General features: G+C 40.1%; 98 protein-coding genes and 2 tRNA genes (1 of these 100 running past the window's edge). 44 read left to right on the top strand and 56 right to left on the bottom strand.

Features of this window, described 5'->3' with window-relative positions; genetic code table 11:
* A protein-coding gene (locus KZP23_RS06620) for a peptidoglycan DD-metalloendopeptidase family protein (protein ID WP_226335310.1) crosses the window boundary here: on the bottom strand, positions 1–579 show its 5' portion. 21 nt of this gene lie to the left of the window's left edge; 579 of the gene's 600 nt are visible here — the first part of the coding sequence; its start codon is at positions 577–579; its stop codon lies off the left edge, out of view.
* 142 nt (positions 580–721) lie between these two features.
* Here KZP23_RS06620 and KZP23_RS06615 point away from each other — a divergent pair, with 142 nt between their 5' ends.
* Positions 722–1,678 (top strand): pyridoxal-phosphate dependent enzyme, encoded by a 957-nt coding sequence (locus KZP23_RS06615; protein ID WP_226335309.1) that lies wholly within the window; start codon positions 722–724, stop codon positions 1,676–1,678.
* Positions 1,679–2,056: 378 nt separating this feature from the next.
* Here KZP23_RS06615 and KZP23_RS06610 read toward each other — a convergent pair whose 3' ends face one another.
* The 3 genes from KZP23_RS06610 to KZP23_RS06600 form a co-directional block, all read right to left on the bottom strand.
* The gene (locus KZP23_RS06610) at positions 2,057–3,199 is read right to left on the bottom strand and encodes a cysteine desulfurase family protein (protein WP_226335308.1); all 1,143 of its coding nucleotides are present in this window, start codon (positions 3,197–3,199) and stop codon (positions 2,057–2,059) included.
* A gap of 22 nt (positions 3,200–3,221) precedes the next feature.
* Positions 3,222–4,613: a phosphoglucosamine mutase gene (glmM, locus tag KZP23_RS06605; RefSeq protein WP_226335307.1), complete on the bottom strand. Its 1,392-nt coding sequence runs from the start codon at positions 4,611–4,613 to the stop codon at positions 3,222–3,224.
* A 77-nt stretch (positions 4,614–4,690) separates the two neighbouring features.
* On the bottom strand, positions 4,691–4,921 hold the full coding sequence (locus tag KZP23_RS06600; protein ID WP_226335306.1) for a hypothetical protein: 231 nt from the start codon (positions 4,919–4,921) through the stop codon (positions 4,691–4,693).
* Between the two features lie 75 nt (positions 4,922–4,996).
* Between KZP23_RS06600 and mazG the strand changes: the two genes are divergently transcribed.
* Together mazG and KZP23_RS06590 are read left to right on the top strand one after the other, a co-directional pair.
* Complete coding sequence (mazG, locus tag KZP23_RS06595; RefSeq protein WP_226335305.1) at positions 4,997–5,797, top strand: nucleoside triphosphate pyrophosphohydrolase; 801 nt, start codon at positions 4,997–4,999, stop codon at positions 5,795–5,797.
* A gap of 130 nt (positions 5,798–5,927) precedes the next feature.
* Positions 5,928–7,706, top strand: coding sequence for a chloride channel protein (locus KZP23_RS06590; RefSeq protein WP_226335304.1), 1,779 nt, complete (start codon positions 5,928–5,930; stop codon positions 7,704–7,706).
* 418 nt (positions 7,707–8,124) lie between these two features.
* Here KZP23_RS06590 and KZP23_RS06585 read toward each other — a convergent pair whose 3' ends face one another.
* Positions 8,125–8,595, bottom strand: coding sequence for a Fur family transcriptional regulator (locus KZP23_RS06585; RefSeq protein ID WP_226335303.1), 471 nt, complete (start codon positions 8,593–8,595; stop codon positions 8,125–8,127).
* A 223-nt stretch (positions 8,596–8,818) separates the two neighbouring features.
* Here KZP23_RS06585 and KZP23_RS06580 point away from each other — a divergent pair, with 223 nt between their 5' ends.
* From KZP23_RS06580 to KZP23_RS06560, 5 genes are all read left to right on the top strand, one after another.
* A complete protein-coding gene (locus KZP23_RS06580; protein WP_226335302.1) occupies positions 8,819–10,066 on the top strand; it encodes an aspartyl protease family protein in 1,248 nt (415 codons plus the stop codon).
* Between the two features lie 120 nt (positions 10,067–10,186).
* Positions 10,187–13,471, top strand: coding sequence for an ATP-binding protein (locus KZP23_RS06575; protein ID WP_226335301.1), 3,285 nt, complete (start codon positions 10,187–10,189; stop codon positions 13,469–13,471).
* Between the two features lie 84 nt (positions 13,472–13,555).
* Positions 13,556–14,146 carry a LemA family protein gene (locus KZP23_RS06570; protein ID WP_226335300.1) on the top strand — a complete coding sequence of 197 codons (591 nt, stop codon included), beginning with the start codon at positions 13,556–13,558 and terminating at the stop codon, positions 14,144–14,146.
* Positions 14,147–14,201: 55 nt separating this feature from the next.
* The gene (locus tag KZP23_RS06565; protein WP_226335299.1) at positions 14,202–14,636 is read left to right on the top strand and encodes a TPM domain-containing protein; all 435 of its coding nucleotides are present in this window, start codon (positions 14,202–14,204) and stop codon (positions 14,634–14,636) included.
* A complete protein-coding gene (locus tag KZP23_RS06560; protein WP_226335298.1) occupies positions 14,617–15,444 on the top strand; it encodes a TPM domain-containing protein in 828 nt (275 codons plus the stop codon). Before KZP23_RS06565 ends, KZP23_RS06560 begins: the two co-directional genes overlap by 20 nt.
* Before the next feature lie 136 nt (positions 15,445–15,580).
* Here KZP23_RS06560 and KZP23_RS06555 read toward each other — a convergent pair whose 3' ends face one another.
* On the bottom strand, positions 15,581–15,730 hold the full coding sequence (locus KZP23_RS06555; protein ID WP_226335297.1) for a hypothetical protein: 150 nt from the start codon (positions 15,728–15,730) through the stop codon (positions 15,581–15,583).
* A 375-nt stretch (positions 15,731–16,105) separates the two neighbouring features.
* On the opposite strand from KZP23_RS06555, the gene KZP23_RS06550 reads away from it, so the two are divergent.
* From KZP23_RS06550 to KZP23_RS06540, 3 genes are all read left to right on the top strand, one after another.
* Positions 16,106–17,590 (top strand): sulfatase family protein, encoded by a 1,485-nt coding sequence (locus tag KZP23_RS06550; RefSeq protein ID WP_226335296.1) that lies wholly within the window; start codon positions 16,106–16,108, stop codon positions 17,588–17,590.
* Positions 17,591–17,984: 394 nt separating this feature from the next.
* Positions 17,985–19,298, top strand: a complete 1,314-nt coding sequence (locus KZP23_RS06545; protein WP_226335295.1) for a sulfatase-like hydrolase/transferase — start codon at positions 17,985–17,987, stop codon at positions 19,296–19,298.
* 195 nt (positions 19,299–19,493) lie between these two features.
* Positions 19,494–20,126 carry a TetR/AcrR family transcriptional regulator gene (locus KZP23_RS06540; protein WP_226335294.1) on the top strand — a complete coding sequence of 211 codons (633 nt, stop codon included), beginning with the start codon at positions 19,494–19,496 and terminating at the stop codon, positions 20,124–20,126.
* Between the two features lie 32 nt (positions 20,127–20,158).
* On the opposite strand, the gene KZP23_RS06535 is transcribed toward KZP23_RS06540, so the two are convergent.
* From KZP23_RS06535 to KZP23_RS06525, 3 genes are all read right to left on the bottom strand, one after another.
* Positions 20,159–20,653, bottom strand: a complete 495-nt coding sequence (locus KZP23_RS06535) for a peptide-methionine (S)-S-oxide reductase (RefSeq protein WP_226335293.1) — start codon at positions 20,651–20,653, stop codon at positions 20,159–20,161.
* A gap of 32 nt (positions 20,654–20,685) precedes the next feature.
* On the bottom strand, positions 20,686–21,129 hold the full coding sequence (gene msrB / locus KZP23_RS06530; RefSeq protein ID WP_226336495.1) for a peptide-methionine (R)-S-oxide reductase MsrB: 444 nt from the start codon (positions 21,127–21,129) through the stop codon (positions 20,686–20,688).
* Between the two features lie 77 nt (positions 21,130–21,206).
* Positions 21,207–21,959: a hypothetical protein gene (locus KZP23_RS06525; RefSeq protein WP_226335292.1), complete on the bottom strand. Its 753-nt coding sequence runs from the start codon at positions 21,957–21,959 to the stop codon at positions 21,207–21,209.
* Between the two features lie 498 nt (positions 21,960–22,457).
* On the opposite strand from KZP23_RS06525, the gene KZP23_RS06520 reads away from it, so the two are divergent.
* Complete coding sequence (locus tag KZP23_RS06520) at positions 22,458–24,950, top strand: zinc-dependent metalloprotease (RefSeq protein ID WP_226335291.1); 2,493 nt, start codon at positions 22,458–22,460, stop codon at positions 24,948–24,950.
* Positions 24,951–25,115: 165 nt separating this feature from the next.
* Positions 25,116–25,532, top strand: coding sequence for a Fur family transcriptional regulator (locus KZP23_RS06515; RefSeq protein WP_226335290.1), 417 nt, complete (start codon positions 25,116–25,118; stop codon positions 25,530–25,532).
* Here KZP23_RS06515 and KZP23_RS06510 read toward each other — a convergent pair.
* Complete coding sequence (locus KZP23_RS06510; RefSeq protein WP_226335289.1) at positions 25,529–25,759, bottom strand: hypothetical protein; 231 nt, start codon at positions 25,757–25,759, stop codon at positions 25,529–25,531. The genes KZP23_RS06515 and KZP23_RS06510 overlap by 4 nt on opposite strands.
* Before the next feature lie 367 nt (positions 25,760–26,126).
* Between KZP23_RS06510 and KZP23_RS06505 the strand changes: the two genes are divergently transcribed.
* Positions 26,127–26,600, top strand: a complete 474-nt coding sequence (locus KZP23_RS06505) for a YcxB family protein (RefSeq protein WP_226335288.1) — start codon at positions 26,127–26,129, stop codon at positions 26,598–26,600.
* Between the two features lie 111 nt (positions 26,601–26,711).
* Here KZP23_RS06505 and KZP23_RS06500 read toward each other — a convergent pair whose 3' ends face one another.
* The gene (locus KZP23_RS06500; protein ID WP_226335287.1) at positions 26,712–28,031 is read right to left on the bottom strand and encodes a Gfo/Idh/MocA family protein; all 1,320 of its coding nucleotides are present in this window, start codon (positions 28,029–28,031) and stop codon (positions 26,712–26,714) included.
* Positions 28,032–28,142: 111 nt separating this feature from the next.
* A complete protein-coding gene (locus KZP23_RS06495) occupies positions 28,143–29,180 on the bottom strand; it encodes an ABC transporter ATP-binding protein (RefSeq protein ID WP_226335286.1) in 1,038 nt (345 codons plus the stop codon).
* Positions 29,181–29,443: 263 nt separating this feature from the next.
* On the opposite strand from KZP23_RS06495, the gene KZP23_RS06490 reads away from it, so the two are divergent.
* From KZP23_RS06490 to KZP23_RS06480, 3 genes are all read left to right on the top strand, one after another.
* Complete coding sequence (locus KZP23_RS06490) at positions 29,444–30,379, top strand: hydrogen peroxide-inducible genes activator (protein WP_226335285.1); 936 nt, start codon at positions 29,444–29,446, stop codon at positions 30,377–30,379.
* Between the two features lie 118 nt (positions 30,380–30,497).
* Positions 30,498–31,886 carry a dipeptidase gene (locus tag KZP23_RS06485; protein WP_226335284.1) on the top strand — a complete coding sequence of 463 codons (1,389 nt, stop codon included), beginning with the start codon at positions 30,498–30,500 and terminating at the stop codon, positions 31,884–31,886.
* A gap of 171 nt (positions 31,887–32,057) precedes the next feature.
* Positions 32,058–34,163 carry a protein-disulfide reductase DsbD family protein gene (locus KZP23_RS06480; protein ID WP_226335283.1) on the top strand — a complete coding sequence of 702 codons (2,106 nt, stop codon included), beginning with the start codon at positions 32,058–32,060 and terminating at the stop codon, positions 34,161–34,163.
* A 74-nt stretch (positions 34,164–34,237) separates the two neighbouring features.
* Here the strand turns inward: KZP23_RS06480 and KZP23_RS06475 are convergent, their stop codons facing one another.
* From KZP23_RS06475 to KZP23_RS06460, 4 genes are all read right to left on the bottom strand, one after another.
* The gene (locus KZP23_RS06475) at positions 34,238–35,221 is read right to left on the bottom strand and encodes a YeiH family protein (protein ID WP_226335282.1); all 984 of its coding nucleotides are present in this window, start codon (positions 35,219–35,221) and stop codon (positions 34,238–34,240) included.
* Positions 35,222–35,300: 79 nt separating this feature from the next.
* The gene (locus tag KZP23_RS06470; RefSeq protein WP_226335281.1) at positions 35,301–36,194 is read right to left on the bottom strand and encodes a LysR family transcriptional regulator; all 894 of its coding nucleotides are present in this window, start codon (positions 36,192–36,194) and stop codon (positions 35,301–35,303) included.
* 19 nt (positions 36,195–36,213) lie between these two features.
* Positions 36,214–38,061: a sulfatase family protein gene (locus KZP23_RS06465; protein WP_226335280.1), complete on the bottom strand. Its 1,848-nt coding sequence runs from the start codon at positions 38,059–38,061 to the stop codon at positions 36,214–36,216.
* A 65-nt stretch (positions 38,062–38,126) separates the two neighbouring features.
* Entirely contained in the window at positions 38,127–39,491 is a 1,365-nt protein-coding gene (locus KZP23_RS06460) for a TrpB-like pyridoxal phosphate-dependent enzyme (RefSeq protein WP_226335279.1), read from the bottom strand.
* 362 nt (positions 39,492–39,853) lie between these two features.
* Between KZP23_RS06460 and KZP23_RS06455 the strand changes: the two genes are divergently transcribed.
* From KZP23_RS06455 to KZP23_RS06415, 9 genes are all read left to right on the top strand, one after another.
* Positions 39,854–40,621, top strand: coding sequence for an META domain-containing protein (locus KZP23_RS06455; RefSeq protein WP_226335278.1), 768 nt, complete (start codon positions 39,854–39,856; stop codon positions 40,619–40,621).
* Positions 40,622–41,057: 436 nt separating this feature from the next.
* On the top strand, positions 41,058–43,466 hold the full coding sequence (locus KZP23_RS06450) for a TonB-dependent receptor (RefSeq protein WP_226335277.1): 2,409 nt from the start codon (positions 41,058–41,060) through the stop codon (positions 43,464–43,466).
* Between the two features lie 70 nt (positions 43,467–43,536).
* Positions 43,537–44,850, top strand: coding sequence for a PepSY-associated TM helix domain-containing protein (locus KZP23_RS06445; RefSeq protein ID WP_226335276.1), 1,314 nt, complete (start codon positions 43,537–43,539; stop codon positions 44,848–44,850).
* Between the two features lie 2 nt (positions 44,851–44,852).
* The gene (locus KZP23_RS06440) at positions 44,853–45,161 is read left to right on the top strand and encodes a hypothetical protein (RefSeq protein ID WP_226335275.1); all 309 of its coding nucleotides are present in this window, start codon (positions 44,853–44,855) and stop codon (positions 45,159–45,161) included.
* A gap of 232 nt (positions 45,162–45,393) precedes the next feature.
* Positions 45,394–45,858 carry a hypothetical protein gene (locus tag KZP23_RS06435; protein ID WP_226335274.1) on the top strand — a complete coding sequence of 155 codons (465 nt, stop codon included), beginning with the start codon at positions 45,394–45,396 and terminating at the stop codon, positions 45,856–45,858.
* Between the two features lie 26 nt (positions 45,859–45,884).
* Entirely contained in the window at positions 45,885–47,489 is a 1,605-nt protein-coding gene (locus KZP23_RS06430) for an arylsulfatase (RefSeq protein ID WP_226335273.1), read from the top strand.
* A gap of 138 nt (positions 47,490–47,627) precedes the next feature.
* On the top strand, positions 47,628–48,188 hold the full coding sequence (locus KZP23_RS06425) for a YfiT family bacillithiol transferase (protein ID WP_226335272.1): 561 nt from the start codon (positions 47,628–47,630) through the stop codon (positions 48,186–48,188).
* A 19-nt stretch (positions 48,189–48,207) separates the two neighbouring features.
* A complete protein-coding gene (locus tag KZP23_RS06420; protein WP_226335271.1) occupies positions 48,208–48,708 on the top strand; it encodes an SRPBCC family protein in 501 nt (166 codons plus the stop codon).
* 15 nt (positions 48,709–48,723) lie between these two features.
* Entirely contained in the window at positions 48,724–49,401 is a 678-nt protein-coding gene (locus tag KZP23_RS06415; protein WP_226335270.1) for a DNA alkylation repair protein, read from the top strand.
* 158 nt (positions 49,402–49,559) lie between these two features.
* Here KZP23_RS06415 and KZP23_RS06410 read toward each other — a convergent pair whose 3' ends face one another.
* The 4 genes from KZP23_RS06410 to KZP23_RS06395 form a co-directional block, all read right to left on the bottom strand.
* A complete protein-coding gene (locus tag KZP23_RS06410; RefSeq protein WP_226335269.1) occupies positions 49,560–50,795 on the bottom strand; it encodes an enolase C-terminal domain-like protein in 1,236 nt (411 codons plus the stop codon).
* 27 nt (positions 50,796–50,822) lie between these two features.
* Positions 50,823–51,884, bottom strand: a complete 1,062-nt coding sequence (locus KZP23_RS06405) for a Gfo/Idh/MocA family protein (RefSeq protein ID WP_226335268.1) — start codon at positions 51,882–51,884, stop codon at positions 50,823–50,825.
* 2 nt (positions 51,885–51,886) lie between these two features.
* On the bottom strand, positions 51,887–53,485 hold the full coding sequence (locus tag KZP23_RS06400; protein WP_226335267.1) for a sodium:solute symporter family transporter: 1,599 nt from the start codon (positions 53,483–53,485) through the stop codon (positions 51,887–51,889).
* 177 nt (positions 53,486–53,662) lie between these two features.
* Complete coding sequence (locus KZP23_RS06395; RefSeq protein ID WP_226335266.1) at positions 53,663–54,865, bottom strand: CehA/McbA family metallohydrolase domain-containing protein; 1,203 nt, start codon at positions 54,863–54,865, stop codon at positions 53,663–53,665.
* A 168-nt stretch (positions 54,866–55,033) separates the two neighbouring features.
* Here KZP23_RS06395 and KZP23_RS06390 point away from each other — a divergent pair, with 168 nt between their 5' ends.
* Positions 55,034–55,354: a biopolymer transporter ExbD gene (locus tag KZP23_RS06390; RefSeq protein ID WP_226335265.1), complete on the top strand. Its 321-nt coding sequence runs from the start codon at positions 55,034–55,036 to the stop codon at positions 55,352–55,354.
* Positions 55,355–55,441: 87 nt separating this feature from the next.
* Here KZP23_RS06390 and KZP23_RS06385 read toward each other — a convergent pair whose 3' ends face one another.
* Together KZP23_RS06385 and KZP23_RS06380 are read right to left on the bottom strand one after the other, a co-directional pair.
* Positions 55,442–56,245 (bottom strand): hypothetical protein, encoded by an 804-nt coding sequence (locus KZP23_RS06385; protein ID WP_226335264.1) that lies wholly within the window; start codon positions 56,243–56,245, stop codon positions 55,442–55,444.
* A 403-nt stretch (positions 56,246–56,648) separates the two neighbouring features.
* Positions 56,649–56,792 (bottom strand): GIY-YIG nuclease family protein, encoded by a 144-nt coding sequence (locus KZP23_RS06380; protein WP_226335263.1) that lies wholly within the window; start codon positions 56,790–56,792, stop codon positions 56,649–56,651.
* Between the two features lie 285 nt (positions 56,793–57,077).
* Between KZP23_RS06380 and KZP23_RS06375 the strand changes: the two genes are divergently transcribed.
* Positions 57,078–58,409 (top strand): IS4 family transposase, encoded by a 1,332-nt coding sequence (locus KZP23_RS06375; protein ID WP_317198066.1) that lies wholly within the window; start codon positions 57,078–57,080, stop codon positions 58,407–58,409.
* A gap of 32 nt (positions 58,410–58,441) precedes the next feature.
* On the opposite strand, the gene KZP23_RS06370 is transcribed toward KZP23_RS06375, so the two are convergent.
* The 4 genes from KZP23_RS06370 to mutS form a co-directional block, all read right to left on the bottom strand.
* Positions 58,442–58,681 carry a GIY-YIG nuclease family protein gene (locus tag KZP23_RS06370; RefSeq protein WP_226335262.1) on the bottom strand — a complete coding sequence of 80 codons (240 nt, stop codon included), beginning with the start codon at positions 58,679–58,681 and terminating at the stop codon, positions 58,442–58,444.
* 43 nt (positions 58,682–58,724) lie between these two features.
* Positions 58,725–58,808 (bottom strand) — tRNA-Leu (locus KZP23_RS06365).
* Between the two features lie 94 nt (positions 58,809–58,902).
* A tRNA-Gly gene (locus tag KZP23_RS06360) sits at positions 58,903–58,975 on the bottom strand.
* Positions 58,976–59,124: 149 nt separating this feature from the next.
* Positions 59,125–61,734: a DNA mismatch repair protein MutS gene (gene mutS, locus KZP23_RS06355; RefSeq protein WP_226335261.1), complete on the bottom strand. Its 2,610-nt coding sequence runs from the start codon at positions 61,732–61,734 to the stop codon at positions 59,125–59,127.
* An 88-nt stretch (positions 61,735–61,822) separates the two neighbouring features.
* Between mutS and KZP23_RS06350 the strand changes: the two genes are divergently transcribed.
* Together KZP23_RS06350 and KZP23_RS06345 are read left to right on the top strand one after the other, a co-directional pair.
* Entirely contained in the window at positions 61,823–62,365 is a 543-nt protein-coding gene (locus KZP23_RS06350; protein WP_226335260.1) for an RNA methyltransferase, read from the top strand.
* Between the two features lie 311 nt (positions 62,366–62,676).
* Positions 62,677–63,816 (top strand): DUF4221 family protein, encoded by a 1,140-nt coding sequence (locus KZP23_RS06345; RefSeq protein ID WP_226335259.1) that lies wholly within the window; start codon positions 62,677–62,679, stop codon positions 63,814–63,816.
* A 71-nt stretch (positions 63,817–63,887) separates the two neighbouring features.
* Here KZP23_RS06345 and KZP23_RS06340 read toward each other — a convergent pair whose 3' ends face one another.
* The 4 genes from KZP23_RS06340 to KZP23_RS06325 form a co-directional block, all read right to left on the bottom strand.
* Positions 63,888–65,489 (bottom strand): SusD/RagB family nutrient-binding outer membrane lipoprotein, encoded by a 1,602-nt coding sequence (locus KZP23_RS06340; RefSeq protein WP_226335258.1) that lies wholly within the window; start codon positions 65,487–65,489, stop codon positions 63,888–63,890.
* A 2-nt stretch (positions 65,490–65,491) separates the two neighbouring features.
* Positions 65,492–68,557, bottom strand: coding sequence for a SusC/RagA family TonB-linked outer membrane protein (locus KZP23_RS06335; RefSeq protein ID WP_226335257.1), 3,066 nt, complete (start codon positions 68,555–68,557; stop codon positions 65,492–65,494).
* A gap of 431 nt (positions 68,558–68,988) precedes the next feature.
* Positions 68,989–70,047, bottom strand: coding sequence for an aminotransferase class I/II-fold pyridoxal phosphate-dependent enzyme (locus KZP23_RS06330; RefSeq protein WP_226335256.1), 1,059 nt, complete (start codon positions 70,045–70,047; stop codon positions 68,989–68,991).
* Between the two features lie 35 nt (positions 70,048–70,082).
* The gene (locus KZP23_RS06325) at positions 70,083–71,096 is read right to left on the bottom strand and encodes a dipeptide epimerase (protein WP_226335255.1); all 1,014 of its coding nucleotides are present in this window, start codon (positions 71,094–71,096) and stop codon (positions 70,083–70,085) included.
* 210 nt (positions 71,097–71,306) lie between these two features.
* On the opposite strand from KZP23_RS06325, the gene KZP23_RS06320 reads away from it, so the two are divergent.
* Both KZP23_RS06320 and KZP23_RS06315 read left to right on the top strand, forming a co-directional pair.
* Positions 71,307–72,812, top strand: coding sequence for a M14 family metallopeptidase (locus tag KZP23_RS06320; RefSeq protein WP_226335254.1), 1,506 nt, complete (start codon positions 71,307–71,309; stop codon positions 72,810–72,812).
* 31 nt (positions 72,813–72,843) lie between these two features.
* Entirely contained in the window at positions 72,844–73,689 is an 846-nt protein-coding gene (locus KZP23_RS06315) for an alpha/beta hydrolase (RefSeq protein ID WP_226335253.1), read from the top strand.
* 103 nt (positions 73,690–73,792) lie between these two features.
* Here KZP23_RS06315 and ccsA read toward each other — a convergent pair whose 3' ends face one another.
* The 3 genes from ccsA to nrfH form a co-directional block, all read right to left on the bottom strand.
* Positions 73,793–76,903, bottom strand: a complete 3,111-nt coding sequence (gene ccsA, locus KZP23_RS06310; protein ID WP_226335252.1) for a cytochrome c biogenesis protein — start codon at positions 76,901–76,903, stop codon at positions 73,793–73,795.
* Positions 76,904–76,967: 64 nt separating this feature from the next.
* Positions 76,968–78,461 carry an ammonia-forming cytochrome c nitrite reductase gene (gene nrfA, locus KZP23_RS06305; RefSeq protein WP_226335251.1) on the bottom strand — a complete coding sequence of 498 codons (1,494 nt, stop codon included), beginning with the start codon at positions 78,459–78,461 and terminating at the stop codon, positions 76,968–76,970.
* 13 nt (positions 78,462–78,474) lie between these two features.
* Complete coding sequence (nrfH, locus tag KZP23_RS06300) at positions 78,475–79,116, bottom strand: cytochrome c nitrite reductase small subunit (protein WP_226335250.1); 642 nt, start codon at positions 79,114–79,116, stop codon at positions 78,475–78,477.
* 381 nt (positions 79,117–79,497) lie between these two features.
* On the opposite strand from nrfH, the gene KZP23_RS06295 reads away from it, so the two are divergent.
* Entirely contained in the window at positions 79,498–79,935 is a 438-nt protein-coding gene (locus tag KZP23_RS06295; RefSeq protein WP_226335249.1) for a helix-turn-helix domain-containing protein, read from the top strand.
* 92 nt (positions 79,936–80,027) lie between these two features.
* Here KZP23_RS06295 and KZP23_RS06290 read toward each other — a convergent pair whose 3' ends face one another.
* Entirely contained in the window at positions 80,028–80,798 is a 771-nt protein-coding gene (locus KZP23_RS06290) for a hypothetical protein (RefSeq protein WP_226335248.1), read from the bottom strand.
* Between the two features lie 40 nt (positions 80,799–80,838).
* Positions 80,839–81,504 (bottom strand): class I SAM-dependent methyltransferase, encoded by a 666-nt coding sequence (locus KZP23_RS06285; RefSeq protein ID WP_226335247.1) that lies wholly within the window; start codon positions 81,502–81,504, stop codon positions 80,839–80,841.
* Positions 81,505–81,685: 181 nt separating this feature from the next.
* Between KZP23_RS06285 and KZP23_RS06280 the strand changes: the two genes are divergently transcribed.
* A complete protein-coding gene (locus KZP23_RS06280; RefSeq protein WP_226335246.1) occupies positions 81,686–82,555 on the top strand; it encodes a BamA/TamA family outer membrane protein in 870 nt (289 codons plus the stop codon).
* Positions 82,518–82,766: a hypothetical protein gene (locus KZP23_RS06275; protein WP_226335245.1), complete on the top strand. Its 249-nt coding sequence runs from the start codon at positions 82,518–82,520 to the stop codon at positions 82,764–82,766. Before KZP23_RS06280 ends, KZP23_RS06275 begins: the two co-directional genes overlap by 38 nt.
* 16 nt (positions 82,767–82,782) lie before the next feature.
* Here KZP23_RS06275 and KZP23_RS06270 read toward each other — a convergent pair whose 3' ends face one another.
* The 4 genes from KZP23_RS06270 to KZP23_RS06255 all read right to left on the bottom strand — a co-directional run bounded on the left by KZP23_RS06270 (position 82,783) and on the right by KZP23_RS06255 (position 85,457).
* A complete protein-coding gene (locus KZP23_RS06270; RefSeq protein WP_226335244.1) occupies positions 82,783–83,238 on the bottom strand; it encodes a DoxX family protein in 456 nt (151 codons plus the stop codon).
* A gap of 119 nt (positions 83,239–83,357) precedes the next feature.
* Positions 83,358–83,924 carry a Crp/Fnr family transcriptional regulator gene (locus KZP23_RS06265; RefSeq protein WP_226335243.1) on the bottom strand — a complete coding sequence of 189 codons (567 nt, stop codon included), beginning with the start codon at positions 83,922–83,924 and terminating at the stop codon, positions 83,358–83,360.
* A gap of 32 nt (positions 83,925–83,956) precedes the next feature.
* A complete protein-coding gene (gene rluF, locus KZP23_RS06260; RefSeq protein ID WP_226335242.1) occupies positions 83,957–84,688 on the bottom strand; it encodes a 23S rRNA pseudouridine(2604) synthase RluF in 732 nt (243 codons plus the stop codon).
* 289 nt (positions 84,689–84,977) lie between these two features.
* Complete coding sequence (locus tag KZP23_RS06255) at positions 84,978–85,457, bottom strand: GNAT family N-acetyltransferase (protein ID WP_226335241.1); 480 nt, start codon at positions 85,455–85,457, stop codon at positions 84,978–84,980.
* A gap of 584 nt (positions 85,458–86,041) precedes the next feature.
* Here KZP23_RS06255 and KZP23_RS06250 point away from each other — a divergent pair.
* From KZP23_RS06250 to KZP23_RS06215, 8 genes are all read left to right on the top strand, one after another.
* Positions 86,042–86,659: a Crp/Fnr family transcriptional regulator gene (locus KZP23_RS06250; protein ID WP_226335240.1), complete on the top strand. Its 618-nt coding sequence runs from the start codon at positions 86,042–86,044 to the stop codon at positions 86,657–86,659.
* A 188-nt stretch (positions 86,660–86,847) separates the two neighbouring features.
* Positions 86,848–88,119 carry an alginate export family protein gene (locus KZP23_RS06245; RefSeq protein WP_226335239.1) on the top strand — a complete coding sequence of 424 codons (1,272 nt, stop codon included), beginning with the start codon at positions 86,848–86,850 and terminating at the stop codon, positions 88,117–88,119.
* Positions 88,120–88,143: 24 nt separating this feature from the next.
* Positions 88,144–89,544, top strand: a complete 1,401-nt coding sequence (locus KZP23_RS06240) for a CmpA/NrtA family ABC transporter substrate-binding protein (RefSeq protein ID WP_226335238.1) — start codon at positions 88,144–88,146, stop codon at positions 89,542–89,544.
* A 160-nt stretch (positions 89,545–89,704) separates the two neighbouring features.
* On the top strand, positions 89,705–90,796 hold the full coding sequence (locus tag KZP23_RS06235; protein ID WP_226335237.1) for an ABC transporter permease: 1,092 nt from the start codon (positions 89,705–89,707) through the stop codon (positions 90,794–90,796).
* Positions 90,797–90,800: 4 nt separating this feature from the next.
* On the top strand, positions 90,801–91,685 hold the full coding sequence (locus tag KZP23_RS06230; RefSeq protein ID WP_226335236.1) for an ABC transporter ATP-binding protein: 885 nt from the start codon (positions 90,801–90,803) through the stop codon (positions 91,683–91,685).
* 18 nt (positions 91,686–91,703) lie between these two features.
* Positions 91,704–92,525 carry an ABC transporter ATP-binding protein gene (locus tag KZP23_RS06225; protein WP_226335235.1) on the top strand — a complete coding sequence of 274 codons (822 nt, stop codon included), beginning with the start codon at positions 91,704–91,706 and terminating at the stop codon, positions 92,523–92,525.
* A gap of 123 nt (positions 92,526–92,648) precedes the next feature.
* Positions 92,649–93,266: a GNAT family N-acetyltransferase gene (locus KZP23_RS06220; protein WP_226335234.1), complete on the top strand. Its 618-nt coding sequence runs from the start codon at positions 92,649–92,651 to the stop codon at positions 93,264–93,266.
* 137 nt (positions 93,267–93,403) lie between these two features.
* A complete protein-coding gene (locus KZP23_RS06215) occupies positions 93,404–93,919 on the top strand; it encodes a hypothetical protein (RefSeq protein WP_226335233.1) in 516 nt (171 codons plus the stop codon).
* Positions 93,920–93,988: 69 nt separating this feature from the next.
* On the opposite strand, the gene KZP23_RS06210 is transcribed toward KZP23_RS06215, so the two are convergent.
* From KZP23_RS06210 to KZP23_RS06145, 14 genes are all read right to left on the bottom strand, one after another.
* Positions 93,989–94,561 carry a pentapeptide repeat-containing protein gene (locus tag KZP23_RS06210; RefSeq protein WP_226335232.1) on the bottom strand — a complete coding sequence of 191 codons (573 nt, stop codon included), beginning with the start codon at positions 94,559–94,561 and terminating at the stop codon, positions 93,989–93,991.
* A gap of 52 nt (positions 94,562–94,613) precedes the next feature.
* Positions 94,614–95,327 (bottom strand): ZIP family metal transporter, encoded by a 714-nt coding sequence (locus KZP23_RS06205; RefSeq protein WP_226335231.1) that lies wholly within the window; start codon positions 95,325–95,327, stop codon positions 94,614–94,616.
* A 41-nt stretch (positions 95,328–95,368) separates the two neighbouring features.
* Complete coding sequence (locus tag KZP23_RS06200) at positions 95,369–95,803, bottom strand: GNAT family N-acetyltransferase (RefSeq protein WP_226335230.1); 435 nt, start codon at positions 95,801–95,803, stop codon at positions 95,369–95,371.
* Positions 95,804–95,830: 27 nt separating this feature from the next.
* Positions 95,831–97,510, bottom strand: coding sequence for an N-acyl-D-amino-acid deacylase family protein (locus tag KZP23_RS06195; protein ID WP_226335229.1), 1,680 nt, complete (start codon positions 97,508–97,510; stop codon positions 95,831–95,833).
* 98 nt (positions 97,511–97,608) lie between these two features.
* Positions 97,609–98,109, bottom strand: a complete 501-nt coding sequence (locus tag KZP23_RS06190) for an RDD family protein (RefSeq protein ID WP_226335228.1) — start codon at positions 98,107–98,109, stop codon at positions 97,609–97,611.
* Positions 98,106–98,822, bottom strand: a complete 717-nt coding sequence (locus tag KZP23_RS06185; RefSeq protein ID WP_226335227.1) for a DUF6438 domain-containing protein — start codon at positions 98,820–98,822, stop codon at positions 98,106–98,108. Before KZP23_RS06185 ends, KZP23_RS06190 begins: the two co-directional genes overlap by 4 nt.
* A 10-nt stretch (positions 98,823–98,832) precedes the next feature.
* The gene (locus KZP23_RS06180) at positions 98,833–99,495 is read right to left on the bottom strand and encodes a hypothetical protein (RefSeq protein WP_226335226.1); all 663 of its coding nucleotides are present in this window, start codon (positions 99,493–99,495) and stop codon (positions 98,833–98,835) included.
* 87 nt (positions 99,496–99,582) lie between these two features.
* Positions 99,583–99,999: a putative signal transducing protein gene (locus KZP23_RS06175; RefSeq protein ID WP_226335225.1), complete on the bottom strand. Its 417-nt coding sequence runs from the start codon at positions 99,997–99,999 to the stop codon at positions 99,583–99,585.
* A gap of 57 nt (positions 100,000–100,056) precedes the next feature.
* On the bottom strand, positions 100,057–100,380 hold the full coding sequence (locus tag KZP23_RS06170) for a hypothetical protein (protein ID WP_226335224.1): 324 nt from the start codon (positions 100,378–100,380) through the stop codon (positions 100,057–100,059).
* Between the two features lie 129 nt (positions 100,381–100,509).
* Positions 100,510–101,265: a DUF1835 domain-containing protein gene (locus tag KZP23_RS06165; protein ID WP_226335223.1), complete on the bottom strand. Its 756-nt coding sequence runs from the start codon at positions 101,263–101,265 to the stop codon at positions 100,510–100,512.
* Positions 101,266–101,267: 2 nt separating this feature from the next.
* Positions 101,268–101,855, bottom strand: a complete 588-nt coding sequence (locus KZP23_RS06160) for a sugar O-acetyltransferase (RefSeq protein WP_226335222.1) — start codon at positions 101,853–101,855, stop codon at positions 101,268–101,270.
* Positions 101,856–101,859: 4 nt separating this feature from the next.
* Complete coding sequence (locus tag KZP23_RS06155; protein WP_226335221.1) at positions 101,860–103,620, bottom strand: arylsulfatase; 1,761 nt, start codon at positions 103,618–103,620, stop codon at positions 101,860–101,862.
* 383 nt (positions 103,621–104,003) lie between these two features.
* Positions 104,004–104,936, bottom strand: coding sequence for a metallophosphoesterase (locus KZP23_RS06150; RefSeq protein ID WP_226335220.1), 933 nt, complete (start codon positions 104,934–104,936; stop codon positions 104,004–104,006).
* 164 nt (positions 104,937–105,100) lie between these two features.
* Positions 105,101–107,659 carry a M1 family metallopeptidase gene (locus KZP23_RS06145; protein WP_226335219.1) on the bottom strand — a complete coding sequence of 853 codons (2,559 nt, stop codon included), beginning with the start codon at positions 107,657–107,659 and terminating at the stop codon, positions 105,101–105,103.
* Between the two features lie 209 nt (positions 107,660–107,868).
* On the opposite strand from KZP23_RS06145, the gene KZP23_RS06140 reads away from it, so the two are divergent.
* Positions 107,869–109,203, top strand: coding sequence for a YfcC family protein (locus KZP23_RS06140; protein WP_226335218.1), 1,335 nt, complete (start codon positions 107,869–107,871; stop codon positions 109,201–109,203).
* A 78-nt stretch (positions 109,204–109,281) separates the two neighbouring features.
* Here KZP23_RS06140 and KZP23_RS06135 read toward each other — a convergent pair whose 3' ends face one another.
* The 3 genes from KZP23_RS06135 to KZP23_RS06125 all read right to left on the bottom strand — a co-directional run bounded on the left by KZP23_RS06135 (position 109,282) and on the right by KZP23_RS06125 (position 115,322).
* The gene (locus KZP23_RS06135; RefSeq protein WP_226335217.1) at positions 109,282–111,528 is read right to left on the bottom strand and encodes a S9 family peptidase; all 2,247 of its coding nucleotides are present in this window, start codon (positions 111,526–111,528) and stop codon (positions 109,282–109,284) included.
* Between the two features lie 269 nt (positions 111,529–111,797).
* Complete coding sequence (locus KZP23_RS06130; protein WP_226335216.1) at positions 111,798–112,010, bottom strand: hypothetical protein; 213 nt, start codon at positions 112,008–112,010, stop codon at positions 111,798–111,800.
* Between the two features lie 537 nt (positions 112,011–112,547).
* Entirely contained in the window at positions 112,548–115,322 is a 2,775-nt protein-coding gene (locus KZP23_RS06125; protein ID WP_226335215.1) for a M16 family metallopeptidase, read from the bottom strand.
* Between the last annotated feature and the right edge of the window lie 21 nt (positions 115,323–115,343).

The raw sequence follows: 115,343 nt of genomic DNA, 5'->3' as shown, positions 1-115,343 counted from the left end.
GAATATTGTCGGATCTGGGCAATTCTTGTTGTATTTATCCACATCCTTGGCCGTACACACTCCGGGGTAGTCTCCCTCATTACCTTCTAGATCCAAAATCATCTGGAAATGCAAATGAGGTGGCCAATCTCCATTTTCAGGGAAAGGACCTATATGACAAAAAGCCTGCCCGGCTGAAATAGGCTGTCCCTTCTCCAGCCCTACCAAATCTGCCCTCTCAAGATGACCATAGAGCGTATAAAAAAACTCTCCAAAAAGCTGATGTTCCAAAATAATGGCAGGACCATAATTCCCGAAAGCACCGTTGTCATTGAAACTGTGTACCTTGCCTTCCATGGGTGCATAAACGGGTTGTCCCGGCTTTGCCCATATATCAATTCCCAAATGGATATTTCTAAACTCGCCCTCAGATTTTCCAAAAACCTCGCTCCTTTGGTAAATGGCCCTTGGCTCCATATAGCCCCCGTAACCAAAATCCTTCCCTTCCTGCCTTAGCTTCCCAAAGACATATTCACTGAATTTAGCCGTATCCTTCAGATCCAGACTTTTTAAATCGGCATTGGCCGCAGTAAAATCCATTTTCAATGAGTTTTGAGAAGTCAATTGTTGGCCCATTATCGGAAAATAACGGCTTTCGCTTAATCTTTTAATAAGGTGCTGCATGTAGGATAATTTGCAGAAAGATACAAATTTTGCCTGCAAAGTGTTAACTTTAACCTACATGCAACAATTTAGATTTCCACAACTCATTGACCTTAAGCAGGCTTATCAACGGATCATGGCTTATATCCATCGCACGCCGATCATGACCTGCAGTGCTATTGATGAAATAGCTGGTTGTCAACTGTATTTTAAATGTGAAAATCTGCAAAAAGTGGGAGCCTTCAAAGCCCGCGGAGCCACTAACGCCATCCTTAAGCTTCCTCCTGAACTTCGACAAAATGGCGTAGCTACCCACAGTAGTGGAAACCATGCCGCTGCGCTGTCAAGAGCCGCTAGCGAAACAGGAACAAAGGCATACATTGTGATGCCATCCAATGCCCCAGCCATCAAAAAGGCCGCCGTAAAGAGTTATGGTGGAGAAATTATTGAATGCGAACCCAATTTGAAAGCAAGGGAAAAAACCTTGGAAAAAGTAGTGGAAGAAACGGGCGCCGCTTTTATTCCCCCTTACGATTATATGGATGTAATCGAGGGACAAGCTACCTGTGCATTAGAAATGTGGGACGAGGGAATTCCTTTTGATGCCATCGTTGCGCCAGTAGGAGGTGGTGGATTGCTTGCCGGAACTGCTCTGGCCACTCATTTTCTTTCGGCCAAAACACCTGTATATGGTGCAGAACCCAAAGGAGCCGATGATGCCCAGAGAAGCTTCAAGGCCAAGCGCATTATCCCTATGGAAAAACCCAATACTATAGCAGACGGTCTTTTGACCTCATTGGGAGAACGTAACTTTATCCTGATCTCAAAATATGTTAAGGATATTTTCACCGTCACTGATGAAGAAATTATTGCTGCCATGCGTTTGGTATTCGAAAGAATGAAATTGGTTATCGAACCAAGCAGTGCAGTGGCCCTTGCAGTAGTACTGGCCAATAAAGAAATATTCAAGGATAAAAATGTAGGTATTATCATTTCCGGTGGAAATGTAGACGTCAGTAAATTACCCTTTAGATAATGAATCAAACAATATTTCTGGGGGAGCTATTTCAAGTATAAATTTCAGCTAGTCTGTACAGGAACTGCTACAGTACAGGAAAAATGTGGATTAATGGGAAAAGTTCGGTAGTGGATGGAAATTGAAGCTGGGCTATAGGCTTAAGGACAATGATTATCCACAGATAAAAAAGAAAAGTAGATGTATTATAAATTAAGCATATCCGTGTTCTTCTTTATCCATCTGTGATTAATAAATAGCGCATATCGAAGCTTAAACAGACTGTTTTCACACAGCTTTTCGGCTTGGTTCTAAATAATTTGCAAATCGCATTGCGGGTCTAAATCAAAAAAAACCGGCCAAAAGACCGGTTTTAGACTGCTTCACTTTTTCAATCTATTAGGCTATTACACCATATAGTTCTTTTAATTTATCTACTGTATAATCTACTTCTTCTATGGTATTAAAACGACTGAAGGAAAACCTTACAGCATCTCTTTCTGGACTGGCATTCAATGCTCTCAGTACATGAGACCCAACTGTTGCACCGCTGCTACAAGCAGAACCTCCTGAGGCTGAAATACCGCTTAAGTCCAAGTTGAAAAGCAACATGCCGCTGTTCTGTTCTGAAGGAGGAAGGCTAACATTTAACACCGTATAAAGGCTCTTATCCATATCAGCAGAAAGCCCATTAAATTCCACTCCGGGAATATCCTGCTTCAGGCGCTCAATGAACCTCGACTTCACCCTTTCTATCTGTGCTTGATGTGTGGCCATCTCTGCATAGGCCAACTCCAAAGCCTTGGCGATTCCTACTATGCCATAGACATTTTCTGTACCACCACGCATATTTCGTTCTTGTGCTCCTCCATATATGAACGGACGAATCTTCTTTTTCTTGTTCAAATAAAGAAAACCTGAGCCTTTTGGGCCATGAAACTTATGCCCCCCGGCCACTATAGCATCAACGGCCAATTTTTTTAAGTCATGGACATAGTGCCCCATGGTCTGCACCGTGTCAGAATGGAAAAAGACCTCATGCTCCCTACAGATTTCTCCAATAGCCTGTATATCATTGATATTGCCAATTTCATTATTGGCATGCATGATGGAAACCATGGATTGGGGATGCGACTTCACCCAATCTGTCAAATGGTTCATGTCGATTTCACCCTTGTCACTCAGTTTGGCATAGCAGAGCTTGATTTTCCCTGCTTTTTCACACATTTGTAGCGTGTGTAATACAGCGTGATGCTCTATTGGAGAAGTTAATACTTCTTTGATGCCAAAGCTTTCAATGGCACATACCAATGCCGTATTGTCTGCTTCGGTCCCTCCTGAAGTAAAGAAAATTTCTCCAGGGCTGACATTAAGTAATTCAGCCACTTTTTTCCGTGACCTTTCGATCGCCGTCCGAACCTCCCGGCCATGCGAGTGAACCGATGATGGATTGCCATAGTACCCTGTCATATAGGGCAACATGGCCTCCAGCACCTTTTCATCCAAGGCTGTAGTAGCTGCATTGTCAAAATAAACTTTCATTCTCTATTTATACTTGGGTTGATTACTTGGCCAGCGAAATCACCTCTTTGATATCAAGGATCAATTTATTGGCCAAATGTTCGGCTGTTGCCTGACTTTCTGATTCAGAATAAATTCTGATAATAGGTTCTGTATTGGATTTACGCAAGTGAACCCATTCTTTATCAAACTCTATCTTTACCCCATCAATATTGTTGATAGGTTGCTTACTATATTTTCTGGTAATCTCATCCAGAATCGAATCCACATCAATTTCCGGTGTAAGCTCAATTTTATTTTTTGATATATAGTAATTCGGATAACTCGCTCTTAACCTACTGGCCGTTTTTCCGAACTTCGCCAAGTGCGTTAAGAACAAGCCAATTCCTACCAATGCATCCCGGCCATAATGGGAAGCAGGGTAAATCACTCCGCCATTACCTTCGCCACCGATCACCGCATTGGTCTCCTTCATTTTGTTTACTACATTCACCTCTCCTACAGCAGCAGCATTATAGACTCCTTTGTGCTTTTCGGTCACATCTCTTAAGGCCCTGGTAGAACTCAAGTTGGACACGGTGTTTCCAGGAGTCTGGGACAGCACATAATCAGAAACGGCCACTAAGGTATATTCTTCACCAAATGGTGTACCGTCCTCTGTTAAAAATGCTAGCCTGTCCACATCCGGGTCCACCACGATCCCAAGGTCAAATTTGCCATTATGCAATTTTCCTGAAATATCCCTTAAGTTTTCTGGTAATGGCTCAGGATTGTGCGGGAAATGGCCATTAGGCTCACAATACATTTCTTCGACATGCTCCACGCCCAATGCCGTCAATAATTTAGGCAATGCCAAACCTCCAGTGGAGTTGACACAGTCAATGACCACCCTGAATTTTCTGGCCGCAATAGCTTCTTGGTCCACCAGATCAAGACTTAGCACATGTTCAATATGCCTGTCCAAATAATCATCGACCAAGGTATACGCGCCCAGTTTTTTTACTTCTGCAAATTTGAAATCTTCCTTTTCAGCTTTTTCAAGTACTTCCTTGCCATCCTGGTCGGAAATAAACTCTCCTTTGTCATTGAGCAACTTCAAGGCATTCCACTGAATGGGGTTATGGCTGGCTGTAAGGATGATTCCACCACCTGCTTTTTCCAATGGGACTGCAAATTCCACCGTAGGTGTGGTACTTAGCCCCAGGTCAATCACATGAATACCCAATCCCTGTAGTGTGGCAGTTACCAATTTGGAGATCATATCTCCTGATATCCTGGCATCTCTTCCTATTACTACTTTGGGATTATTGGTTTTTTCTAAAATCCAAGCACCATAAGCAGAAGTGAATTTTACCACATCCAAGGGGGTCAAAGCTTCCCCAGCTTTTCCTCCGATAGTTCCTCGAATACCGGAAATAGATTTAATTAAAGTCACTGATAGCGTGTTTATTTGATAGGTTAAAGAAAAAATCCCAATTTCTAACAGAAACAGGAAGGGGTACTAATAGTTGATTATTTGAATTTCGCCATAACTTTATTGACTTCAGAGTCGGGATTACCGCATTGTGATTCGCTGTCCACTTTTTTACCACAATAGCTGCAAGTCTCACCTTCTTTGTTCAGATAGGGGTTTTGAGAAGCACAGGTTCCCTTGAATTGCCCGTTTTTCAAAAATATCAGCCTCACTGACATCAAGACGAAGAACAAGGCCACAAAACCTAAAGTCAAATATACAGTTGTCATATCCAATTAATTTGCTCAAATTTACGTAATACTTTGAAAACGTCCACATAATAAGAATAGTTTCCCCTTTTTCTCATGTCTGAATTCTCCTCCCGCCAACAACAATTGGAAGCTTTTGACCGGCTATTGACCATTATGGATGAACTCAGGGAACAGTGCCCTTGGGACCGCAAACAGACCATCGAAAGCCTTAGGCACCTGACCATTGAAGAAACTTTTGAACTTTCAGATGCCATTTTGGACAATGACCTTGAAGAAGTAAAAAAAGAGCTTGGAGATATTTTACTTCACATTGTTTTCTATGCCAAAATCGGTTCGGAAAAGAAGTCTTTTGATATAAGCACGGTGATCCACGGCCTTTGTGAAAAACTGATCAGAAGGCATCCTCATATCTATGGGGATACTGAAGCACAAGATGAGGAAGCCGTAAAGCAAAATTGGGAAAAGATCAAGCTGAAAGAGAAGGGCAATAAAAGTGTACTTGGAGGTGTCCCTAGGTCTCTCCCAGCACTCATCAAAGCCATGAGAATTCAGGAAAAGGCCAGGGGAGTAGGTTTCGACTGGGAAGAAAAAGACCAAGTTTGGGAAAAAGTGGAAGAGGAAATGCAGGAGTTCAAATCTGAGTTTGATGCAACGGAAAACAAGGCCATTGATAAGGAAAAGGCTACTGGTGAATTTGGTGACCTGTTGTTTTCTTTGATCAATTATGCTCGGTTTATCGATATCAATCCTGAAGAAGCTCTGGAGAAAACCAATAAAAAGTTCATACATCGCTTTCAGTACCTGGAAAGATCTGCTAGGGATGCCGGGAAGAAACTGGAAGATATGAGCCTATCTGAAATGGATAAATTCTGGAATGAAGCCAAAAATCAATAAAAAGTTTAATTTTATTGGGGCATTTAATTTTTGAGACGCTATTTATTTTTACTTTTGATCTAATTATCGGAAAACAAGCCAAATAACCATATTGTCTGCATTTTACATTGATTAACAAGCATCTTCCGTTTTGGCAAAAACAGATATAATTACCCGGTTTCTAATCTGGAGGCTCAAACACATCAGCACCAAGAATTTTGTCCTTCTTCTTAGTGGCGTGATCGGCATTTTAACAGGCCTGGCGGCAGTAATTCTAAAAGAGTCTGTACACTTTATACAACATTGGTTATTCGAAACCCTTCAAATAGAATACGCCAATTTCTTTTTTATTCTTTACCCGATGATAGGGATTTTCCTGACGTATTTTGTGGGCAAGTATATTGTAAAAGATTATGGAGGGCATGGTATTCCGGACATTTTATACAATATCTCCAAGAAAAACAGCCTGATTCCCCGGGTAAAGATGTACAGCCGAGTAGTAACCTCCTGCCTTACCGTAGGACTTGGAGGCTCTGTCGGATTGGAGGCTCCAATTGTCGTGACAGGAGCTGCTATTGGTTCCAATTCGGGTAACCTGATGCACCTCAATTCAAAAAAAAGAAATATACTTATAGGCTGTGGAGCTGCGGGTGGGATATCGGCCATATTTGGCTCTCCCATTGGAGGAGTGATATTTGCTATTGAGGTTATCCTAATGGAGGTCAATGTAGGCGCCTTTATTCCGCTGCTCATTGCATCGGTGATGGGTTCGCTGACCACTATGGTGCTCATCGGAAATGATGTGATTTTTTCCTTCAATATTACCGATGAATTTATCGCTGCGCACACACCATTTTATCTGGCTTTAGGGGCTGTTACAGGGATAGTTTCAGTTTACTTCAATCGTGCTGTACTGAAAACCGAAAGTATGCTGGAAAAATTTAGAAACCCTTGGTTAAAAATCCTCTATGGTGGAGGAATCTTGGGATTGCTTATATTTTTCTTCCCTCCAATATACGGAGAAGGCTATAACACACTTAATTCATTGATTTCCGGAGACCCCTCCACATTACTTGACAGAAGTCCTTTCTTTTCAGAAATTGACAATAGTTATTTTATCCTTGCCTACTTATTATTAATTATCATCTCCAAACCAGTAGCCGCTGCACTGACCATAGGCAGTGGTGGTAGTGGAGGGATTTTTGCCCCATCTTTATATGTAGGAGGGATAACTGGTTTCCTTTTTGCCTATTCGAGCAATTTTTTTGGAGGATATATCCCACTACCTGTGGCCCACTTTACGCTAGTAGCCATGTGCGGGGTGATGAGCGGAGTGCAACATGCACCGCTATCTGCGATATTCCTCATAGCTGAGGTCACCGGTGGTTATGAGTTATTTGTGCCCCTAATGCTGGTATCTGCCATTTCCATGGCCACAGCCAGCTATTTCAATAAAAACTCACTTTATAGAAGCCAATTAGTTGAACAAGGAAAGCATCTCCCTGAAACCAAGGATGAACAGGTCCTTGACCTGATCGACATCCGTAGGATTATGGAAAAAGACCTACTGCCCATTCACCCAGACGCCAGCCTAAAGGATTTGTGTGGATTGGTAAAACTTTCGAAGCGGAATATTTTTCCGGTAGTTGATGGAGAAGGACAGCTGAATGGCATCATCACACTGGACGATATCCGAAACATCATGTTTGATAGAGAAAAACAGGAAACTGTTCAGGTCCGTCAAATCATGCACAGTCCACCCGACAGTATCCAACCTGCTGAAGGCATGCGGGAAGTAATGGGGAAATTCGAAAAATCTGGTGCTTGGAACCTGCCAGTGGTGGATAATGGAAGGTACTTAGGTTTTATAAGTAAGTCTAGAATCTTCAATGCTTACCGCACCAGGCTTATTCGCCAGCAACAAGAATAATTGCTCAGAAAATAATATTCTGTAAGCAGGTTATCCACGGCTTATCACAAGCCTAAAAAATGTAATAATTTCATTTACAGCCATTTATCCACAAATCGGCTTTTCTGAAAAACACATAAATCGCTGATAAACAAACACATAAACAGTATCTCACTAGTGATGTGGATAAGTATTGATAATTGTGGATAAAAAAACGGCTAAAAATTAGGGCTTGTTTTTAGCTGTTTTAGCTCATTTATATGCTTCCTTTTTTATGGTTTTCACCATAGACTTTTCTAGACTCATATTTATAATTCAGAATAAAATATCAGCAAAATCGTTCACTGCATTTTTCTGTATATGAAATAACCGCTAGTATTTAATACCAATAATATTAGGAATGGATATCTAAATAAATAATCGAGGCAGCAAATTGGGGTTAACCCAACTTGAGATTTTTACAATCAGGAATTTGACAATCTCCATAAAGTACCAAAGAATGGCTGGTTATAGCTGAAGAAAATTCCTTGCCCATAGCATCCTTGATAGCGTTGATTCGCTCATCAGAAAATTCCCTGATCTTTCTGCATTGGTTACAGACATGGTGATCATGATGCTTATAAGTAAGGGCTTGCTCATAAAGTGCCACTTTGTCCTTAAATTGATGTTTTACGGCCAAACCACATTCCACTAAAAGATCCAATGTGTTATAGATGGTAGCCCGGCTAATAGAATAGCCTTTGTTTCTCATCAACAAAAAAAGTCCCTCTACATCAATATGTTCGTCTTGAGGTAATGCATATAATTCGTCAATAACAGAAAAACGCTCAGGAGTTTTTCTACTTCCTTGTCTCAACAAAAAGTTCTCAAATATTTTCTTTGCTTTTTCTAAAATAGACTGCTCTGCCATAATATCATTTTACTAAAAAATAAAGATGCAGGATTTTTTAGATTTTATCAAACGCGGGATTATATCTCCATACGATCTCCTCTAATTTGCTTTCAATCTAAATTAGCATAAGAAGAAGAAAATTGGCTATTTGATTGGATTTGATAATATTGACTTCATGACCTGTAGTGGAGACTTTTAAATATTTTTTTATTTTAGGTAGATAATATTAAATTGGTTATGTATGACCCTAAGGAAGTTTTTAATTCCCATATCCATCATATTATTTTTCTCACTGGAAAGTTGGGCTCAAGTGCCGGGTTTTTATATGAAAGAGGATAAAAAGAAAACACTTTTACCCTTCAAAAACTACAACAATTTAATTATCCTCCCTGTTTCCATCAATGAAGGGAAAGAATTGAATTTCTTGCTAGACACTGGTGTAAAATCCAACATCCTTTTCAGCAAAACTCTAGGTGATGAACTGGGTCTATATTACACGCGAACGCTCAACCTGATGGGAGCAGACGGAAAAACAGTGCTTACCGCTATGGTCTCCCCCAATAACACCATAGATCTTGGCCCGGTTGAAGGAACAATTCAGGCAATACTTGTCCTTACAGAAGACTTTTTAGAGCTGGAAAAAGTAATCGGTGTTCCTATCCATGGTATTATAGGCTATGAATTTTTTAAATATAATCCGGTCAAAATAAACTATGATGTCAACTACCTGACTTTTTACCGTCCCGATAAAATGCGGAACAAGCCATTTGGTTACAGAAAAACTGATTTGGTATTTGACAATTATAAACCTTATGTGGAGGGAACGGTCAATCAAATAGAAGGGGGTAACCTGAAAGGGAATTTCCTGATCGACACTGGTGCTAACCATGGTCTTTTGCTGAACAGGGAGACCTCCGACCAAATTGTACTTCCTCCCAATAATATTGAAACAGATCTCGGAAGATCCTTGGGCGGGGACTTATATGGCCATGCTGGACGGATCGAGAAATATTCCATTGGCAAGCTAGATTTCAAAAAGGTGATCACCTCATACCCAGACGAAACAGAGTTTTCATCCATCATCATCGAATCAGGAAGGCTCGGGAGTTTGGGATCAGAATTATTGTCCAGGATGCAGCTCATCATTGACTATCCAAGGGAGCAGATGTACTTTAAAAAAGGATCGGATTTCCATGCTCCTTTTAATTATGATATGAGTGGACTCAAAATCCGAATGACAAATGCAGAAAACGGCAGGTATTATGTCAGCAGCGTAAGGGAAAACACACCCGCTTCAAAAGCCCGTATAAAGGCCGGAGATGAAATACTGGCCATCAATCTTCTGCCCGTACAATATTGGGAATTAGCAGAAATAAACGATTTATTGCGTTCTGAAGAAGGTAAGGAAATCCGATTTACCATTATCAGAAACATTAAGGGCAGCTTAGTGGAACTTGAAAAATCAATTGTACTCAAAAAACAACTTTAAACAGCAGGATGATATCGAGGTAAAAGATATTTATTGATTATTCTATAATTTCAAGCGAAATAAACTAAATTTAAAATACCTTTTTTAGTGCATATTTATATTCCACACAACAGAGTACCTATGGCACCATGCTTACTGACCGCTCTTAGGTTTAATACTAACCATTTCAAAATTGCTTTTATAAGTGAAGGGTTTATCCAAGGTGAATCCAAAGTGTCTGCAGAGGATATTGGGAAACATTTTCCTGCCCTGCCTATAAATGCCCTTGAATTTATCTATCAACAATTAATTCTGGGAAAAAGCATCAAAACCTATTGGTTAATTGGTGATGGCAGCTTTGATAAAGTAAGCATTGAAGGAAATGTCATCAATCAGGAAGCTTCAGACTTATTAAATATCATGATTTCTTCAGACAGCAACTTTAATAGTGAAGATGCTTGGATTTATGATCATGAAACAAAGTCAATAATCCCCAGTATTGATTTTAATGGTACAATAAATAGTACCGAAGAACTGCTAAGACACCTTCAAGTGCTAAGTGCTGAAATAGATCAGGAAGATTTACACGGATTTTTGGAAGATGAGAGCAATAAGCCGCTAGACTATACACAGATTACCATTACTAAGGCCCCGATCTGTTCCGTAAGCAATCAATATAGCTTGATCCAATTATCTCACGCGGAATTTATTTCAATTGACAAAGATGCTGTTTCACTGGACCTTACTATAAAAGAAAGGCCATTTGCTTTGTTCTTGGAGCAGCGTGAAGCAAGCAATCATTTCAGGGCATATGGGAATATCTCCGCCTTGCTGGGCCCATCAGAAGAACCTATTCATATTTTGAGCCAAAAAGACTGGGAAAATTATATTTTACCTGAAGATTTGGAGAACCTGTATTTTCAAGAAGGGCCTTTTGAAGCCGTTAATGCACCGGTCTTTTCCTATTACAGACTCAAACACCCCGAAAAAGGATTCGTTTATGTGCAGGAAACTACTAGAATATTCGAGGACCAGGGCAGCTCAAAAAAATTAGCAGTCAAAATCATAGAAGACATTAGTGATATAGATGAACTAAGCAGTAATATAACAGCTGAAAATGATCAGCATATCCCTGGGCAAATTCCCTGCATGGTATATCTTTTTGAACAAAAGCCTGATGGAAATCAGAAGATAGTTTTTGCCAATGAAGGGGCCAATGAACTACTAGGAATCAGGCCTGATTACTTAATGAGCGGACAAAAGGCACTTATGGATTTTATCCACCCAGATGACCTTCCCAAGGTTATCGAACAGAACAGACAAGTTTCAACACACCAGGATAATTCAGCACAGTACTTTAGGATAATAAGCTTGGAGGGACAGATCAAATCAATATTCTCCACATCGAGTAAATTTAACCCTTCCGAAAAGAACAAGATGCGCGTAGGCTATTTGATGGATATCACCTACCATCGTGAAGTGGAAGTAAGGAATAAAAAGCACCTGGAGCAATTTCAATCCATATTTGACAATAGCCCCTTGGCTATTATGAATTTCGACCAAAACGGGGTGATTCAGAGCATTAACAAAACCTTGCTCAAAAAGCTAAATATCGATGATTCTAACTTGATCATCGGAAAAAATATCCGGGATTTTGCCACTAATGGTGACATAGACCAAGCTTTCTTCGATGCCTTCAAAGTTGGTGAAGGACATTATGAAGGTCCATATGTATCTACGCTGGACAACAGTCACTTTTACGTAAGGCTTACCGTTGAGAAAATGGAATATGAACAAGGATATCAGGCCTTCTTTGAAGATTTGAGCCAAAAGGAATATACACAGCTGATCATGAATGATGTAGCTGAAATCTCTGCTAGGTATAGTGATAAGGAATTTTTTAATGAAACCGTCAAGCTCATTACCAGGAAACTGGGCATGTCTTTTAGCCTTATTGGAGAGTATTATCCAGAAACTAATTGTGTCCAATCTTTGGCTTTGGCTGAAACCGGTAAGCTCGTTCCTAATATCAAGTATTCCCTGGCGAATACCCCTTGTGAAAGCTCCCTTCTCGGTGATGATAAAATCACCATTTATGATGACCATGTATGTGATTTTTTTCCCTTGGATCTGATGCTCCAGGAAATGAATATCCAGTCCTATTGTTCTACAGGAATTCATGATAAGAATGGTGAAAAAATAGGAATTCTATTGATCATGGATACCAAACCTTTGAGCAATAGAACAGGAATAAAAAACATCCTGACGGTTTTAGGAGACAGGATTGGCGCTGACCTTCAGAGAATCAGAAACGAACAAAAATTATTAGAATCCAAACAGCTCTACCAAAGCGTAGCAGAAAATTTTCCCAAAGGAACTGTAGATGTGTTGGACAGGGAATTCCGGTATATTTATACAGAAGGAAATGAATATAAAAAACTAAAAATAGATCCGCAAAAATTAATTGGTAGCTACCATTTAGAGAAGTATGACGAGGTAACTGCAGCCTATGCAAAGAGCCAGCTGGATGAGGTCCTAATGGGAAAAACGGTTATTTATGAAGTAAACCTGAATGATCAGATTTACAAGAAAACAGGCGTTCCCTTAAAAAATGAAAATAATGAGGTCTTTCGTATCTTGTTGGTCACCCAGAATATTACCGAATCCAAAAAATTTGAAATCGAACGGGAAAGGCTCATTAAAGACTTGTCCAACCATAATGATGAGTTACAAAGGTTTGCTTATATCGTTTCTCATAACCTAAGAGCACCGATTGTAAATATCACTTCCCTACTGGACCTATATGATGAAGAACATCCAGATAGCCCTGACAATATAGAGGTTATTGAAAACCTTAAATTAACTGTGTCGATTTTGAATTCCACCTTGACAGACTTGATAGAAGTGGTGTCATTCCGAAAACAGAAGATCCTGAAGGTGGAAGAAATCTATCTGAATGATCTCATAAACAATCTGGAAAAAAGCATTTTCAAGCAATTAAAAGAATCCAAGGTAATTATACATAAGGATTTCAAAGCCGAAAAGGTCAACTATATTCATAGCCATATAGAGAATATCCTAATGAATTTCATGACCAATTCCATAAAGTACAGTCATCCCGATCGCAGCCCAGAAATTTGGATTACTTCATCGATGATCAACGATCAGTTTGTCCTGACTTTTAGAGACAATGGAATTGGTATCGATCTGGAGAAATATAAGGACAGGATTTTTGGATTGTACCAGCGTTTCCATTCTCATATTGAAGGCAAAGGCCTGGGCCTATATTTGGTAAGGGAGCAGATACGGTCCCTCGAAGGGGAAATACATTTGGAAAGCGAACTAGGAAAGGGAACTTGTTTTAAAGTAACCCTTAAAAACTTGATCCTAACAGATAAACAAATCAGTGTTACTGAAAGCCCCTAATGGTCTATTGTGGAATTTTCCCGAACCCTAGGGCTTCTTTTGCGTGATTATACCTAAATTCGTGTAACAGATTTAACACAAACTATGAAAAAAGCGATTATTCCAATTCTTATCATTGCAGTGGTAGGTATTTTTGTCTACACCAAAGCTGTAGGTACTTACAATCAATTTGTGCAAACAGAAGAGAACATCAACGGCACCTGGGCCGAAGTGGAAACACAATACCAAAGAAGATCTGACCTGATTCCTAATTTGGTAAATACGGTAAAAGGATATGCAGATTTTGAAAAGGAAACTTTGCAGGGAGTTATTGAAGCCAGGGCAAAGGCCACCTCGGTAAATATCAATGCAGATGAGTTGACGCCTGAAAAAATTGCTCAGTTCCAACAGGCCCAAGATCAATTGAGCGGCAGCTTGAGCAGATTATTGGTGGCAGTGGAAAGATATCCTGATCTGAAAGCCAATCAAAACTTCTTGGATTTGCAAGCCCAACTGGAAGGCACCGAAAACAGGATAGCAGTAGCCAGAAGGAATTTCAATCAATCCGTCCAATCCTATAATTCTAACCTCAGGACCTTCCCCAACAATATTTTTGCTGGTTGGTACGGTTTTGAGAAAAAAGGCTATTTCGAAGCCTCTGAGGGAGCAGAGAATGCACCAAGTGTAGAATTCTAATATTGATTCATTCAGCTGTCCGGAAAATTATTCCGGACAGCCAAAATACAAGGCCATGGCCGAAAAACTATTTACAAAAGCACAGAAAGACCAGATCATTGCGGCCATCAAAGCCGCTGAGCTGGAAACTAGTGGGGAAATTCAGGTGCATTTAGAAAACCATTGCAAAGAAGACGTCCTGGATAGGGCCGCAGATGTCTTTGCTATGCTCAAGATGCACAAAACAAAGCTAAGGAATGGTGTATTGTTTTATCTAGCAGTCGAAGACCATAAATTTGCCATTCTAGGAGATGGCGGGATCAATGCTTTAGTTCCTGAGGATTTTTGGGAAAACATCAAAACCAAGATGCTCCAATATTTTAAACAAGGGAAATACACAGAAGGCTTGGTCACTGGCATAGAAATGTCGGGCAAAGCCTTAAAAGAACACTTCCCCTATGATCCTGACACAGATAAAAACGAACTCTCCGATGAAATTTCCTTTGGATAATATGCTTACCAAAAGATTACCGCTATTTACCTTACTATTTTTTCTTTTTATCAACCTGCTAATGGCCCAAGGGGACTTTCCCGAAAGACCCAATCCACCAAAGCTGGTCAATGATTTTACGAATACCCTTAACAACACCGAACAATCAGCACTGGAACGAAAACTGGTAACTTATAATGACAGTACTTCCACACAAGTGGCAGTGGTGCTATTAGGCTCAGTGGGTCAATATGACATCAGCGATTATTCCTTCCAACTGGCTGAACAGTGGGGCATCGGACAAAAAGGAAAGGACAATGGTATCTTGATTTTGGCAGCAATGAAGGATAGAAAAGTATTCATAGCGACAGGATATGGCATGGAAGGGGCTGTCCCCGATGCATTGGCCAGGAGAATCGTGGACAATGTCATTGTTCCCGCATTTAAGAGAGAAGCCTATTATGAGGGATTGGACCAAGCGACTTCCATGATTATCAAACTGGCCAGTGGAGAGTATGACGCAGAGGATATTGAGAAAAAAGGCAACCACAAAGGAGCCATTTTCTTATTGCTAATCTTTATTGTCGTCTTTGTGATTTTACCATTATTGAAAAACCGTAACGACAATGACAACCATATGGGAGGCCGAGGCGGAGGCGTGGACCTGTTCACCTCCCTGATGTTAATGAACCTTCTTGGCGGAGGCCGTCGTGGCGGTGGAGGATTTGGGGACTTCTCCGGAGGTGGTGGCAGCTTTGGCGGTGGCGGAGGCTTCGGAGGATTTGGCGGTGGAAGTTTTGGAGGTGGAGGCGCCGGAGGAAGCTGGTAAGAAAAGCGAAAGCAAGAGACACAGATGGGAGTTCTAGACTAAATTCTGGAACTCCCTTTTATTTGTTCTTTAAAAGCTGCATTAATAACTAAAAGCTCCCATTTGCAGATGGCAGCTTATCAAATAGAATGAAGAATCAGTCATCCTTTTTGGATTTGCTGTTTGACCCACAACCCAAATTCTTTGTTAGCTTAATATCTTCAGGAATTCCTCCAAAGCCTTCTGTATAATCCCTTTCTTCTAACGGAACCTCAGGTATATTGTACTTCTTTTTACTTTTTTTCATATTGTTTTATACGTGCTATATCAAAGGATGGTCATCCAAAGTGCGATGATAAGCGCTATTTTAACCCGGATTATGTATTAGCAATCGTAGTGAGGGCTGAAAATGCAAGAAAATCAGACTGTTTGGAGACTGAGGCATAGCACCGCTATGGTGAACCTGTCTACCGCCAGGTAGAGTCGAAAACAGCAGCAAAGCGACTGATTTTAAAGCATTTTCGGCCCGTAATAGATAAGCTAATGCATATTTCGGGTTTAATAATCCCCAGAGAAACTTCGCCTTATCGCTTGTATTTTCTAAGGATGTTTGCCTTTGATATTATGATGACAATTATATTTTTACTATGTTTAGTCCTTATGACCTAAGGAATGGACATTTATGAAATTACTTTCAAACATCCCATTATTTCTTATCTCATTTATTGCTATCATTTCCTGTTCTTCTGATCTTGCCCAAACGGATCAAAAGCCCAATATTGTGCTAATATTGGCAGATGACCTGGGCTATGGTGATATAAAGACTTATAATGCAGCGGCAAAGGTAAATACCCCAAATCTTGATCAAATGTGTAATGAGGGAATGCGTTTTATGGATGCCCATTCTCCCTCCGCCGTATGTACACCCACTAGATATGGTATTTTGACCGGTAGGTATAGCTGGCGCAGTAGGTTAAAGAAAGGAGTACTATGGCCATGGGATTCACCATTGATAGAAAAGGATAGGAAAACCTTGCCTGATATGCTAAAAGATGAGGGCTATCAAACAGCCGCTATTGGAAAATGGCATTTGGGCTGGAATTGGCCTACAACTGATAGCATTCCTGCAATTAATACAAAAGGGAAAGATGTTGATTATTCCAGACCTATTTTAGGAGGCCCTAGGGCCATTGGTTTTGATTATTATTATGGAGATGATGTTCCCAATTTTCCTCCCTATGTTTTTATAGAAAATGAAAAAGTAACTGCTCTTCCTGATGAAGAAAAGCCAAAAGGAATGTTTGGAATAGCAGGAGCAATGGCTCCTGGTTGGACATTGGATGCAGTGATGCCAGCTATTACCCAAAAGTCCGTGGATTATATTGAAAATAAAGTCAATGAGGAAAAGCCTTTCTTTTTATATTTTGCCCTTACCGCACCCCATACACCTATTGCTCCAGCGGCAGAGTTTAAGGGAAGCAGTGATGCAGGTGCATATGGGGATTATGTCCAGCAAGTTGATTGGACAGTTGGGCAGGTTATGGAGGCTTTGAAACGTAAAGGTTTGGAAGAAAATACCATAGTGATTTTTACAAGTGATAATGGCTCTCCAGCTAGGAATGGCGCTAATCATAGTGGGCCAGTATCATCTGTTATTCAAGACTATGGTCATAAGGCCAATGGAAACCTTCGAGGATTCAAGGGGGATGCTTGGGAAGGAGGACATCGGGTTCCTTTTATTGTCAAGTGGCCAAATCAGATAGAGGCAGGAAGCAAGACGGATGGCTTGATTTCATCACTTGATATTATGGCTACTGTGAGGGATATTTTGGGAATCCCCAAGGAGGCGGAAGTATCTCCAGATGGACAAAGTATGATGTCAAGTTTAAAAGATGCCAGTGCTGATGCAAGGGACTACTTAGTGCATCATTCACACCAAGGAGTTTTTGCTATCCGTAAAGGAGATTGGAAATTGATTTTATCTCAAAAATCAGGAGGTTTTAGTGATGGCTTGAATCGTGATGGGTTTGGAATTGAAACTGACGGGCAATTATATAATCTCAAGGAAGACCCGGCAGAGCAAAACAACCTATATGCTAAGCAGCCAGCCAAGGTGAAGGAACTTTCCAAGATGTTGGAACGGATTAAGGATGCTGAGGTAAATTAACCAAAGTGGAATATTGACTTTTATCAATCATAAATCGGAAGGAGATGATAGAAGATTTTGTATAATAAAGACTTAATAAACTTAAAAATTAACAAAAGTGTTTAAATCGTAAGAAAATATTCACTAGATTGAATAAAATCTTACTACTAATTATTACTATAACTTTCGTTTTCTTCTAATGTCTCCCTACGATATACAGATAAAGTCGGCAAATGTAGACTCCATCAATGTGTGGGGAGGAGTTGAGAAATGGTAATAAATCAGGATTATTTGTTATCCATTCCTCGGGACGAGCTTACTTTAAACCCCAATCTGGAACAAAACCCAAATTGGAATTAAATTTTATAAGAGGGAGGCTAAAGGTCTCCCTCTTGCATTATATATATTTTAGAAAATGAGGAATCTCCTAATTTTAATGTTCCTTGGTCTAAGCCTTCCAGCGATTGCTTACCAAGAAGAGGCTAAAGAAAGACCAAACATAATTTTGATCATGGCTGATGATCTGGGCTTTGAGACCTTGGGGGTAAATGGTAGCGAAAGTTACAAAACACCCCACCTTAATCAGCTAGCAAAAGAAGGAATGAATTTTACCCAATGTTATTCAACTCCACTATGTACTCCTAGTCGAGTACAGCTGATGACAGGCCAGTATAATTCTAGAAATTATATCGGCTTTGGATTATTGGATCTGAAGGAGAGAACTTTTGGTCATTATTTAAAAGAAGCCGGCTATGATAATTTTATTGCAGGAAAATGGCAATTATTCGGGAATAAGCATCAACGCGAATTAGCCGGAGACCGAGACGGTTCCTTACCAAGTGATGCAGGCTTAGACAATTATTGTTTATGGCAAGTAAAGCAGTTGGGAAGCCGTTATAAGGATCCTCTATTAAGTACACCTTCTGGCGATAAAATATATGAGGGGAAGTTTGGTCCTGATATTTTTGTGGATCACATCGTGGATTTCATTGAAAAGGAGAGGGACAAGCCATTCTTTGTTTACTTTCCCATGGCACTTAGCCATGATCCATTTGTGCCTACTCCTGATAACGAGCATTTTTCGTCCTTTGAGGCAAAGAGTAAAACCAACGATCCAAAATATTTTGGCGAGATGGTGGGCTATATGGATAAGCTCTTAGGAAAGATTTTTGATACTGTCCACACAAGTGGAAATGCAGATAACACATTGATCATTTTTATTGGGGACAATGGAACCGATCAAGATGTGGTTTCTTTACAAAACGGAAATTCCATAAAAGGTGATAAGGGAAACACCACTACAGCGGGAACCCATGTGCCTATGATCGCTACGTGGAAAGGAAAAATAAAAGCAGGTTCCGTGAACAATAATTTGATTGATTTTACGGATTTTTTGCCTACACTATTAGAAGTGGCCCAGCTCCCTAAAGATCAGAGGGTGTTTAGCGATGGGATTAGCTTTTATCCTCAGCTTTTGGGAAAAAGATCAGCAAAGCGCGATTGGGTTTTTTGCCATTATGCACCTAATTGGGGTGGATTTGAACATAAACGTTTTATCCATGACAAATCCCTGAAATTATATGAAAATGGAAGTATCTACAAAATTGATACAGATCCCATGGAAATGCATCCTTTAGAATCAGGTCAATTAACAGGCAATGAAAGGAAGAAAATTACCGAGTTTAGGACAATAATGAAAGAGATGAATAAACAATCAAAAGGCATTTAGAATATGATATTATAACCATAAGCTTATTTCATGAAATCCATTTAATAATTAAGGCTGACATTAGATGGCAAAAAAACCTGTTTTAAATTGAGGTTTTGAAGGATATATTTTTTTATTTGTTCTCAAATCAATTATTGACCTTTCCAGTTGTATTGAAAATAGCGTATTGGGAAGGATGTTTTTATTCCTTTATTTATGGAGAAAAAAAAGAAAATTTCAACAAAGAATAAGATTATCAATGCTGCTATAAAGCTGTACAATGAGAATGGGGCACAAAATGTCACCAGCAGACATATTGCCGCTGAGCTTGGCATCAGTCATGGAAATTTGGACTACCATTTCAATAATCGCGAAGCCCTTTTATTGGCGATTTACGATCATATGAGGAAAGAAATGGGACCATCCTATTCTGCAAAGGAGGAAGGTAAAAACGCATTTGAACAGTTTCATTTGCTATTGCAGCATTTGGAAAAATTTCAGACCTATTATTCCTTCTTTAACTTAGATATATTAGAAATCTCCCGAGCCAATCCAAAAGTCAGCAAGGTACTTCAAGAAACCTTGGAACTGAGAAAAAGTCAAATCAGAGATTACTTTGGCCGCTTTGTAAAAGAAGGCCTGATGGAAGATAGGATGGACTCCACCTATTTGAGGCTTCAGCATACCATCCGAATTCTTATTACCTTTTGGCTTTCTCAAAAAGAAGTGCTCTCAAACTACGCTTTTAATGAAGCTGGAGAAATGTCACTTCACATTTGGGAACTGATGGAACCTTATATGACCAAGGAGGGAAAAGTCACCTATAAAGACTTAATAACAAGCAAATAACCTTAAAACTTGAACCAATGAGAGAGGCTTCTCTATGAAAAGCCTCTCTTTTGTAATTTACCATATTTTTCTCTGAGCAATTCCAGTTTTGGATGAATATACTGCCTGCAAAATGGTGCATCTTTTCTATTCAAATAATAATTACAGTATGAATCTCTGTTTTTCCTGAATTCATTGTATTCCAAAACTTGGGTAATGATTTCAGAATCAAAATCCCTTTGAAGCAAATCAATAGACCCTAAGGCTTTTTCCCTTTGCTCAGGCAAAAGGCAATATACAGCCGAACGGTATTTACTTCTTTGAGAATGGTTTGATGTGGATGAATGTGTATGCAAATGAATTTCGATCAAATCATGGAGGGATATTTGTTTGGGATCGAAATGGACGATGACAGCCTCCGAAAAACCATTGAAAGGAGGATGACTGGAAATCCAGCCTTGATCAACTTGTTCCACTCCCATTAGGGATTGGAATACGGCTTCCGTACACCAGTGGCAGCCTCCCCCAAAACCAATTTTCAAAAGCATGACCTACTTCATTTTGTCAATAGCGATGTGGTTCACTCTACCTTTTTCAGTGAAACTGCATTTACACAATAGCGGAGACCGCTAGGTTCTGGGCCATCAGGAAAAACATGTCCCAAGTGGGCATCACAGGTATTGCAAGTGATTTCTACCCTTACCATTCCGAAGCTTTCATCCTTATGATAAGCAACGGCATTTTCCTCCAAAGGCTGGGTAAATGAAGGCCATCCAGATCCGCTTTCGAATTTTTCTTCAGCATCGAACAGCAAACTTTCACAACAAACACAAGCATATTTTCCCGGTTCAAACTTGCTACAGAGTTCAGAGCTGTATGCCCTTTCAGTTCCTTTTAAACGGGTGATTTGGAACTCCTCCCCTGTTAAGTATGCTTTCCATTCTTGAGCTGTTTTTTCTACCCTTTTAGTTGGGATTGGATTACCTTGCGTGGCAAATCGAATTATATCTGACCATTTAAGCATATTCAAATTTAGAGATTATATAGAAATATGTCCTACAATGTTTTTTAAATATGTTCAGCTAATATTCTACGGAATATTTAGTCCTTGGATTTCCTGAAGGATAAATAATAGTCTTCATCTTGGCTTTTCGTTAACATCAGCTTGTAATATATATCAATGACCAACGGCAACCGCTGAAACCAACTCAGTTCTTCACCTGCAAGTTGCTCTAAGTGCTTCTGGGCAAAAAGTGAAGGATGTATATCCCCATAGGTATATTTGACCTCCACATAAGTCATAAAGCTCGGATCCTTATGCTTTGCTTTTGCCAGCGCATACATGAATAATCCCTTTTTATTGAATGATAAGATAGAATCACTTCTGGATGAGGTTTCATTTTGCCCAGTAGAACTAATTAGAAATCGCCTCTCTTCAGAAAAATAAGTTTCCTTCATACTCAAGTCCAATGAATTTTCTGGATATGTTATGGGAATTAATTGATCAACAGGATAAGCAGGATAGGTAGATTTTTCACAATTATAAATGTATATGTCCTTTCGGAGGCCACTAGCTTCCATCAGCTCAAGTATGGCCTGGGAATTGGGAAGCTCTCTAATGTTTAGGGAATTATTATCCTTTACATCCTCCAAAAAGAGGAAGGTCTTGTCAGAGACCTTAACCGGATCAGGGTATTTTGTGAACAAAAAATGCTCATATGAAGCAACAAGTTGGTTCAAGGCAGCCATCTTTTCCCGCCCTATCTCTTTTGAAAACTGCTCAATTTCCTTGTGTTCCGTCGTACAACCAAAAGAATAGGTCAATAGAAGGAGGAGTAAATAAAGATGTTTCATAAGCTTTGGACTAAAACGTTAATGCTAAACCTCTGAAAATCAATATAGCGCTTCCTATAATATACGTATTTTTTTGGGAGGAACTGTTGAAATTTTAGTAATGAGCACAAATACCATTAGACATTCTTTTTTGAGGATCCTGGTTTTATCGAATTTATAATCTGATTATCCGCAATGATGCCAGTAACCTTAAATCCTTTGCTTAAGTGGTCGGGAGTTTGAAGACTGAAGACCGAAGCAGTTGATATTTTAACTAAAACCAACATTTCGATTCGCTTTTAACTTTTACTGGTGTAATTGCGGATATACATAATTTATAATTTCCATAAACAGGAAAACTAGCAGACCCTTCATAAAAATGCTATCATCAAAAATATTCCTGCTCCCATATACAGCGTAAGCTAAAAATCTACCATTTATATAATTTTTTTATTTTTACTCCCTTCTTATAAATAAGCTGAGTTTATTTATAAACAAATTTTAATTAGCTAAGCATATATGAACAAATTTCACCCCAATTTTATCAGGGGCCTACTGATCTGTTCCCTCTTATGGGGAGCTGCCTTTCACAGTGGTGAAGCCCTAGCCCAGCGCAAAAAGAAAAAAGATAAAAAAGAAGAGACCGAAACCCCTAAACCAAAAGAGGACAAAAACGGCATCAAAGCCTATTCAAAAGTAATTACCGGAGAAGCCAAGACCAAAGCAGGGCTTTTTACAGTGCACCAGATTGAGGAAAAGTATTATTATGAGATTCCCGATAGCCTGATGGGCCGAGAAATGCTGGTGGTCACGACCATTGCCAAAACCGCAGACGGAATGGGATATGGAGGCGAACGTGCCAATACCCAAGTGGTACGTTGGGATAGAAACGGTAATGATATTTTACTCAAAAAAGTATCTTACAATAATACCGCAGCAGACTCCCTTCCCATCTATCATGCAGTCAAAAATTCTAACCTTGAACCTATCATATACAAATTTGATATCGAGGCCATGGGTAAGGACAGCAGCAGCGTAGTCATTGAGGTAACAGACCTCTATTCTAAAGATATCAAAACCATAGGCCTCCCAGACTACAGAAGAAAAGCCTATAAAGTTTCCAGACTCAGCACAGAGAAATCCTATATAGAAAGGATCACTCCCTATCCTATCAATATAGAGAATCGCTATGTAATGACCTATGAGGCTTCTGAGCCGCCATCCAACAGCAGCATGGGCTCTATTACCGTGGAAATGAATTCTTCCATGGTGCTCCTTCCCAAAGAGCCTATGAAGCAAAGACTCCATGACCAAAGGGTAGGCTGGTTCACTACTACCGTGCAAGATTATGGATTAGATGCCCAAAAGGCAGCAAAAAGAACTTATTTGGACCGCTGGAGGCTGGAAATAAAGGATGAAGACATAGAAAAATTCAAAGCGGGAGAATTGGTTGAACCCAAAAAACCAATCGTATACTATATTGATCCTGCAACTCCTGAAAAGTGGGCTCCATTTATCAAAAAAGGTGTAGAAGACTGGAATGTGGCCTTTGAAGAAGCTGGTTTTAAGAATGCCATACAAGCCAAATATGCCCCAAGTCCGGAAGAGGATCCAGACTGGAGCCCTGAAGATGCCCGTTATTCTGTAATTCGCTATTTCGCTTCAGATATCCAAAATGCCTATGGCCCTCATGTTTCCGATCCAAGATCTGGAGAGATTATTGAATCTGATATCGGCTGGTTCCATAATGTAATGAACCTATTAAGAAACTGGTACTTTGTGCAAACAGCAGCAGTGAATCCAGATGCAAGAGGCGTAAAATTCAAAGATGAAGTAATGGGTAGATTGATCCGCTTTGTCGCCGCACATGAAGTAGGCCATACTTTGGGACTTCCTCATAACTTTGCTTCTTCCCACGCCTACCCTGTGGACTCATTAAGAAGTCCTTCCTTCACCCAAAAATACGGCACTGCACCATCCATCATGGACTATGCCCGATTTAACTATATCGCCCAGCCGGAGGACAAAGGGGTTAACCTATTCCCTAATGTCGGCCCATATGACAAATATGCAGTTGCCTGGGGTTACAGACCTATTTTGGATGCCGAGACACCTGAAGATGAACAAGGTACTTTGGATAAATGGATATTGGCAAAAAATGATGATCCGCTTTACCGCTACGGACGACAAGGAAACTCCTATGATCCAAGTGCCCAAAACGAGGATTTGGGAGATAATTCCATGAAAGCTTCTGAATATGGCATTAAAAATCTCAAAAGGATCATGCCTCACCTAATTGACTGGTCAGCTGAAGAAGACCAACCATTCAAAAACTTCCAAGATTTGGAAGAAATGTATGGTCAAGTACTTACCCAGTTCAACAGATATATGGGACATGTCCGCACTAATGTCGGAGGAGTGTATGAGGTTTATCACTCTGCCGGACAGGACAAGGCAGTGTATACCCATGTGGATAAGAACACCCAGAAGTCAGCCGTCCTATTTCTCAACGAGCAATTATTCCATACACCTAAATGGTTGATTGATGACAAAATCATAGCACGAACAGAAGATTTCGGCTATACAGACAGGATCCGCAGTGCCCAAACCAATATCCTAAATAGCATCTTGGACTGGGGCAGGCTGGCAAGGGTGATTGAAAACACCGCACTTAATGGTGCTGAAGCCTATGACATGCTGAATCTTTTTGCCGATTTAAGAACTGGAATATGGACTGAACTTTCTTCAGGAAAAAGTATCGATATTTATAGAAGAAGCCTTCAGCGTGCCCATGTCGAAAGGCTTGAATACCTGTTAAATAATGAAGCCTCATCAGGAAGGGGCAAGCAGATCGACGCCTCGCAATCGGATATTAGACCAGTTGTTAGAGCAGAGCTAAAAGCCCTACAATCAAAAATAAAAGCGGCCATCCCTAGGACTGCTGACAAGGTTTCCAAAATCCATTTGGAGGATTTATTGGCCAGAATCGATACCATTTTAGATCCAAAATAATCACTGATCTAAAAGCAAATTACCAAGGGGAACGATATGTTTCCCTTTTTTCGTTTACAAGATAACAAAAGGCCTCGGATTTATGCTAACCAAAGATCATGAGGGTAAATTCATTAAATTCTCGTAATTTTAGCCAAGGAATCCAGGAAAACCTAAATGATAGATATGTCTTCAAAATCAGCTGAAATTCTTAAAGATAACCAACTTCGCATCACCAGTTGCAGAAGGGATGTGCTCAAGGCTTTTTTGAAAAAGGATATTGCCCTTTCTCATTCGGATCTTGAGGAAGCATTAAAAGAAAATTTTGACCGGGTAACCATATACCGTACACTTAAGACATTCCTGGAGAGTGATATCATTCATAAGGTCTTAGATGATACTGGTGTAACCAAATACGCACTTTGCCACCATGATACTTCTGAGAGCCATCATGATCACGAACATGTGCATTTCAAATGTGATGTCTGTGGAGAAACTCAGTGTATTGCAGAAATTGCGCTGCCCGCCATAGCCCTTCCTGAAGGCTTTGTCGTAAAGGAAAAAAGTCTTTTGGTGCACGGCACTTGCAACAAATGTAGCTAAACTTCTACAGGTGGGCCAGGTTTCTTGGTCTTGGGAGCATCAGAAGGCCATATTACACCCGGAGGCAAATCAATCTTCGGAGGAGAATTATCCTCTACTCCCCCATCACCATCATCCCCTCTATTTCTGCCTTTTCCAAAAGGTGGCCGAGACATGGTCACAATAAAATACACGAGCAGCACATAGGCTATTCCACATAAAATCATATCTATGGTCAGACTGCTCATAACAATTAGATGTTTAGGATAATTTACAAGAAATATCGCTATAAGTCAATAAGCTGATACACATCATTTTACTATTCATATAGATTTCTTTTGTCCTTAATAATTAACAAGGCCAGTGCACTATAAATCATTAAGAAGCATTTTCCACAGATTATGAATAGACCATTTAGACTTGAAATACATCAAGCAAAGCCCAGCTTATTTTCAAGGTAAAGGACCAGAAAAACCAATTCCTCACTTGATACCGTCATTCCTTTATTCAACAGCCGTTTTTTAAGGCCCCTATGAAAAAAATCCCTGCTATTTTCCAATCTACTTGTTAAATACCTCATATCATCGGATATTTGCCGTTCGTAAAACTATTGCCATGATTGTAAAAACTAAAAAATACAAGCTAGAAACAGGTACCTATTTAAAAATGGGTTTAGTAAATGTCTTGAAAGATCAATGGTGGGTCATATTGATCGCAGTAGCTATTGCTTGTGGATATTTCTGGATTCCTTCTTGGTGGTGGATCAGCATGGCCATCGTGGCTTATTTGCTTTATATCCTTTTCTGGGTGATCCAATTTGCCGGGGTAAGTCAGATGGAACAGAACAAGGTGATGTTTGAAAAGCTAGCCTACGAAATCGACAGTCGCCAAATTATGATGAAGATCAACACCAAACAGGGAATGCCTATCAACTGGTCAATGATCAAAAAAGCAGAAATCACCAAGGACGCTTTTGTACTTGTCATGTCCAAGGCCCAATTTATACATCTCCCTTTCAAAATCTTCAACACTGAAAACGAAAGAAAGTTTGTGGAGACCATTCTAAAGAGAAAAGGATATATCAATTAATATTAAGGACCGGCCAAGCTGGTCCTTTTGCTTTTGTAAGCAAATAAAAAGGTGATCTTCCCAGACTATAATCTTGGAAAAACCACCTTGATTTTATTCTTTTCTATCCCATCAGGACTTCAACTCATAGCCATTTTCATAATCGTAATGCAGCATCCTTGAAGCCTCCACATCATAGTGGAAATCCTGCTCCTTTGGATCCCAATGAAGCGTTCTTCCCAGTTTATTGGCAATATTCCCCAAAGAACAAACTGTACAGGTGCTATGACCTATTTCTACATTAGCAATAGGGTCCTTTCTTCTAATTACACTTTGGATAAAATCCACATAGTGAGCCGGTCCTTCAGAAATATTCTGCTCTTCATCCGGCACCTGTAAACTTGGGTCTGAAGATTTAAATTGGCCCCTGCCAACCTGTATCCAGCCCTTTTCTCCAAAAAACTTTACTCCCCGGGCATTCCCATCAAATGGCTCTGCCGTCATCACTATTCCATTGGCATACTTGAAAGTCAAGGGTCTACCATCCTTTTGGGGTAGGATCTCAACAGGTCCATTCTTATCCATAGCGATCCCCCATTGGGCTATATCAAACATATGTGCTCCCCAATCGGTCATCAAGCCTCCCCCAGTCTCTTCATACCATCTCCAAGCTCCCCAAATTTGTTCATTCTGAGGTGGATTAACGGTGATGGGCGGATTGAGTTCAGCGTTATAATGTATAGCCTTAAGAGGCCCCATCCACAGCTTCCAGTTTAAATCAGATGGAATACTTTCTTCCGGCAGATCATAAGGCTTGGGAGATTCCGGTTGGCCTACATTGACTTTGATATGCTTAATTTTTCCTATTTGTCCTTTTTGCACCATTTTCACGGCATATTGGAAATTAGTTTCCGAACGCTGCTGGCTACCCACAGCCAGTACGATGGCATTATCCCGAACCGCCTTAACCAAAGCCTGCCCTTCCTTAATAGTAAAGGTCAGCGGTTTCTCCAAATACACATCCTTCTTGGCATGACAGGCATCAATGGCTATCATCGCATGCCAAAAATCCGGAGTAGCAATCACCACCGCATCAATATCCTCACGCGCCAAAAGATCCTGGTATTTTTCATATACAGGTATGTCCTCTGGACTTTTGCTATAATGCTTCCCCACTTCATGTTGAAAGCGTTCTCTTTTTACACCGTACACATCACAGCCTGCAATTACCTCCACTTGGGGTATATTGATCATCCCTTTTAAAATCCCATAGGATTGTCTCCCCAAACCAATAAATCCTAAGCGAACCTTACTACTTACTCTTAGTTCATTCAGCTTGGCAACTGGTTTTGCATAGTTCAGTTGTGGAATAATGGAAAGGCCTGCAGCACTTAGCAGGGAAGCCCCCATGAACTTTCTTCTTGAAAAATGTGCGGAATCATTCTTTGACATAATGGATTTGAGTCTTGTTAACATAATACTGTTTCCTGAAAATACAGTGACACGGCCGATTTAACAAACCAAGCCAAAGCTAATGCTCCCAATATTTCACTAATATCAGTTTTAAAAAGCTTCTTCTATCTCGTACTTGTCGATAGTGAAAAACAGCCTGTCCTTCTTTTCAAAATTCCTCCTTGGGGCCGTCTTTATACTGATCTGTTTCCCCTCATCATCCACCAAACGGACTATTTGATGATCTCCATAATATAAGGTCCTTGCGACCTCACCACTCAATGGCTGCTCTGTATTTTTCTTGATTTTCGCATCCTCAGACCTAAAAAGTATCTTTACCGTTTCGGTAAAATTCTTGGATTGCTCATCAGCTATAAAACCAAAACCACAATAAAAGCCTTCCTCCGTGGGAGTCGCCAAGATTTCATTCCTTTTTCCGAAAAAATTGGCCACATAAGCATTGGCTGGATGCTTATAGATATTCACAGGGCTATCTACTTGCTGTAACTTGCCCTTGTGCAAAATAGCAATGGTGTCTGCCACAGAAAGGGCGTCCTTCGCATGATGACTGGCCAAAATTGCTGTAACCCCACTTCCTTTCACGATATCAATCAAGTCTTCGCTGATTTCGTTTTTAAATCGTGTATCCAAACTCCTGAAAGGATCATCCAATAGCAGCAGTTTTGGCTTGGAAGCCAAGGCCCTGGCCAACGCTGCCCTTTGTCTCTGACCAGAGGAAAGCTGATGGGGGTACAAAGCAAAACTATCCTCCAAACCCACCAATGCCAAACTATCCCTAGCAATAGTGCGGGCGTTTTTTTCCTGCTGGTGAAGAGCACAACGCACATTTTCTAAAAGTGTCATCTGGGGAAACAAAGCGTAATCCTCAAAGATCACCCCCACTCCACGCTGATTGGCAGGAGTAGCCATCTTTCCGTTTACAATAGTTTGCCCCGCATAAGTAATCTTTCCCTTATCAGGATGCTCCAAGCCAGCGATTAGTTTCAATAACGTAGTTTTCCCTGAGCCATTCTCTCCAACAATGGCCATGATCTCCCCTTCTTTCACATCAAAGCTGATATGCTGCAAGGAGTTTCCTTTGGATTGGGGATATTTTTTACTAATGTCGTGAAGGGAGAGTAAATTCATACTTTACTTATACTTCAAAATTTGGGGGATAAATAATGAAAACACTAATTTTTCAGCTATTCCAGTAAATTTAAAAGGAAAATTTCGGTATAAATACATTTGAAACTAAATATTGGTGCTATTCTGACCTTTAAAAAGACATTTAAACAAGAAATTATCCTTTTCTATAATTTTAACATGTTTATTTATATCAAATCTAAATAAAAAGAAAAAACATATATATTTGCAGCTAGTTTTTATAGGCTTTAAAAAGCATTGATGATATGACCATTCAGCAATTGGAATATGTCTTGGCAGTAGATAAACACCGCCATTTTGGACATGCTGCAGAAGCATGTTTTGTCACACAACCCACTTTGAGTGCGCAGATCCATAAATTGGAAAGTGAACTGGATGTAGTCATCTTTGATCGCTCCAAAATGCCAGTCATCCCGACTGAGATCGGCTCCCAGCTTATCGAACAGGCCAAAAAGGTGGTTTCTGAAAGCAAAGGGATCTATGAGCTCATTGCCCAGCTTAAAGGAAATATCAGCGGCGTAATCAAATTGGGTATCATCCCTACACTGGCCCCTTACCTGTTGCACCTCTTTATCCGTAATTTTCTTGAAAAATATCCCAACGTCCAACTTCAGGTAGAAGAATTAATTACCGAAGAAATTGTCAAACGGCTTCGTAATGACGAACTGGACTTAGGCATTGTGGTAACACCACTGGAAGAACAGGGCATTATAGAAAAGCCCATGTTTTATGAAAAATTCTACGCCTACCTCTCAAAAGGACATCAATTACTAGCCAATAAGGAGGTAAAAGTGGAAGACCTCATGGGGGACGATTTTTGGATGCTTCAACAGGGCCATTGTTTCCGTGATCAAGTCCTCAATATTTGCGAACAAAGTAAATTCCAAAGGATGAACTTCCACTATGAAAGTGGTTCACTAGAGGGATTAAAAAACATGGTCAACCGTTACAAAGGCGTCACCCTCTTACCCGAATTGGCCACATACGAACTCAGTGAGGAGGAGAAAACCAGACTTCGCCCATTTGCTGGAGAAGATCCTATCAGGGAAGTGAGTATCATTCTCAACAGAAGCTTCCTCAAAAAAAGACTGGTAGAGTTGCTTTACAACGAAATCACGGCTTCTATTCCAGCCAACATGACCTCAAAGGCCCATGGGAGGATTGTAAAATTCAAATATTGAGAGAAGGCTTTGAGATGATCCTAATCCCCAACTGATTGGAAAATGCGCACTTGGCTGGAATTCATTGATTAATAATGTAATTTTGGGCTTTCTCATATTTAATATAAAAATCCCAAATATGGCAGCTAAAGAATACATTAAGCAAAATCAGGAAAAATTCCTCCAAGAACTGTTTGATTTGCTTCGCATTCCTTCAGTAAGTGCTGATCCAAAGTTCAAATCCGATGTCTTTAAAGCAGCTGATTATGTAAAGGACAGCCTGATCAAAGCAGGTGCTGATCAAGTAGAAATATGCGAAACCCCTGGCTACCCAGTAGTATATGGGGAGAAAATCGTCGACCCTAGCTTTCCGACCATTTTGGTTTATGGTCATTATGATGTACAGCCTGCGGATCCATATGAGCTTTGGGACTCGGCCCCTTTTGAACCAGTCATCAAAAAGACTGAATTACACCCTGAGGGAGCCATCTTCGCCAGGGGATCAGCCGATGACAAAGGACAGTTTTATATGCATGTCAAAGCCTTTGAAACCATGATGGCCGAAAACGAATTGGTCTGCAATGTGAAGTTCATGATCGAAGGCGAAGAAGAAGTAGGTTCTGATAACCTTGAGAATTTCATCAAAGAAAACAAAGCTAAACTGCAAGCAGATGTCGTCCTGATCTCTGACACCAGTATGATTTCCTTGGACACTCCTTCCGTAACGGTTGGTCTGAGAGGTCTTGCCTATATGCAGGTAGAAGTTACTGGACCTAATCGAGACCTTCATAGTGGTACCTATGGCGGTGCCGTGGCCAACCCTATCAATGTGCTTTGCAGGATGATCGCACAACTTCAGGATGAAGACAAAAAGATCACTATTCCAGGCTTCTATGATAAAGTAGAACAGCTTTCTGATGAATACAGGAAAAAATTGAATGAAGCGCCTTTTGAACTCAATGACTATAAGAAAAAGCTGGACATTAAGGAAGTCGAAGGTGAAGCAGGTTTTACTACCTTAGAACGTACAGGTATCAGGCCTACCCTTGACGTAAACGGTATTTGGGGTGGATATATCGGTGAAGGTGCCAAAACTGTATTGCCTTCAAAAGCCTATGCAAAAATCTCCATGAGACTGGTACCACATCAGAACCACCATGAGATTGCTGAACTCTTCCAGAAGCATTTTGAATCTTTAGCGCCAGATTCTGTAAAGGTGAAAGTAACCCCTCACCATGGAGGAAAACCAGCCGTGGTTCCTACCAATTCTGTAGGATACCAAGCAGCTGAAGCAGCCGTAGAGACAGTATTTGGCAAAAAAGCCATTCCTACCAGAGAAGGGGGATCAGTGCCCATCACTTCCCTTTTCCAAGAGGAATTGGGCCTTGACCCTATTCTATTGGGATTTGGTTTGGATACGGACGCTATCCACTCTCCAAACGAACACTATGGTATCAAAAACTACCTCTTAGGTATCGAAACCATTGTTCAGTACTTTAAAGAATTCAAAAAACTTTCCAATAAATAAGAAAAAAATAATTAAGCCTTCGAAACCACAAGGATTAAATTGCGTTGGTTAAATTTCAAGATTCCAGAAAGAATTAGAAATTAACCTAGCAGTAAAACCTTGTGGTTTTAGTTTTTAGGAACTTATTAACAAAGGTTTGCCTTTTGTAATCAATCCATTGATTAATGACGCATGAGCACATTGAAAAAATCATTCCGTATTGCTTTCATTTTATGCTTACTAAGTGTAAGTGCCTTTTCACAGATTATCCAGCCACCAAAATGGGAACTGTCCCTATCTGATCAATCAGCTGAAGTTGGCGAAGAAATAGAACTGATTTTTAAGGCAGAAATTCCGCAAAATTGGTATATCTATTCAAATGATTTCGATCCGGACTTGGGCCCTATGCTTACTGAGTTGAGCTTGGAGGGATCTGAAGGACTAGAAAGGGTGGGCGAACTCAAAGCCATAGATCCCAAAAGAAAGGTAGATAAAATCTGGGAAGGTGAAGTAAGCTACTTTACAGGCAAAGGCGAGTTTAGGCAAAAAATCAAGATCACTTCCGAACAAGTTAAAACAAATGCCACAGTAAGCTACCAAATGTGCTCTGATGTAACCGGGCAATGCGTGCCTTATGAAGAAGACTTCTCCAAAACCTTCAGCGCCAAAGCTACTAACAATACCCAAACTCAAGAGCCTGTCACAACCTTCAAAGAACAAACTTCTGAAGAGTCAGAAAAAGCTCAAAATAAAGAAGTCCCAAAAACTGAAAAAGCTGAGAGTCCAGAAAAGGAAAGGAAACCTAGTGAGCAAACCACTGACCTTTCAGGTGATCCGGAAGGCAAACAAGGCGATGCCACAGACTTGCTGCCATTTCTAATTGCCGCTTTCCTAGGTGGTTTAGCCGCACTCCTGACCCCTTGTGTTTTCCCAATGATCCCCATGACAGTTACCTTCTTCACAGGAAGAAGTAAAAACAAATCACATGGAATAAAAAATGCATTTATCTATGGGCTCAGTATTATTGTGATTTACACCTTGGCAGGAACCTTAGTCGCTGCTATCCAAGGCCCTGAATTTGCCAATTGGTTATCCACTCACTGGCTGCCAAACATTTTCTTCTTCTTGGTATTTATTTTCTTTGCATTGGCTTTCTTAGGCCTTTTTGAAATCACTTTGCCAAGTGGCTTGGTCAATAAGATGGATGCCAAAGCAGATAAAGGAGGCTTGACAGGAGTTTTCTTTATGGCCTTCACCTTGGTGTTGGTTTCCTTTTCCTGTACTGGCCCGATTGTAGGCTCCATCCTTATAGAATCTGCGGGTGGTGAAATCATAAAGCCAATCCTAGGTATGTTTGCCTTTTCATTGGCCTTCGCAGTTCCTTTCACCCTATTTGCTATCTTCCCAGAATGGCTGAACGGCCTTCCTAAGTCTGGAGGTTGGTTGAACGCTGTTAAAGTAGTATTGGGATTTTTGGAACTTGCACTTGCCTTCAAATTCCTAAGTGTAGCCGATCAAGTTTATCATTGGGGACTATTGGACAGGGATATTTATTTAGCCATTTGGATCGTAATCTTCGCCTTACTTGGACTTTATTTACTGGGTAAAATACGCTTGCCACACGACTCACCTCTAGAGAACCTAAGTGTACCTAGATTGCTTCTGGCCACCATCACCTTTGTATTTGTCATCTATTTGATCCCAGGGCTATTTGGTGCCCCACTTAAGTCACTGAGCGGATACCTCCCTCCAATGGCTACCCATGATTTCAATTTGGAAAAGTTGATCCGTGAAAATAAAGGGGCTGCTGTTTCTGAGAGTGAAATGACCGAAGCACCAAAATATGCCGACTTACTTCATTGGCCCCATGGACTACAAGGATATTTTGATTATGAACAAGCCCTTCGTGTTGCTAAAAAAGAAAACAAACCACTTTTCATAGATTTTACCGGTCATGGCTGTGTTAACTGTAGGGAGATGGAAGCAAAGGTTTGGTCTAATCCGGAAGTGCTCAGTAAATTGAAAAATGATTTCGTCTTGGTGGCATTGTATGTCGATGAAAGAACTGAACTTCCAGAATCAGAATGGTATACATCTGAATATGACAATAAAGTGAAGAAAACCATTGGCAAACAGAATGCTGATTTCCAGATCACACGATTCAATAATAATGCACAGCCTTATTATGTCATTTTGGACAATCAAGAAAATATGTTGATAAGACCAAAAGCCTACGATACTGATCCGCAGAATTTTATAGAATTCCTGGACAATGCCAAGGCTGAATTTGAAAAATAAACCTAAACATATTGCTTAAAATCAAGGTGCTGAAAACAAATTCAGCACCTTTTTTGTATATGGAGTTGTGGTTATTAATAAAATTTGATGATCGCCCATAAAGTAGCGGATCCTATGACCAACCAAAGCAAGCTAGCCTGCAATAATATTTTAGGGCCTCCGCTGAAAAGTACTTTCTTGGACAAACTGCTTCCTACCAGAAATATTGCCAGGCACATGCATGCATGAGAAAGGCTAACGATATATGACCTGATCATTCCAATCTCAGGCAAATAACTATTGAGCAGTACTGCAATTACAAAAAGCCCTATAAAATAAGGAATCTTTACCTTACTGGCCTTCTTAGAAAACGCTACGGCTGCAATCAGTGCCACAGGAATTATCCACATTGCCCTGGCCAATTTCAAAGTGGTCGCAATGGCCAAAGCCTGATCACCAAACTGGCTGGCCGCACCCACCACAGAACTGGTATCATGAATAGCAATGGCACACCAAGTTCCAAACTGCTGAGGACTTAGACCTAACAAGTCGCCTATGAAGGGAAATACAAACAATGCCAAAGCATTTAAGACAAATACAGCACCCAAAGCAATGGTCACCTCACTCTGCTTGGCCTTGATGACCGGACTAACTGTGGCTATGGCACTTCCTCCACAAATGGCCGTGCCTGCAGCAATCAAAAAAGATAGTGCCTGACCTGATTTAAAGACTTTTCCTATTACCAATCCAAGAACCAGCGTACTTAGGATTGCTGTCAAAATCAATGGAAACGCTTGCTTTCCCATAGCAATAGCTTCTGGTGCTTGAATGCTAAAACCAAGGCCCACCACTGCCAGCTGCAATAGATAGTCGGTCAGCTTTTGCCCACTTTCTCCAATTGGGTTACCGACAAAAAAGGCAAATACCAATCCCAACAATAAAGCAAAGGATGCCGATACAAATGGAAACAAGCAGATAATCCCAGCCAAAACAAACAGCAATTGCCTTAAGCTAATTGCCCGGTCCAAAAATCTTTGGAATCCGATAATCTTAGTGCCGATATGATTGCTTCTTTCCATCTTCTATTACCTCTAATTGGGATGAAACAAAGTTGAAGCAATTCAATCACTTATGGAAATTGTTTTTAGCAATGACTGATTACCTGAGGTTATAATGAAGGGCAAATTTCATAAACAAATCTGATAAAGAATCACCTTGACCATGAGGCTGGATGAAAAAGAAATAACGCTCTATATTCAGTTCATCCATTTCTATCACCGAGAATTCCTTATTCTCAAGCTCCTTTAACACCGTGAATACTGATAAAAAAGCCATGGCATTGGAGTTCATCAAATACCGCTTGATACTTTCCGTGCTTCCCAATTGCATTTCCTTCTTGAGCTGCCCCAATTTTATGCCCAAGGGCTTGAGGGCATGGGCAATTACCTCCAGTGTTCCTGAACCTGGCTCTCTTAATAATAAAGATGTCTCCAGTAATTCTTCTTTTGAAATGGCTCCCTTCTTTCCTTTCGGATGGCCAGTTCTGGCTATTAATAAAAGTTCGTCTTTGATAAATTCGGTGTACTTGAACAAGGTCTGTTTTGAATGTCCCTCTATTACACCCAAATCAATTTCCTGATTGTGCAGCAGCCGCTCTATTTGTTCGGTGTTACCGGTGGTCAAACTGAGCCTGATATCCTTAAACTTATCATGAAAAGAAGCCAAAATAGGCGGAAGGAGATACTGCGCCACTGTAGTACTCGCCCCGATCCTCAACAATCCCCGATGGGACTGGGCAAAATTGTTCATCTCAAACTCCAAATTTCGGTATATCGCAAAAATCTGTTCTGCATACTCAAACAGGGAATGACCGGCAGGAGTAAGTGAAATTTTACTGCCCTGCCGATCAAATAGCTTTACTTTATAATGTGCCTCTATCTGGCGGATATGTTTCGTAACAGCTGGCTGGGTAATATACAATTCTTCTGCAGCCTTGGTAAAATTAAGCCGCTTGGCCACCGTATGAAACACTTGAAGTCTAAAATCAAACATAAAGTGAAGGTAAGACTTTTTAGGAACCTGAGGTCAAGTACAATAACCTTCTTTTGGCTTCCTCATTCTTTTTTACTTCATCAGAAATCCTTTTGGGGTCAATATCAAATTCATATTGACCTTTTCCATTCTGCATCAAAACAATGGAATTCATGATCAATAGTGCCTCGGTACCATCCATTGATTGGTATAAAGCCTTGGTCATTTCTTCAACAGGATTAGTCAAACCGTTTAGTCCCAAAAATTCCAATGCCCGCACCCTCACTATCATTTCTGAATCACTGGAGGCTATGTTTTCAATGGTATCTCTCAAGCCAAGAGCTTCTTTCCCAAAGCTACTAGCCGCAATAATCCCCCAATATCTTTTCCAAGGATCATTATTGGACAAAGCCTTTCTAATTGACTTATCCACATTTTCGAATTTCTCCAAACTTAAATCAGCGATATCCACATAGGCCTTGATATCGGACTGATGCTCCTTTCCAAATTCAACTGGATTATCAAAGGCATTCTTGATCAAGTAAAACTCTGGATAAAAGGATAAATCCGGCATTCCTTTTACCCATTTTTGCAAATCCTGTCTAAGGTCCAATAAAGCCTCTTTGTACATAGGATCACTCGCAAGGTTATTTGTTTCATATGGGTCACTCTCCAAATCATAAAGTGCTTCAACAGGCTTTCCTTCAAAGAAGGCCGCTTGGGTCTCATTTAATTCTCCCTTTTTATATAGCTCCCACCATTCTTTATAGGCCATTTGCTTATAGCGGTAGTTATTCATCAGTCCATCAAAATTGAATGGCTGGTAATTTCTGATATATTTATACTTACCTTTCCTTAAGGACCTCACCAAATCATATTTTTCATCAAATCGATCAGCATACCCGTAGGCTTTGTCTTCTTTATAAGCCTTTTTCAATCCTAAAAATGGTCTTCCATCCATTTCCTTGGGTATATCAACTCCTGCCAGTTGTAATACAGTTGGTCCGAAATCCACAAAACTCACAAACTCCTTCACTCGACTTCCTTGTGGATAAGTCACCATGTCCTTAAAGTTTTCTGGAATGTGGATAACTAAGGGAACATGCAGTCCTGTCTCATATAAATAGCCCTTACTTCCAGGCATAACCCCACCATGGTCTCCATAGTAAAAAATAAAAGTATCATCAAGTAATCCCTCTTTCTCCAGTTCAGCAACCAGTTCTCCTACTTTTTGGTCCATGCCCTGAATTTTAGAAAGATACCTAGCTCTTGTGTATTCGAACAAATCAGTCTTTGGATGACGTGGATCCAATTCCTTCGGATTAGGCAATTCACTCAATGGCTCTTTTTGCATTACCTTCTTATCAAAGTGCAAACTCCCCTCATGCGTGGAAGCAATATTATACACATGAAAAAAAGGCTGTCCATCTTCCCGGTTTTTATAGCTGGCTTCATTCGAAGAGTCATCCCAAACGCCTTCATTTTTGATGAAGTTATAATCTTCTTTGGCGTTATTGGTGGTATAATAACCCGCCTCTCTCAGGTATGTGGGAAACATCTTTAACTCATTGGGCAAAGGTACTTTTTGCAATTTTCGGTGATATTCTGCTCCTAGTCTAGGCGCATAGCAACCTGAAATCAAGGTAGACCTGGCCACACTACACACTGGACCATTGGAAAATGCATGATCATAAATCAACCCAGTTTCAGCAAGAGCGGAAATATTTGGGGTATTGACCCCATTTTCATCATATAAGGATAGATAATGTTTTGAATTGTCTTCAGAGGTAATCCAGACAATATTGGGATGTTTCTGTCCAAAAGCAGGGTTACTAAGGACAATACTTAGCATGAATAATAAACTAAGTTGGGTGATCAATTTTGGCATTGTTACTTGTTTTGGCGATGGAAATAAAAATTTGGAGCCTTAATTATAAGGCTCCAAAAGGTCAATTATGAGATCAAAGGGGTATCTAATTCAGCTAAGGATTTTTGGATATCCTCATCACTTAATTCGTGCTTGACGATCTTTCCGGCAAAATAATCTTCATAGGCTTTCATATCAAAATTCCCATGGCCACAGAGATTGAAAAGAATGGTTTTAGAGACACCTTCTTCCTTACATTTTTGAGCTTCCTTGATGGCAGTCGCTATTCCATGTGTCGCTTCAGGAGCAGGGATAATCCCTTCAGCTTGGGCAAAAGTTACACCTGCTTCAAATACTTCTATATTATCATGGGCACTCGCTTCTATCAATTGATCTCTTAGCAATTGGCTTACAATCACCCCTGCCCCGTGATATCTCAATCCACCGGCATGGATAGGCGCCGGAACAAAATTATGGCCCAAGGTGTACATGGGCAAAAGTGGCGTCATTCCTACATTATCCCCAAAGTCGTACCTGAACACCCCTTTGGTCAATTTTGGACAGGAAGTAGGCTCACTGGCAATACAGCGTATATTTTTCCCCTCTTCCAAATTCAGCCTTAAAAAAGGGAAGGCCAAGCCGGCAAAATTGGATCCACCGCCAAAAGGCGCAATCACAATATCCGGCATATCTCCTGCTTTTTCCATTTGCTTCACAGCTTCCAGGCCAATGATAGTCTGATGAAGCTTTACATGGTTGAGCACACTTCCCAGAGCATATTTAGTTTCAGGATCTGTTACAGCGCGTTCAATGGCCTCAGAAATGGCAATCCCCAAAGAACCTGAAGTATTAGGGTCCTTCTCCAAAATCTTCTTGCCCACTTCTGTAGCCTCAGAAGGAGATGGAAAAACCTTTGCTCCCCAGGTATTCATCATCACTTTTCTGTATGGCTTATGATCATAGGATAACCTCACCATATACACCTCACAGTCTATATCAAAGTGTTTACAAGCAAAACTTAAGGCACTTCCCCACTGTCCAGCACCGGTCTCAGTAGTTATTCTTTTGACGCCTGCTTGCTTATTGTAGTAAGCTTGAGGAACAGCAGTATTAGGTTTGTGAGAACCAGATGGGCTCACACCTTCATATTTATAATATATTTTAGCAGGTGTATCCAAAGCCTTTTCCAAGCCATAGGCCCTATACATTGGCGTTGGTCTCCAAATGGAATAAATATTTCTTACCTCATCTGGAATATCTACCCACTTTTCAGTAGTAACTTCTTGTTTGATGAGTTCTTCAGGAAATAAGTCTGCCAATGCTTCAGGACCAATTGGCTCTTTGGTCACAGGATGAAGCGGTGGTAGTGGCTTATTGGGCATATCAGCAACGATATTATACCACTTATCTGGGATTTCACTTTCACTAAGAAGAATTTTACGGTTTTTCATATGATCATTTAGGTTATTATGAATGAATTTTTCAAAAAATGAAATATAAAAATAAAAGAGATGATTTTGGACAAAAAACCAACTAATTCAACAACCAATTAACCATGACTAAAAATCTATATAAATGAATTGATACATGATCAATATATCATTTCCCTTGCAATTATCCCTGTGAGATTTCCTCCATTTATGGGGCATTCCCACGTTTATATATTCCTTCGTTTTGACACAAATCCAAGACAAGCAGAAGTCTAACAAGATCCTGGCACCATATTTAACAATCTTTCACAAGGTCCAAAACCAACTTAGCGTAGCATTTGGTTCAAGTTTTGCGTATCGTCATAAAGACAAAGTATAGCATTATGAAAAAGGTAATTTATTTAAGTTTTTTCTGCCTTTTGGGCATGGCCTCCTGCTCCAAAAAGAACATCCCGGCAAAAAGCGAAAACAATCAAGAAATGAGCGTACAAGACAAGGATTTCAATATCGACTTCAAAGCCAGCGGCAATGAGCCTTTCTGGTCACTGAAGATAGATTTTGACAAGAAAATGGTTTTCAACACCCTTTCTGGATATGAAATCATCACTCCTGTTCCGGAGCCTATCCGCATACAGGATGTCAATGGTCTTAGTTATAGAGCAGAAACAGAAAAAGGCAGTTTATATGTCACCATTATCCGAAGCAAATGCCAAGACACCATGGCCGACAAGGAATCTGACTACCAAGTAAGTATCCAAACCAAGCTGAAATCAGAAAATGAATACCAAGAATACCGTGGCTGTGGAAACTATCAAGGCGACTATAGGCTGAATGATATCTGGGCATTGGAAAGTATCAATGGAGAAAAGCTATTTGAAGGAGGCAAAGCTCCCAATATAGAATTTAATCTAAGGGAAAATCGCTTCTATGGCTTTGGCGGATGCAACAGGATAAATGGCTCTTTCAGCTTGGGAGATCAAAAGATCAAATTCGGAAAGGCACTTTCTACCATGATGGCCTGCCCAAAAATGGAGGAAGAAGGAATTTTCACTGCTAAAATCAATGACCAAGAATACACCTACCAAATTCAAGAAGGCAAGTTACGGCTCTGTAATCGTGACAATGAATTGGTGTTTAGAAAAATCGACTAACCCAAACGATAAATAAAAAGATGCTGTCCATTTATTGCTTCCATTGTTATGATAGGAGCTTTTGGGACAGCATCTTCTATTTTTTAATCCTTTTCCCGTAGAAATCAGGAGTAAATTTTTTCGCATTTCTAATCCCAAATCAATTCTGGGATATCCTGCTCAGCAAATAGGCACAGACTGATATTCACTTTTAGCTTGATCAACAAAGAGAAAGCCGTCATCCTCTTAAAATCCAAAGGCTCGTAGCTAAGAAGGAACTGAAAAAAGTAATAGCTTAGACTATCATTAATAAGAATAAATCTAAATAAATCAAAAAATCCTTGTCAGACAGTCAAATCGGATTTAATTTTGCCCTCATTAAGAATTAGTCTAAATAGAATCTATGATGAAAAAAGGTTTACTATTCACCCTATTTGTATGCCTATATTCATTGGTTATGGCACAAACCGGCCAGCTAGAAGGAACAGTCACCGATGAAAAAGGAAAAAAAATCGAGTACATCAATGTATTGATAGAAGGTACTGACTTGGGAGCTTTAACGGACAAAAATGGAAAATTCCATTTCGACAATGTTCCAACAGGGCCACAAACCGTCAAATTCAGTTCATTCGCTTACGAATCATTGACCCGACAAATACAAATCAACGCGGGTAAAACCACTCAAATTGATATTAGCCTAAGTGAAGGAGAATTGGAACTTCAAACGGTGGAAATCCTTGGTAGAGCAGAAACCAGTTATAAGAACACCAGTTCCTTTATAGGTACTAAGTCTTCCACCCCCATCAAAAATGTTCCCCAATCCATAGGCTATGTCACCAAGGAATTGGCCTTGGACCAAGGTGCCTTTAGGGTAAATGACGTAGTAAAAAACATCAGTGGCGTAAATCAATTTACTTTTTATAATGATATCACGATCCGCGGCCACCGTATCAAGGGACAAGATATATCAGGCAATTTGGTGAATGGCATGCGTGCATTTACCAGCTTTTGGAAACAACAGCTGATCCCTCATATTGAAAGAGTGGAAGTCATCAAAGGCCCTGCTTCAGCCCTCTTTGGCAATGCTTCTGCCGGTGGCACCATCAATAGAGTAACCAAAAAACCGCTGACTGAATCAAGACAGTCCATCACCTCCACAGTAGGAAGCTTCAATACTTTCCGGGTCTTGGGAGACTTCACCGGTCCAATGACCGAAGACAGGACCTTGCTGTACCGTCTAAACTTAGGTTATGAAAACTCCGGTAATTTCCGGGATTTACAATATGACAAAAACTTTGTTGTAGCCCCTTCATTCTCCTTCCTGCCTTCTGATAAAACCAGACTTAACCTGGATATCGTTTACCAAAACTCAGACGGTAGACTGGACAGAGGTCAGGCGGTTTTTGGTGATGGAAACCTCTATTCCGTACCAACTACAAAGGCCCTGAATGCCGCCAATGATTATTTAAAGGAAGAAAGTGTCAATGCCACCATCTCCCTTCGTCATGAATTTACAGAAGGCCTGAGCTTTAACTCCATCTTTATGAGATCCAACTATCAGGAAGATCTCTTGGAACACAGAAGCAATAATAAATATGCCGCCCTTGGCGATGGCAGCCTAGATCCAGAAAAAGTGGAAATGAGGATGTCTATCAGAAAAAGAAGTTGGAGCAATAATAACTTCAACAACTACTTCAACTACAATTTCAATACAGGAAGTGTCAGTCATAAAATGCTATTGGGCTATGACTACTTCCAGCAAGTACTTCACCCAGGCGGTTCACAGATACAAGCCAGAGGATATTTATTGGCCGACGGAAGTGGCGCCACCAATTCTTATAACCCTGCCAATAAAGACCAATATGCTTTAGATGCGGATGGAAACCCTATCCCTGTAGTACCGCATTTTGATCTGACCGACCCATTTGCCAATCAGATCAGGGATATCAGCAAATACCTGTACAGCACTAATATTTTCGCCCAATCACAGCTTTACTCCAACGGAATTTATATTCAAGAGCAAGCCACCATAGGTAAACTACAGGTACTTTTGGGCTTAAGACAGGAATATTATACGGATGTACTCAATTACAAAAGTGAAGATGAGGAAAAAGTCACCCAAAACGCCCTGATTCCAAGAGTGGGTTTGGTCTATGAACTTAATACTAATATCAACCTTTATGGTACTTATGTACAAGGCTATCAACCACAAACAGCCAGTGTAATCAACGACCCACTTGCTGGAGGGCCTTTTGATCCTTTGACCAGTGAATTAAAAGAAATTGGTGCAAAGAGCGATTGGTTTGAAGGTAGATTGAGCGCCTCTGTTGCCCTTTACTACCTTACCGAAAAAGGTGCGCTTTACAATGCCAATGAACCAGGAAACCCTGATCTGCTAATGCAAACTGGAAAAGATGTTTCCCAAGGTTTTGAACTGGACCTTGCTGGAAAAATCACTGATAACTGGAGCTTAGTGGCCAACTATTCCTTTAATGAAGCGACCATTGAAGAAAGTGATGATGAAAACCTAATCGGAAGACAAAAACCCAATGCCCCAAAACATGCAGGAAATATCTGGACCAAATACATCATTAGCGATGGTTCTTTTAAGGGGCTTGGATTTGGATTGGGCGCCAACTTTGTAACAGAAAGATATGGTTCACTAGGGTCAACTGCAGAACCGCCAGTTTTTCCTTCCTATCAATTAGTAGATGCTGCACTCTATTACAAAATGAAAAAATTCCAGATCCAAATGAACATCAACAATGTACTGGATAAAAAACATTGGGTAGGTGGATATGACTACTTGAGAGCCTTCCCTGGTGCACCTAGGAATGTAATGACCACCATTTCTTATGTCTTCTAATTAAAAATAAATAGAACAATAACATTTAAAACTTCCGGATAATCACCGGAAGTTTTTTGGGTTTATAAATATGGATACAAAACTACTTTGGCGGATTCATAATTGGCTGGGCCTATATACCGGCGTGGTGATTGCCTTTCTGTGCATCACTGGTGCAGCAGCCTTGTTTCGTCCCGAAATAGACAGGGCACTCAATCCCCATCTGACCAAAGTAGAAAAGCAATCCAAGACCGTTTCCTTGACTGAGGCAGTGAATAAGGCCTTGGCCGCCAATCCGGACAAAAACCTTTTTGAGGTGGAACTACCAAAGGCTTACGTCGACACCTGGAACATCCGCCTTAAACCCAAAGAAGCCCAAGACTTATACCCCATGTTTTGGGAGGTCTATATCAACCCCTACACCGGAGAAATTCTAGGTCAAAGAAACTATTTTGAGTCTTTCAGCTATTACCTCAGGAATATCCATGTCCGGTTTTATGAAGCAGAATATGGCAGGCAAATCGTTGGATTGGCAGGAATTGCCCTATTGATTTCTACCCTAACGGGCTTCCTTATTTATGGAAAATTCATGAAAACACATGCCTTTGGTGAAATCCGTAAAAAAAACACCCGAATCACTCAAGGAGACATCCACAAAATGATTGGTGTGGCCACCTTGGTATTTAACTTCGTAATCGCCGTTACTGGTGCCTGGCTAGGCTTGCAGGCATACTTGATGCAAGCCGCAGACATGGAACTGCCCAATAGTTATATCAGACATGAAAAGCCCCTTAGCAAAGCTGATGACACGGTGTTTCCTTTGGATTATGATCTAATAATGAATAGAATCCAGGAAGAATTCCCAGAAATGCAGCCTTGGAATATCCGCCCTACGACTAATGGAGAAGCTCTAATCCATATTTATGGAAATGTAAAAGGCCAGACCTATGAAAGAAGAACCAATAAATTAGTCTTGGACAAGGCTGATTATCGCCAACTACATCGGTACAATATCAGCGAACAGGACTTTGGGGACAAACTGTTCTTTGTACAGGAGTCATTTCATTTTGGGGACTTTGCAGGACTTCCTTTGAAATTATTGTACTGTTTTCTGGCACTCTGTTCTGCCTACCTCTCCTTGAGTGGCTTTATCATTTACTTAGAGCGCACCAAAAAGCAGAAAGCAAGCAATCCCCAACCCATCAGTACGACACTGACAAAATGGTCTTTGGGCATGCTATCCTTCTTGGTGGTCACCGCCATCTTAAGCATGCATTACGGCATAGGAATCCCCTCCCTGATCGTCACTAGCTTAGTGTATGGATCACTTTTGATATTTATCATAAAAAGCTTAGGAATAATGCTTTTACGTAAATTGAAGCCATCAAAAAGTCTACGCAGCTAAATATGAAAACAAGAACACAGCAGTTTAACCAACATTACCTGGTTCCATTAGTACTCGCCCTGGGTATGGTTTCCTTGGTATTTTTCTTGTATGCTTTTGCCGAATACTTGAATACTCCTGAGCTCTTTGAAATGGATACTTTTTATTACTACGAAGGAAAAGGATCTTGGTCAGACTATCAGGCATCACAACAATTCTCTTCTATTAAACATATGTTAACTACTGCTATATGTATATGGGCAGCATTGGCCAAAAACCTACGAATAAGCATTTTGGCCATAGTGATCAGTATGCTGGCTTACAGCTTCTGAAATGAAATCTCCCCAAAAGTTTTCTCTAATAAAAAGCACTGTTTCAGTAAACTCTCACGCAGTTTCCATATAATTTTGCTCAAAATCTATCAACAATTATCCTATCTGGGCTGTAGACTATGCACCATCTAGTTAGTTTATAAATTTATACTTAATATTATTTTTCAAAAGAACTGACTAGCTAATTCATATGCGTACACAGGCCCAATCATCGAAAGAGTATTTCAAAAACATGTCTATTCTTTATAACATGTTACTGATCACGCAAATCGCCTTCTTTACCGCCGCCTACTTTTTGGCAGAACTACCTGAACATCCCAATGAAAGTTTTCATCTTTTTCTAAAGTTTCTGATTCCAAGTCTTGTATTAGCTTCCATTTTTGGCAGCGGCATCTATTTCAAGAAGCAATTGATTAAACATAAACAGTGTAAATCATTGAAGGACAAGCTCACTGGATATATTACTGCTTTGGTGTTGAAATACGCAATGCTGGAAGTTCCTGCGATCATGGCTATCGTGGCCTATTTTGTCAGTGCAGACATCTTGTTCCTGGGACTTGCTGGCATTTTGATCATTATCTTCCTCCTTCATAAACCCTCACAATCGAAAACTATCGCTGAGCTATCACTCAGTCCAGAAGAAAGACAAAAAGTCCTGGATCCAGCAGCCTTGGTTTCTGAAGTCAAAGTAAGGTAAGCCAACTCTATATCATCCTATACAATATGAATATTAAAACCCAAATCATTTTTGTCATTGCATCATTCCTTATTGTGAGTTCCTGTAAGGATAAAATGACCAAAAACAATGAAAAACCCAATATCATCTTAATCTATGCAGATGATCTGGGAAAAGGGCTGCTTAGTCATGAAGGCCAGCCATATATCAGCACTCCTCATATTGACCGTTTGGCAGCAGAAGGCATGCGCTTTACCAATGCCAGCGGAAGTATGCTTTGTGCACCAGCAAGGGCGGCCTTGATCAGTGGCTTGCATGATTGTCATGAAGATGGGTTTGAAATTACTAATGCAAAACTTTATGAAAACATCAGTACAGGAAAATACAAGCATGAAGAAATAGAATCCATGATCAATTCAGTCCTCAGTCCCATTCCCGAAGACCAAGTATTTCTCGGCCAAGTGGCTCAAGAGGCGGGTTATACCACTGCACAGTTTGGAAAGCTGGAATGGGGTTTTTCGGCCTCAGATATGCAGATGAAGCGACATGGCTGGGACCACTATTTAGGATATTTGGACCATGTGCGCGCACATGGTTTCTATCCGCCTTTTCTTTTTGAAAATGGTGAGCTAGTAGAAATCCCTGGAAATACCCTTATCAATGGTGGTAAGAGCATTGAAATGGAAACTGAGGAAGCCTACAGAGAACGGTGGGATATGACAGGAAAGAAAGTATATTCCCAAAACCTGTTCATGGAAAAAGTCCTAGGTTTTATCCGGGAAAAGAAAGACCAACCATTTTTCCTTTACTTCCCCACCCAACTGCCCCATGGACCTGTGTCTATCCCAGCAGTTCATCCTGAAATCGCCAAATTGGAAGACTTGACACAAATCGAAAAAGAATATGCCTCTATGGTAAAAATGCTGGATGACAATGTCGGACAGATCCTCAGCGAACTGGAGAAAAATGGAATGGATGAAAACACCATGGTAATTTTCACTTCGGACAATGGCCATGAAATTTATTACAGCATGAAAGACCGGGTATTGAAACCTTACACTAACATGCAAACCAGGGAACGCTTTGACAATCTCGAAAGAAAGTATTACAGTGAACTGGCAGGTGATGTCTTCGATGGCAATAATGGCCGCGCAGGAATGAAAAGAAGCAACTTGCAAGGGGGCATTGAGGTTCCTTTGATCGTACGCTGGCCGGGCAAAATAAAGCCAGGAAGTACTTCTGACTTATTGGTCACCAATTATGACTTTTTACCTACCCTTGCAGAACTGACTGGATTTGCAAATAAAACCGGTTCAGATGGTATCTCATTCCTAAGCACCTTGTTAGGTACTGGAGAGCAAAAAGAGCATGATTATATCGTACATTCTTCATTTGAAGGCCCCACCTTAATCACCAAAGATGGCTGGAAAATAAGGTCATATCTTAGAAAGAATATCTTTGAGCTTTATTACCTACCCGACGATTATAAAGAAGAAAACGACCTTGCATCGCAAAATCCGGAAAAATTGGAGCAGCTCAAAAAAATGATGCTGGAAGCTTGTGATGGAAACTTCAAAAATGGTCTGTATGGGGCGGGAAAAGGCCAGATCAATGTGATGAAAAAAGACGAAATGTCAGTAAAAAACGAATAATATTTACATTAGTACCCCATTACTATCTCAATGTGCCCCTTATCTGATGGGACAAAAAGGACCGGTAGTTTTCAATCAGTAACAAGGTTTCCGCCAAAGAATTTTTAAATTGTAAAAACAATCAAATTTTACGGCCTTATGACTGACCTTGAACTTCAACAACTTAAATACCCCATCGGCACTTTCAAGTGTCCAAAGACCATAGATGATGAAAAAATCAAAAGCTGGATAAACACCATTGCCAGTTTTCCTGAAAGGATTAGAGAGCTTGGCCAAGACCTGACAGATGAACAGAAAGAGTGGCAATACAGGCCTGGTTCTTGGAATATCAGGCAGCTGGTACATCATTGTGCAGATAGCCACCTCAACAGCATAATACGTTTCAAACTGGCCCTGACAGAAGATACACCTAGCATCAAACCCTATTATGAAGACCGCTGGGCGGAATTGGCAGATTATGATGAAAAGGATCTTTCCTCCTCCCTTATGCTCATCTCAAGCTTACACCACCGCTGGACCTTATTACTGAAGAGCTTGGGTGAAAAAGAGCTAAAAAAGACTTATTACCACCCCGAGCATAGAAGAGAAATCCATTTGGAAGAAACCATTGGCATGTATGCCTGGCACAGCGAGCACCATCTGGCACATATAAAACAGGCCTTGAAGTTTCATGGAAGATTCCACGACAACATGAGCTAAAACCCTAATTCCTATAAGCATGGCTGAAAATAGTACATTTGACTGGAGCAGGTTTACCATAAAAACCCCCATAAAGAGTGATGTAAAAAGCATCTATGATGCCTGGACCAGTTCAGCAGGGCTTGAGAGTTGGTTTCTACGTTCGGCAGAATTTAAAGATGCTTCTGGAAAAATCCGGACCAAAAAAGAACCTATCCACCTACTCGACACTTATAAATGGTTATGGCACGGCTATCCGGACACGGTCATGGAAGAAGGAGAAATCATTGAGCTCAATGGCAAGGATCACCTAAAATTCAGTTTTGGAAAGGCTGGCATTGTCAGTGTAACCATTCACAAAGACAAGGATAAGTCGATCATTCAACTGGACCAAGAAAATATTCCACATTACAGTACCACCAAAGAAAATTATCATGTAGGTTGCAAGACTGGCTGGACCTTTTATTTGGTAAACCTTAATTCCATTTTGCAGGGCGGGCTTGATTTAAGGAATAAAGATATGCAATCTTTTATGGATTGACTGTTGACAAAAGATTTGATAGACGCATACATAAGAACGCTTGAAGATGAATTCAGGCTACATGCCAATACTATTGTAGCAAAAGGCCAAAAAGCCTATATGAAAAATAATTTTGATTTTTTTGGTCTCAAAACTCCTTTGAGAAGAAAAATACAGCAACCCTTTCTTATGAAAAGCAACCTTCCTCCCAAGGACAAACTGCCCGAACTGGTGGAAATCCTATGGAATAAACCAGAAAGGGATTTCCAATTATTTGCCCAGGAATTAGCTTATAAATATGTCAAAAAACTTGAACCTCAGGACATAGACCTTTTTGAATACATGGTTAAAAACAAATCTTGGTGGGACACGGTGGATTTTATTGCAGTAAAATTAATAGGGACCTATTTTGAACAATTCCCCCAAAACCGAAAAAAATATGTGGATAAGTGGTTGGCCAGTGATCATTTATGGCTGCAGCGCTCAACCCTACTCTTTCAGCTCAACTATAAGAAAAACTTGGATACAAACTTACTTGTCCACACTATCAAACCATTACTTGGATCAAAGGAATTTTTTATCAACAAAGCTATAGGATGGATTCTCCGGCAGTACAGCAAAACCAATCCCAACTGGGTAATGGACTTTGTAGAAAAGACCTCATTGTCAAAGCTAAGTAAAAAGGAAGCGCTAAGGCTTATCAACAATAAATAAACGGATTCCTTTCACAATCAGCAGGGGTAGGAAAAAACACCGCCACTGAAGATCCATTTTCAGCTGTTCGTCAGGCACAAAAAAATCGGCCGATTTTTATCATAAGGCCGATTTTTTATCATACATCTAGTTCTACAGACAGTTTACATTTATCCACATCAATAACCTATCAACTCAGCACCGATTCCCGGTTCTTGTGGAGTTTTGTATCGCCCATCAATAATTTGTACGGGATGTTGGAAATATTGCTTTAAGTGGGGAATATGCTCCAAAAGCAAAGCAGGATGGTCCATGGTAATATGATTGAATAAAACCAAATGCTGGTGAATCTGTCCCATATCTCCAACATGAGGAACCACTGGTACCTCAAATTTTTTCGAAAGTAAACTGATCAAAATAAATTCTGAAATCCCACCCACACGAACTGCATCAACTTGATTAAAGCTCATACAGCCAGATTGAAGGAAATTCTTGAAAATCACCTTGTTTGGCACATGCTCGCCTAAGGCTAAATCAACAGGTACTTCTTTGGCCAAAGTCACATGGGCCTGAACATCATCAGGATGGGTCGGCTCCTCTACCCAATAGGGATTCAAAGGAAGAAGTTCCTTACAAATACTAATGGCTTGCTGAAGGTTCCACTGCTGGTTAGCATCAAACATGATCGTGGCCTTGTCTCCAGCAATTTCCCTTACCATTTGGGCCCTTCTGATATCTCTAGCAGCATCTTTGGATCCCACCTTTAATTTCATGGCTGTAAAACCCATATCCATGGCCTTTTTGATATTATCAGCTACTTTTTCATCAGAGTAATTAAACCAGCCAATAGAAGTATCATACCCAGGATAGCCTAGATCCAATATCTTTTTGCGCTCCATCTTTCCATTATTCTTGGAATTGAGCAGGGAAATGGCTTCTTGTTTGGAAAGTACCTCTTCACAATAGGAGAAATCCAAGGTATTGACGATTTCTTCAGGACTTAGTTCAATCAATAATTGCCATAATGGTAAGCCCTTTGATTTGGCCCAAAGATCATAACAAGCATTTACCACTGAAGCTACTGCCAAATGCACCACTCCCTTATGTGGTCCCAACCAACGGAAATTGGGATCATCGACCATGGCCTTATAGGTTTTGCCGAAATCAGCCATCAACTCATTAATTTCCCTTCCTTCAAGATGCTTGACCAAATAGGATATTGCCTTACATACCATTTCATTTCCAGCCCCTAAAGTAAAGGCCAAACCCACTCCTTCAAGCCCTGAGTCTGTTCGCAAGCGACATACGGCATAAGCATAAATAGGTGTGGTATGAACTGCATCTGATCCAGCACCATCTTTTAGTTCAAAGCGTGCATCTTCTGCAATTCCCTTTTTAATTACTACTGAGTTCATATTTTCTAAGTATTATCTTTGTATCAATCAAAATTTTGTCCCGCCTTCTTCGCTGGACCTGTAGGCTGTCTCTACCAATTTCATGGTTTGTAATGCATCTGCCGTACTGTGGGGCAAGTCCTCCGTTTCCCCTTGGTAAAACCGCTGAAGACCGGCCATGGTCCCTACAAAAGCATGTGGAAACCAACCACCTTCCAAAGGCAGTTCTTGCCAACCTTTCCCATCTTCCAAAATCGTATATTCCATTATTGGCGGCATGCCCTTGGGATAATCTAAAGAAAGCCCAATCCTGATTTTAATGGCTCCCTTGGTACCTTCAATCTTCAAGTAAGATTCCTGATGCTTTAGCCCAAACTCATGTCCATGATTGGTCATGACCCGTGCCTGTGTATACTCATCGTAATCAAGGATGATACTCGAACGTGTAGAAGCCAAATCTGGCATTTTTGGATGTTTTATGGTGCTGGCATATACTTTATTCGGATCACCCAAAAAGCTCCTGACCAAATCAAGGTAATGGATGCTATGGTATAAAATCTCCATCCTCGGCAGTTCAAATAAAAAGTCCCAAAGCTGCCAAGGAGTGTAAACATTTACCTTGATCTCTATATCATAAATACTTCCCAAAAGCCCCCGGTCAATCAAATCCCTGGCCGCTAAAACATAGGGAGCATACCGAAGTTGGAAGTTCACTGCACTGACAAGTTTTTTTCTTTGACAAATCGCATGAATAGCCTCAGCCTGCTCCAATGTCTCCCCCATGGGTTTTTGGATGAGTACGGCAGCCCCCTTGGGCAATTCCTCCAATATCCTGTTCACTTTACTTGCAGGAACTGCGATGTCAAAAACGGCCCTGGTCGCAAGGCCATCCTCAATCAAATCACTAAGGCTCATATAAACCTGTCCCACTCCGGGGAACTGTTGCTGTAGTGATCTTGCTTTTTTGATATCAGGGTCAAAAATGCCCTGAACCCTAAAACCAGCCATTTTATAAGCAGGCAAATGGGCATCTTTCACAATTCCTCCTGCACCAATAATCACAATCGGCAATGGCTCATTTGGTAAACTAACGCGCTGATTAATCTGCATAATTAATAAAAGATATAGTAAAGCGTTAACATGACGAGTACCAGCAAAACACTGAGATAGTTGACCAAACGAGATGGTTTGTGCATCTTTAAGTAAAACTCCTCTGGAATATCTTGTTTAGAAGTATCCAAAACCGATACCGTGACATAAATCAAGGTCGAAATACCAAAATATAGATAGGTTTGTCTCAACCAGTTAAGCCCTAAACCTTCTTCACTTGAAATAAAATTGGCTGTTCCAGCTATAGGAACGTACTTTTCAATGATAAAGAATATGGCCGCTAAGGAGCTACCAAGTAGCAAAGTCCAAAAGGAAGCATTGGCAGTACCCTTTCTAGAAATGACTCCCCATAAAAACACCGCTACAATGGAGGGTGCAAAAATGCTGAACATCTGGTTGATCAACTCAAAAATGGCCCCAAGATCTCCCAAGAATGGAGACCAAATTACTGCCATCACCAATACCACCACCCCAGTAATACGTCCTATTCGTACTTTACCCTGATCGGACAGATCTGGTTTCAGCTTATAGAAAACATCAAAAACTACCAGGGTAGCACAGCTATTCAAGGCTGCAGCCACACTACTCATCACTGCCGCCAATAAGGCTGCCACCATCAATCCCTTCATACCAATGGGCAAAAGGTTCATAATCATTACAGGCAATACCTGCTTGGTATCATCTCCAATTTCTTCTCGGAAAAGGGCATAGGCCAATATTCCTGGCACCACCATGATAAAAACCGGAAGGATTTTTAGGAATCCGGCAAATAGTGCCCCAAGCTTGGCCTCCTTTTCAGATTTAGCTCCCAATACCCGCTGCACTATCGTCTGATCTGTACACCAATACCAAATCCCCAAAACCAAATGCCCAAAAAGCATATCCATAAAGGTGAAGCCCTTCTTGGCACTGTCAAAGCTTACGGCCTTTAGTCGGTCTGGATCTACCGCATCCTTTAAAGCATCATAGGAGGCAATACCCATTTCAGGCAACTTATAAATGGCCAAAAGGGTAATCGCCAAAGAACCAAAAATCAATATTACCGTCTGTACAGTTTCTGTGATAACCACCGAAGTAAGTCCTCCGATAATCGTATAAATACCAGTGGCTAGGGCGATGATCAAAATGGAAACCATGATGTTCAAGCCAAAAATATGCTCAAAAACCACCGCACCAGCATAAAAGCTCACGCCAATATGCATAAACAAGGCTGCCAAAATACTAAAGATGGCCAGAATCATCCTGGACCTACTGTCATATCGTTTTTCTAAGAATTCTGGCAAGGTGGCGATCTTGGTCCTAAGGAAAAAAGGAACAAACAAAAAGGCCAATATAATCAACTCAAAAGCCGAAAACCATTCAAAATTCCCCCATACGATTCCATCCCTAAATCCTGACTCTGCCAGTCCGACCAAATGAACCGTGGAGATATTGGAAGCAAATAAAGAAGCTCCAATAACCGACCAGGTAAGGGACTTTCCAGCCAAAAAATAACCAGAACTACTGTTCTTACTTTTTCTACTAAACCAAAGACCTACCACCACAATCAAAATGAGGTAGGCTATGATGATCATTAAGTCAATTGGAGATATGGTATTCAATGCTAAAATGGATTTAAAGTTTTAAAATGAAAACAATGCACCAAAGGTAGGACAAGTATTTTCACCCGAAAAATAACTAATCTAGTCCAAAAGACCTAAAAAAATAGCGTAAACAAAACACTTCTTTAATCCCAAAGCTTTATTTTCAATCCAAATGACAGTTCCTATCCCTAAATCTTACTGTTCCATACGTACAGGTTGCGTCCAAGCTACCTCAGTATCCCCAGGTTTATATGGATTTTCCTTTAACTTATTAGAAACAATTTTTGCCCTAACATACATATCTTCCTTTTGCATGGTATATTCAGCCTGAGAGCCTTCGACTTCCTTAAACAATTCACCGTACATTTCTGGACTGGATGTTCTGGTACCAAAAAATTGAACGGTATAGTCTACACCTTCCTCTTCCTCAATTTTCAGACTTAAGGTCCTTCCGTCGAAGTCCAATTTTTCTAAACTTACCCCCGTCGATGCATAGAAATCTCCTGCCTCCATTGCCTCCACCAGTGCAGCTGGCGCAAGTTCAGCAGATCTTACAACCACCCAACCGCGCCCAGGATTACTGCTCTTCTCATTAAAAACATGATAATGATGTGCATCATCCACAGCTAAGCCATATAATAATGGCTTGCCAGCCTGCAGATAAGCCACTTGCACCTTATCCCAAAGCACCTCCATACTTGGTCGCAAAGAATCACCATAATTATTCACATAAGGATGGCCATTATATACCTCAAAAAATCTTTCACCATTGAGCTGCATGATATCCTCAGGTGTAATTGCCCAGCCAAAATTAGGATGGTTGATATGCAAAAACATGGGCTCGCCTGTTGCCTCTCGCTGCTCCTTCACCTCATCCAAATTGTTCTGCAAAATTTCAGGTACCGAACTGCCTCCCTGCGGTGCAATGAATTCTTGAATATTGGTAACATTCATGTGCAAGGGCTTTTTCTCGAAACCTGCCGTAATCTCTTCTGATTCAATAATCAGAAATTTGCCATCTTCTTCAAAAAGCCCTCTATACTCTTCCAATTTTTTCAGCCTCACTTCCACCCTCCCTGCTGAGTCTTCTCGATATTCAACCCATTCCTCACCAAATTTTGCCAAATACTTATCTAATGCCTTTTTGTGCGTAGGTGATTTTGGAATCAGTTTCCACTTTTCCTGCCTGGCCAACACATTATGATCTGACAATACAGCAAAATCATATCCATGGGATTTATACCAATCCATGATCATCTCCGGGTAATCATCTCCATCACTCCAATAAGAATGGGTATGCAAGTTCCCTTTATACCAGTTTTTCTCTTCAACTGTTTCCTCGCTGCTGTCACAAGCCGCAATAACAATTAGCAGTAATAAAAGCTGAATCAATCTCATTGCATCATTTTTTTGTTCTGACAAAACCTAAGTCAATATAGCATTTAAAGAAGCAAAATGGGCAATGATCAAAATTATATTACACTTATCAAATAAAACTAATCACATAGTTTTATTTGAACTAATTTTTTAATACATTGAAACCAATCAAAGCAAAATACAATAATCATGAAACTACATTTATTATATTCGCTTATGGTACTTGCCTGTACCCTATTGGCCTGCGATACTGGAGAGGAATTATCCACAATATCTAATGAATCCAATACGCTCATTATCCACCATTCAAAGGGACAATTATATCTCAATGGCGAGACAATCCCTAAGGGCCAACTGTCCGCATCAATAACAGAGCATCTCAAAGGCAAAAAAAAGCATAAGATCATCAGCATCAAAGCTGGAAAAAATGTAAAAATGGGCACAATCGCTGATATACAATATATCTTAAGGGAAAATGATTTCAGAAAACTAAAATATGAATCACTTTAGACAAAGTTAATGCCTACCCCCTAAGACAACAAAAGCCCGGTAAACAGAAGTTCATCGGGCTTTATAGCTATCAATAGACTGCTTTTGTTACTCACAATCTACATTTTGCAAGCTACCATCCCAACAGTGAAACAATTCATCTCCAAAATGGGCTAAACTCTTTACTCTTCCATTTTTCTCCTCACTCCTCCAATCCACATAAATCGTGTTTTCTTCAGCTGCATTGACGATAGTAACCATTCTATCAAAATACTCATCAGTATTTACAGCATACCTGATGGAACTCCCCATGTGTTCCCCTTCTTTTTCTACAGTAAATTTGGTAAAGCCACTCTCTGCTTCCCTATCAATTTCCCATCTATTGGAAAGCCATACACTGGCGCTTTCGGGCCCCTCATAAAGGTTCCAACTACCTTCTTCTCCATTTTTATTGGACTCACCAGTAAACCACACAAAGTTGCTTACCCCCTCACCGGAAATATACCCCATCCAAAAAACATCCTCTTCAAGCACTTCAGCTGTTAGTCTAATACTATATGAACCCTTTCCGCTTATCTCAAAAGCCTTTTCCCAAACCCATAAGCCTTCTGATTCATTATACATAGCATCTGTACCTATAGTGGCCTTAAATGCAGTCACTGGGATGACAAGGTGTTGATACAGTATGGCTGAATACACCCCGACATTAATCGCAGCATAGGCCCAATTACCTACTTGTATTTCACGATTACCTTCCGACCCTTGGTCATCAAACATGCTCATATCTGGCGCCATACTCAATTCCGGTGGCAAGACAGGTGCTTCTCCAGCAGGCGTCTCAGGTCCTTCATTATTGGTACATGAGACCAAGACCACAAGTACTGACAAAAATACTCCGAGTATCTTTTTCATAATATTATAGTTTTGATGGTGACGGTAAACAGAAACAATTAAATGCCATTTGGACATTATAGTAAATATATATTAGGTATCCCTCAACATCAACAATAAGGCCAACATTGTACACCACCATAAAAGTGGATTAAATCAATTAAAATGCTAAACACATCATCAGAGGCTTATTGTTAACTAAAAAGGACTATTTTAAAATTAAATCATTGAAAAGCCCTTGGGTCATATTAAGATTTTGGGATTATGACTACTAGTACAAAAAGCCTCGACTCGACAAAGAAATCACAAACAATAATTATAGCGCACAAACTTTCTAAATTGATATATTAACCACAGATGAAAAGGATGAACACAGATGTATAATAAATAAGCATATCCGTCTTCATCTTTAGTCCATCTGTGGTTAATAAATAGCGCATATCAAAACTAAAATAGACTGTTTTCCTCCAACTTTTCCGCTTGATCCCAAACGATTTTCCAGATCAGAAGTCAACCCTACATAAATATAATTCCTGATTTCACTCGATATGGCATAAACAATATACATTTCCCTAAAATACAAAAAGCCCCGTATTGCTACGAGGCTTCTGTACCTGCCTCGCCGGCCATAGCCGTCAGTTTAAGGCTGTAACACGTTACTGGTGAGCGCGTTACAAATAAGGCGTAGATCCCCCTTGGGATCATTCTTCCTTTTGTTCATATTTGTGTCTGTTTGTTTGGTTGAAAAAGGCGGCTTAACGTGGTGGTTTACCGCCTTTTTCTTTATTAAATATATTAAATTTTTTAATGATTAAGAGATAATTACCGAAGATATTTACGGAAAAAAGAAAGAATTTTAGCAGAAAAAATCAATTTTGTATTTGATCCCGGCAACATTAATTCCCTGGCCAGAAAGAGTGGCTTTCTGGTAAGGAAATCCAAGCTTGACGGTTTTCAATTTCTTTTCAGTTTGGTCTTTGCTTATCATAGGGGCGACCATTTCAGTCTTTTGGACATGGTATCCTATCTTTTCAAGGATTTTGGGATTAAAATCACTAAACAGTCACTTCATGACCGCTTCAGCAGCAAAGCGGTGGGATTCCTGAAAAGCTGCCTGGATAATCTTTTGTCCCAAAGGATCCAATATCCGGGAAACATAAATATTCTTAAGAGCCATTTCAACAGGATCAGGATAAAGGATTCCACAAAATTTGCCCTTCCCGATTCGTTTTCCAAAAAATACAAAGGATATCGAGGGGCCCTTCACAACTCCTCCTCCATGATAAGCATCCAATACGAATATGATTTTCTCAGCGGACAGAGCATGGACCTCAGGCTTACAAACGGGGTCAGGAATGACCAGTCGGATTCCAGGGAATCCACCCATAATATCCAGGAGAGAGACCTTTTCCTGAGAGACCTCGGCTATTGCACACTGAACTTCCTTTCCATGGTAAATTCAGCAAAGGCCTATTTTGTCTGCAGACTGGCCCCGAAAACCAATATCTACCCCTGTACAACATCCAAAGACCCTATTGATGTCAAGGACTACCTGAAAAAACTGAAGAAGCACCAGTTGCACCACATGGAAGTAGAGGTCTTCCTGGGCAAAAAGGAGAGAATACCGGCCCGGGCAGTAATCTCTTTGGCCGATACTGCCACTTATGAAAAAAGGCTTCGCAAAACATCCAAACAGGCCCGGTCAACCGGAAACAGGGTTTCAACTGCTTTCAAAATAAGGGCACAGCTAAACATAATGGTTACCAATGTGCCCCGGAGGTTTCTGGGTGCGGAAAATATAAGAACGGTATATTCCCTCAGATGGCAGATAGAGCTGTTGTTCAAAGTATGGAAGTCACAGGCAACAATCAACGAGTTCACAACAGGTAAGATAGAAAGGTTTGAGTGCCAGCTATATGGAAAACTCATCTGGATCATTCTTAATATGAATATATTCAATTGGTTGCAGCAAAGGATCTATAAACACAAAAAAGTCCTGTGTAGCGTATGGAAATATTTTAAGCATATTAAAAACCTATCAGACCAATTGATGGAAGCTATAAAGGTGCCCCGCAAAATCATTAATTTTATGGAAAAGCTGGCTGAAATAGCACCAAAGATATTGTTGCTGGAGAGAAAGAAAGGAAAACTATCTTTAAATCAAGCGGTTAATTCCTTAGCCTGACGGCTATGGGCGGTAGACAGGCCCGCACAACCTTAAAGATAATTCTCTCTCAAAAACCGTTTTCCCGATGTGCCTTTCAAATATTTCTCATGATCCCTTGCTTCCAAACGCGTTTCAAAATGCTTCTTATATATCAGTCTAAAAGGACGGTAAGGCTTTGTGGTTCTTTCATAACCTGAATTGTGACGGTGAAAACGATTTTCCAGATCAGAAGTCAACCCTACATAAATATAATTCCTGACTTCACTCGATATGGCATAAACAATGTACATTGCACTAAAATACAAAAAGCCCCGTATTGCTACGAGGCTTCTGTACCAGGAGCGGGAATCGAACCCGCACGGCCTAATGGCCACAAGATTTTAAGTCTTGCGTGTCTACCAGTTCCACCATCCCGGCTTCTTCTAGTTTGAATAGAAGTTTTCTTTCTCTTGTTATGGAACCAATAACTAATTCCAGAAACAAGAAAGCCCTTCTTACAAGGGCCCTTGAGAGCGAAAGACGAGATTCGAACTCGCGACCCCGACCTTGGCAAGGTCGTGCTCTACCAGCTGAGCTACTTTCGCTTGTTTAGAAACATTGACTTTGACCGTGTTATCTCCGTCATTGTGAGTGCAAATGTACGCAGACTTTTCTAAACCGCAAGTGCTCTGATAAAAATTTTTCTTGTTTTTTACTCAACAACACGTATTCTACTGATTTTCAACAAGATTTTTTATTCTAATTTTTTCTTGATTTCATTGAGCTTCAAAAGCGCCTCAACAGGAGAAATGGTATTGATATCAATAGCATCCAAAAGCTCCTGTGCCTCCTTGAACTTTGGATCAATCTCAAACAAACTCAACTGGAAATTGTTCTTTGGAACATCTTTCATTTTCTCCTGTTGCTTGTGCATATCCTTGTCCTGCTCCAGATGTCCCATAATCTCAGCCGCCCTTAACACCACTGGATTAGGCATACCGGCCATCTGCGCTACATGAATACCAAAACTATGTTCACTACCCCCTTCTTTCAGCTTACGCATAAAGATCACCTTATCTCCAACCTCTTTCACTGAAACATTAAAGTTCTTCACTTTAGGAAAATCCTCTGCCAATTGGTTCAATTCATGATAGTGAGTGGCAAACAAGGTCTTAGCCTTGAACTTAGGGTGGTTATGCAAAAACTCCACAATAGACCAAGCAATGGAAATACCATCATAGGTAGAGGTACCACGGCCGATTTCATCCATTAACACCAAGCTCCTGTCAGATAGATTATTCAAAATACTGGCCGTCTCAGTCATCTCCACCATAAAGGTTGATTCCCCTTTTGAAAGGTTATCAGAAGCCCCCACCCTAGTAAAGACCTTGTCAATGATCCCGATCCGGGCATAGGAGGCCGGCACAAAACTTCCCATCTGCGCCATCAATACGATCAAGGCTGTCTGCCTCAATAAGGCCGATTTACCCGCCATATTGGGGCCTGTAATAATGATGACCTGCTGTGAACTATTATCCAAATAAATATCATTGGGCACATAATCCTCACCAATAGGAAGCTGCTTTTCGATCACGGGATGACGACCGTCCTTGATCTCCAAGGTATCGGTATCTGCCACCTTTGGCCTACAATAGTGATTATTGATCGCCACTTGGGCAAAGGACACCAAGCAATCCACCGTGGCCAATATCCGGGCATTCTCCTGTATTTGCGTAACATACTCCCCGGCACTCTGCACCAAAAGGTTGAAATACTTATGCTCGAGAACGATTAGCTTATCTTCTGCATGAAGAATTTTATCTTCATATTCTTTTAGTTCCTCGGTAATATAACGCTCGGCATTCACCAAGGTCTGCTTTCTGATCCATTCGGCAGGCACTTTATCCTTGTGGGCATTGGAAACCTCCAAATAATAACCAAAGACCTTATTATAGGCAATTTTCAAACTACTGATACCAGTCCGCTGCACCTCCCTTTGCTGAATCTGCACCAGGTAATCTTTTCCAGAGGTAGCCAATTTACGGTATTCATCCAATTCAGCATCCACCCCATCACAAATGATATTTCCCTGATGAGCCAACATGGGAGCATCTTCTTTAAGCTCCTTTTCTATTTTTTCCAGCAAAAATTCACAGGCATTGATCTGATCTCCTAGCTTTTTCAGAGATGGATTCTTCTGGCTCTTCAGCAAGTCTTTGATTGGCAAGCTACTTTTCAAGGCCTTTTTAAGCTGGTTCATTTCTCTTGGATTGATCCTGCCAACCGCTACTTTGGAAATCAACCTTTCCAAATCCCCAATATGTTTTAAATGCGAAAGGATTTCCTCACTCAATTCAGGTTCAGAATGGAAATACTCCACTACTTTCAACCTTTCTTCTATCGGCGCCTTTTCCTTCAATGGCAACACCATCCACTTTTTCATCATCCTAGAGCCCATTGGTGTCACCGTTTGATCCAAAATATGGATAAGTGGTACTCCACCCTCCTGCTGTGGATAAACCAATTCTAGGTTTCGGATAGTAAACTTATCCAGCCAAACGAACTTTTCTTCCGCTATCCTGGAAATAGCAGCGATATGTTTGACTTCTTTGTGCTCAGTCTCTTCCAAATAATAAAGCACTGCTCCTGCCGCGATAATCCCATGCTCTTGATTTTCTATCCCAAAGCCTTTGAGATTAGCGGTTTCAAAATGATTGGTGAGCTTTTCATAGGTGTAATCATATTGGAAAACCCAATCTTCACAGTGGAAAGTAGTATATTCATCCTTAAGCAAATCAGCCGCCTTAGCTTTATCAGCTTTAGAATAAATGACCTCTGAAGGATTAAAACTCTGCAAAAGTTTTTCTATATAGGAATTATTTCCTTCAGCACACATAAATTCTCCCGTGGACAAGTCCAAAAAGGCCACTCCTAAACTTTGCTTACCAAAATAGATGGAAGCCAAATAATTATTACGGCGTTTATCCAGTACATTATCATTAAAGGAAAGCCCAGGGGTTACCAATTCAGTCACACCTCTTTTTACAATTCCCTTGACCTCTTTTGGATCTTCCAATTGGTCACAAATGGCCACCCTATTCCCTGCCCGCACCAATTTGGGCAAATAGCTGTCCAAGGAATGATGTGGAAATCCGGCCAATTCTATATGACTTGCCGAACCATTGGCCCGCTTGGTCAAAACAATATCCAGCACCTTACTGGCCTTGATGGCATCTTCCCCAAATGTCTCATAGAAATCCCCCACTCGGAATAGCAATAAAGCCCCCGGGTGTTTGGCTTTGATACTGTTATATTGCTTCATCAAGGGAGTTTCCTTCGCTGCTTTTGCCTTTGCTTTGGCCATCTTCTACCGGATTTAAATCTTAAATGTTACTTTTGGAAATTATTCAAGGGTTGAAATTAATCGATTCAAAAAGGTAAACAAAAACCGAATGAAAAAATTAAGCATGGACGAGCTCAACAGACTGTCTGTTGAAGAATATAAAACCGCAAACAAAATACCTTTGGTCATTGTCCTGAACAATATCCGTAGCCTGAACAATGTAGGCTCCGCCTTCAGAACTTCTGATGCTTTCCGTATTGAGAAAATATACCTTTGCGGAATCACAGGCACCCCACCACATAGAGACATTCAAAAAACTGCCTTAGGTGCAACCGAGTCTGTAGAATGGGAGCATACAAGCAGCACCATGGAGGCCATTGACTCACTCAAAGCAAAAGGTTATCAAATCTGTTCTTTGGAGCAAGTAGACAAAAGCACCATGCTTCAGGATTTCCAACCTTCACAAGATGGAAAATATGCACTGGTCTTTGGCAATGAAGTCTTCGGGGTGGAAGAAGAGGTCATACAAGCCAGCGACCATGTGCTGGAAATACCCCAATTCGGCACCAAACATTCCTTAAATATCTCAGTAAGCATGGGCATCACCATCTGGGATTTTATTTCAAAGATGGGAGCATTGGAGAGTAAATAATCAATCTGCTTCGTTTTACAGGACTTTTTTATCAACCACAGATAAATATGATAAACACAGATATCAGATTTTCCCCTGTAAAATAAAAACTGTTCGCTGGTCGGGATTTGAAATCCCGACCCATCAATTCTCAGGAATTTACCATTCCATTTTTGTTTATCTAATTGCATGCTTCGGCCCGTTCTCCGATGGCTGTACCTTCGGAGATAATAAAGTGGAGTCTTTGACTCCTCCATGGGCCGCCCATCAATTGCATTTTTCTCCAAAAACCTTAGTTTTACAGGGAATTTTGAACCAAAAACTTACATCTTATGAAAAAGCTATTTTTTACAGCTTTACCTTTTTTGATTGCTTCTTGTTCTGAAAAAACCTCTGAGGAAACTTCAAGTTTGTCTGACAATGCCGGAAAGAAATTCACACTGGAAGTAGTAGACACCCTTTTTATCGATTCAGGAGAAGACATAATTTTAATTGAAAATCAAAAGGCTAGGACAGACTTTAGTGATGATCTAAAGTATTATTTCAACTATAATTACAAGCAAAACCTCATCGATGTCATTAATTTAAAAGAGCACAAACTGGAAAGGCAAATCCCTTTCGAAACAGAAGGTCCTAATGGCACCACTAGTTATGTATCCAGCATTGATCATTTTGACCAGGATAAATTTATGATCAATAATTTTAATCATGGATTACAAATTTTTGATAGCACAGGTCAAAAATTGGAGAGCTTTCGATTGAACAATGATGATCTTAGAGGGGATAGTTTAAATACAAACGAAAGTATCAACACCTCTGGCATTATAGACCCCATTACATCTAAATATTATTCGATTTATGGGAATGGTTTTGGGGCACCTCTTGGCATCGCTATAATCGATATAAAATCAAAAACTTTAACCAAAAAACCCATAAAAGGACTTGATGCCATTAAAGTCTATAAGGTAGATTTTATTAGGGATGGTGGTAGAACTTCGAGAAGTGCATCTGTTTACTTTCAAAGGGAAATGGATAAAATTATTATTTCCAACAGTTCCATTAACGAACTTTTCGTATACCACATGAAAAATGACACCACAAGCCATTATTCATTTGATAGTAAACTAACCACGAATAGACAACAAAAACCCAGTAAGAACCTGGTACATTCCCAAGAAGAATTCAAGAGTACATATGTATCAACAGGCAAGGTAGTTAGCTTCAGTCCTTTCATTGTAAACCCTGAGCAAGAAAGGTATTACAGAATTTCTTACGGAAAAGATACACCCCAGCAGCAAGAGTTCACCTATGTGCTAACGGTTTTCGATAAAAATTTCAACCAAATATCCGAAAGCATAATTCCAAGACGATTCTATTCATCTATCAATATCGTAAAAGACAATAAAATATTCTTTCAGCACAATATAGAAGATGAACTCGCCTTTGTGGTGATGGAGGTGAAGGAAATTTAAATCAACCATATCAAAAAAAGGAGGGTTTCGGCCCTCCTTTTGTATTTATTCAAATCATTATGATCGGATGTCTATTGGACATCCCACCAAACTTTTGTAGTCCACGTGTCGCCACCCATTCTGGCAATCGCATCAGCTAAGCTAGAAGGGTTAGTTGTACTTTCTGAAGCTGGATAAAGCTGTCTTCTAGGAATTTGGCCTGGAGAGAAACTACCTGTATAGGTCACTGGAGTCAATTCAGGATAACCTGATCTTTTCCAGTTATTCCAAGATTCCACAAAGTTAACCATCACACCTGTAGTAGCCCAGATCTGCTCATTGACCATTTTCAATCCATTCTCAGTAGTGCTCATATCTAATGGATTGGCATCAGCAAAGCTCACTGCATCTGACGCACTTACTGCTCCACCACCAAATTTTCCAATACTGGTCATGGCAGCGATCACACCTGCTCTATAATGTTCAGCAGCAGTCATCGGTGTACTATAACCTCTCAAAGCCGCATCAGCCAATAATAGCTCCACCTCTGCATAGGTCAACACAAATATAGGAGCGTCTCTATCCCTGTAAATCGCAGTTGGTCTGGAATAGGCGCCTATTGGTGCTACATCATCCCCAGAACCAGTAGCGCCTGGATAATTAGGCTCGTTCACAATGTCCGTATCCCCACCTTTAAGGTCATAACCATTTGGCAAACCTATTTGTACAGCCGGATCATTATCACCAACCACATTACCGTTTCTATTGGCTGCCAATCCAGCTGGTGGCACTTCGGCAATCACGGGAAGCCTTGGATCATCCACGGCCTTCATAAAATTAATCAGATTATCAGACCAACGCACCTCATACACATCATCCACCGTATTCAGGGCATTAGCGCTGGAATTGGCATAGCCATTGGTTTGGTCCGACACCAAAACAGCTTCATCCGCAGTGGAAGCAAATACCCCACCAGCAACGGCCTTTTGTACATAAGTCTGGGCAGTGGTAGCATCCACATTAACCAATCTCATGGCCATCTTAAGCATCAATGAATAACCGAATTTTTTCCATTTTGCAATATCCCCGTCATAGATCACATCATTGGTAATGGCATCAGAACCAGTACCCAAAGCACTCAGCGCTCCATCAAGATCCTCCAACATGTTCATATAGAGTGCATCCTGAGCATCATAAGTGGGCTGTGTAATGCCATTTTCAGCTTGCAAAGCTTCAGTATAAGGTATATCACCATAAATATCTGAAACAAAGGACAGGGTCAAAATCTTCATGATTTGCCCCACAGCATCTAAATTGGTCATTCCCTTTTGCTGAGCCAAAGATTGCATCTGGTAAATCCTGGAAGCAGCAGAATAGCCATCGCCCCAAACGCTTTGAATATAACTGTTGGTATTTACAGAGGCCACATATTTGTCACCATTGGAATAGTAATTGGCCCCACCGGTAGTGGTAGAAGCTAAAACCTGTACCCACATACTTTGGAAAAGTATGGAACCTGTATAACCTGTCACCATATTTCCGTAGTTATAGGACACGGTTGGCAAAATCAGGTTGGGATCAAACAAATTACCGTCCGCTCGGTTGGGGTCGGTATTGATATCTTCAAAATTATCATCACAGGCAGAGACTGCCAGCAATAATCCTGTTAAGAATAAGGATATATATCTTTTCATGATCAATTCAATTTAAAGTTAAGGTTAAACCCGAAAGATCTGGTGCTAGGCAAACTGGTACCTTCTATACCAATATAATTAATATTGGACCCAAAGTTGGCCTCAGGATCTATATTATCCGCTTTTCGCATAAGAATCGCCAGGTTTCTGGCCACGAAGGAAATGTCCAAACCTTTCAATACTGGTGTATTGGCAAATATTTTGGACGGTAAAGAATAACCAAGTGTAAATTGTCTCAACTTGATATAATCCCCGTCTACCACACTAGTAGAGGTAACATTCTGCGCCAAAGCCCTATAATAATCTTCGGCACTGGCCGTAACTCCATCATTGGTCACGCCTCCTTCTCTTCCCACAAGGGTGTTTTTATGCAATCCCCTGAAATGGGAATAGAATTCAGTAGCCGACAGCACTTTATTGCCATAGCTATAATCGATCAAGAAAGACATATTAATTCCTTTATAGCTGAATTCGTTATTCCAACCACCATAGAAAGTAGGCAATACAGAACCCCAATTTTTCAGTTCTCCTCTAATGGGCAGTCCTGCCTCGTCTACCATGATATTGCCATCATCATCATAAGCATAATCATAAGCCCTGATCTGAGGTCCAGCTTCTCCCACTACGAAAGCCGTAACAGCATTGCCCAAAGTAGCCCTATTTTGTCCCAAGTTTATAGGATTATTATTATTATCTGTGCTGAGTACCTTATTTTTCATACTGGTCATATTAAAGGAAGTCGTCCAGCTGAAGTCATTATTCCTTACAGGTACGCCAGTCACCAATACTTCCAAACCTTTGTTATTGATAGAACCTGTAGCCACAGTATAACTATTAAATCCTGATGTAATACTCAAATTGGCATCCATAATTTCCCTATGGGTAGTTTTATCATAATAAGCTACATCAAAGGCTAGTCGTCCCTTGAAAAAACTTACATCCAAACCAATCTCAATCTCATCTGTTGTATATGGCTTTAAGTTCTGATTGGGTAAAGTCAATGGAGAAGAACCTGCAGGAACACCTGCATATGCATTTGCTGAGGTATAATAAAACTTGGTCAAATAAGCTGCATAAGGTTGACCACTTGTTACTGCATAAGATGCTCTAAGCTTCCCAAAATCCATCGCTGGGATATCCAATAATCTGTCAAATATAAATGCTCCAGTTACTGAAGTAGTAAATATCCCTGTATCCTTCATAGGAGCTAGGGTACTATAGGTATCATACCTACCCGTTGTAGTTAAAGTCAAAAAGTCTTTATACCCAAAATCCAGTGAGTAATACGCAGAATGAACTTCTCTTTCATCATAATCATAAGATCTGGAAAATGCCTCCACGTTAAAAGGAGAATATAGATAAGGAAGCACAAATCTACTACCACCTACTCCTACAGTTTCATATTTGTTGTTTCTAACACTTGCTCCTACAATGGCATCCAAATCTATATCTTGGGTCAAATCCACCTGGGCCCCAAAAATAGCATCCACATTTAGCTCTGATCTTTCAGACTGTCCTCTTCCAGAAAGCCCCCCTTGCAAATTATTGGTATAAGCCATTCCATAGGGATCTACACTAAAAACTTTATCATTGGAAACATCATTACCCATTCTTAACATGGCATAGATTTTTTCCGTAAAGCTATATTTTGCAGAAATAGCCGTAATCATTCTTCTTCTTCCCAAGTCATTTACACCTTGATTGGTGATAAAATAAGGATTGGTTACATAGATATCATCACTGAAAACAGTCTCAGCACCGGTCGCTTCATCATAGCCAGGAGCAAAGATATTATGGTCAATATTTGGCGCCAAGAACAGGAAGTTGTTTGGGTTTTTAGGACCATCACTCAAGAAAGGAATATTTTCAGAACGCTGATCGATATAGTTGACCATGGCAGAAATATTGATCTTATCTGAAATATTCTGCTCAACACTGAGGTTAAAGGTATTCCTGTTTACATCACTGTTAGGAACGATGGATTGTGCATTCAAATTTGAATAGGAAAATCTAAATGAACCATCTGCAAAACCTTTGGAAATAGACACCGTGTTGGTCAGGTTAGAACCTGTTCTGTAAAAATCAATATAGTTTTCAGAAGCTGGGCTGTAAGTGTACTGATTGCCATCAAAGCCAATTACAGAACTTCCATCCATCATAGCACCCCAGGCCAACCTTCCTGTGGTCTTTGCCTCATCTGCACTGCCCGGTTTATTTCCCCCTGTACCCTGACCATATACCTGCTGGAAATCAGTAAAGTCTACCGCCTTTTCAGCCATATAGTTTAAGGTATAATTCAATGACCAATCATCTCCTTTAGAACCTTTTTTAGTCGTGATCATGATTACACCATTGGAAGCCCTGGTACCATAAAGTGCAGAAGCCGCCTGTCCTTTCAAAACGGTCATGGACTCTATATCATCTGGACTCAGGTTACCAATTCCATCACCATTATCACTACCGCCCCATTGACCTGCCGATCCTCTTTGGGAGTTATCCATCGGCACACCATTGATCACATATAAAGGAGAGCCTGAACCACTGATACTAGGTATCCCTCTCAAAGTGACCTTAGAAGTACCTCCAGGGCCACTACTTGTTCCTTTCACCACCAAACCCGCTACGCGGCCAGCTAGTGAATTAGCGACATTCGTTTCACGGGCTTTGTTTAAGCTCTCGCTGCCCACTTCCGTCACGGAGTAGCCCAGCTTTTCCTTTTCCTTACTGATACCCAAAGCGGTTACCACCACTTCGCCCAATTCTTCAGTGTCTTGAGCCAAACTTATATCTATGGTGTTTTTCCCAGCTGCAGCAACCTCTTGGGAAACATAACCAATAAAAGAAAAAACCAGTGTACCATCTTCTGGGACATTGGCTAAATTATACTTGCCATCCAAATCGGTGGAAGTACCGTTCGTAGTACCTTTCAGAAAAACGTTTACCCCGGGAATGGCCATTCCATCACCCGCATCTGTAACCGTTCCTGAAATCGTCTTGGTTTGTGCTAATACTGTCTGACTGAACAGCAGCATCACAAATACCATCAGGGATTGTAGATTTTTGTTCATAGGGATTATTTAATTTAATATACTAAGCTAAATATAAAGTATTTTTAACACTTTTAAATATAAATAATTACATTTTTCCATATTGAATAATATATAAATTCTGTTAACTATAAGAATACTTACCTATTTTTTTTGCAAACGACCTAAACAAACTATAATATTTTTACCACCTCCAAAAAACACCAGAAACAATATTTTAACTATTTGATTTACAATTTTTTACATATAAAAAATTACAATAAAATCTGTGTAAATGCTAATTCATTTGAAATTATATGAAAGATAAATCCAGCTAAAATTGGCTTTCAGTACCTACTGTTGCATAGCTATTTTTTTTACCCCTTTTTTTTCAAAATTTCCGTTAGTGTAAAATAATTTGTTAAATCACTTAAAAAAAACTAAAAAATTTTCAGCTCAAAAAACAGGTCACATCACCTTAATAATTGACACAGCTGATCAACTAAAAAATCCAAATCCTCTCTTCTATGGTAAGCTGAAAGGATGATTCTATCTACAGGAGGATCTTCGGGTCTGGGATATGAAAATGAAGAAATAAGTACCCCTGCTTCTAGCAATGGTCCTGCAAATCCTGTGTTTTCAAAAGTGATAACGGGAAAATCCTGCTCAAAGCGTAATCCCTGTAAGTCTTTGATTTTATCAAAAACATATGACATATTCTCTCTTAGCGATTGCTGCTGACGGAAAAAAAGCCTGTCTGCCCGCAAGAATGCCTGACAATTGCCTGGCGCAGCAGGAGAAGCCCCTCTGAATATAGTGCTATTTTTTACCTTAGCCACAAAGGCCGCTTCTCCCAAAATTACCCCTGCTGGAGTAGCCAGCGCTTTTCCAAGGGATCCTGTCACTATCAATTTTACTGGAAGCTCTTTCCATACTGCATAGGTTCCAAAAATACCTTTTCCAAAAATCCCAAAAGCATGACTATCATCTATCAGCAAATAGTAGTCATTTGCCGAAGACAGTCTTTCCACCCACTGAAAATCATGAATAGCAGGTTTTATGGTGTCCACGGCGTTGCATAAAATACCTATGGTCTTACCTTCACAAGTATGGCTTTTTTTAATGCAGTTCTGGGCAAAATCCCCAAAAGCGCAATTTATATCTACATCAAGGTTATTGGGCAATATAGCAGGGTGGGCATCTGGAGCAGGCCATAACTCATCACATATTTCTCCCAATATGCTGTGACAAATATACCCTGCCATAAAACCACTGCTCAATAAAGCGGCATATGGCGCCCCTGATTCAGCAGCAAAATACTCCTCAAGTTCCTCATAAACCTGAAGCTGTACATTACTAAACCTACTGGCCCCATGATTTGGCCCATACTGCACCAAGCCCGCCATGATCATCTCCTCAAATTCAGGCACACTTCCCATCCCTAAATAAGCCGTTCCACTAAAATACAGGTAATCTTTCCCTTGCCAGGGAATAGTACGGCCTATTTTATGCGAGATTGAATGGTGTTGCATTTAAGTCCCAAATTACCAGTTTACCTAAAAATAATTTAATCCAAAAGCTTTGCTCCAATCCCCGGTCCCTCAGGAAAAGTGACCCTTCCGGGCACTATGGTAACTCCCGTGGCTATGTCCTTGGACAAAAGCATGGCCCCATCCATATCCACATAATCCAATAATGGAGCGATATGGGCAATCGCTGAAATCCCCACCGAAGATTCGGTCATACAACCTACCATCGTTTTCATACCTAACTTCTTGGCTTTGTATAACATCCTAAGCCCCGGAGTAATCCCTCCAGCCTTAACCAGCTTTACATTAATACCATGAAAAAGTCCATGACATTTCTCCACATCTGCTTCTACAATACAACTTTCATCTGCTATCACAGGCAACTTACTATGTTGATAAACTTCCTTCATCCCTTCCATATCATCTTTGCCCAAGGGCTGCTCCATAAACTCTACATTGAGTTTTTGCAGTTCTGAAGAATAAGTGATTGCCTGATCAGCCGTCCAGGCACAGTTGGCATCTATCCTAAATATTGCATCTGTATGCTTTCTGAGCTCCCTGATGATTTCCATATCATGATCCGTTCCCAGTTTGATCTTATAGATAGGCCAATCCAGCTCTTTCATCTTTTCAACCATTTTCTCTGTACTGGCTATTCCTATGGTAAAATTGGTAGTCGGTATAGTCGCAGGGTCCAGTTTGAGGTATTCATAAAGTTTGAGGCCTTGCTTCTTGGTAAAAAGATCCCATGCAGCCAAATCCAAGGCACATTGGGCAAAGGGGTTCCTAGCAAAAATATCCTTACACATTTCCCAAAGTTGCTCGGGACTTTCCCAATCTCCTTTTTCTACTACTGGCCTTGCCGCCTCCAAAGCAGCCCCCATATTTTCCACTGTCATCCCATAAAACGGATTGGTAGTGGACTCCCCCAGTCCAAATAGCCCTCCATCTTCCAATTTGACAATAAGGGTCTCCTGCACATCCCTACTTTGATGTGCTATGGTAAAGGTATGCTTCAATGGAAGCTGTTTGATAAAGACTTGTAGCCTCATGATATATTGGGGTTTATTCGAGTGATTCCATATTATATATGCATTAAGTTTAGTATTTTGATTGACAATAAAAAGTGATTTATAATTTCCTATACCTGACTATAAAGCATTTCGCTTAATTTCACTGATTTCAGTGATCGAAAAAACAGGCTTACTAAAGTAATTTCATCCTTGATTTGATGAAATGCCATGCCAAAAAAACAAAACAAGATGCACAAAAATCATTTCACCCAAATACATAAGCTGAATTCAAAAGTAAGTGTCCCTTTTATTTTACTGTTTTTATGTTTGTGCTTTTCCTGCGAGAAACCACAAAGCAAATTACAGCGGCTCAATCCGGCCACCCTGAATGCAGCCTTTGAAACTTCCAGGGAATCGGCCATCACCCATCGCAGGTTTAAGCACAGGGATATACAGCCATTGATCAAGAAGCACAGAGGGGCTTTTAAGGTGGAAGAACTGGGAAAATCCGTACAAGGACGTTCTATCCAACAGCTGGAATTTGGTGAAGGTGAAACCAAAGTATTGCTTTGGTCCCAGATGCACGGTGATGAAAGCACAGCAACCATGGCCTTATTTGATCTCTTTAATTTCTTGGAAGCCAAAAATGACAGTTTTAATATTATCAGAAATGTGATCAGGAAAAACCTCAAAATCAGGTTTATCCCAATGCTTAACCCTGATGGAGCAGAGGTCTTTACCAGAAGAAATGCCTATGGTATCGACCTCAACAGGGATGCCATCAAAGAGGTGTCTCCTGAGGCCAGCATCTTAAAAGCTGCAAGGGAAGCATTTGCACCAAGCTTTGGCTTTAACCTGCACGATCAGCAGATCTATTACAATGTAGAACAAACAGCAAAACCAGCAACCATCTCAGTCTTGGCTCCCGCCTTCAATCACAAAACTGAAATCAATGATGTAAGGGCAAATGCCATGCAGGTAATCGTAGGTATGAATAGGATCCTCCAAAAAGTCATTCCCGAACAAGTGGGCAAATATGATGATGCTTTTGAACCAAGGGCATTTGGTGACAACTTCCAAAAATGGGGAACCAGCACCATTCTCATAGAATCAGGAGGCTATCCCAATGACCCCGAAAAACAGTATATCAGACAGCTCAACTTCATGATTATCCTCAATGCCTTATATGAAATTGCCCACGGGGATTATACAGCATATGCAGTGGAAGACTATTTCCGCATCCCGGACAATGACCGCAAACTGATGGACTTAATCCTAAAAAATGTTACCATCCATGATGGAGAAAATAAGTATCAATTGGACTTGGGCATTAAAAGGCAAAACATGGAAATGGAAAATGGCTATGCAGTAAAAGGTCAAATTGATGATGTCGGAGACCTGTCTGTATATTTTGGATATAAAGAACTCGATGCTTCAGGCTTGGAATATGTAGAAGGAAAATTAGCAGAAGAAAGTATTGTGGATATTTCTGATCTTGACAGGGAAAAAGCCTTGGAACTTTTAAAAGAAGGATTCTTGGCCATTAGATTAAAAAATATGCCTGAATCTCCATTTCATGATCTCCCTATCCTGGTGTTACATGAACATGACAGCATTCCCAGTGGCTACAATGCAGGTAGTGCCCCTAATTTCTATCTTAAGAAAAATAACGAACTACTTTATGCTGTAGTCAACGGCTACCTGATCAACCTAAAAAAACCTGAAGCAACAGGACTCAAACAAAGTATTTGGTAATATTCAAAGTATTGCCAATAAACATAATGCAATGAACTTTAAACCCCTCGCCGTTCTCATCCTTTTTTCTATGGCCTTCCATTCAGTCGGGCTATCCCAGGAAACACATCTCTACAAAACTGCAGACAGCAGTAATTTATATTTGGAGGTTTATAATCCACCTGATTTGAATGCTTCACAGACTGCTCCTGCCATGCTTTTCTTCTTTGGAGGGGGCTGGGTGGGAGGCAATAAAAACCAATTTCAACACCATGCCCAATACTTTTCTCAAAGAGGCTTAGTATGCTTTTTGGTAGATTACAGGGTAAAAAACATTCATGGTACTAGCCCTTTTGAATCATTGATGGATGCCAAATCAGCCATTAGGTACATACGAAAAAATGCGAAAAAGTTTAATATAGATCCTAATCGAATCATTGCAGCAGGAGGATCTGCAGGCGGACATCTGGCTGCTGCAACAGCCATAATTCCAGGCTTCAATGATCCTAATGATGATGCCAAAACCAGTTGTGTTCCCGATGCCTTGATCCTTTTCAATCCGGTCATTGACAATGGCCCCGGAGGCTATGGCTATGATCGCATTGGTGATGATTACAAAGATTTCTCACCTTTACACAATTTGAAAAAGAGCCTTCCTCCTACCATCTTCTTCCTTGGTACCAAAGACAAGCTGATCCCCGTAGAAACAGCAAAATATTACCAAAGGGTCAGTGAAAAATTGGGGGGTCTATGTCCACTCTTCCTCTATGAAGACGAAGAACATGGCTTTTTTAATTATTCTCACTTTGAGCATTACAAAGATACCATCATCAAAACCGATCAATTCTTACAGTCCTTGGGATACTTAAACCCTGAACCAATTATAGAAATAAAATAAACCCAATTAGCAAACCTGGCCTGCTTATGGAAAAAAGTGCCGCTTAAGGATCATTTCATTATTTTGAACCGACATTTTTTGAATCCCAATCCAATCCAAAAAGTCAAACTTTCAAAATAGCCCTGTTTGCAGGTGACATTCCTTTAAATCTAATACTAGCGGTAATGGATATACATAACAAAGTGACCACTACCCAATACACCCATTGGGGGATGGGCACGGGATCTCCTTTGGCATAGGAATGCAAACCTGACAAGTAATAGTTCACACCAAAGGAAGTCATAATGATGGAAGAAAAAGCCCACAAACTGGCCAGCTGGTAAACCATAAAGTTTTTTAAGCCAGGCACCAACCTCAAATGCAAGACAGAAGCATAAATCAAAATTGAAATCAAAGCCCACGTTTCCTTTGGATCCCAGGCCCAATAGCGTCCCCAACTTTCATTTGCCCATACTCCACCCAAAAAAGTGCCTATGGTTAGTAAAAATAGACCAATGGTAATGGCTAACTCATTCACAATGGCCAGTTCCAATATACTTTTGCTCCAAGCACCGTCTAGCTGTTTTGGCCTGAAAATAATAAGCAGTAAAGAAAACAATGCCATGATCGCTGCCAGTGCTAAGGGAGCATAACTGCTCACGATAATGGCCACGTGGATTTTCAGCCAATAAGAATGTAAAACGGGCATCAGGTTGGTGATTTCCGGATTGAGCCATTCCAAAAAAGCGACAAAAAGCAGGGTCCCCGAAAACAATAGTCCTAAAGGAACGGTAAACCTGGATTTCCCGGAAAACACCAAACCAAATAATAAAACGCCCCACCCCACAAAAACCAACATCTCAAAGCCATCACTCCAAGGCGGATGTTGGGCAATATACCAACGAAGTCCCAGGTGAAAGCTAAAAGCCAAAAAGCCCAAGCCGCTCAGTACTAAGCCTATTTTCCATAAAACTTCATTGGTGCGGTTGATCCTGAACATTTGCCAGATAGCAAGCACCAACATGATTATCCCCAAAAGCCAAAATATGCCAAACAGCCAGCTTCCCAGATTCAATTTGGTATAAAAGAGCTCAGCATCAAGCCTTTTATCATCTGGATAAACGGCCGCTCCAGCTTTCTGTTGGAAAAGATCCATATACCCCAGAGACTCCTCTGCCCTGGCCCAATCCCCGGTATTCAATCCATTTTGTAATCCCTGCAAATAGATATTTGTAATGTTTTTTACAAACAGCGCATCTTCTTCAGGAAAACTGTTGGTATTGCTTTCTCTGGTAAACCAAGTATTATTTTCATCCATGCGATTCGGAAAGAGCTTTAAAAAGTCGCCGGTTAGCAAACCATAAAAGATATTGAAGCGCTCATCTACCTTCAGTAGTTCCTTATCTGCCTCATTCCGCTCGGACGGCTTCAGCATATTGGAATGCTCCACCCTTCGCTGGAGCTTATACTGTCCATCCTTATCCACAAAATCCATAAAGCTTACCTTCTTGGTATCAGAAACTTCCAATACCTCAAATACCTGCCTGCCCTTATCTGCATCTACCTTGATAATCGGTAAGCGACTGACCATCTCAGGATACATTTGGACGGCTAGTAAGAATTGCTCGGGACTGAGTACCATTCCTTGTTCTTCTAGCAAAACCTCCGATCTACCCGTTAACTTCCTAACAATCTCGTGGGCCAAGGTATTCAAAGGCTTCATCCTTCCATCCAAATCTTGAACAACCAGCTGACCATATTTTGCAGCCCTTTCCTGGGGAATAATCCATGTTTCCTTTGATGCTTCCTGTGCAAAACTTGTCTTCAGCCCCAAAAGCAAGGGTAGAAATAAAGCCGCTTTTTTAACTTCCCTGAGTCGGATATTCAAATATTGAAACCTACTGTTTAGCGTAAAAAGTGTAAAGAACATACCCAAGCCCAATAAAAAATAACCAATATAAGTGAGAGTGCTTCCCAATCTGTCTTGGTTAATAGAGAGCACTGTTCCCTTTTCATCCATATCATAGGAGGCCTGATAAAATCGATAACCTTTATAATCCAGCACATTATTCATAAATATCCTGTGATCAAATGCCTTTTCTCCATCTTCTACCACCACTTCACTGGCATAGCTGGAGGGACTTTGACTCCCTGGGTAGCGTTCCATCTGAAAATCCTTCAGATAGACAAAAAACGGCAAGAGCTTGGCTTTAGGACCAAAAGTCAACTGAAAAGTCTTTCCCTTATAATCAAATGAATGCCAATTGGGCTTGATCTTTACAAGTTGTACATATGTGGACTCTACTATTTGTGCGCTATCATCTAAAACCTCCAATAAGACGGCATCGGCAAGATTTTCTGCAATATCAGGATCAGTTTCCTTTACAAATACTTGTTTACTATTTTCCTGAATAGATTTGATTAAAAAAGCCCCATCCGGCCATTGATAAAGGGTCCTTAGCTTAAGTGGCTTTTCTTCCCCAGCATGCAAAACACCTAATTCCTGTGTGCTCATTTCCATTACTTGCAGGTGTAGTCGGCTTTTGATCATCCAAGTACTATCTTCTTTATAGATAGTTATAGGGTGATCACTACCTTCCTGGCTTCCCAAACTAATGGCTCCCATGGGCAACGTTTTTCCCACAGGCAAAGTGAAATCTTCCCTGCCCACTCCTGAGGTCAATGCCAACTCAAGGTAGTCCTGATCTCCTGCTTCAAAAGCTTCACGCCCATGGGGAATAAAGTCTTTAATGCGGATAGCCATCTCCTCTTCAAATGGTAATTTCAGCATGATGGGCAAGTCACTGTTGGCAGTAAGGGGTATTGCTTTTTGAAAATTTTCATGGCCACCATCATGAACAGATCTCAATTGGAGGTAAAACTCATTACTGTAATAAATATTCTGTGCTTCACCCTCCCTGATGTGAATAATGCCCTCTTCTCCAAAATAACGGGTAATTCCAGCAGCAATAATGATAAGTACAAAAGCAATATGAAATAAACCAATGGGCCATTTTCTCTTTGTAAAAAGCCGGTACCGACGAATATTCGCTAAAAAATTTATGGCCAATAGGACCATGATCATTTCAAACCAAAAAGATTCATAAATCATTTCCCAAGCGGCCGCTGTACCGAAATCATTTTCCAAAAATGTGGCCACTGCAGAAGCCAAAGCAAACAATATCAACAACAATAACATGAACTTACTGGACACCAGTAACTTTATCAATCTCATAAAATGTTAGTTTGGGTAGTCATACTAAAAATAATCCTTTCCATACAAATTTTGGCCCTATCCATTATTTATCAGAAAGCATTTTAACCGTATATCCTTTCTCACGCTTTTTACCTTCTTTCAGCCAGGCAGGGACTACCTCTTCCAAGAATTTTTCCTTAGCAGCCTTATCCTTTTCTATATCCCAGCCCACATATGCCTGCAAAGCTTCAGTATCTTCAAAATCCGGCATTTCCACAGGTTTATTATGTCCCAAATCAGCTAGCAATCTGACCAATTCTATCCTAGTTTCTTCTATAATCCCAGTTGCTGAAGTGACAATGCTGCTCGTCGCCAAAGGCGCATGAAAAGCTGCCCCATGTGATGCCACAGCATAGTCCCATCTCCATTGGGCATGCCTAATACCCAGCTGGATATTGTCCATTTGTTCCTGAGTAGCGCCCAATTCCCAAGCTTTGCCCGCTTCAATATGGGCCATAGCAATCAACCTCATCAGTTTTTGGGAACCCTCTTTGATGATGCGCTGTCGTTCAAAAACATCCGTAATCAGGTCATCTTTTTTTTCCCGGTGACATACAAAACAGGAATTTTCTACATTGCTAAGTGGTGAACCTATATGGTGATCTGTAAATTTCTGCCCTCCCTCAGTCTTATAGGGCATATGGCAATCTGCACAAGAAACACCTCTCTTGGCATGCACACCAAGGGAGTACAATTCATAGTCAGGATGCTGGGCTTTCAGCATTGGCGTTTTACTGATAGGATTTACCCAGTCTGCAAAATCAATCTGGTCATAATAGGCTTCCACAGACTGTTCATCCATGCCATCCCTCCATGGGAAAGTCAAGTATTGTGCTCCTTCTTTGCCAGGTGTGTTTTTTGAAAAATAATATTCCACATGACACTGTGCACAGACCAGACTCCTCATTTCCTGATGGCTGGCAGCATTGATATCCTTACCCATGGATTCAAATGCCTCTATCAAAGCTGGCCGGGTGATCGTGAGGTTCATGCTTTCCGGATTATGACAATCTGCACAGCCAATGGGATTGATAACTTCCGGGCCAAAGTCTGACCACTTTTTACTGTAATATTCGGTCACTCCAAGTTCTTTCATCAACCTAGGTACATCAGGACTTTTACAGGTCCAGCAAGTGCTGGGCATGGGGCCCTCTCCTGCTTCCATGGGTGCACCAGTTCTTAGGATTTTCCTGATATCATCCACCGCATGGGCATGCCCCTTCGGCTGGTTATATTCCTTACTGAAAGCATACCCTGCCCATAAAATCACCAACTCCGGATCCTCTTCCAGGACCTCCACATGACCGCTGGAATTATACATACTATGAAAAGAGGTATCTCTAGTTTTCATGTAGGATTGGTGCTGTCGGGGAAAATTAAGGCCCCAAACTGAATCTCTCGGTTCTATATCATTGATATCTACCTTGGGCACATAGGCAAATCTGGCCTCTGTCTTCCTGTCCATAATCGAATAAGCCAGCATTGCCAATAAGAATACAATGACTGCGGTCAAGGTAAAAAGAATCCAATTTTTCATAGCCCTATTGATTTTATTTGTCTTGATTTTTTTTCTCTTCCATAGATGCCTTCAGCCAAGAGGGAATTATTTCCGGATCACTTGGTGCATGGGCTTTGATAGGTTCAATTTGATAACCTACGGATGAAAGACTTTTTACTTTTCCATGTGGTACATCCCTATGACACTCCCAGCAGGTCCTGTCTGTTCTATTTTTCTTATGATGGACCACAAATGCCGCCGTTTTCACATCTGTCACCTGTGTTTCATGACACCTGATACAATTACTCTGTATCACCGCCTGTGAGGGAGCCAATGCCCTTATGACCTCTGGTTCCTTGCGAAGCGTGAATATAGAAGCATGATATAAACCATCCTTTGCCTTAAAGAAATATTTATTAAACACATTATCATGGGGAACATGGCAGTCATTGCAATGGGCCACTTCCCTATGCGAACTGTTCGACCAAGTGAGGTACTGCGGTGTCATCAAATGGCAATTGACGCAGGCCTGGGGATCATCAGATAAGTAGGAAGCAGCATTACTCAATTTTATCAAATATATTCCAAGCCCAAATATGGCGGCCACAAGTACAATGGCTGTTTTCCTCCATTGGTGGGGGGGAATCAAGTGCCAACGAAATAATCTCCTTTTTGTGCTTTGCCAAATTCCCATATTTCAGCAATTCAAACGGTTCGTAATTATTTAATAAAAAATATAATTAACTGATTAACAACCCATTCAATTTATAAAATATTTTTTACAATCATTTATAGAAATAATTAAATCTTAGGATAAAAATTAACATTCAGTAAAAGTGTGCATTGGTCTTGTAATAAAACTATTCCTAAATAAAATCTGAAAAGAACAATAAAGTAAAACAATCTTGAATTCGCTCTTCAGATTTTCTTACCCATAATCATTTTGCCAATTGTCAGCCCAAAAACGATTTCCCAAGCGAACAATACCTTTCTAATCCATCAGAAATTTTTTATATTAAGTAATGCTTTAGTTCAGGCAATATTTTTGATTCCGATAGCTAAAAGGACTTTTAAGATGAAGAACCCATCAAGTGCAATAGATGAACAATTTGTCCAAGAGGCAGTCAAAATTGTTTTAAAAAACTTAGGCGAATTCCATTTTTCTGTAACCCAGCTTTCGGAAAAGCTTCACTATAGCCGAGAACATACACACCGTAAACTTAAAAACTATCTGGGTGTTTCTGCGGGAAAGTTTATCCGTTATATACGACTGCTCCAAGCTTACCATTACCTAGTAGAAAGAAAGGGAATGATCTCAGAGATAGCTTACCAAGTGGGCTTTAACAGCCCAGCATATTTCAGCAAATGCTTTAAGGATTCATTTGGCCTTGCACCAGGAAAAATCCAAAGCCATCTCTCCATCAGTCATTTCAGCCAAACCAATATATATGATTTCTATAAAAAGGATTGTATTCAGGTGCCCCTGAAAAACAACAAAATATCGTTCTCATAAAACATTAAGAATTTACTGATAGTACAGCTTAGCCCAATTTTACCAAATACATTCAGAGATCAAAAGAACCATGGAAATTATGCATTCCAAGGTCATTTGGGTATACCCAAAAGATAAATCACAAAACCGGGACCGGATTTCTCTTTCCCCATCTCCCAAGTCATCTTATCTGCTCCTTCCAAAGTATTGATCAGTTCCATCATTTCAGGAATGGAATAGGTCCTCAGCGACGAAACGATCCCATCCCACCAAGCTGCCAAAGGAATTATAGGCACCAAATAGGTAAAAAACAAACGCCCCAAGCTGAATGGCTTGATAAATGGGGCAGTCAATAACACCGTAATAGGAGAGAAAAACATGGCCAATAAACTTACAAATGACCTGTCCTGTGCTTCAAAAATAGCAATGGGGCTATCTGCATGGATGGCATCTTGTAAAATCTCCTTGGCATCCGCTGGCTGAAAGTGGTGGAAGCTCAAAAACATTGTCCGCAATCCATTCAGCTCATCAGGTACATTTCGAGCGTCCACTGGATTTTTGACATAATCAATATTTTTTGTCCCCTGCTTGATCCGCTCAAATGCCTCCCAATTGGGATAATAATCGCTGATCCAAATTTTCAGATGAGGCATCTTTTTCAACAATTCCCTATTGAGGCTAAGCAATCCTCCTCCGCTACCTGAAGCCAGGTCTATAAAATGACCGGCTCCGCTGGCATGTATACCCTTTTCAAGAATAGGTAAAATGGGACGATACATTTTGGTGGCATTGGCCATAAAGGCTAAAAAATCTGTCATATAGTTTCTGATCAGGTCCGGGAACCAGCTCATATCCTCAAACTCAAAAAGATGTATCCGCTTCATGGCAAAGCTTTTTGACCTTTCCTAATTTCGTTAAATATCCTCACTTAATAAAGCGCATCACTGTAAATTCTCTTTCAAGTACTCCAAGCGGATCACTTTTCAACTTTTCTCTTACATCCACCTGTTCAATAATCGTAAATCCCTCTTCATACATCAAGTCCTCTACCATATCAACATCATATAATTTAAAGTTGGATTGGGTAAAGGGCAGTTTTTCCAAAAAGCTTTTCTGTGCAAAGGCCAAGCTAAAATTTCCACCTTCCTCCAGTACCCTAAACACTTCACCAGCCATTTCTTTGGGATCCTCCCAAAAGTAAATGGTATTTACCGTCATCACCTTATCAAAGCTGCCAGACGCAAATGGAAACTTTTTGCCATCATACAAATGAAACTGGGCCTTGCCGGATTTTACCTCCGAGCTGTTTACTTTATGGGCTGCTTGATGCATCAATTCCGAAATCTCCAATCCATGGTATTCCAGTCCTTCAAAAACCTCCAAAAGTTCCTCCACATGAGCGGCTGGCCCATACCCGATTTCCAGGATTTTTTCATTTCCTGTCAAATGAAGGAGCTCCACGGCTTTTTCTACCATTAAGACATTTGAAGCCTGCATATTTTTCGCTACGGTCAGCCCCAATTCCCCTTTAGGGTGGCCCAGTTGTTGGCCAATGGCCTTCCATTCATCCGCTGTTAAATTCTTATTCATAGGCATAAAATTAAGCATTCCTTATAAAAGCCCCATAAGAGTCCCCAAGTGTGGGAATATCACCATAATAAATCATTCCTAATTTATATTTAAAATATTCAATACTCTTTTAATTATTATATATATCAACAATTGCATATATTATCAAAACAATTTTCTTATCCATAATGCTGCTCATAGAATGAAAAGAATATTATTAGTCTCTTCGATCCTCATTTTTTCAACCAGTCTATTATTTGCACAAGGAGAAAAAAAAGACAGTCTTAGTACGTCCTCTCTAAAAGAAGAAAAGTCAACGCAACTAAAGGTCATGCCTTTTTTGAGCTATAATAGAAATTTGAAATTTTTGTTTGGTGCCATTCCCATGTTAATGTATAAACTGGATAAGCAGGACAACATATCTCCAAAATCACTTTCTGGCATCGCAGGAGTCTACACTACCAATGGATCCCATTTCATCTCTGTATTCAATAGATTTTTCTTAAAGGAGGACAAATGGCGAATCATATTTTTCGGTCTGACAGGTAATCATACCTCTCAGTTTTTTATGGATGATTTTCAGAGTGGCAGTTTCTATGACTATAATTCCAATACCACCATTGTCACCACGGGCTTTAAGCGAAGGCTCCCCAGAAATATCTTTGTGGGCCTGAACTATACCTATTCGCATTATTATACAGTCTATCAAGATGACGTCTTGCCCGATGAGACGACTTCGACCAATGCCCTGGAATACAACATAACCATTGATACCAGAAATGACGTCTATTATCCCAACAAAGGCAAGCAAGTACGTGTCAAGTGGGTCAGCTTACCCGAATGGTTTGGCAATGATGTCACTGCAGACAAAATCAAGACGGAATATAACCAGTACTTTTCTGCTAGAGACGGAGAAGACGTGATTGCTGCTAGATATGCAGGTAATTTCGGCCTAGGAAATATTGTTTTTGAACAACAGGAAGTCCTAGGAGGAAAAGATATCAGAGGCTATTCAGAAGGCAAATATAGAGGAGATGGTTCCATTTGCCTTTCAGGGAGAGTACCGCTATAATTTTCATCCGAAAATGGGCCTAGTAGGCTTTGCCGGTCTGGCCACCATATACGGTTCTGACAATCCGGATTTCAACTGGGACATCTATCCAGGCGGTGGCATAGGCTATCGTTACCGAGCTTTCAAGGATGTCAAATTCAATATCGGATTGGATGCTGCCGTAGGTAAAGATGACTGGGGAATCTATTTTAGAATTGGGGAGGCATTCTAATACCGAGCCCATGAGCTCATCTTTTCCTTACCACAAAGCAATAAGCCCAGCCTACCAACAAGCACTGGAAAGGAATCCTGAACCATAAATAAGACAATCCTGGACCATCATTAATACCCGTTTTATAATCAAGGTTTTCCAAGCTGGCCTTGATATTCGCTGGCAGAATCATTATAAAAAATACTATCAGGAGTATCCCCGTAAGTTTTCTGAACCTTGCGATATGAATCCCTATGGCAGCGGCAATTTCCATGAGACCAGTCAAGTAAATCACTACTTCCTTAGCAGGAATAAATCCAGGTAACATTTTGCTCATGCCACTTATAAATATAAAATGGCCCATGGCTGTAAACAACAACATTATAGACAAGGAAATTCTCCCGGCTAAAACCCAGTCAATCTTTTTTCCCAGCAAATAGATAATCCCGGATGACAATAAAAAGCTCATCAATAAAACATAAAATGGTAACATGGTATCTCTCTTTAATCCATTGCAAATCTCAACGCTTTTCCGCTAGCATACAATGAACCCAGGTTAACAAAAATTCAAAGCTTAAGAGATCTAAACCATTAATTTTTTAAGCAAAAAATTCAACTAATGCGTTTTCTTATCCTACTCAAGGCTTGCGGGGTAATACCTATATAACTGGCGATATATTTTAGTGGAATTGATCTTATCAATTCCGGCCTTTCCTTAAAAATCTTCAGGTACCTTTCCTCTGCACTTTCCTGCAATAGGGACAACTCTCTTTTTGACTTTTTTAGAAAAAGTCCCTCTGCAGCATATCTACCGATAATATTACCAACAGCAGATTCTTGATATACTTTTTGAAGGTCATCATAGGATATTCTCCAAAGTTCCACTGGCCCCAAGGCTTCCAAAGTATAGGTGCTGGGCATTCTAGTCAAAAATGAATCATAAGCACTGGCAAATTCATTTTTAAATGAAAAACCAAAAGTAAGCTCCTGTTCCTCTCCTGGGATATAATATCTAATGATTCCTGTAGCTATAAAAGACAGGTAATTTTCCACCGCTCCCAAATTTAGAATAGTCTCTTGTTTAGCATAGTTGGTCTGGAGCAGATAGGAGGAAAATATTTCCCAGTCATGGTCGCTCATAGCTACTTGCTGCTCAAAAACATCCCTTATTTTTTCCATTAGTCATCTTTGCCCTTGAAAAATTCCTAAAATCATCCATCAAAAGTTTTGCTGGAATCCGCTGTGAGCTGGTTGATTTCCAACAGTTCCTCGGCCGTAAGGTATCGCCATTTGCCTACCGGCACATCCAATCCTATGTTCATGATCCTGATGCGTTTCAGTTTGGTCACTTCATAGTCCAGGTACGCACACATTCTACGGATTTGCCTGTTCAGCCCTTGGGTCAGGACAATCTTGAATTTGTATTGCCCAATTTGCTCAACCTTGCACTTTTTAGTCACAGTACCCAAGATAGGGACCCCATTAGACATGCTTTGGATAAATCGCTGTGTGATGGGTTTGTCCACAGTGACCACATATTCCTTTTCATGGTTATTCTTTGCCCGCAGGATTTTATTGACAATATCTCCATCATTGGTCAAAAAAATCAAACCTTCACTAGGTTTATCTAGCCTGCCTATGGGAAAAATACGTTTTGGGTGATTGATATAATCTACAATATTGTTCTTTTCCCGCTTAGTATCTGTGGTACAAACAATACCAACAGGCTTATTAAAAGCCAAATAAATAAAATCCTCTTCGGGAGGGGAAACCAACTCACCATCTACCCGCACATCATCCCCAGGAGTAACCTTGGTACCCAATTCCGGCACCTTGCCATTGATGGTAATCCTTCCCTCTTCTAAGAGCTTATCCGCGGCCCTTCTGGAACAATAGCCTATTTCACTCAAATATTTATTAATCCTTACCGATTGGTTTTCCATTTGACCTCATGCATGTTTGGCTAGACAAATTTAGGGCTTTAATTTGGAAACATCGACTCGTTGTTGGCTTTGGACATGGCTTCCTTTAAGGAATCAATTTCTAGCCGCAGCGGCACATTAATTTTCTCGAAAGTTTTGTTTTTAAACTACCAGTAGCAAAAGATCGGGTTTTATAATCCTTAGTTATTATCTACAGACACCAGGCCCTACGGTCTTCACTATCAACCACTATTTCTTTTATATCTGATATTTGGTACTGTTTGGAATAGAAAAACCATAAAAATGAAGATCAATGTATTCCTTTACTCATTCTATAATTTATGATTTCCAGACCATTGACGTGCTTTTTGTTTTCCTTTACATAATGGAAACCCTTTTTCTCAAAAAATGGAATAGAGGTCTTGCTGGCATCTGTGGTGATCTCTTTGGCCCCTTGTCTCGAAGCTTCATTTTCCAAAGCCTTCAAAAGTCTCTCTGCTAAGCCTATCCTTTGATAATTATGATGGACGTACATAAAATCCAAATAATTGCCATTTTCCAATCCACCGAAGGCAATGATCTTATCATCATCCTCAGCCACTAAAAAAAATTCATTGGACAATGCCCCTCTCCACCTATCTTCATTGACCACTGAGGAAATCCAAGCTGCCAGCTGCATTTCACTATAGTCTCCCTTGCAAGAATCTTGGATAGTTTGAACGTATAACTCCTGGATCTTTGGCATATCCTCTAATGTGGCAGGCCTGATAATAATCTCGTATGCTTCCATATTGTGGCAGTTTGTTGATATGAAATTAATTAAATTAACACCATCTGATAAGTCAGCCCCACCCACCAATAGAGAATTATGAGCAATTTTTATAGAAAAATACTCATGCATAAAATCTCCTGGAAAACCATTTCCCAACAGCCTACTGACCATGGATTAATCAGTATTAAGTTAATAAGTATTTTCTTTATATTTTCAATGTTTCTTAAATTTATTTACACTTAAAACACTTACTATCAGTAATTTCTATAATTATTTTTTGTAATTTGATATCAAATTAATTCCTAATCATAACAATTTTGATAATACTAATGGGTATAGCCGTACATGAAGATAGAAGTACCTTTATCCTAAAGAGAGAATTATCAAATTGAAAACATAAAACCTTCCAATTATTTAATTATCAATTAATTGAGCAAGGTCAATATAGAAATCCGAAATTGTTTCGCTCAAGTTTTTACGTATATTTACGTATAAACAATAGAATTATGGAAGCTTTTTGTTCAGATTGTCAAGCATGTTCAAATACCAATTGCATCATTAAAAAGAATTGTCAGTTAGAAGCGCTTAAAAACTATCTCGGCATGAAGAATAATGTTTTTTGCAAAAAAGGACAGAATTTCATCATTGAAGGTGCTCCTGTTCATGGTTTGTATTTTGTAAATCGCGGCAAGGTGAAGGTCACCAAGACTGGCCTTAATGGAAAAGACCAGATTGTGAGATTTGCCAGTAATGGAGAAATTATTGGTCACCGCGGATTTGGAGCCGGACAATTTTATCATATTGGTGCTACAGCACTTGAAGACACCTATTTATGTAATTTTTCGATGGAAACCATGAATGAAATGCTCCACCAGATCCCCTCCTTGACCTATAACCTGATGACTTTCTATGCCGAAGAACTTAATCGAAGTGAAACAAAAGTGAAAAAATTCGCCCAGATGACGGTTCGGGAAAAGGTTATCGATGCACTATTATATATCAACAGAAAGTTCGGACAAGAAGGCAATTTCTTCAGTTTGTTATTATCAAGAAAAGACATAGCGGACTTTGCAGGAACCACAGATGAGCAGGTGATCAGGACACTTTCTAGTCTCAAAAAAGAAGGCCATATCCATGCATCTGGAAAAAAACTAGGCATAAAAAACGTAGATTTACTTAGTAAAGAAATTTCTGACCATAACTTTTTTCTTGATAGTTAGGATAGCCATATAGGCTATATGGTAGTGTTTTTGATAAAAACCTGCAATTTGACAGGTTTTTATATGGTCAAAAAAAGGAATATTACCTGTGATATTCCATATAAAAGCTAAGTACTAGCTCCTATGTTTGTAAAACTAAGTATTAATACTTAAAAAAGTTAAGCAAAAAGACCATTAAACAATTCACCATGAGAAGAATAATTTACTTATCAGCGTTTTTAATCTGCCTCACCGCCTATGAAGCCCTAGCGCAATTTACCCTCTCGGCTGAAGTAAGGCCAAGAACAGAATTTAGAAATGGTTTTAAGACATTGACAGATGAAACCAAAGATCCTGCTTTCTTTACAGAACAGAGATCTAGACTATACCTTGATTACTTATCCACTGATTTCCAGTTCAAATTGGCATTTCAAGATATTCGTATCTGGGGAGAATCACCGCAAATTTTTAAGGAAGAACTAGGCAAAACATTTATCAGTGAGGCATGGGGTCAATACTTCTTCAACACTAACTTTAGCCTGAAAGTCGGCCGACAAATTATCAGCTATGACAATGAAAGGTTCCTGGGAGGTCTGGAATGGGCACAGCAGGGAAGAAGGCATGATGCTTTGCTCTTCATTTATGAGGAAGAGCAAAAACAAACCAAATTACATCTGGGATTCGCTAATAACCAAGATACCGATGTGCCAGAACCCAGCTTTTTACAAGGCAACGGTGCAGGCTTCTATAATGTCGGCGGAAACTATAAGACACTCCAATATGGCTGGTTCCATAAGGATTATGAATCTACCTCATTTTCTATACTGGCCTTAAACGCGGGATACCAAAATGCAGACACCACCCTATCTAATAAACAAACTTTTGGCTTTATCCCAACAACAAAAATAGGTAGCATCAAATTGGCCGGGGACTTTTATTACCAAACGGGAAAATTGGTTAAGAAAAATGTAAGTGCATTTCTAGCTGGTGTAAATGCTACCATTCCCACTACTGTTACCCCCATCACCCTCGGTGTAGAATACATTTCTGGTGATGATGACCCTAGTAATGACAAGGACAAAGCTTTCAATCCGGATTTTGGTACCAACCATGCCTTTAATGGCTTCATGGACTACTTTTTTGTAGGCCCTGCAAATGGCACAGTAGGGGTAAACGATATCTATCTCAAAACAAAGTGGTCAATAGCCAAAGGCAGTATAGTTGCCAAAGCGCACCATTTTTTGACCGGCTCCAAACAGTTTGGTGAATCAGGAGAAGAACTGGGCAAAAGCATGGGAACAGAAATTGACTTGGTATACACCTTGAAACTCAAAGGTGGAGTTACCTGGAACCTGGGCTACTCACAGATGTTTGCTACAGACACCATGGAATCCCTTCGAGGTGGGGATAAAAGCCATCTCCAAAACTGGGCATGGACCATGATCACCTTCAAACCTACCTTATTCACCTCAGCTAAATAATTACCAAACAAAGATCTAACCGACATGAACTATCTAAAAAATAGCAAGTTGCTAACTTGCCTGGGAATCCTATTGTCTTTTTCCACCATTTGGACGGCATGCAGCAGTGGCAGTTCCAATAGTACTGCGGAAAATGAAAACACCGAAAACCAAGCATCCGCCAGTCCAAAATTGGCCATTGAAAAGCCGCAGTTGACATTTGGATTCATCAAACTTACTGACATGGCTCCATTGGCCATTGCCAAAGAACTTGGCTACTTTGAAGAGGAAGGACTCTATGTCACCATTGAAGCCCAATCCAACTGGAAAAATGTGTTGGACAGGGTAATAGATGGACAACTAGATGGTTCCCATATGCTCGCCGGCCAGCCAATCGCTGCTGGAGCAGGATTTGGTAGGCAGGCTGAATTGGTTACACCCTTTTCCATGGACCTCAATGGAAATGGCATCACTGTCTCCAATGAAGTTTGGAACAAAATGAAAACCAATGTCCCTACAGATGACAATGGACTTCCTATCCATCCCATCAAAGCAGACGCTTTGGCACCGGTCATCAAGGAATACAAAAACAGTGGCAAGCCTTTTAAAATGGGCATGGTATTCCCAGTTTCTACCCACAATTACGAAATCAGGTACTGGTTAGGTGCAGCGGGTATTAACCCAGGATTTTATACTGCTGATAATATACAAGGGCAGGTGGATGCTGATGTTTTGCTTTCTGTCACTCCTCCACCACAAATGCCCGCCACACTGGAAGCGGGAACCATATATGGTTATTGTGTGGGAGAGCCTTGGAACCAGCAGGCTGTATTTAAAGGCATTGGAGTTCCAGTGACGACCAACTATGACATTTGGAAAAACAATCCAGAAAAGGTATTTGTGATGACCAAGAAGTTTGTGGATGAAAATCCCAACACGGCCATTGCCGTAACCAAAGCCCTGATTAGAGCAGGAAAATGGCTGGATACACCTGGTAACAGGCCAGAGGCTGTGGGCATACTTTCCCGACCTGAATATGTAGGTGCAGACTCCGTTGTAATCGCCAATTCCATGACTGGAACCTTCGAATTTGAAAAAGGCGATAAAAGGTCCATGCCAGATTTCAATGTTTTCTTTAGGCATCATGCCACCTATCCTTTTTATTCTGATGGCATTTGGTTCTTGACGCAAATGAGAAGATGGGGTCAAATCCCTGAAAGCAAACCTGCCAATTGGTACCATGAAACGATCAAAGACATTTACCGACCCGACATTTGGAAAAAAGCTGCTATAATCCTGATGGAAGAGGGTAAACTTAGTGCAGAGGAAATGCCCGACACCGATGGCTACAAAGCCCCAACAGCAGATTTTATCGATGGTATCGAATATGATGGAAAAGATCCCATCACCTATATCAATAGCTTTAAGATTGGTAACAAAGATTAAAAAACCAAATTATAAAAAATCCACTAAGCACAAGGAGCTAACAAGGGGAATACCTTCCATTCAGTTCCTTGTATTAGCTGGCCTGAAACTACTATCACTTGTATCGTACAGGCAAGCTATCATTTAAAATGAATTGTAAAGAACGAAAATTGATCAAGCCATGAAAGACAAGACCATTAAAAACATGCGATTTATGGGCTTAGGCTTTTTGGAGCCCCTGCTCAAAACTATCAGTGGAGAAGAGCCCAGAAAAAACCTCAGTATTTTCATCAAAAAGAGCCTATTCCCATTGGCTTCCATATTTGTCTTTATCCTTATTTGGCACTTGGGCGCCACTGCCCTATTCAATAAGGAAGCCAGTGCCAGGATAGAAAAAGCAAGGATAGAACAGGGGGAGGAAGCAGCCGCAGCCATGGCCGATTGTATAAACTCCGGGGATGTAAGCTGTCAACCTAATACACTTCCTTCGCCCAAGCAGGTTTACCAAGCCTACCAGGCACTTTGGAAAGACCATATTCAAATTTCAGAAAAGAAAGATGAATTTCAGGAAAAAGTAGCTGCCACCAATGCAGAACGTGAAAAACAGGGTTTGTCTCCCATCAGTTATACGGGAAGGCCGTCATTTTTGGACCAGATTGCCACCAGCCTAAAGACTGTGGCGGCCGGTTTTCTATTGGCCTTATTTGTAGCTGTACCCATTGGGATCATCATAGGTTTAAGTGAGGTGCTCAGAAATTCATTCAATTGGCTCATTCAAATACTGAAACCCGTATCACCTGTTGTATGGCTTTTATTGGTATTTATGATTGTCAAAACAGTCATCACAGATCCTGATATGGACAAGTCCTTTATCATCTCATTTATCAGTGTAGGACTCTGCGCGATGTGGGCCACTTTGATCAACACCAGCATGGGAGTAGCCAATGTTGACAAAGATTATATAAATGTTTCCAAAGTGCTCAAATTAAGTATTGGCAAACAAATATTTAAAATCATACTGCCTGCTTCTTTCCCTTTGATTTTTACAGGGCTGAGAATTACCGTATCCGTAGCCTGGATGGTTTTGATCGCCATTGAACTATTGGCCCAAAGTCCTGGGCTTGGCTCCTTTGTTTGGGAAGAATTTCAAAATGGTGCCAGCGACTCCAATGCTAAAATCATCGTCGCCATGTTCGTAATCGGCATCATAGGCTTCCTCCTAGACAGAATCATGCTAAGTGTACAGCATTTAATGACCTTCAATAAAGCCTAAGCACATGTCCATACTCCAACTAAATAATGTATCAAAATCTTATGGAATGGGATCCTCCAAAATTGAGGTCCTTTGCAATATCAACTTAAGTGTAGAAGAAGGGGAATTTGTGGCCATCGTAGGTTTTTCAGGTAGTGGAAAAACCACCTTGATCAATATGATCAATGGACTAGACTTTCCCGATGCTGGTGAGGTATTGCTTCAAGGAAAGCCGATTAAAGGACCTGGACCAGACAGAGGGGTAATTTTCCAAAACTACTCTCTTTTGCCCTGGTTAACGGTATTTAAGAATATTAAATTGGCCGTAGACGAGGCATTTCCACAACTTTCCAACTCCAAAAAGGAAGACCATATCCGAAAGTATATTGAGATGGTCAACCTCAGCCATGCCGCCCAAAAGCTACCCAAGGAACTATCAGGTGGCATGCGACAAAGGGTGGCCGTAGCCAGGGCATTGGCCATGAACCCGGAGATACTATTAATGGATGAGCCGCTCTCTGCACTCGATGCCCTGACCCGGGGAAGTTTACAAGAAGAAATTATCAAAATATGGAGCCAAGATAAGAAAACCGCCATCTTGATCACCAATGACGTCGACGAAGGCATCATCATGGCCGATAGAATAATTCCGCTCAGGCCTGGACCAAATGCTACTTTAGGTCCTGAATTCAGGATTGACTTTGAAAGACCCAGAGATGTCACTGCTATCAATAAAGACCCTCATTACAAAAGATTAAGGAATGATATATTGGAATACTTGATAGAGGTAGGTGCAAGCAGAAAGCAATCCAGTGATCATAAATATATCCTTCCGGACTTACAACCGATAATGCCTGGTAGAATTGGTTTTGGAAGAAAGGCTAAAGACGAAAAAATAAAATATTTCTAAACCTAAGCATAAGGCAATATGGAAGCACTATTGAATAAAGAAAATTTATATATACCTCATTTGGAGGGACAAGCTGATATGCTTTCCTGTGAAAACATCAGAAAAGTATATCCTACACCAAAAGGAGATTATGTTGTTTTGGATGATCTTCATCTATCTATAAGAAAAGGGGAATTTGTATCGATCATCGGTCATTCTGGTTGCGGCAAGTCCACGCTTTTGACCATGATAGCGGGTTTGAATGAAATCAGCGCTGGAAAAATTAATGTGGACCAAGAAGCCATCAGCGGTGCCGGTCCAGACCGCGCTGTGGTTTTCCAGTCCCCCAGTTTATTGCCATGGTTGACAGCCCTTCAAAATGTAATGATTGGTGTTAAGCAAGTTTTCCCACACGCCAGCAAAGCCGAAAAATTGGAAATCTGTAAATACTACCTGGACAAGGTCGGGCTAGGAAATGATTTTGACAAAAAAGCCACTGCCCTTTCCCAGGGAATGCAACAAAGGGTAGGCATTGCCAGGGCTTTTGCCTTGAAACCAAAAATCCTACTTTTGGATGAGCCTTTTGGCATGCTGGACTCCGTTACCCGAGGAGAGCTACAAGATGTGCTACTGGAAATTTGGCAAAAAGAGAAAATCACGGCAGTGGCCATAACACACGATGTGGACGAATCCATTTTTTTGGCAGACAGGGTGATCATGATGACCAGCGGACCTTATGCCAAAATTGGAGATGAGTTGGTCATCCCCTTTGAAAGACCCAGAATAAGAAAAGAAGTACTTGAACATCCCGAATATTATGATTTTAGAGGATACCTGATGGATTTTTTAAATCACAAATAAGCGCCATCTAAATGGTCTACTATTTCAAATTAGGAAGGAAAACCCGGACTATTTTCCTTCCTCTATTTTTATAATTATTATCTTGCTGAGCAATAAATCATTCACTTCATACTTCATTTTAGCATGGAAAATTGGTTAAAACCGCTCAGCTTGGAAGGAGAAAAAGTCCAACTTATTCCACTGGAAGAACTCCATAAAAAGGCGCTACTGGAGGCTGCTTCTGATGGTAAACTTTGGGAGCTTTGGTTTACATCAGTACCTTCAGAAAATACTATTGATCACTATATCAATGAGGCATTGGCTCAAAAAGAGACTGGAACATCCATGCCATTTGTCATTATAGAAAAATCAAGCAATAAAATCATCGGTTCCACGAGATTTTGCAATATTGCCGCTGCCCATAGGAGGTTGGAGATTGGTTTTACCTGGTATGCCAAAAGTCACCAAGGTACTGGGACAAATGCTGAGTGCAAATACCTTTTGCTCCAATATGCTTTCGAAACACTGAATTGCATTGCTGTTCAATTCAAAACTGACTGGTTTAATACCAATTCTAGGAACGCCATAGCCCGACTGGGAGCCAAACAAGATGGTATCCTAAGAAATGACCGGCTTAATGCCGACGGAACTTTCCGAGATACCGTGGTCTTTTCGATTATTGCGCAGGAATGGCATGGGGTCAAAAAAAACCTTGAATACCGCCTCAAAAAATACAAGGAGGAATTATTTCATAGGAACTAGAATTTCTCTCTTCACTTTGCCAACACTTACCAGAATTATTCTCATCTAAATAACTCTCCATCCCAATGAAAGCATTTTATTTGGTCCTTTTTGTTTTAATAGGGCTATCGTCCTCTTTCTCAAAAGCACAAAGTTCTATGGAATCACCAGAAAATCTTCCCTTCAGCAATATCACCAAGCAGCCTGATGATTATAGTCCTGGTAGTGTAGCGGCAAGAATGGTAGAAAGCCTTGGCTTCAGGTATCGCTATGCTTCTCAAGACCTGAAAGAAACTGATTATGATTTTAAGGCTGAAAAAGAAGCCAGAACGATTGGTGAAACCATCGAACATATATATGGATTAAGCATTGTGATCAGGAATGCAGTTATCCAAAATCCTTATGTAAAAAAGGAAAACATTGATTTAGAAACAACAAGAAAAGAAACCCTTCTTATTCTGAAAGAAACCTATAATCAGCTTTTAGGTATGACTGAATCAGAGCTTGAAAAAATTAGTATTCGGGACACCTACCCTTTTTGGATTGTAATCAATGGTCCTTTGACAGATGCCATATGGCACAGCGGCCAGATTGCAAGCCTCAGAAGAGCCAACGGCAATCCCATGCCAAAGGGAGTAAATGTATTCTTGGGTGAGTATAAAGACGCCAATTAATTTTATTTCTTGGGGAGAGCAGTAAGGCTCTTCCCTCTATTTTTTTATCTATACTTTTTTGGGTTTTAATCAGCTCACAGAAATATCATATTTATCCAATAAGCCCCTGATATTGGAAAGTGAAAACTTCGCCTTCTTGATATTATTCCTTTCCGGATCAATGGAAATATTATCGGCCGATCTAAAATCCACTTTGGACAAATTAACCCGGTCAAATACCGCGTCCCTTAAATCGCATTTTTCAAATGAGGAAGCCATCAAATCTGTTTCGACAAACTCCACGGATTCCAGTTTACAATCTCTGAATTTTGTTTTTTGAAGCTTCAATCCATAAAAAGAGGAAAAATCAAGCTGACAACGATCAAATTCAAAAGTCAGCAAAAACTGATTGCACTTATCAAACCTCAAACCCAAAAGTTTGCAATCTAAAAACCTGACATCCTGAAAAGCTGTATGAAGAAGCAGGGCATTGCTAAAATCACAGGACAAAAATTCACAATCTATAAAGCTGATATCCCTTAAATCCTGACTTGAAAAATTACATTGCCTAAAAGTGCAAGACTCATATTCCCCAAATCCAATGTTTTTCTCCGTGAAGTCTGTTCCTGAAAATTCTTTATTATCAAAATATGGCTTATTCATTTGATAAAAGTAAAACTTATGCGGAATCTTAGCTCAATGAAATAAAATAAATTTAGAGGACTTTCTCTCCTATCATTCCTACCATGAAGCCTAAACAGGCTCCAATACTTCCCCATCGATGGTTTTTCATAGCACTTTCTGGAGCGATATCCTGAAATAACAAATACAATATGCCACCACTGGAAAAGACCATTAAGTGAGCAGTTATTTCCGGACTTCCACTCAAATAAAAATACCCCAGCAAAGCCCCAATTATTCCTGCAAAACTCAGAAAGAACATGAGTACTAAAGTTTTTTTCACCGTAAAACCACTGATCACCACATCTCTAAATGAATTAAAGGATTCAGGCAAATTTTGCAGTCCTATAAACACTGCCAGCAAAGTCCCTGTCGCCTGATCAGTCGCAAATAAAGCTCCCAAAGCAATGGATTCTGGAATAAAATCCATTAGCATCGCTAAAAGCTGGGCCATTTTTCCTCCACTATGAGCCAATTTTTTATCAATGATAAAAAACAGGACGGCTCCCAATGAAAATGAAATGAGCATCGGCCACAGACTCAACTCCTCCAATCCCTTCGGCACCAATACCAAAGCCAATGCAGAAAACAAAATACCCGCCCCAAACGCTTGGGCTGTATGAGTGACCTCATACTTTATCCTTCTTTGTTCAATATGGTGATCAAAATAATTGGCCAGTAAAGCACCAATAAATACCGTTATTCCAGAAAAACCAGCGTAAAGAATAATTTGAGTAAGGATGTCCATTTGCTTTCAAATCAAATATTTGCGATTTATAATAATATGCATTAACCAATGCTACCTTGAGCCACTTGCTTTTCCATAATTACATAGTCTATTCCTCCTTTTTGGAAAGTTTTATCGGTTTTTCTCATTCCAAACTTTTCATAAAATCCTGTCTTTTCTAGTCTGGCATTACACCAAATAAGGCTTATTTCCTCAGCTTCCAAAAATGCCAAAACATGAGCCAATAAGTGTGAACCAAATCCCTTTCCCTGATGGGGCTTGTCAGTAGCAAACTTCCTAAACTGTGCTTTGTCTTCCTCTACAAAGACAGAAATAATAGACATTAATTTGCCCTCCACTTCCAAACCAAAATGAAGTCCATTCTTGTCCTCATCCAATTTTACATAGTCAATTGGCCTATCTGGCCACATGACACTGTGCCGCAAATCCCAAGTTTGCTCTGGGCTAATCCTTTTGATCTGATAATTCTGTTTCAATGAATCTAATCGTTTAATAAAAATGTACTACTTCCAGCCTTTCCATCCAGGACCTCTTATAACTCTCCCTGGAAAGGCTCCTGTGTGCTCACCATCTTTCAACACTTGGCTGCCATTGACAAATACATGCACCATTCCTTCAGCATATTGGTGGGGATTGTCAAAGGTGGCTTTGTCCTTAATAGTAAGTGGATCAAAAATAACGACATCTGCAAAATTCCCTGTCTTCAAACTCCCCCTTTTTTTGAGCTTCAAATTGCTTGCTGGTAATTCAGTAAGCTTATGAATGGCCTCTTCCAAATTGATTACTTTTTCATCACGCACATATTTACCCAACAACCTGGCAAAATTACCATAAGCTCGAGGATGGGTGCTGGAAGTCAAAAACACCCCTTCAGTGGCCATGGACTGGGCGTCTGATCCAAAACTCATCCAAGGTAATTTTATCTGATTTTTAACGTTTTCTTCGGACATCAAAAAGTAAACCGTGCCAACCCGGCTCCCATCCTCTATCACCAAATCCATGGCTGTTTCTTCTGGGGACTTCCCCCTAATTTCGGCAACTTCAGCAAGTGTTTTACCTGTAAAATGCTTCAGGCTGTCATTTTTAAATCCTACCAATATCATCTTGTCAGCAGACCCTGCTGCCTGCATCAGACTTTCCCAGTCCTCAGCGGGTGTTCTCATTTCCTCAAGTACTTTAGCTCTAATTTCTGGATCTTGCAAACGGGCAGACCAAGCATCATAGCCTCCTTCCTGCACCCAAGGTGGCATAGCTGCATCCAGTCCCGTTGCCCCAGCAGTATAATTATACATATCAGTGGTGATATATAACCCTGCTTTTCTTGCAGAGTCAATCTTTTCGACTACCAATTGGAATTTATCCCAGTTTTCTGCACCACTTTGCTTGAGATGGTAAACCTCGGCCCTTATCCCTGACTCATCAGCAATTTGTATTAACTCATCCAGACTTTCCAATAACCTATTTCCTTCACTGCGCAAATGCGATATATACATGCCATCATATTCAGCTGCTACCTTACAAAGAGCAATTAACTCCGCTGTGCTTGAATAAAAAGCTGGGGCATAAATCAAGGAGGAACCTATCCCCATAGCACCTTCTTCCATGGCTTGCTTCACCATCATTTTCATGCTATCCAGTTCTTCCTTACTAGGCTCCCGATCTTCATAGCCAACAGTATTCACCCTGAGTGTGGTAGCACCTACAAAAGAAGCTATATTGGTTGAAACACCTTTATTTTCCAAAAACTCAAGGTATTCCCCCAAAGTATTCCATGGTATATCATATTTGATTTTGCCCTGATCATCCTTCATTTCCTTCTTGCTAGCAGGAGTTAAGGGACCCCAGGAGCTCCCCTCTCCAAAAACCTCCAAAGTTACTCCTTGTTTGATATCACTCATGGATCGGCCATCCTCTATCAAGGACTCCACAGCCCAACTTAACATATTGATGAAGCCGGGCGCGACTATCAGTCCTTTGGCATCAATTTCTGTACGGGCTTTCTTTTCCTTAAGATCTCCAATAACCGAAATAGTATCTGCATTAATAGCAATATCAGCAAGAAAGGCAGGTTTTCCGCTTCCATCGATAATTTGCCCATTTCGGATAATGACATCATGATCAAAAGGACCTGAACAAGACATTAAGCCCAAAAACAATATTAAAAAGCTGAATCTAATTGGCATACCAGTGTACTTTATAGGTTTGACATACAGAAATATAAGCAATTATTAATGTAGGAATAATTACTATGCCATTGAAAGGCTACCAAATTGAAAATGAACTATATTGTCACTTTTATTCGACATTTCGACAGCTGATCGTAAATACTCCTTCTTCCCTTACTTAGTAAAATACTTATCCAATAGCTTAAGGTAAGCAGCTGTGGAAAAATTAATAATATCCAAAGCCATAGTGAGGGTTCTTCCTCTCTGTTAGCAAAGAAAATCATCCAATGGACACCTGCATGCCCAAGCTCCCAAGGCAATAATTTCAGCACATTTCTAAGCCAAATATTCCCACCAACTACCTTAATCTTTAAGGCTCTTTTTCCAAGAGTACCATGATATCTTCCATTTTCAGTTCGATAGAAATAGATGAAAACGGGCAAGGTTAAGGTCAAAAAGCCAATAGATTGGGCAAATAATGGATGAATGGTGGCAGGGTTAACTTGAAGCACAAAATAAACTCCACTAAAAATAGCCAGTAATATCAGGGCATAAACCATTATGCAACCATAGTCTATCATTCCAGCCAAAAGTCTTCTGATAACCAATCTCTTCATGGTTCATTATAAGAAGAAATCAATGTTTCGAATCTGAAAAAATATTTCAAAATATTATAATATTTATCTTCAAAGAGACCATCATCAATACTTATAATGTGATCATCATACTCTATTAACATATTTATCCTTGGATTTCCCGCAGGTGGTGATAATTTATCATCAGGATAATTATCAATATTAATAAGATTTAGAAATTGATTTAATTGGTTTAATAAGTCTTCAGAAATTAATAATTCTTTATTCCCCTTTAATTTTGTATTGGCAATTCCCTCATAAAATAGTTTCCCATCCTGCATTAATGTCATCCTAAAAACTGGCCATTTACCATCACAATATCCCGTTTCGAAAAAAAGTCTATTGAATTTCTTAAATGGACTATCTGAGCTAAGTTTTTTATAAATTAATCTTTCTTTATCTCTTTCCAAACTAAAAGTAATGGAATCAATTATTGATATTTTTCCCTTGAAGTCAGAATTATTCCAAGAAGTATCTGGATCTATAACTTCGAAAGTATCTTCTTCTATTTGATATTGAAAGAATCCTGGTGCATCAGTAAAAGGGTGAATTGTAAGAGAATCCGTGATCAAAATAATATAACTACCGCAATCCCAAAAACCAGTATAATCAAAACTATCTCCTACATCACTTGAATATTTACAGGAAGAGAATAGAAATATGAAAATGTAAAATAAATTATTTATCCTATTCATATATTTAAAACTAACTCATTTCTGCTATTTCCCTTTTAGTGAAATTCCTAAAAGCCAACCTATACCCAACAATCGCAGCTATAATATAAAAAACCAAATCCCAATAATTAGAGGAATCTGCTATTAATTGAATGATATAATTATAATCAAAAAGAAAAAGGGCTTCCATATATTCAAGATCCTCCGCATTGGCTATATATCCCATTGACACCAAGAAATTTCCAAAAAGGCAGCAGAATACAGCAATGACTGCGCCCAAAACCCCAAAGACCTTATCTATACCCTTTCCGAAATAACGTATGGAAAAGCCTATTAAAGCCCCAAGGGCAATACTCATAAATCCTACCCTATAATCGGCCATCAAGGTAATGGTTGCCCAAATAATTGCGCCCATTATCCCTATCATAAATCCACCAAAAATGGCCAATGGAAGGTTTTGCTCCAAACGCAGTCTTTCAAAATTATCTGCGTAAAGTATTTTCTTCAAATCCATCCACTCGCGTTCCTGCACATGATCTAGCTGCAGATCTACACTTGGATCGTATTTATAATCAGGGCATTCATGAATGAAATCAGCCTTTTCAGAAGTCAAAGAACAGACCAATCCCTTTTCTCCATCCATTTTACGAAGGGAACAAGATTTACAATAAGCAAGCTGTTGCTCTTTGGTCATGCTTTGAAATTTTAGAACATAATAGGATTAAATACCTAATATTCTATTAAAAATACATAAAACTATATATAATCGAAAAAAAACCGCTTATTTATGTTTATCAAACACTTGATTACAATCCAAACATCTGTGATATCGCCTAACATATAAAGGCAAAACAAAAAAGATTGCAGAAAGCATTAAGGCCAAAATTCCCTTTCCATCTTTAAAAGAACTTGTTTCTGAAACTATATTGCTGGACTCGCAATGGGGACATTTTACTATATTACCCTTGTCATCGTAAATGGGCGCCTGATTATATTTATTCAATATGCCGACTGCTTTTTCCAGCAATTCTTCCGGAACCATCAACTTGATCCCTCCAACTGAAATGCTAAGCAAAGGATTGAGGGTAACCATATTCTCATCCATCAAGAATGTTTGAATCCCTTCACTTTCCAATTTGGTTTTTAAAAGATTTGCTTCAACCGAATTATCAAAAGTTTTTAAGGCTATTAGGCTCATGGTTTGCAAACTGCTTAAAATATGGTATATCTAATTCTCGAAAGGTCTCGATTATTCCTAACCTTGCTGATAATTTTGTGGACCGGCAAAAGGGCTTGGACCATCCTCCACCTCCACTTCTATCCCCCCAGTTTTATCTGATATGAGATTGTAGATCGAACATCCAATAGCAACAGTTATAAATCCCATAATGCCATATAATAAGGGAAGGAAAAATATCAAAATCCCTCCTCCTCCCAGTGCAGAAAACGGATAATCTACAGAAGAGAAAATCACCGCTATAAATCCAAAAGGTATAATGAAAATTGCTGATACTATTGTATAAAGTAAGGCCGCTACTTTGGCTGTTTGAAGGACGCCGAATTTTTTGATTCTTTTCATTAGGTAGATGGGTTTAATAAAATGATAAATAAAACAAGATTCTAAAAAATGCTTACCTAATCAATATACAATTAAGAGCTTATTTTAAGAATTAATTGCAAGATTTTCTCTTCAGAAACCCACTGAAAATCACTTTGAATTTTTCACCTTCTCCAGCAAATTCTTGACCTGTAAATCCCCAAAACCATAGATGCTTTCACGCTTACAAAATTCCCTAAATACAGGAGCAAACTCATCGGTTTGAAGCTCCTCAATGATATTAATTATACTTTGTTCAGGCCTTCCAAAATCACCGTTAGAAGGTCTCCTGGCAACTTCAGCTTTCACTGCCTCAAGCAAATAAGAGAAAAAATCAGGTAGTTCATTTACTAAATCATACAGTTCATTGTCATTTTTCGACAGATAAGCTTTCCACATCTTACTTAAGACCAAAAACTCCTCATTTGATAGGAATTTTCCCCTTTCAAACGCCTCCTTCAAGCCCTGCATATCCAATCCCCCAAAACCATATTCCAAACGGGTAAATGGTCTCACCAAAATCACCTCGCCTGAATGATGCTGATTACTCAACTGATGCAATACATACCAGCAATTAACCTGACAGAAAAGGTCATCCTCAAACCACAAATACACGCTGGATTCTTGAGGGATTTGCTTGATTTTTTCCAACTCCGACACTGTAATTTCAAAATACCTTTCCGGCTTAACATCCCCATATGCTTTGCTTATAAACTGAGCTCGGCTTTGGTAAAATTCCTGATCGGAATCACCATTAATATCACCATCTACTAGGCATTCCCTAAATACGATGATCTCACCTATCAAGGAGCTTGGAAATTTCTCCCTTAGGGCATCACCATTCAATATATGAAAGCTTTTTGCCATTACTATTCTATCGTTTTTATAACACGGCATGGATTCCCAAAAGCCAGAACGTTGTCCGGTATATCTTTGGTCACTACAGATCCAGCGCCAATGGTTACATTATCTCCAATTGTCACACCTGGCATAATACATACATTTCCACCAATCCAAACATTATCACCTATGCTCACAGGCTTTGAAAATGTCTTATAAATGGGCGCTCCTGGAGCATGTTCTTCTGGCTTTCTGATTCTTTCTGAAGCCCTTAAGGGATGTGAAGCAGTATAAATTTGAACTCCCGGTGCAATCAATCCATTCTTACCAATACGAATTATATTGTCATCCAAGAATGTACAATTCATATTCACAAAGGTATTTTCACCAATGCTAATGTGCTCACCATAATCACAGAAAAAAGGTGCTTCTATCCATACCTTTTCTCCCTTCTCTCCCAAAAGCTCATTTAAAATTGCTTCCCTTTTTTCCATATCCTCCGAATCCAACAAGTTATAGTCTTTGATAAGCTTTCGAGCTTTATGATAACGTTCCAGAAGTTCGGGATCCAAAGTATTATAAATCTGTCCCGCAAGCATTTTTTCTTTTTCTGTCATATGATTAATACTCCAGTTTTTCTATTTCCACCCAAAAAGGCATGATATTTTTTCCTTTTACAGCATAAAAAGGTATCAAATCCCCCTCCATTTTATCCAAATTCACATTATCCATTACAATCATATCAGTCTCCTCTGAATTCTTGGATTGAAATACTTGAGCTCCTGCTTCCAGCACCATCCTTCCACCAGCAGGAATAGGTTTAATAAATTTATATCGTATGCTATATCTTCCTTTTTCCACTTTTACCCTCCATTTGCCATAAACCTCCTCTTGATTCCATATGCCACGTTCTCCTCCAGCATCATTCCTGTTAAGCACCACAGGGTTTTCTTGCTCATTACCTACAGAGATAAAAGGTTGGTTTTTGATATGCTCCGATTGAATCAATTCCTTATAAATAGCCTCCAATTGCTTTTTCATATTTTGGGCCACCGCAGGGTTTTCCTCATTAATATTATGACGCTCATAGGGATCTTCTCCCATATCGAAAAGCTCAAAATCCTGCCAATTTGAATCATAACTGGCATGGGCCACCAATCTATAATCCCCTTGCTGCAAAGCCATATTTTGATAAAGCTCAGGATACCTTCTGGTCCAATAAAAAAACAGGGGCCTTTCCTCCCAAGCCACCTTTTCTCCCTGCATCAGCGGCAATAAACTTTTGCCGTCAATTACACGATCTGTTGGCAAGTCTGCCTGACATAAGTCTGCTAAAGTGGGCAACACATCCATATGCATAGCGCTAGTTTCAATGTCCATATCCCCATCGAAGGCTGCTGGATATTTCAGGTAAAAAGGCACCCTAACACCCCCTCTATAAACATCACCCTTTTTTCCACGCATGCCAGCCAAATAGCGCATTTGCTGTGGGCCATTATCTGTCATAAAGACCAAAATAGTATTTTTCTCTATGCCCAATTCCTTCAATTTTCTGAATAATCGCCCCAAATTATCATCGATATTGTTCACCATTGCATAAACCTTACGGGCATCCTCCTTATCCTTCTCACTCATATCCCGGTAGGGCTTTTTTTCTTCATCAAATCCAACAGAGGGGTCAATATCCCTATACTTTTCGTAATACTCTTCAGGCACTTGCAAGGGAGTATGTGGAGCATTGAAGGCCAAATAGCAGAAAAAAGGCTGATGGGAATTATCTTCAATAAACTTTATGGCCTCCCCGGCAAAAATATCCGAACAATAGCCCTCGTAGGCTTCCTTCTGACCATTATGCCAAAGAACCGGATCAAAATAACTGCTGTCTCCTTTAAAGTAAGTGGTAAAATCCCCTACCTGTCCCATGCCTCCAGACAAATGGATCAAAGATTCATCAAAACCCTGATCATTTGGTCGCGATGGATGGTTGTCACCTAAATGCCACTTTCCAAAAGCCCCTGTTTGGTAGCCAGCATCTTTGAGCATTTCTGCCAAGGTGATTTCCTCCGAGGCCATAATGGCACCTCCATTATAAGTATCCCTAATTCCTGTACGAAGGGAATAACGTCCCGTCATCAAACTGGACCTTGTAGGCGCACAAACCGGGGAAACATAAAATTGGTTAAAGCGAATGCTCTCCCTTGCCAGCTGATCAATATTTGGGGTCTTCACATAAGGATTGCCTGTAATACCAAGGTCACCATATCCTTGATCATCCGTGATGATTAATATTACATTTGGTTTTCCTGGGGACTGTGAAAAAAGTTTATTCGGAAATAATAAAAGTACTGTACCAAAAAGCAGATAGCTAAGATAGTTTCTCATAAGGTTATTTTGGTCAAATTAATGTTTGACAACCAATTTAAATAAAATCAGCTAAAGCCCTATGATAAAGCTATTATAAACGATTGGCATGCTTGTTTCGGAGTATTGAAACCATCCAAGTCAAAAAGACCATAGCTCCAAAAAGAAAACTTAATGCATAGAAAAGTACATTATAGCTAATCAGATAATTGGTGTGATCAATCAAAATGCTCAGTTGTTTTTCCTTAAAGCTCGGAACAAATGATAGTATCCCACAAAGCAAAAATAAGATGGCAAAATATACTTGAGGTTTGTTCCAATTTCTCATTTCCATTTTATTGATCTGTTTTTTGTTTTCTTCCTCTAGAACCCCAAATATTGAAATTTAGTTTAGCCCATGTCTATTAGTTTTTCGAGTGCTTTGCCCTTTTCATCTTATGACCACTGGCTTTTTTGAAACCAAGCAGATTGATTCCCTTTTTGTCTATTTCCAAAATGGAAAAGCTACTATTCTTTAGTCCGCTCCCATCCACCATAGCCAATTGAGTTACGTAATGAATTCCTTTTTGACACTCAAAACGTTCTTCATGCACATGTCCTTGAAAAACTGCCATCACCTTTCCAGATTCCTCCAAAATAGCTTTCACTCGCTCATAATTATTGACATGCATCTGGCTTTTTCCATGAAAATATTCAAAAAGTGGATGGTGGCAAAATACGACGGTAGGCAAGGAATTACTTTCAAGATCTGCCTTTAGCCATTCTAATTCAGTCTCAGGGATATTGGTATTGGTCCAATCAACACCGTCTTTATAAAAATGGTCACGGCCATCCTCATGGTAATTGGCATCCAAAACAATAAAATGCATCCCTTTCTGATCAAAAGAATAATAGCTCTTATCCTTAGCAATCCCTGTGTTTTCTGTATTGGACAGAAACTGCTCTTTGCGAATACTGTCCACATCATGATTGCCCAAGCAATGGTATCGAGGCCCTTTAAATTGGGCATAGACAGATTCAATATCCTGTAAAAATTTAAGCGTATCTTCCTCTCGCTGATTTACATCCTGATCTTTAAAGTCCCCCAGATGCATGACAAAATCCACTTTTTCATCATTCATCACTTCTACAAATTCTCTCATTTTATCCAGCGACTCCCTGTAGTATCTCGTGCCTTTTGCCTCTGCATCCGCATAGTGGGAATCCGTCACCAAGCCTACTCTGATGGTCTTCCCCTTTCCAATCAGGTTGAAAGAAGATAAAAACATACCACCTGTAAAGGCACTTGAAAGCTTTAAAAACTTCCTTCTGTCGATATAATAATGGGCCTGTTTCATGAAAGCAGTTTTTTAGACTATTTAAACAAGATGTCTTCCAAAGATAAAATCATTTTTGATCGGACATCAGATTGCTGTCCCAAGAATATCAAAAATAATCTTATCATAACAATGAAAATAAAACATGCCTTGAAATCAATTGGTGCTTAGCTGGTAGTTGCCTACTAGCTATTTACTCTGACTAAATCATCTGATGCCTGCATTAACTTTTTCCACAACACTGGATTTAAATCTGGATTATCATCGAGAAATTCATTTAGAATCCTATGAGCTTCTGGAGAGCTATAACGGCCTATGGTACTGTTCAGCCAGGCCTTTGGAAAGAATATATCCCCGGTCCTTTGCACTTCATCCAGTAAATCCAAACTTGCACGCAAGTGCTTTATTCCACTGTTCTGTCTCAAAGGATGGTGGATAAAAGACAATGCTGCACTTACCCAGGCTTCTTTTTCCCTATTGACAGCTTGGGCAAATCCCGCTGCCTTTGCATCTCTTTGATTTTCATCTGCTGACAAGGCTGATAAAAGAAATTCAAACCTCTCCAGCTTATCAGGGTTGATGATAGCATCTTTGGTGATTTTGATGATTTCTTCAGTCTTGGGGTGTTCAAATAGTATCAGCTTCATGGCTAATTCTGTATAATCATCCTCATTGAGATTCAAGTTGGGAATCACAGTTTCCTTACTCCATATTTTGTACAACTGTTCCTTGGCATCTTTACTGTAAGCTACTGAAGAATAAAGGCCAAAAAGGGTCTTTTTGATATTGGCGGGCAATTCGGTCTCCATTCTATTAAAAAGTACCTTTAACAATGCTGGTTGAACAGCATTTCTCTCTTCTTGGGAAAGATATGTCCAAAAAAGATTGCTGCACTGCCCACTGATATTTCTAATCAACAATTCATTCTGCTCCTGCTTTAATCCTTCTAGACGCACCGTTACAGCTCCTTCAGGATCTAAATTTCCATTAAGGGTATTTTCATAACTGTTGATATAAGCTTGCGCCCTGCTAACTTCATCCTTTAATTGTGGAATGAACTCCAACTCAACCTCACCAACAGGAAATACCCCGTAGCCAAAACCATCTGAATTATAAACAATAGCTTGAGGCTTTTTGGCTCCAATTGCTTCCTGTAATTGCACCTTACTGTTCCTCATATCCAGGGTGTAAACCTTTACATTATCATTATAAATAAGGCTAATATCAAAGACCTGGGGCCAAAAATGATCACTTCCATCTTCTGCATATTGGCTAATCTCAAAATCGGAAATCAAACCTTGTTCATCATAATTGATATTGTCCTTAAAAATGGGTCTTCCACTTTGGTTTACCCAAACTTCACTCCATTGATCAAGATCTATTGCTGTTCTCTTGTCCAGTATACCCACCAAATCTGCCCAGGTAGCATTTCCATATTGGAAGGTTTCCATATATGCTTTGATCCCTTCCTGAAAATCCTCCTGTCCAATAAGTGCTTCCAGTTGACGCATCATGATAGGCGCCTTATGATAGATGATATTGCCATAAAGGGTTCCCGAGTATTTCAAATTTTCCAGTGGCTGCTTGATCGGATTGGTACCTTGAGTTCTATCTTCAGCGTAGGCAGCAGGATAATGACTCACCAAAAACAATAAATCATGGTTAATATCAGGAAAAGAAGGATTAACAATTTTGTCAGCCATAAAATTGGCAAATACCTCTTTCAACCATACATCTTCAAACCAGTCCATGGTCACCAAATCCCCAAACCACATATGCCCAACCTCATGTGAAATTAGTTTTGCCCTTCCCAAAACTTGGCTCTTCGTAGCAGTTTCATCCAAAAATAGACTTGGTTCTTTATACTGAATGGCACCTACATGTTCCATTCCACCATACTGGAATATAGGAATAGCTGCAAAATCCAACTTCTGGAAAGGAAAGGGAAAGGCCGTATAATCCTCTAAGAAACTTATTGACTTTTGATGCAGCTCAAAAATCTGAGGAACAGATCCCTCCACTTTCTCAGGATCAGTCTCCCTGTAAAACAATTCCATGTCAAAGCTGCCCGGGTTTTCTTTTGCAGTATTGAATTTTCCTGCCACAAAGGAAAATAGGTAGGTGCTCATTTTATCGGTCTCCCCAAACTGATGCTGGATACTATTTCCTTTTTCAATTTGGCTAAGCTTTGGTGCCCCGCACATTACTTTCCAGTCCCTAGGAGCGGTGATGTTCAGCTGATAACTGGCCTTTATATTCGGTTGATCAAAACAAGGAAAAAGGGATCTTGCCCTATCAGGTACCAAAAGCGAATAGAGATATTCCTCATTCCTATTGAGTGAATTTTCTCCAGCGATAAATTCTATATGGACTTGATTGGCACCTTTATTCAGGTTTTCAGCTGGAATTTGGATATGTTCCAGTTGATGAATTATTGCCACACTGACTCCATTTACCTGGATACTTTTGAGATTTTCGGTGGCTGCACTAAAATCAAGAAAAATATCTTCCTTTTTCCCCAAGGCAAAACTCAGATCCAAAACAGCCGGAATTGGTTTATTTATCTCAGCAGGAATATCAAAATCCATGGTGTATTTGACCTCACTGATCAGCTCCTTTCTGGTTTCAGCAAGGTTTTTGGAAACACCATCCTCAAGTGTAAATTCTGAGTTTTGTGGTTCACAAGCCATAAGCAGAGACAGTAAACTTAATCCAACGCCAAATTTGGGAATAATAGGGTTCATATTTTGTGCAAAAATTAATATTGGAATAATCAATCCCGAACTTATAGAATTCCCTGAATTAATGCTTCACCGTCAATCAAAAACTTCGTGGAAACGGATCTTAACTTTATTCAAGGATGATTCTAATGATCAAATACAAGGTAAGTACCCCTGTATATGCTAAACTTTATGGATTATTTATTAATTTATACTATCCAATTCTCCTTAATATGAGAAAATTCCCCAATGCCCTTGTCATCATGCTGGGCTTTATTCTTTTTGTTAGTCTTTTGACCTATTTACTTCCCAAAGGAGCATATCAACGGATAGAAAACCCTGATCTCAATTATGTCACAGTAGTTCCTGACTCCTATAATGAAATTGAAGCTGCCCCCCTCAAGGTCGGGCAAATCCTCTTATCCATTCCTGAAGGTATTATTGGCAGGGCAGAATTAATAGCCCTGATTTTTTTATTGGGCGGAGCTTTTTATGTGGTGGATAAAACAGGGGCATTTAGAGATGGCATACATTATATGACCGAAAAACTTACGGGAAAAGAATCCAGTGCACTGGCAGTAATTTCTTTACTTTTCACCACCGGAGGAGCCCTCAATGGCCTTCAGGAAGAAATAATTGCCATGACTCCAGTATTGCTATTTTTCGCCCATCGGCTGGGATACAATACCCTCGTGGCTATAGGAATAAGTTATGGTTCGGCTGTGGTAGGTTCCTCCTTTAGCCCCATGAACCCATTTGCCGTCGGCATGGCCCAAAAGACGGCAGAATTACCCCTTTTCTCTGGAAGCATTTTCAGGATCATAATACTTATTTTGGCCTATATACTTTGGACAGGCCTGGTCATTCGTTATGCCAATAATAATAAAGTAGAAAAGCTAAAGGAAGAATCCAGAGAAAAGCATAAAATGAAAGCCAGGAATATTGCAATACTTATGCTTACTGCCCTGGCCTTTATTATAGTTATTTATGGGCTGCTAATATTAGATTGGGGCTTCAATGAAATGTCTGCTGAATTTTTTGCTTTGGGAATTATTGCTGGTCTTGTGGGTCGTTTGGGCTTCAATGGAACAGCAGAAGCCTATATTGAAGGATTTAAAGAAATGACTTTTGCGGCCATTATCATAGGTTTGGCCAATAGCATCACGCTAATTCTCAAACAAGGCATGATCATCGACACTATTATTTACGCGCTATTTACACCATTACAGTATTTGCCTAAAAGTGTAGCCGCCATTGCTATGATGGGGGCACAAGCACTTTTACATTTTCCAGTTCCCAGTTATTCAGCCCAGGCCATTATGACCATGCCCATTTTGGCACCACTTTCTGATCTTATCGGTATCTCCAGACAGGTCTGTATATTGGCCTACCAATATGGCGCTGTCATGATGGATATGATCATCCCAACCAATGGAGCGCTGATGGCCATTATCAGCGTAGCGGGGATCTCTTTTAATAAATGGTTGGGATTTGCCTTTAGGCTTACTTTGGTCATGCTGATCTTAGGAGCTGTGGCAGTGATGGTCGGGATATATATTGGGTATTAAAAAAATAAGGCCCGACACTAACTAATTTGACTTTTTGTCTTGCCAATCAGCGTCGAGGCCCCAAATAATATATGTCAACTAATCATTGACTGGAGTATGCTTCATCAGGTAGTTGGTCAGAAGCGTATACAAATGCCTTCTCGTGTTAGCTCCTTCGTAAATCCCATGAGAACGGTTCGGATAGGCCATCATGGTAAATTGCTTGTTTTGACGGATCAATTCGTTAACCAATAGTTCCTGGCTTTGATAATGCACATTATCATCATTGGTACCATGCACTAATAATAAATTCCCCTCCAAGCCCTTAGCATAAGTAATGGGTGAACCATTGAAGAAATCTTCTGGATTTTCTTGGAGCAATCCCATATAACGCTCTTGGTAAATATTATCATAAATTAACTGGAAAGATACACCAGCAACTGCCAAGCCTGTTTGGTATATATCGGGATATTTGAAGAGTAGATTTTGGGTCATGGAACCACCACCGCTCCAACCCCAAACAGCCACCCTTTCAGGGTCGATAAAGCCAAAAGTCTTAAAAACTTCTTTGGCTGCCTTGGCCTGATCATCGGCATTGATCACTCCCACTTTCCTATAAATGCTCTTTCTCCATTCACTGCCTTTCAAACATGGGGTCCCCCTATTATCCATGTCAATAATCACATATCCTTGCTGCGCCAACATGATATTCCAAAGACCAACAAAATTATCCGTGGCCACAGCTCCCCATGGCTCTCCATAAACATGGAATAACACTGGGTACTGCTTATTTGGATCGAAATCCACCGGCTTGATCATTCGGCCATCTATCTGTACTCCACCATCAATGTCCACTTGGAAAAATTCCACCTCTGGCAAATCCAAATTCCCAAGTTGCTCTTTATATTCCAAATTGCCTTCCAAGGTTCTTATCTCTTTATGCTTTTTCAAAGCAATTAAATGATAAGTATTTGGGGACATTGCCTCACTATGGCTTAAAATAGCATATTCACCATTTGGAGAGCAATTATAAATATTGATTCCAGTGAATGCTTCAGGGGTTAACCTACTGCTTTTTCCTTTGCCCTTTAAATCGGTTTTGTACAAATAACGCTGAGCAGTATTTTCGGGAGAAGCATGAAAATAGATTTCCTTATCGGTCATTCCTGCTATGCTGGCTACATCATAGTCAGTAGGTGTAAGCAAAGTCTTTTCCCCTGTCGTTAATGCTACTTTATAAATATGTCTCCAGCCATCATTCTCTGTCATGCGCAAAAAGGCTGAATTATCATCCACCAATTTGAGGTCATTTTCTTCCCAACCTCCTGCAGATACATCTGGATAATAAATGTCCACCCAAGTATCCTCTACTTCTTTATATATCTCCTTTAGCTCCTCAGCAATTATATCATACGTCCATACAGTCAACTTATTCTGATGTCTGTTCAGCTGTTGGATCAATAGCGTTTGCTCGTCTATCCATTGCATGCCGGGCAAATAATTTTGGACTGTGGATCCAGGAATAGGAACCCAACGGAGCTCATCTGTTACTAAATCCACCACGCCTATTTTCACCGAGGAAGGATCCTGCCCTACCTTAGGATACTGTAATGGAATTGGCTTGGAATAAATAGAATCTGTATTATTGATCATATAGAAAGTCCCCACCTTGGAAATATCAAAGTTCCAAAATGCCAATTGCTCTCCAGATGGGCTCCATCTAAATCCATCACGAGCCCCAAATTCTTCTTCATAGGCCCAATCAAAGGTTCCATTAATGATATCTTTGCCTCCTGAATTGGTCAACTGCGTAATTTCACCGGTTTCGAGATCCTCCACATAAAGGTCAAATTCATACACATAGGCTACTTTTGTCTGATCTTCGGAGAATTTAGCAAACATCAGCGAAGAAGCTGGAAACGCTTCGCCTAATTGCTCCAATTCATTAGTCGCCAAATCAAAAACCCAAAAATCCCCTTTGGTATTGACACGCCAAACCCTTGAAGAATTGGTAAAAATCAAGAGCTTGGATTTATCAGGACTAAAGCTAAAACTTTCTATTCCGATAGATTGATCAGAGCCTTGGGGCTTCAGTTTGGAAGACTCCACTATTATGCTTTTCTCTCCAGAATCAGTTCTATATTTGACAATTTCAGGATCGCCAGAAGCACCTATTTCCACTACTGCATAGGCCTCTCCATCATCCACCCACTGTAAGGCTGGTAATCCTTTTTGAACAAATTCTCCTGAATAAATGCGGTCTAAACTCAGCTGTGAATCTTGGGCAATTAGCATTTGTGGCAGTATAGTCATCAGCCATGCCATGATCAATAATCTCTTTTTCATTGGTTTGTTTGGTAATGGTTAAAAAGCAAAACAGGCCAATAATAAAAATAGCCAAATAAACCGGAAGGATCTAAGGGAAATCTTTTTTAGAAGAGCACTGGTCAATTATGTACAAGCTATGGGTAATTTGGTTTTATCCAAGGTGTATTCCTCCACCAATGGCCATTTAGGAAAGGGAAAAATGTCCATTCAAATAAAAAAGCAATTGCATTAATATTAGGCTGAATATGATTTTACAGCGCAATATAAATTATAGCTTAGGTACAGATTTATTTGATAAGCTTTTTGAATACCTTCTTATCTTCTCTTAAAATCTTATTGAGCCGATGGGAAAAACGAAGGAGTTTTGTCTTGTTCTTCTCCTGATTATCGGTCACTACATCTAAATTTTCAAAAATCTCGTCAGGTAGCTTATCAACGATTTTGTGAATTTCGGAATTAATTTCTTCTCTATCCATAAACACAAATATAACATTTTTCATATTAATAGTAAGCCAGCATCATATTTACCGAGTAGAAACATCAAAATATTGTTTTTAAAATAAAACTACAACTAAATATTATTCCTTATAAATAACATAAAACCATATTTAATATATTTCAAAATCAATATAATATTAAATGAAATATTTATTAATTTTCATATATTATATTAAACAAAACATATAAATAATATAATATAACCTTCCAATAAATACAATTTCAATAGTAAATCAACTGAGGGTTCAAAGTATTCTTGGGCTTATAAAAAATGTAGAAAGCCTAGATACCAAAAGGCTTTCCAAAATTATATTTTATTGCCCGTTCCAGTCAAATTTGGCTTTTATGGGAGAAAAAAAGCGTGAAATCTATCCCAAATATTGCCAAAAAGGATTGCAGCAAAAGACACAAATTTGACACCAAAAACGCAAAAAGGACTGTAGGCTTACAATAAATATCTTGGCGTTCTTTGGAAGAAATAATAAAGTGTCCGATCCAAAATAAGACCAGACACTTTATGAGTTAATTCAAATTCCTTATCATTTGTCTCCTTCTTGAGGAATCTTAGGTATTTCCTTTTTGACTGGATTGCCATCTGTATCGATTTCTACAATCTGATCAAAACCTAAAGTTTCCAGCTTGTCCATGATTTTTTCCTTATCTCCTACCACAAACCAATTGATATTCTCTGGCTGTACAACTTGCTCACTGACTTTCTTCACATCCGTAAGATCCAAGCTTCTTACATTGGCATCATACTTTTGATAATAATCCTCAGGAAGATTGTACTTCACCATATTGTACAATGAGCTGTTTACAGCAGCATTGGTTTCCCATTGTCCGGGTAAGGCCAGTACTTGGTTATTTTTAACTTTTTCCAATTCCTCCTCGGTAGCTGGTTTATCGCCAATAAATTGTGTCAATTCCTTCTTCAATTCTTGGATGGATTCGGCTGATTTATCTGTTTGCACTGGTGCATAGACCAAAAAAGGACGCTCATGCTCTGCATTCATCACCAAACCAAAGGCGCCATATGCCCAATGCTTATCTTCTCTCAAATTCATATTGATTCGGGAAGTAAATTCACCGCCCAAAATATTGATCATCTGCTCACGGGCAATTTCAGAAATGTCCCCATATTTATCTATCAAGTTTCCAGCAATAATCACAGACTGCTGGGATTCTGGCCTGTCCATCAAATACAGTGTATTTTTGGTATTAGTTTCAGGTTTCTTAAAGCTTATGCTCGGTATATCTCCTTTCTTCCAACTTTTGAAAGCAGTTTCCAATTTTGATTTCAGCTCTGCCATTTCCACATCACCAGTAATCACCAATGTTGCATTATTCGGTTTGATCCAAGTCTGATAAAAGTTCACCATATCCTCCCTGCTTAATTCAGCAACGGTATTCTCATATCCTGTTCCTGTATAAGGATTACTATATGGGTGGTTTTCTCCATAAAGGTATCTGTTCATCACCCGTAAGGCCATAGGCACTGGTTGGGATTTTTCACGTTTGATATTATTCAGCTGTTCTTGCTTCAAACGCTCAAACTCTTTCTCTGCAAAAGCCGGATTAAGCACTACATCTGCAAAAAGATCCAAGCTTTCATCCAATGTGGGCTTTAAAGTCGTCATACTGACAGAGGAAATATCCGTATCAGATCCTGTATTTAAGCTGGCACCAAGCATTTGTAGTTTTTCACTGATCTCCAAAGTCCCCATATCTTTAGTTCCCTCATCCATAAGATTCATGGCCAATGAAGCAGTACCAGCTTTGGACAAATAATCTGACTTATATCCGGCGTCAAACATTAAATTCATGGCTACAGTCGGAACTCCTTTGCGCTGTGCTAAAATTACTTTCATCCCATTGGAAAGCGTTGCTTTTTGTAAATCAGGAAACTTAGAGCTTTTTGCCGCTCCCAAAGGAGGCAATGATGAGCGATCCACTGAGCCCTCACTAACTGTATAATCAGGAAAAGGATTACATACCAACACATGCTTACCCTGATTCAGCCATTCTTGCGCGGTCGCCTTTAAATCCGCTACTGTAGCTTCTTCCACATATTGCAATACCGTTTTGTAATAAGACGCATCTCCAAAATAGGTTTCATTGGAAGCCAAAATATCCGAAATCCCTCCAAATCCACCAATTCGCTCCATTCCTTTAATAAAATTGGCAAAATAAGCTGCCTTTACACGCTTAAGTTCTGCTTCTGTCGGACCTTCATCCACCAACCTTTCTATTTCCTCCATCATGATTTTTCTGACTCCCTGTACATCCTCACCCGGCCTTACATTGGCATAAGTGATAAATCGGCTAGCAATTTCTGAAGAGGCTTGGAAAGCTTGAACCTGACTGGCCAATTGATCTTCATAAACCAACCTTTTGTACAATCTACTGCTCTTACCACTACTCAGTAAGGCCGCAATCAAATCAAAATGAATGTCCTCCCTATCCCCAAACTGTGGGGTATTCCATGCAAAAAGCACCCTACTTTCTGGTACACGGTCTTCATAAACCTGATAGGAATCCCTGGCATGTACGGGAATATTTACTTCTTGTCGCTCCACCGTTTGACCGGCTGGGATATCACCAAAGTATTTCAACACCCTTTGATAAACATCATCCGGATCAATATCACCTGCGATGGCTATCACAGCATTGGCAGCACCATAGTAGGATTTGAACCATTCATGCACATCATCAACGGTGGCCGCATTTAAATCTTCCATTTCTCCAATGACCGTCCAAGAATATGGATGTCCTTTAGGATACATGGCTTTGGTAACATAATCCCACTGCATCCCATAAGGTTGATTTTCGCCTTGTCTTTTTTCATTCTGCACCACTCCCCTTTGCTCATCCAACACTTCCTGATCGATAACGCCCAATAAATGTCCCATTCTGTCAGACTCTAAAAAGAGGACTTGATCCAAAGCCGCTACAGGCACATTTTGGAAATAATTGGTACGATCAGTATTGGTCGTTCCATTTACATCTGTCCCGCCTATCCTTTCTATGGCCTGAAAGTAATCATCGTCAAAATTTTCAGAGCCATTGAACATCAGGTGCTCAAATAAGTGGGCAAAGCCACTCTTTCCGGGTTTTTCATTTTTGGAGCCTACATGGTACCAAACATTGACCGCCACAATAGGGGCCTTATGATCTTCATGTACCAAAAGTCGCAATCCATTTGGCAGTACATACCGTTCATACTCGATATTGATATCTTCGGATCTAAAGGTTTGGGCTAAGGTAGTCGCCATACAGCCTATCATAACTAATAGGGTAAAAACTGATTTTTTCATAATAGAAAAGCGTTTAGGTTC

This window comes from Echinicola marina (assembly GCF_020463795.1).
Taxonomy (GTDB): Bacteria; Bacteroidota; Bacteroidia; order Cytophagales; family Cyclobacteriaceae; genus Echinicola; species Echinicola marina.
This window is presented reverse-complemented; position numbering and strand designations above follow the sequence as displayed.

Coding starts and splice junctions, on each gene's coding strand:
- KZP23_RS06240 (WP_226335238.1), top strand. CDS start 88,144: ATGAACTATCTAAAAAATAGCAAGTTGCTAACTTGCCTGGGAATCCTA.
- KZP23_RS06430 (WP_226335273.1), top strand. CDS start 45,885: ATGAATATTAAAACCCAAATCATTTTTGTCATTGCATCATTCCTTATT.
- KZP23_RS06450 (WP_226335277.1), top strand. CDS start 41,058: ATGGCACAAACCGGCCAGCTAGAAGGAACAGTCACCGATGAAAAAGGA.
- KZP23_RS06165 (WP_226335223.1), bottom strand. CDS start 101,265: ATGGCAAAAAGCTTTCATATATTGAATGGTGATGCCCTAAGGGAGAAA.
- KZP23_RS06330 (WP_226335256.1), bottom strand. CDS start 70,047: ATGCAACACCATTCAATCTCGCATAAAATAGGCCGTACTATTCCCTGG.
- KZP23_RS06505 (WP_226335288.1), top strand. CDS start 26,127: ATGATTGTAAAAACTAAAAAATACAAGCTAGAAACAGGTACCTATTTA.
- KZP23_RS06320 (WP_226335254.1), top strand. CDS start 71,307: ATGCACAAAAATCATTTCACCCAAATACATAAGCTGAATTCAAAAGTA.
- nrfH (WP_226335250.1), bottom strand. CDS start 79,116: ATGGGAATTTGGCAAAGCACAAAAAGGAGATTATTTCGTTGGCACTTG.
- KZP23_RS06470 (WP_226335281.1), bottom strand. CDS start 36,194: ATGTTTGATTTTAGACTTCAAGTGTTTCATACGGTGGCCAAGCGGCTT.
- KZP23_RS06460 (WP_226335279.1), bottom strand. CDS start 39,491: ATGAAAAACCGTAAAATTCTTCTTAGTGAAAGTGAAATCCCAGATAAG.
- KZP23_RS06345 (WP_226335259.1), top strand. CDS start 62,677: ATGAAAAAGCTATTTTTTACAGCTTTACCTTTTTTGATTGCTTCTTGT.
- KZP23_RS06190 (WP_226335228.1), bottom strand. CDS start 98,109: ATGAAGAGATTGGTTATCAGAAGACTTTTGGCTGGAATGATAGACTAT.
- KZP23_RS06545 (WP_226335295.1), top strand. CDS start 17,985: ATGAGGAATCTCCTAATTTTAATGTTCCTTGGTCTAAGCCTTCCAGCG.
- KZP23_RS06535 (WP_226335293.1), bottom strand. CDS start 20,653: ATGCTTTTGAAAATTGGTTTTGGGGGAGGCTGCCACTGGTGTACGGAA.
- KZP23_RS06280 (WP_226335246.1), top strand. CDS start 81,686: ATGAAAAGAATATTATTAGTCTCTTCGATCCTCATTTTTTCAACCAGT.
- KZP23_RS06250 (WP_226335240.1), top strand. CDS start 86,042: ATGAAGAATAATGTTTTTTGCAAAAAAGGACAGAATTTCATCATTGAA.
- KZP23_RS06515 (WP_226335290.1), top strand. CDS start 25,116: ATGTCTTCAAAATCAGCTGAAATTCTTAAAGATAACCAACTTCGCATC.
- KZP23_RS06615 (WP_226335309.1), top strand. CDS start 722: ATGCAACAATTTAGATTTCCACAACTCATTGACCTTAAGCAGGCTTAT.
- KZP23_RS06225 (WP_226335235.1), top strand. CDS start 91,704: ATGGAAGCACTATTGAATAAAGAAAATTTATATATACCTCATTTGGAG.
- KZP23_RS06390 (WP_226335265.1), top strand. CDS start 55,034: ATGAAACTACATTTATTATATTCGCTTATGGTACTTGCCTGTACCCTA.
- KZP23_RS06215 (WP_226335233.1), top strand. CDS start 93,404: ATGGAATCACCAGAAAATCTTCCCTTCAGCAATATCACCAAGCAGCCT.
- KZP23_RS06420 (WP_226335271.1), top strand. CDS start 48,208: ATGGCTGAAAATAGTACATTTGACTGGAGCAGGTTTACCATAAAAACC.
- KZP23_RS06540 (WP_226335294.1), top strand. CDS start 19,494: ATGGAGAAAAAAAAGAAAATTTCAACAAAGAATAAGATTATCAATGCT.
- KZP23_RS06230 (WP_226335236.1), top strand. CDS start 90,801: ATGTCCATACTCCAACTAAATAATGTATCAAAATCTTATGGAATGGGA.
- KZP23_RS06555 (WP_226335297.1), bottom strand. CDS start 15,730: ATGAAAAAAAGTAAAAAGAAGTACAATATACCTGAGGTTCCGTTAGAA.
- KZP23_RS06510 (WP_226335289.1), bottom strand. CDS start 25,759: ATGAGCAGTCTGACCATAGATATGATTTTATGTGGAATAGCCTATGTG.
- KZP23_RS06125 (WP_226335215.1), bottom strand. CDS start 115,322: ATGAAAAAATCAGTTTTTACCCTATTAGTTATGATAGGCTGTATGGCG.
- KZP23_RS06220 (WP_226335234.1), top strand. CDS start 92,649: ATGGAAAATTGGTTAAAACCGCTCAGCTTGGAAGGAGAAAAAGTCCAA.
- KZP23_RS06610 (WP_226335308.1), bottom strand. CDS start 3,199: ATGAAAGTTTATTTTGACAATGCAGCTACTACAGCCTTGGATGAAAAG.
- KZP23_RS06475 (WP_226335282.1), bottom strand. CDS start 35,221: ATGGAAAGAAGCAATCATATCGGCACTAAGATTATCGGATTCCAAAGA.
- KZP23_RS06290 (WP_226335248.1), bottom strand. CDS start 80,798: ATGAAGCGGATACATCTTTTTGAGTTTGAGGATATGAGCTGGTTCCCG.
- KZP23_RS06145 (WP_226335219.1), bottom strand. CDS start 107,659: ATGAACCCTATTATTCCCAAATTTGGCGTTGGATTAAGTTTACTGTCT.
- KZP23_RS06180 (WP_226335226.1), bottom strand. CDS start 99,495: ATGACCAAAGAGCAACAGCTTGCTTATTGTAAATCTTGTTCCCTTCGT.
- KZP23_RS06580 (WP_226335302.1), top strand. CDS start 8,819: ATGACCCTAAGGAAGTTTTTAATTCCCATATCCATCATATTATTTTTC.
- KZP23_RS06585 (WP_226335303.1), bottom strand. CDS start 8,595: ATGGCAGAGCAGTCTATTTTAGAAAAAGCAAAGAAAATATTTGAGAAC.
- KZP23_RS06270 (WP_226335244.1), bottom strand. CDS start 83,238: ATGTTACCATTTTATGTTTTATTGATGAGCTTTTTATTGTCATCCGGG.
- KZP23_RS06325 (WP_226335255.1), bottom strand. CDS start 71,096: ATGAGGCTACAAGTCTTTATCAAACAGCTTCCATTGAAGCATACCTTT.
- KZP23_RS06205 (WP_226335231.1), bottom strand. CDS start 95,327: ATGGACATCCTTACTCAAATTATTCTTTACGCTGGTTTTTCTGGAATA.
- KZP23_RS06210 (WP_226335232.1), bottom strand. CDS start 94,561: ATGAATAAGCCATATTTTGATAATAAAGAATTTTCAGGAACAGACTTC.
- KZP23_RS06570 (WP_226335300.1), top strand. CDS start 13,556: ATGAAAAAAGCGATTATTCCAATTCTTATCATTGCAGTGGTAGGTATT.
- KZP23_RS06435 (WP_226335274.1), top strand. CDS start 45,394: ATGTCTATTCTTTATAACATGTTACTGATCACGCAAATCGCCTTCTTT.
- KZP23_RS06445 (WP_226335276.1), top strand. CDS start 43,537: ATGGATACAAAACTACTTTGGCGGATTCATAATTGGCTGGGCCTATAT.
- KZP23_RS06405 (WP_226335268.1), bottom strand. CDS start 51,884: ATGCAGATTAATCAGCGCGTTAGTTTACCAAATGAGCCATTGCCGATT.
- nrfA (WP_226335251.1), bottom strand. CDS start 78,461: ATGAAAAATTGGATTCTTTTTACCTTGACCGCAGTCATTGTATTCTTA.
- KZP23_RS06295 (WP_226335249.1), top strand. CDS start 79,498: ATGAAGAACCCATCAAGTGCAATAGATGAACAATTTGTCCAAGAGGCA.
- KZP23_RS06275 (WP_226335245.1), top strand. CDS start 82,518: ATGGTTCCATTTGCCTTTCAGGGAGAGTACCGCTATAATTTTCATCCG.
- KZP23_RS06195 (WP_226335229.1), bottom strand. CDS start 97,510: ATGCCAATTAGATTCAGCTTTTTAATATTGTTTTTGGGCTTAATGTCT.
- KZP23_RS06500 (WP_226335287.1), bottom strand. CDS start 28,031: ATGTCAAAGAATGATTCCGCACATTTTTCAAGAAGAAAGTTCATGGGG.
- KZP23_RS06150 (WP_226335220.1), bottom strand. CDS start 104,936: ATGAAACAGGCCCATTATTATATCGACAGAAGGAAGTTTTTAAAGCTT.
- KZP23_RS06395 (WP_226335266.1), bottom strand. CDS start 54,865: ATGAGATTGATTCAGCTTTTATTACTGCTAATTGTTATTGCGGCTTGT.
- KZP23_RS06265 (WP_226335243.1), bottom strand. CDS start 83,924: ATGGAAAAAATAAGGGATGTTTTTGAGCAGCAAGTAGCTATGAGCGAC.
- KZP23_RS06235 (WP_226335237.1), top strand. CDS start 89,705: ATGAAAGACAAGACCATTAAAAACATGCGATTTATGGGCTTAGGCTTT.
- KZP23_RS06130 (WP_226335216.1), bottom strand. CDS start 112,010: ATGAAAAATGTTATATTTGTGTTTATGGATAGAGAAGAAATTAATTCC.
- rluF (WP_226335242.1), bottom strand. CDS start 84,688: ATGGAAAACCAATCGGTAAGGATTAATAAATATTTGAGTGAAATAGGC.
- KZP23_RS06350 (WP_226335260.1), top strand. CDS start 61,823: ATGAAAAAATTAAGCATGGACGAGCTCAACAGACTGTCTGTTGAAGAA.
- KZP23_RS06550 (WP_226335296.1), top strand. CDS start 16,106: ATGAAATTACTTTCAAACATCCCATTATTTCTTATCTCATTTATTGCT.
- mutS (WP_226335261.1), bottom strand. CDS start 61,734: ATGGCCAAAGCAAAGGCAAAAGCAGCGAAGGAAACTCCCTTGATGAAG.
- KZP23_RS06340 (WP_226335258.1), bottom strand. CDS start 65,489: ATGAAAAGATATATATCCTTATTCTTAACAGGATTATTGCTGGCAGTC.
- KZP23_RS06185 (WP_226335227.1), bottom strand. CDS start 98,822: ATGAATAGGATAAATAATTTATTTTACATTTTCATATTTCTATTCTCT.
- KZP23_RS06525 (WP_226335292.1), bottom strand. CDS start 21,959: ATGAAACATCTTTATTTACTCCTCCTTCTATTGACCTATTCTTTTGGT.
- KZP23_RS06135 (WP_226335217.1), bottom strand. CDS start 111,528: ATGAAAAAGAGATTATTGATCATGGCATGGCTGATGACTATACTGCCA.
- KZP23_RS06560 (WP_226335298.1), top strand. CDS start 14,617: ATGAAATTTCCTTTGGATAATATGCTTACCAAAAGATTACCGCTATTT.
- KZP23_RS06315 (WP_226335253.1), top strand. CDS start 72,844: ATGAACTTTAAACCCCTCGCCGTTCTCATCCTTTTTTCTATGGCCTTC.
- KZP23_RS06440 (WP_226335275.1), top strand. CDS start 44,853: ATGAAAACAAGAACACAGCAGTTTAACCAACATTACCTGGTTCCATTA.
- mazG (WP_226335305.1), top strand. CDS start 4,997: ATGTCTGAATTCTCCTCCCGCCAACAACAATTGGAAGCTTTTGACCGG.
- ccsA (WP_226335252.1), bottom strand. CDS start 76,903: ATGAGATTGATAAAGTTACTGGTGTCCAGTAAGTTCATGTTATTGTTG.
- KZP23_RS06410 (WP_226335269.1), bottom strand. CDS start 50,795: ATGAACTCAGTAGTAATTAAAAAGGGAATTGCAGAAGATGCACGCTTT.
- KZP23_RS06140 (WP_226335218.1), top strand. CDS start 107,869: ATGAGAAAATTCCCCAATGCCCTTGTCATCATGCTGGGCTTTATTCTT.
- KZP23_RS06155 (WP_226335221.1), bottom strand. CDS start 103,620: ATGAGAAACTATCTTAGCTATCTGCTTTTTGGTACAGTACTTTTATTA.
- KZP23_RS06370 (WP_226335262.1), bottom strand. CDS start 58,681: ATGTACATTGTTTATGCCATATCGAGTGAAGTCAGGAATTATATTTAT.
- KZP23_RS06465 (WP_226335280.1), bottom strand. CDS start 38,061: ATGCCAAAATTGATCACCCAACTTAGTTTATTATTCATGCTAAGTATT.
- KZP23_RS06255 (WP_226335241.1), bottom strand. CDS start 85,457: ATGGAAGCATACGAGATTATTATCAGGCCTGCCACATTAGAGGATATG.
- KZP23_RS06335 (WP_226335257.1), bottom strand. CDS start 68,557: ATGAACAAAAATCTACAATCCCTGATGGTATTTGTGATGCTGCTGTTC.
- KZP23_RS06495 (WP_226335286.1), bottom strand. CDS start 29,180: ATGAATTTACTCTCCCTTCACGACATTAGTAAAAAATATCCCCAATCC.
- KZP23_RS06575 (WP_226335301.1), top strand. CDS start 10,187: ATGGCACCATGCTTACTGACCGCTCTTAGGTTTAATACTAACCATTTC.
- KZP23_RS06520 (WP_226335291.1), top strand. CDS start 22,458: ATGAACAAATTTCACCCCAATTTTATCAGGGGCCTACTGATCTGTTCC.
- KZP23_RS06385 (WP_226335264.1), bottom strand. CDS start 56,245: ATGAAAAAGATACTCGGAGTATTTTTGTCAGTACTTGTGGTCTTGGTC.
- KZP23_RS06455 (WP_226335278.1), top strand. CDS start 39,854: ATGAAAAAGGTAATTTATTTAAGTTTTTTCTGCCTTTTGGGCATGGCC.
- KZP23_RS06380 (WP_226335263.1), bottom strand. CDS start 56,792: ATGTATATTGTTTATGCCATATCGAGTGAAATCAGGAATTATATTTAT.
- KZP23_RS06490 (WP_226335285.1), top strand. CDS start 29,444: ATGACCATTCAGCAATTGGAATATGTCTTGGCAGTAGATAAACACCGC.
- KZP23_RS06170 (WP_226335224.1), bottom strand. CDS start 100,380: ATGAAAAGAATCAAAAAATTCGGCGTCCTTCAAACAGCCAAAGTAGCG.
- KZP23_RS06485 (WP_226335284.1), top strand. CDS start 30,498: ATGGCAGCTAAAGAATACATTAAGCAAAATCAGGAAAAATTCCTCCAA.
- KZP23_RS06425 (WP_226335272.1), top strand. CDS start 47,628: ATGACTGACCTTGAACTTCAACAACTTAAATACCCCATCGGCACTTTC.
- KZP23_RS06245 (WP_226335239.1), top strand. CDS start 86,848: ATGAGAAGAATAATTTACTTATCAGCGTTTTTAATCTGCCTCACCGCC.
- KZP23_RS06160 (WP_226335222.1), bottom strand. CDS start 101,855: ATGACAGAAAAAGAAAAAATGCTTGCGGGACAGATTTATAATACTTTG.
- KZP23_RS06480 (WP_226335283.1), top strand. CDS start 32,058: ATGAGCACATTGAAAAAATCATTCCGTATTGCTTTCATTTTATGCTTA.
- msrB (WP_226336495.1), bottom strand. CDS start 21,129: ATGCTTAAATGGTCAGATATAATTCGATTTGCCACGCAAGGTAATCCA.
- KZP23_RS06600 (WP_226335306.1), bottom strand. CDS start 4,921: ATGACAACTGTATATTTGACTTTAGGTTTTGTGGCCTTGTTCTTCGTC.
- KZP23_RS06565 (WP_226335299.1), top strand. CDS start 14,202: ATGGCCGAAAAACTATTTACAAAAGCACAGAAAGACCAGATCATTGCG.
- KZP23_RS06175 (WP_226335225.1), bottom strand. CDS start 99,999: ATGAGCCTAATAGCCTTAAAAACTTTTGATAATTCGGTTGAAGCAAAT.
- KZP23_RS06285 (WP_226335247.1), bottom strand. CDS start 81,504: ATGAATAAGAATTTAACAGCGGATGAATGGAAGGCCATTGGCCAACAA.